Genomic DNA, 83858 nt, shown 5'->3' with positions numbered 1-83858 from the left:
CATATAAAGATAGGAAATTGAAGCTACTGAGGTTGCATTGGCGAACAGCCATTAAAACACTACAAGGCTTAATTCTGGAGCCACAAGCATGCTATTAAATTCGAGGGGATCCCTCAGACTCCGAGTAGATCAACTTCTTATACTGATTGGTATAATATACTCAATACTCAAACCAAGTTTAGGTAGCATTGATGAACTCAAAGAGTGGCAAATACGGCATTGAAGAGAGTGAAGCTTGGCTACTGTGCATGCAAAAAGCAGTAGACCTGCAACCCTATGAAGCGGACTTTAAAGTTTACCTAATGGAGCAACTTCGGGTTCCAGCAGAAAGGATAAGACAAGTGTCTGCTCGAGCACACCAAGCAGACTAAAATTAAGGAGTGTTAACCCGATCGTTAAAATCTTCAAAACGGACTTTTTTTCATATTTCATAATGCTATAGTGATGACAGTTCTAAAATAACGAGTTTCTTTCACCATTCAGGGGTTACCTATGTTAAATGAGAATCATGCACTTATTTTCGACTTCCCAGAATATAAACAAGACATTGTTTATTTGAATCATAAAGACGAAGCATTTCAAACACTATCCAAACAATATCACCTATTAGATTATGACATTCGTGAGCTAGAAGTTGCCGGCAGCCCAACCGATGACGAGCATATGCATCAGCTAAAATTACAACGCGCTAATTTAAAAGACGTGCTCTTCCTACAGTTAAAAGAACATCACGATAGCACCGTTTCAGCAAGCTAAATCCAAAAGTAGAGCTGGTAATAAATCCTATTCCAGCTCAAATTCATGCTTACTTAACACCTCCTTACCTCACCAGCCTGTGTACTTCATTTACTAGCCTACATCTTTGTTCATATTCAACTTAAGCATGACAACTGCAAACCATCCTTCTTCCCTCCAATGATTAAACTTACCCCATACTTGTAATGCGATATTGTTAAACTTGTAAAAAAAGGTAAAGCGACTTGATCATTTTATATGATAAATGATACTTATTTGGTTAACTCAATTTGGGATATCCGATAATGAAATTAACGATTAAGAACACCTCCATGGGCATTAGGGCTTCGTTACGCTGGTCTGCAATGGGTCTTCTACTTATTAGCAGCTCAGCTATCGCAGCACAGCAAACACAACCTAATGTAGTAGTAGTATTGGCTGATGACATGGGGTTTGGCCATGTGGCAATGAACTTGGATTTGGCGACAGCAGAGAGCTATAACCCACAGAACCTTAAACGTGACAGCGCACGTCACGCACCAGCATTAGCGCGAGAGTATGCCCAGAAAGCAACGCCGATGCTGACCCAACTGGCCAGTGAAGGCGTGCGATTTACCAATGCTTATGTTCCCAGTCCTTTGTGTGGCCCCAGCCGAGCGGCTTTGATGACAGGTCGTTACCCTCAGCGCTTTGGGGTGTATAACAATGCCGATGTAAAAGCAGCAGGATTACCCGTTACTGAAAATGTATTAGCCAATGACTTTCGCAACGCAGGCTATCGTACAGCCGCCATTGGTAAGTGGCACCTGACTAAAGGCAAAAGTGAGCTACCTCAACACCCGCTAGACCGAGGTTTTGACTACTTCTTTGGCTTTGACCGTTCAGGAACACCTTATTATGGGTCGAAAATCCTCGAAGAGAATCGCAAGCCCGTTAAAGCCGAAGGGTACTTAACAGATCAGTTAACCGACCACGCACTTGAGTTTATCAATAGCGATAAAACAAAGCCTTTCCTTCTCTACATGGCTTACAACGCAGTTCATGGCCCCTTAAATAAACCCGCTCCTAAGGAGTACCAGCAACACTTCAATAGTGGCGATAGGTATCTCGATTACTTCTATGCCTATCTGTACGCACTGGATCAAGGTGTTGCCAAAATCGTCAAGCAGCTTGAGAAAAATGGCCAGCTAGATAACACCATTATTATGTTCCTCAGCGACAATGGGGCGCCGGGCGGAAAACCTTTTCCATTGCCATCGAATGCACCGTTTACCGGATATAAAGGCCAAGTGTGGCAAGGGGGAACCCGAGTACCAGTCATGGTGTGGGGACCTGAACACCTTGTGAAAGGCGGTCGTGTTGATGAGTCTGTTATCTCCTCCATGGATCTGTTGCCAACAGCATTAGCAGCAGCTGGCGTATCACTGCCGGCTAATCTCGACGGCCAAAACCTGCTACCTAAGCTTAAGCAGGCAAAAGACGATAACAGACAGCTATTTTGGGCCAGCCAGCTATCACATCACTGGGGATTTATTCGCAATGCTAAGGGACGAAAAATAGAGGATAAATCGACAGCTGAACCCGCTTGGGCAGTTCGCAGCGACAACTGGATGTTACGTTACTGGGCTGACAGTCAATCAACTGAACTATTTGATATGAACTCAGACCATGGCGAAAAACAAGATATCGCCAGCAAGCATCCAGCGGTGGTGAAGCAACTGACTGCTGACTATAAAGTCTGGTTCGACACCTTGGCTAAACCTGCCGGTTGGCAGGAGAGTTATTGGGAAAAACTGCAAGTTAAATAACCCTGCAATAGCCGGACTCTATGGAGTTCGGCGTTAATCACTAACGAATAACTTTGATGGTTTTACTTGATACACATAGGCGGAAAGACAGTGATGAGAACATCGATCCCTTTATTACTTACCACTCTGTTCAGCATGGGGGTCAGCGCCCATCAACAGGATCCCTTAACCTCCTTACCAACATCAGCGACGAATTCTGGAGCGCCGCAAAATGTGCTGGTGCTTTTGATAGACGATCTAGGCTGGACAGATTTAGGCGCGTACGGTAGCCAATATAATGAATCTCCCAATATCGATGCCTTAGCGACAAAAAGCCGCTTGTACACCCAAGCTTATGCCTCATCACCCGTGTGCTCACCCACCCGAGCGGCCTTGATGACTGGAAAGCACCCTAGTAGATTGAAAATCACCACTCATTTCCCTGGGTTTACGGCAAAAAATCCCAAGCTGAAGGAACCCTTTAAAACAGACCATCTCCCCTTGTCAGAATTTACCCTCGCAGAGGTTTTTCAATCTCGCGGTTACGGCACCTTTTTCGCTGGGAAATGGCATTTGGGCGGTGATGGCAAGTTACCAACAGATCAGGGTTTTGATACTAATATTGGTGGGTTTAACAAGGGGTCTCCTCGAGGCGGTTATTACGATCCCTACAAAAATCCCAACTTAGCTAACCGCACACCCGGTGAACATCTCACTAAGCGACTCACAGATGAAACCATCGACTTTATTAAACAAGATCATGACAAGCCATTCTTTGCGCTTTTATCCTATTACGCGGTGCATACGCCGTTAGAAGCGGGGCCAGATAAGTATGAATATTTCAAAGATAAAACCGATACCGTCGCTGGCACTAAGGCATTTTTGATTGATGACGCACACAATAGCCGCACGCAGCTTAACCAAGTTGATGCAAAATATGCGTCTATGATTTGGGCAGTTGATAAGTCAGTGGGACGTATTCTCGCAGCACTGGAACAACAGGGATTAGATAAGAACACCCTTGTGGTATTAACGTCTGATAACGGCGGCTTCTCAACGCGTAAACAGGGAGATACGAGAGTCACGGGGACTGCCAACCTGCCGCTGCGATCTGGTAAAGGCTGGGTATACGAAGGCGGCATCCGTATTCCATTATTGATCCATCAGCCCGGTCAGCAAGTGCAAAGCCAACACGACACCTTAACAACATCGGTAGATCTTTACCCAACATTGGCATCAGTCGCTGGCGCTAACACCTCCGAAGATATTGATGGCACTGACTTACTGATGCTGGATAACAACCCTAGCATTGCGAACCAGCGCCCTATTGTTTGGCATCATCCTCATTATCACGGCAGTGGCAATACGCCCAGTGAAGCTATCCGTGTGGGCGATTGGAAACTGTTGAAGTTTTATGAGCAAGATACTGTCGAGCTGTACAACCTGAAACAGGATATCGCTGAGCAAGTGAACTTAGCAAACAGTGAACCAGACAAAAAGAAGCAATTACTGGCGCTGCTGGATAAGTGGTATACGGATAATGGAATAGAAAGAATTAGCCTAATTGAATAGGTAATATCTATCGCAAAAAACAAAAACGCCACTGAATACAGTGGCGTTTTTAAGACTACGAGTCTGTTTATTTCAAACGACTCATTTAGCTGAGTTGTATATCGGGCACTGGTGTTGTGCGCTCAATAAACTGAGATTCAATCAGCTCAATCGCTTCATCCAAAATCTCTTTTGATGCTTTATAAGCAGCGTCGCTGTCTCGAGATTTAATGGTATCCAGAATATGTTGATGCTTGATCACATCAGCTCCAGGCACACCTTTAATTTTATTGGTGTAACGGATACTCACTCTTAACGCAGTCGCGATAAAGTTAGTCAACTGGTAAAAAAAGCGGTTACAGCTCGCTTCTAGAATGGCGGTATGGAATGCAATATCAGCTTCTAAAGGGTCATCCAAACCATTATCGGCGTCGCGCATTCTCTCCAATGCATTTTCAATATTACGCAGCTGATCGGCGTTAGCTTGCAAAGCGGCTAATGCACAGGCCTGAGGCTCAATAGCCACACGCATCTGAGTAAATTCATGTAAAAGCTGAATGGAAGGTTTACTGCTTAAAATCCAACTTAATACGTCAGTATCAAATAGATTCCAATTGTGTTCTGGCATCACGCGAATACCTTGTTTCGGGCGTGACGTAATAAGTCCCTTGGCTGAAAGCATTTTTACTGCTTCACGGGTTGCACTTCGGCTGACACTGTATATAGAGCAGAGCTCAGCTTCCGATGGTAGGCCACTTCCTACAGAATAACGGCCCTTAACAATCTCCATCCCGAGATCATGGGTGAGTTGATGAGTTAAATTGTGTTTCTCACGTAGAATCATAATACTCTTACTTTTCATGTAAATAGCTGATGCATTTCCCTTTTATGACAATGCTATTAACGTCAAGGGTTTGCTCATACTACCTCAGATGTAAGTGACTAGAAAACAAGTAAATCAAAAAACCTCATGAATATAAGACTTACGTATAGCGCTTATTGTTAAAAGCGGAAAATAAGTTGACTCAATGTTAAATATAGTATTAATATGACAATATAGATAAGAACAGCAATACCAATACTGCTAATATAATTGCACTAAAAATATTTAACATAGTGATTAATAGTATTTATCTACTTAATAGTACTAAAAACTTACTAATAAGCAATGAGTTAAGGTATTCCTATTGATTCATTATCAGTGCGGTGGACGAAAGGTGGCCATTTTCAACTAAGTTTAATTAGTTGAAAAAGTTGCAAAAATGAACAAGCTGATACAGCTTTTCATTAAGGCCATTGATTAGGAGAAAAACTTATGACCATCTCACAGCTTGATTATCGGCTTGGCGGACGCGGAGTATTTGTAACCGGAGGCGCTACCGGCATCGGGGCTGCACTTGTAAAGGCATTTATCGAGCAGGGATCGAATGTTGTCTTTGTGGATATTAACAACCAAGCGGGTGAGACGCTACTGCATGAGCTGACACCTAAAGCCGATCAACAGCTGCGCTTTTTACCACTGGATGTCACCAATACCCAGTTACTGCAGCAAACCATCGCTGAACAAGCCGCTTTATTGGGCCGTTTAGACGTAATGATTAATAACGTGGGCAATGATAGCCGGCATGACGCCACAGAGTTAGAAGAGCAAGATTGGATGCAGTGCATGGCAGTGAATCTGCACCCAGCATTTTTTGCATCTCAAGCCGCCTTTAATGCGATGAAAGATACACAGTCTGGCGTGATACTCAATTTCAGCTCCAATACGGCCTATGTCGGCGAACGAAATATGGCTGGTTACATTACAGCGAAAGCAGGGCTTGCGGGGATGACAAAAGCTTTGGCAAAAGACTACGGGAGCGACCATATCAGGGTCAATGCCATTGTGCCGGGGTGGGTAGCCACAGAGCGTCAACTCGAACAGTGGTTATCACCGGAACAAGAACAGCAATTGATGGCGATGGTAGCCATACAAAAACGCATTACACCGGAGGAGATTGCACGTTTGGCTCTCTTTTTAGCCTCTGATGACAGCACATTTATCACTGGTCAATGCATGGTGGTTGACGGAGGCAGAATATAAGTGACAGGGCAAGCTGATGTAATCGTGATTGACTGGGGAGCCAGTTGCTTAAGGGCATATTTATGTGCTGAAAGTGACGATGGCCTCAAGGTACTGGCGCAGGTAACCGGCCCCGGTGTCACTAAGGTTGGTCGTAGCTTCGAGGCAGTACTGAGTAACGCGATAGCCCCTTGGAGTAAGCAATACGGTGCTTTGCCCATTTTTATGTCGGGCCATATTGGCTCCAGCTTAGGCTGGCATGAAGCGCCATATGTTTTTTGTCCTGCATCACCAGAAGACGTAGCCAAAAAAGTGATTCAGTTTGAATCCAATGGTCACAATATCTATGTGGTGCCTGGCATTAGTTGCGCCGAACCAGACGCTCACAGAGATGTAATGCGGGGTGAAGAAACCCATGTGTTGGGCTGGCTAAATCTCGATGACGCCCATCGCCAAGGTAAGCATCTATTGTGCCTTCCCGGTACTCATACCAAATGGGTGTTGGTTGAAAGCGGTTTGATAACCGTATTCAAAACGGCGATCACCGGTGAATTATTCGATCTGCTAAGTCACCAAAGTGTGCTTATCCAGAATCAAAGCAATGAGATAGATATGACCGCCTTTGAGCGCGGTGTAAGGCTCACCCTTGATAGTGATTCTGGCCAGTTTGTACATGGCTTATTCAGTGTGCGCACCTTACAGGTATTAGGCGATTTGAAACCTGAGCAGGCTAAGTCTTATCTTTCAGGCGTGTTGATTGGCAGTGATGTCAGAGCGGCATTAATGGCGCCTGAATGGACCATATCGGAATTAAGCTCGATTACCTTAATTGGTAGTCAGTCGTTATGTCGCTTGTTTAGTAAAAGCTTGGAAATAAAAAATATTAGCACTGGAAATATAGATGATAAACAGACGTGTTTAAGCGGATTTTCCGCCATCTACCGTGCCGTTTTGTAGGAGTAAGTCGTGGCCATCATATCGCCAGATACATCTGGCAGATGACCAAATTTAAATAATAATATGCTCAAGTGGGGAAGTATATGGAATTAACCATGTTAGATCTGTCTGTTGTTGCCTTTTATGTGGTGGCTCTGATCACAATTGCGTTCTTCGTATCGCGAGAAAAAGCCGGCCATGAAAAAGACGCCAACGATTACTTTCTTGCGGGCAATAGCCTTCCTTGGTGGGCCATTGGCGCGTCATTAATTGCAGCCAATATTTCAGCTGAACAAATTATTGGCATGTCAGGCTCAGGTTACAAAATCGGACTGGCTATCGCCTCTTACGAGTGGATGGCGGCCATTACCTTGATTATCGTCGGAAAATATTTCCTGCCAATCTTTTTGCAAAAAAAGATATACACCATGCCGCAGTTTTTAGAGCAGCGCTTTGATTTCAGAGTTCGACTAACCATGGCTGTTTTCTGGCTTGGGGTGTACATCTTCGTCAACCTGACCTCAGTGTTATGGCTCGGTGCACTTGCCATCAATACTATCGCCGGTGTCGACATGCTCTACGGTATGGGCTTTTTGTGCTTGTTCTCGATTGCCTATTCACTCTATGGCGGATTAAAGGCCGTCGCCTATACCGACATTATTCAGGTGGTACTGCTGATATTTGGCGGTTTATTCCTGACTTACACCACGCTTGAGTTATTAGGTGCTGGTGACGGCATTATGGCTGGGATCAGTAATATTCTCACTCAAGCACCAGAAAAGTTCGACATGATTTTGGCGCCAGATCACCCCCACTATGTTGACTTGCCCGGCTTGTCAGTCTTGGTCGGCGGTATGTGGGTGATGAACTTATCTTACTGGGGATTCAATCAATACATTATTCAACGCACCTTGGCAGCTAAAAACTTACGGGAAGGCCAAAAAGGCATCGCATTTGCCGCCTTCCTTAAGCTGTTAATGCCAATTATCGTAGTTGTACCAGGCATTGCTGCTTACTTGCTGCTGCCGGGGCTGGACAGACCCGATAGGGCGTATCCAGAACTCATGACCATGATGCCAGAAGGGCTTCGCGGGCTTATTTTTGCCGCAGTGATTGCCGCTATTGTGTCATCAGTTGCATCCATGACCAACAGTATTGCCACGATCTTCACCATGGATATCTACAATCAACTGAGCAAAAAGGAGCATGACGCAAAGCATCTGGTTAAAATTGGCCGTGTCGTCAGTTTGCTGTCGTTAGTCATCGCACTATTTACTGCTAAACCGTTATTGGGCAGCTTCGATCAAGCTTTCCAGTATATTCAAGAGTTCACAGGCTTCTTTACACCGGGCATTGTTATCCTGTTCCTGTTTGGTATGTTCTGGAAAAAGACCACTGCAAATGCTGGGTTAGCAGCAGCGCTCGGCTCGGCAATATTGTCTTTTGTGTTTAAGATATTTTGGCCTGAACTTCCCTTTATGGACAGGGTTGGACTCGTCTTCCTCCTTTGTGCTTTGTTAGCGATAGTGGTTTCTTTAATGGAACATAAAAAAGAGCAGTCTAAGGTGATTGAGCTGTCAGATGTCGATTTCAACACCTCTCGCGGTTATAACATTGCCGGCATTGCAGTGGCGTTGATTCTGATTGGCCAGTATGCAACCTGGTGGTAACGAGCAAAATATGAAGGCGACCTTGCTGTATTCAGTTCCGGTCGCCAACACTTTGGGAGAGGGGGTCATATGGGATCACCTCAGCCAAAAGGTCTGGTGGACAGACATCGAAGAGTGTGTGCTGTACGCCTTTGACCCCCAGCACCGAACACTCGAAAAATGGCATATGCCAGAGCGATTGTGTAGCTTTGCACTGACGGAAACAGAGGGGCTTATCTTGGCGGCATTCGCCTCTGGATTCGCCTTTTTTTGTTTACACAGTAACCAGCTAGAGTGGATTGCCAGACCAGAGCAAGCCTTATCTGGCAAGCGCCTTAACGATGGCAGAGTTGATGCCGCTGGACGTTTTTGGTGTGGCAGCATGGTTGAAACTGACACTGCGCCTATCAATAGCGGCAGTTTGTACTGTGTCAGCAAGGGAGAGTGTGATTGGCAAAGAAATGGCTACCAGATTTTTAATGGCCTGAGTTGGAGCCCTGATAATCGATGGCTGTATTGTGCAGACTCTGCCCATAACGTGATTTATCGCCACCATTTTAATCATCATACTGGCCAAATAGGCATTGCAGAGGTGTTTGCGACTACCCCAGACAATATTTATCCCGATGGTTCGATTATAGATAGCGAAGGAGGTTTATGGAATGCCCAGTGGGGAGGCAGCAGAGTGGTTCGTTATGATACCACTGGAGAGATTCAATTTGTGCTTAATCTACCTGTGACTCAACCTAGCTGTGCGGTATTTGGAGGCGAAGCAATGGATCTTCTTTTTGTCACCAGCGCCAGAGTCGGCCTCACTTCAAAACAACTCGCTCAACAGCCAATGGCGGGAGATCTGCTGGTATATCAAATCGATAGAAAACTGGGATTGCCGAGCCCGAGGTATAAACGCTGATACTGACTGTAATCACCTATCTCCACCTCTTTATTGTCCCATTGTCAGCCAATTTCCCATCAATTATACGCCCTTCCCCTGCGTTTAACTTCATCACTTATGTAAAGAATGTTTCGCCACTGTTTCCATACTGGTCAATTCATAATAATTATAGTATAAATACGATAATGTTTATTAGCATAAGAACAAAAGATGACTGAGCTTATCAATATTTCCAATGACACTTTACGTCTGTGCGTATCGCCAGGCTTAGGCGGCAGCATCATCAGCTTTGAAGCCTTAATAAACGGTCATTGGCAAGCCTTTTTACGCCCAGGTAATAACGCCGAGCATGTGTTGAGTACGGCAGGATTCCCGATGGTGCCTTTTTGCAATCGAGTCCGTAATGGCCATTTTCATTGGCAAGACCAAGCAATAAAATTAACCGCCAATCATCCACCGGAACCACATGCTATTCATGGCTTTGGTTGGCAGCAGCCATGGGCGATAGAACATATTTCACTTAATCAGATTTTACTTAGCCAGAATGAAGACGGGCAAAAATGGCCTTTCAAATATTTCACCAGTCAACTTTTTACGCTCTGTGGCAACAGTCTGCGTGTCGAAATGACAGTGACCAATCACAGCGATCAATCGATGCCTGCTGGCCTTGGGTTTCACCCCTATTTTCCTTTGACACCCGACGTGCGCTTGATGACTGATTGCAGCGAACAATGGCTGGTTGATGACGAATCGATACCGACATCACGGATCCCCGCCCCCTATGCCATGACGAGCTTATCTGGGTTTCCACTAGCGCACTCTAGTTTGGACAATTTGTTTGAAGACTTTGATGGTCATGCAAAGCTCATCTGGCCAGATAGCGGTACCCAGATGGATATTCGGGCATCCAGTGATTGTCGGTTTCTGCAAATTTTCACCCCAGATAATGAGGATTACTTTTGCGTAGAACCACAGAGTATGTGTGTGGACGGCTTTAATCGGTACCAAAATGGCGACAGCAATACTGGCGTTGTTGTATTGGCACCAGGAGAGACCTTGAGCATCTGGATGGAACTGTCTCCTGCAAAATTGTAGCAGCCTAAATCATGGGGCTTATAGCGCTTCTGAAGTGTCAGTTTTGTTAAATAAATAAGTTAAGCTTTATTTTGTATTATTTATAGTATAAATTAATTGTTAAGATAATTAACATGAATGGGGTAAGTGAAGGTGAAAGTTTTGGTCACCGGAGGAATGGGGTATATCGGCAGCCACACATGTTTGGCGCTGCTGAATGCTGGATTCGAACCGATTATTTATGACAACTTAACGAATTCGACCACAGGTGTGTTGCAGCAGCTGTGCCGCATTAGTAATCGTAAGCTGACGTTTGTAGAAGGCGACATACGCGATACTGACTTGTTGCGTCAAGTGATGGCACAACACGGATGTGAAGCCGTGATTCATTTTGCCGCGTTAAAAGCGGTCGGTGAATCAACTGAACATCCACGACGTTATTACGACAATAATGTCGCGGGGAGTTTGTCATTACTAAGCGCCATGGAAGACTGCGGAATCCGCAGTATTGTGTTCAGTTCATCGGCGACAGTGTACGGCGATCCTGATTACATCCCAATTGATGAGTCTCACCCAATTCGAGCAACCAACCCTTACGGCTGGACCAAGGTGATGATAGAGCAAGTGCTAAAAGATACCTGCGCAGCTCAACATGAATGGCAGGCAATCTCCTTGCGTTACTTCAATCCCGTTGGTGCCCATGAATCTGGCTTACTTGGTGAAAACCCATTGGGAACACCCAATAACTTGATGCCCTTTATTGCTCAAGTCGCCGTTAGGCAACGCGATAAGTTACAGGTGTTTGGTGGCGATTACCCCACCCCTGATGGAACTGGCATTAGAGATTATATTCATGTAATGGACTTAGCTGTGGGCCACGTTCGGGCACTTCAAACAAAGATGGGACACACAGGTTTTTTTGCTTACAACCTAGGCACTGGCCAGGGCTACTCCGTGTTGGAGATGATCCACAGTTTTGCTAAAGAGAGCGGTCAAACTATCCCTTATGTCGTGTCTCCTCGCCGTAACGGTGATATTCCCTGCTCTTATGCGGATCCTACATTGGCACAACAGGCGCTTAAATGGCGAGCTGAACGTAACTTGCCGCAGATGACAGCTGATGTGTGGCGCTGGCAATCCAACTACCCAAGTGGAATTTAGGGAGCAGATGATGAATGCCTACGAATTACCCCATAGACGCTATAACCCATTGATGGACGAATGGGTTCTTGTCTCACCCCACAGAAACAACCGCCCTTGGAAGGGCGAGGTGGAAGCGATCTCCGAGGAACACATCCCCTCTTTTGATGACGCTTGCCCTCTTTGTCCCAGTAACAAACGCGCCAACGGTGAAGTGAACACGAATTATCCAAACACCTTTGTTTTTTCCAATGATTTCGGTGCCATCATGCCGATCTCTGCCAATATGACGGAACTTAGTTCGCAGTCCCTGTTAACTAGGTCAGAAACGGTCACGGGAGAATGCCGAGTCATATGCTTTTCACCCGACCACAGTAAAACCTTGGCGCAGATGAATATCTCAGAGATCCGCCATGTGGTGGACACCTGGAAGCAAAATTACCTTGAACTGTCGGCGCATTATAACTGTGTGCATATTTTCGAAAATAAAGGTGCGGTCATGGGCTGCTCCCAACCTCACCCACACGGGCAAATTTGGGCTCATCAACATAGGTCATCTGAAATTGAGAAAGCCAATACAAGCCAAGAAGCGTATTTTCACCAGAAAAAGAGCCCGTTGTTGGATGATTATGTGCAGATGGAGATCAAAGACAAAAGCCGCATTGTCGCCGAAAACGCCGACTGGTTAGTGGTAGTACCTTATTGGGCAAAATGGCCTTTCGAAACCCTGCTATTGACCAAGCATTCATTGGTTGATATCGGGCAATTAAATAACGACCAAAGCCAGACTCTGGCACAAATATTGTCAGAATTGACCATACGTTATGACAATCTATTCCGTTGCCGTTTTCCCTACTCTATGGGATGGCATTGCGCCCCCAAGGATCTGCAGAGTAACGATCACTGGCGCTTGCATGCCCATTTTTATCCGCCCTTGTTGCGCTCCGCTACCGTGAAAAAATTCATGGTGGGCTATGAAATGTTGGCTGAAAGTCAGCGTGATTTGACCGCAGAAAAGGCGGCGCAGTTACTGAGAGATGTCGTTACTGTACATTATTCTTTGGAGACACAGCCGTGAATATTGAAAAACTATTGGTACAATTTGAATCACTATTTTCCAATTCCGCTGAAGGGATAAGTAGCGCCCCTGGTCGGGTTAACTTAATTGGTGAATTTACTGATTACAACGATGGCTATGTATTACCCTGCGCGTTGCAGTTCAGAACTTACGTTGCTTATCGACGTCGCAATGACAATTTGGTGATGGCCTATTCCACCAATTATCCCGGAGAGTGTGAAGCCTTTGAATTGGATTCCCCTATTACTCATGGCACCAGTCATTGGGGCAATTATGTTCGCGCCATCGCTTACGTATACCAGCACAGCAAACATCAATTCGGCGGTTTGGATATTCTCATTAGCTCCAATGTCCCTCAAGGAGCAGGGTTGTCCTCATCTGCAGCGCTAGAGGTGTCTTTAGGTGGCGCTTTAAATCAGGCATTTGACTTGCAGTTGAACTCCGAGCAAATAGCCCTTTTGGGGCAGCAGGCTGAAAATGATTTTATGAATTGCCAGTGCGGCATTATGGATCAACTCGTCTCCGCCAAGGCCAGCCATAATAATGCCCTATTGATAGATTGCATGAGTTTGTCGATTCAGCATTACCCGATCCCTGCCAATCTCGCATTGGTGGTGATTAATTCGAATTTTCCCCGTAAGTTAGTTGAAAGTGAATATAACCAACGCCGTATTGATTGCATGAATGCCGCTGCCAAAATGGGGGTTAAAACCCTGCGTCAAGCGAGCCTTGATGACTTATATTCCGCACGGGATAACATGAGCATGAACGAGTTTAAGCGTGCAAGACATGTCATCAGTGAAAACCAGCGAGTATTGCAAGCTGCCAAGGCGTTACAACATGATGAACTGAGCAAACTCAGTGAGTTAATGAGAGAGTCTCATCGCTCATTGCGAGAGGATTTTGAGGTTACTGTACCAGCGACCGATGGTTTAGTTGAAATTTGCCATCATACTCTAGGTAAAGATTGTGCCACGCGGATGACTGGCGGTGGTTTTGGTGGCGCCGTAATATGCATATGCCACCATGAAAATGTCCCAAAAATTGTTGATGCTATTTCCAGCCAATACCTTGAGAAATTTGGCTTGGAAGAGACCATTTATGTGGCCAATGCCGCTGAAGGCTTAGTATCAACATTATTTGAAAATCATAAAACACTGGCAGAACAGTTAAGGTAGCAGTGATGAAACGAAGTCAGATTAATCTGAATGTGGCTGTATTGCTTGGACTGATGACTGCCGGCTGCGTACAGACAAAGCAGCAAGATCAACTGACCCAGGCAAAAGAGTCTGAGCGACCGCCAAATGTCATTTACTTTTTGGCAGACGATTTGGGTGTGGGTGATTTAGCCAGCTACGGCCAACAGAAAATACGCACTCCCAATATTGACCGCCTTGCCAGTGAAGGGATGCGTTTTACTCGGCACTACTCAGGTAGCTCAGTTTGCGCGCCATCCCGTGCCAGCTTGATGACCGGGAAAGATATGGGTCACACCGGCGTGCGGGGCAATTACCAGCAAAAGAATGTCCCTGCAACGGCTGAATATCAAGGTCAATATCCTCTGCCACAAGGTGCGACGACATTAGCGCATCTGTTCCAGCAAGCGGGATATCGCACTGGCGCATTCGGAAAGTGGGGACTGGGGGCATCCCAGAGCAGTGGTGCTCCGGCCGCCATGGGGTTTGATGAATTTTATGGCTATCTGGATCAACGTCAGGCGCATAATTACTTCCCTCGTTTTCTCTGGCAAAACCACCAGCAAGTTTGGCTCAATAATCCAGTGATTAACGTCCACCCCAAAGCGCGAAAAGGTTCCAATGACCATAAAGAATATATGGGGGAGGATTATGCTCCCTACAAAATCGTCGCTAAAGCCAAGGCGTTTATCCGCAAAAATCAGAGCGAACCCTTTTTCCTCTATGTTCCTTTTGTTGTCCCCCACGCCGCGATGCAAATACCTGATGCAGAGCTTGAAGCTTATGCATTTACTGAAACGCCTCATGTAATAGGTGGTGCGCGGGCTTATACACCACACCCCAAACCTCGAGCGGCAAGAGCGGCGATGATCTCCCGTATGGATCGCGATGTCGGTGACATGATGACTTTGTTGGAGGAGCTAGGGCTAGATGACAACACCTTAGTATTTTTCTCCAGTGATAATGGTGCCACCACAGCTGGCGGTTCAGACATCAAGTTCTTCAATAGCACTGCAGGTTTACGTGGTGAAAAAGGAACGCTTTATGAAGGCGGGATTAGAGCGCCATTAATCGCTCGCTGGCCCAGTAAAATTAAGCCGGGCAGTGAGAATAATCAGTTGTCCGCTTTTTGGGATATGCTACCGACATTTGCCGAGTTATTGCAGCAGCCATCACCTGAGGATATCCAAGGGATCTCTATTTTACCGGGATTATTAGGCGAACATAGCGATGAACGACACGAAAGCCTCTATTGGGAGTTTCACAGTCGTAACCCTTCACAGGCAGTTGTTATGGATGACTGGAAAGCGATCCGCCATTTCAGCAAGGTCAAAGGCCTTAAGGAGTTAGTCGCCGGTAAAACGGCTCTTTACCACCTTGTGGATGATCCAGAAGAAATCGTGGATCTTGCAGATAGTCACCCTCAATTAACGGCACAAGCAGAAGCCATTATGGCTCAGAGACAAAGTGCCCCCCATGCTCCCTGGAATTTTTAGGGAGTAGTAGTCGATTCTAGTTTTAGTTTTTAGGTGTTCCAACCTTGTTTGCCGACCTTATGGTCGGCTTTTTTTCGCCACGACTTTAGTTCTAACACCACCACAAAACCGACCATCCACCTTCAATGCGTTCACCAGTACAAGGCAAAGCCGCCTTCTTTCCATCTTGATGCATATCGCCACTCTCATCTGAAATACCTTTTCACAGGCCAACAAAAAGGGACCCGATGGTCCCTAATTGCAATCAATACATATTATCCACCAACACAACTCATGTTAGCGATAGCCACTTTCCATGATTTGATGGAGCTTGTGCTTCATCGCAACGACTTTATCAATGTTGCTGGTCGCGAGGTTTTCCTGCTCCGCGATATCCATGCTGAGGTTGTACAACTGCTCTGATTTTTGCAGTCCAACTTCAATCTCTTTGTTCTTTAACCAAGCGGGTAAATCTTCACCTAAAAATGGACGAATATACTTCCAGTTTCCCTGACGTAAAGACACAGTACCAACAGACTCTTTCACCAAGAACTCTCTGCCAGTATCAGTATTACCCAACCAGGCATCCAACTGTGGCAAACTGTCCATCGCCTCCCCTTCTGCCAACGCTAATCCCAACAACTTGGCCATTGAAGCGTAGATATCGATTTGAGATGTTAATGCCGCACTCTCTTTGGGCTGCACATGACCAGGCCAGTACACAATCGCTGGTACGCGAGTTCCTGCCTCATACGCACTGTACTTACCGCCTCTAAATGGACCAGAAGGCTTGTGTTCGCCTAACATTTCAACCGCCTTGTCATAATAACCATCATCCAGCACTGGGCCGTTATCACTGGTGAAAATGAGAATGGTATTATCGGCAATCCCCTGCGCTTCTAACTCCTTCACTATCTGCCCCGTCATCCAATCTAGCTGGACAATCGCATCACCTCTTGGCCCCATACCGCTTTTCCCTTGAAATCGTTTATGAGGTAGGCGAGGCACATGAATATCGTGCATTGAATGGAACAGGAAGAAAGGCTGATCTTTATGCTGACGAATAAAGTCCACTGCCTTGGCAGTGAACACATCTGGGAAATCTTCGTCTACCCAATACGCCGACTCACCGCCATCCATACTGCCAATACGGCTGACACCGTTCACAATGGTATTGCTATGTTGGGGATCCGCATTTACCCGTAGCATTTCAGGGTGTGACAAACCTGTCGGTAAATTGCCGATGTTTTCTTTGTAGCTCACCGATAATGGATCGGCACTATCGAGGTTCAGAACATGGTGGTTTTCCAGAAATACCGTCGGTACCCTGTCACCTGTGGCTGGCAGCAAAAAGCTGTAATCAAAACCAATCTCCAATGGTCCAGGTTTCACAGCCTGATTCCAGTCGACCTCGCCATATCCCAAGCCCAGATGCCACTTACCTATCACCGCTGTCGCATAGCCAGCCTTTTTCAGTAACTTGGGTAGCGTAGCTTGCTCTGGATTGATCAGTAACGGTGCATCTCCCGGTAAAATTGCCGCGTTAGAGCGAAAACCATGCTCACCGGTCAGCAAAGAATAACGTGAGGGAGTGCAAGTGGCGGCTGATGCGTGAGAATCGGTCAACTTAAGCCCTTTAGCTGCGAGCGCATCAATATTAGGAGTGCTAACTCCTGTAGCGCCGTAACTGCTAATATCGCCATAACCTAGATCGTCGGCGTAAATAATCACCAGATTAGGTTTCAGCGATTTAGGTTCAATGACAGCCTGGGCATCCGTATCGGTTGCTGGAGCACTGATTTTGGCAGCCTTAGGGGCATCATTACATCCACCAAGGAGCAATCCAGTTGCCAGAGTTAACCACAAATGTCGTGCGAGGTTCATGATGTTTTGTCCAATTTAATTTCTATTTATATTATTAATACTACATTTGTAACACTTATTGCAAATTAGTTGCACTCTAGTGTGTGGTTTTAGCAGCACAATGAGCAGCCTTACTCATAGATAGACTTGAGCTTAATGGCATCTTTAGCTTGGTATTCGGGATTAGCTTCAGTCGCCCTCGGCGCATTCACTGAATCTTGCCACGTCAGTAACGCCTCAAGCATTTTGGCTGCCAGTTCAGGTTGATGCTTCGTGAGATTATTCTGTTCACTGCTGTCATTGACGACATTAAACAGAAGTTGCTTACCGGTTTCATCACTGTGGATCAGCTTATAATCCCCCATGCGGATGGCGGCTCCGGGAGTATGTTTCCAATAAGGATAGTCAGGGTTACCACGGTATGGAGCGAATTGGTCGATATACACAGGGGCATGCCAAAACAGACTGCGATCTCGTATCTCTTTGCCCTCCCTTGCTAAGCTGATGATGTCGTCGGCAACAGAGGGCTCTACTACGTCGCGCTTGGTTAACATTGAAGTACTCGACAAAAGTTGAGTAAAACCTGCGAAGAGATCAGACATCTGCACTGGGGTGGCATTCTGACTGTCGGTAGGCAACACCGTGGGCCAAGAGAGCACCAAAGGTACTCGGATCCCGCCTTCAAATAATGAGCTTTTATATCCTCTAAAAGGCAATGAGGAGGTAGCTGGATCATAGCCGCCATTGTCAGAGGCAAAGATAACCAAAGTATTATCTCTAAGCCCTTGCTCTTCGAGCTGATGAATAATTTTCCCAACGTTATTGTCCAAATTACTCACCATCGCGGCATAAGCCGCACTTTTTATCTCTCCGCTTTGCTCACGCTTTTTGTGACTCTTTTGCCAAGCCTCTGGCGCTTCTATTGGAGTGTGCACCGCATAAAAGGGTAAGTAGAGTAGAAACGGTTTTTGCTGCTGCGCTATGTATTGAGTGGCTTCGCGGGTAATGCGGTCACTGAGAAATTCATTGCTGCGCCCCTCACCCTTAAGACCAATTAACTTGCGTCTACGCTTGCTATAGGGATAGAAATAGCTAGGTGGGTGCCCAAGATGGGAGGCGGCATTGGCGTAATCAAACCCATATTCAACCGGTGACACTTTGCCAAGATGCCACTTCCCTATCACAGCAGTACTATATCCTTGCTGTTTGAACAGATCCGCCACCGTAGTCAAACTCGAATCCAATTCGGTAATGTTAGGTACAGGGATCAGTTTACGGTATTTACTCTCACCTCTGGCGGAGCTGCCAACCGTTAATATACCGTGCTCAGCAGGTGTGAGTCCTGTCATCAAGCTAGCGCGGCTTGGGGCGCAATTCGCAGCATTGGCATAAGCCTGAGTGAAGCTGACACCTGAACTGGCTAACCCATTAATGTTTGGCGTCTCATATTGGCGGGCACCATAAATCCCTGTGTCCATGATACCGAGATCATCAGCATAGATAATAATGACGTTCGGTTGTACATGTTCGCTGTTCTTCTGCTGACTGACCTTATCATCGCTATGTGCCCAGGCTGTCATCACGCCTAAATTTGTTATAACTAATGCCAAAATAAATAATTTCAAACTGACTTCTCCCAATTACTGCTTGTAACACCCTTGAGCTAACACTCCATCAAACACCTAATTTATATACTTAAACTAGCATTTTTCTGCGCTAATTAAAGCTTAACTCAGACAAATACACCTCATCACTTATGTTTAAAAAATGTATACAAAGCGTTAACTCCTGTTGATCTTTCATTCAATTTAACATATTAATAATACAAATCACAAAAACGAGAAACATTATCAACAGTTCAGGGTGTCACTACCTGCCTAGATAGCGTTTTACTGCTATAACAAATAAACAACATAAGGGGAGGAGATTATGGCTTGGTTTCGTAAAAGTGCAGTATCTCTAGCATGTCTTAGCGTATTGACCAGCGCTTCCGGTCTGGTAAACGCTGCAGATGAACAGCAAACAAAACAAACTAAAAAAGAAGAGATGGAAATTATTGAGGTTAAGGGCATTAAGTCCAGCTTGAAAAAAGCACTCAATGACAAACGCTTTGCCAATCAGGTGGCGGATATGATCTCTGCCGAGGATATCGGCAAACTTCCCGATGAAAACATTGCCGATGCTTTGCAGCGTGTTACAGGCGTGACCATTGGCCGTAACTCAGGTGAAGGCACCACGATTAGTGTTCGTGGTGTTGCTCCAGGTTTAAGCAATGTAACGATTAATGGCCAAAGTCAGGCCAGTGCATCAGGTGAAGGCCGAGAGTTCTCTTTTGACTCCATTGCCTCTGAGCATGTATCTGCCTTGCAGGTGATTAAAAGTCCCACTGCGGATATGGAAGAAGGCGGTATTGGTGCCACAGTGAACGTGGTGACCCGCCGTGCACTGGACTTTAAAGATGATCGAACCAAACTGACCGCATTTGCTGATTACTCTGAATTAACTCAAAAAACAGAACCACGTCTTTCTGCTTTACTTAGCCGCCAAAATGAAGATAAAACCTTTGGGTTTTTACTCTCAGCTAACCACTCGGTCCGCACCCTGCAAGAAGATGCTTTACGTGGATGGGGCTGGCGACAAAATATCGTTAATGAAGACGATGGTGCGGTTGAAGGCGCTGAAGTCGGCGATGAGTATTCTTACCTGAATCGACTTCGTTACCAAACAGGTACAAAAGAGCGCACTCGCACAGGTGGAACACTGTCGCTTCAGTGGCAACCAACAGATACCTTTGAGCTATATCTGGACACCCTCTATAGCCAACTGACACAAGTACGCGATGAATCCTATTTGGAAACTCGTTTCCCTATCGCTGGAAACAAAAAGAAGAAAAAGCCTGTTATTTTAAAAGGTTCAGATTCAGCGGTAGTGAATGAAAATGGAACTTTAATTGTCTCACAAATAGACGGTGCGCAGGTATTCAATAGCGCTTGGTATAACGAAGAAACCACTAAAACACTGACTACCACTTTTGGTGGCAGCTATGTACTGAACGATAACTGGGAGCTTGCCAGTGAAGTCGGTTATTCTCATATCGAGCGTCACACTGACGACAATATCCGTTCTTTTGCAGAAGCGGATCATAAGTTTGATCTGGATTATCGTCTAGATGGTCGCTTCCCGGTTATCGACTATTACAAAGATGCCAAGAATGTACCAATTAGCGATACCAGTGAACTTGTAAACCCTGGTAACTCGGATATCTACACCAGCAAACCCGCTAACCTAAGGGTACAACTGTTTAATATTGAAAATACCAAGGCGACCGTAAAATTTGATGTCACAGGAACCTTAGACGGTGATTTCTTTACCGATGTGAAATTCGGCACCATGTTCAAGCATCAAAACAAGTCTCGCACCAAAGACGAAGCCTTTATCAAAAAGTTTGAAAACCATGGGCTGAATGAATTTAAAGGCAAAACGATCACAGGGCTGTATGAAGGCTCGGATTCAGAAGTCTCAAGTGTTAGTTATAACCAAACAGATTTATTCAAGCTGCGTGATACTGCTCAAGCTGAAGGTATACCATTAACGCTTGAGCCTGTTCCAGAGTTTAACTATGACGTCACCGAGAAAACCCAGGCTGCCTATGTACGAGTTGACTACAACACTGAAGTCTTCGGCGATATGTCTCTAAGAGGTAACATTGGTGCCCGATATGTCCACACCGATGTTGAATCTATTGGTCTTAGCGAAGAGCTTGATGGCACTGATGTAGAACGTACAATAGAAAATGACTATAGCGATGTACTACCAAGCTTTAACGTTTCCCTAGGCCTCACGGATGACCTGCTACTGCGTGGCGCTGTTGCTAAGGTCATGTCACGTCCCGCCTTGTCGGATCTCTCTGCCCATAAGTCAATTAGCGAAAATGGTGATGGCGAAATAACCATACGCCAAGGTAACCCGGATCTCGATCCATACCGTGCAACATCATATGATTTATCATTGGAATGGTATTTCGATGAAGCCTCAGTACTCTCCCTTGCAGGGTTTTACAAAGACGTGGATTCGTTCATCTTTGACCTTCGTCATGACTCAACTCTGGAAGATAACATCGACGTTGCCACGATTGAACCAACCAACGGTGCAGGCGCCAAGGTTAAAGGTTATGAAATTGCCTTCCAGCATATTTTTGAGTACCTACCAGGTTTCTTAAATGGTTTTGGCCTTAACCTGAACTATACCTATCAGGACAGTGATGCAGATTTTAATCGTGAAGGTGTCAGCAATAGTTTTGGCATGCCGGGATTATCCAAAGACAGCTACAACGCCGTGGTGTTCTACGAGAAGTATGATTTCAGCACACGTCTAGCCTACAACTATCGCAGTCAATATTTGATTGAGCCATCTGGCAGACAAGAAAATGTGATATTTGGTGATGATTATGGCCAGTTAGATTTTTCAGCCAGCTATGACATCACTAAACAACTGACAGTTAGTTTTAACGCTATCAACCTCACTGAATCTGAACAGCGTCAGTTTGCTGGGTTTGAAGAACGTCTGTACGAGAACTATATCTATGGCCGCCGTTACCATCTTGGCTTCAGCTATAGTTTCTAATATTCAGTTAGTTACCACCTAAGAAAGCCTCTCTTTTGAGGCTTTTTTTATAGGTGTCATTTATTGCAACAAAAGGTAAGTATTAAGATGCGTTTTTTCTTCTGTCTGTGGTTATTACTATTTCTGGTTGGATGTCAATCTCAACCCAATCCACGTCCCAATGTGTTGTGGATTTACGTTGAAGATATGAATGATTGGATGGGCGCTTACGGCGACCACACAGTGCCGACCCCCAACATTGATAAACTGGCTGACCAAGGAGTGCGATTTGATAAAGCGATGATGCCAGCCCCAGTTTGCTCGGCTGTTCGCTCAGCTATCATTGCAGGGGATATGCAAACCAGCATAGGCGCGCATCATCACCGCAGCGGAAGAGCTGGATATGAACCCGTACATTTAGCCCATTCAAGTGTACCTGAGCAGTTCCGACAACACGGGTATGAGACCTTTAATATTGGCAAAGATGATTACAATTTTATCTACGATAGAAGGGATTTCTATTCTCTAATGCCTGGGCCAGATCCAGGGCATCATGCGGGCTTTGACGGTGCTGAATTTGATTGGGCAACAAGGTTAGGACAGTCAGGAAAACCCTTCTTTGGCCAAATTCAACTGCGTGGCGGTAAGTTAAAAATCAAGAAACCTCCGGTAGTGGTTGATCGCAGTTCAGTCACTTTACCACCCTACTACAACGACCAACCCCTAACCCGAGATGCATGGGCTAAGCATTATGAGAATATTCATGTCACCGACCTTCAAGTGGGCGACATCCTTAAGCAGCTACAGGACAACGGCTTACTCGAGAATACCGCCGTGTTCTTCTTCTCTGATCACGGCATGGGGTTTCTCAGGCATAAACAGTTTTTGTATGACGGCGGACTGCAGGTACCGCTAATCGTGAATTGGCCAGCAGGAAACGACAAAATTAGAACCTTAGGCCAAGTACGTGAAGAGATTGTCAGTGGATTGGATATTGCTGGCGCAAGCATGGGGCTGGCAGGGATCCCAGTACCTGAACATATGACAACACGGGATCTGTTTGCTGATGATTATCGCCCTAGAGAATGGGTTATTTCAGCACGGGATAGATGTGACTGGACCTTTGACCGCATCCGTTCTGTTCGAACCAACAGGTATAAATATATCCGCAATTACTTCCCTGAACGCCCCTATATGCAATCTCAATTTCGCGATCGCTGGAAGATGACCAAAGAATATCGTCAGGCGTTTAATCAAGGTAAGTTCAACACCATTCAATCTTTGTTTATGGCACAAGCAAAGCCTGCAGAGGAGTTGTACGATCTGCAGAATGACCCCCATGAAATTAATAATTTGGCTGCATTTCCTGCCCATCAAGTACAACTGGCACAGCTGCAACAAGTATTGAATCAATGGGAGCAAGAAAGCGATGATAAAGGCCAATATGCGGAAACCGATAAGAGCCTTGCCGAAGTGCTCCGTTATTTTGGGGATAATTGCCAAAGCCCAGAGTGCCAACGCTACAGAGATAAGCATCAATTATCAGGAAACTTAGCCTCGCCTCAGTAATTATCAAGGCATCGCCATCAATAAAGCTTCATATCTAAGATTGCGTTCATTTAACCCACTATCAGCGGGTTAAATGATTTAGTTCCAAATAAGCTTGAGCCAATTTTACAAAAACTCCATTGAAAAGAACACCCTCTTATCCCGATTGATATAACGACCTCTGTGATAATTCCTGTCAAATAACGTAAAGTTAATTAAATGTTCTATTTTTGTATTGATAGTTATTTATATTATTAATAGTATGATTGTATCTATAACCTACAAATAGAGAACTGCCTCACTATCGTTGAAGGACAGATCCTGGAGAGAAGCATGCGTATAGGAGCCTTATTGGCATTGCTGTTAGTCATGGCAGGTTGCCAGACAACCACCGCAGTCGCAGAAAAGCACACAAGCAAACGTCCCAATATATTGTGGATATATGTTGAAGACATGAATGATTGGATGGGCGCTTTCGGCGATAACACAGTGCCAACACCTAATATTGATAAGCTGGCGGGGGAAGGAGTCAGATTCGATCAGGTCATCATGCCTGCCCCAGTTTGTTCAGCTGTCAGATCCGCTATCATCACCGGTGATATGCAAACCACGCTAGGCACCCATAATCACCGCAGCTCTCGCTTCGACTATAACCAAATCACATTACCCGAAGGTCACAAAACCCTGCCTGAATTGTTTCAGGACAACGGCTATGAAACCTTCAATATCGGCAAAGATGATTACAACTTTTCCTACGATCGTAAGCAGCTTTACTCCTTACATCCTGGACCCAAAGTCGGTCATCAAGGAACCCAAGACGGTCCTGATTTCGACTGGGGGAAAACGCTAGCCACATCTGGTAAGCCATTTTTTGGTCAAATCCAACTCCGTGGTGGCAAGTACAAGATGAAGAAACCTCCGATTAAGGTTGATCGCGCTTTAGTGACATTGCCGCCCTACTACAATGACCAGCCTTTAACCCGTGATGCTTGGGCTCGCCACTATGAGAATATCCATATCACGGATCTCGATGTTGGCAAGATCATGACTGAGTTGAAAGACAATGGCCTATTGGAAAATACCGTGGTGTTTTTCTTCACTGACCACGGCATGGGCTTACTGCGCCACAAACAGTTTTTGTATGACGGTGGTTTGCAAGTGCCTTTAGTTGTTAGCTGGCAGGCAGGCAATGACAAGCTACGCGCACTGGGCGCTGAACGTAAAGAACAGATCCGTGGTTTGGATATTGGCGGCAGCAGTTTAGGCCTTGCGGGTATCGACATTCCCTCATACATGACCACTGAAAACTTCTTTGCCGCTGATTACCAAACTCAACCATGGATTATCTCAGCCAGAGACCGTTGTGATTATACCTTTGAGACAATCCGCTCTGTGCGCACTGAAGCGTTTAAATATATCCGTAATTATCACCCTGAACGCCCTTATATGCAGCCTCAATATCGCGATAAGTGGCCGTTAGTAAAAGAGTATAAAAAGGCTTATGCCAGCGGTCAGTTTAACGAGGTTGAATCTCTGCTCATGGCCAATGTAAAACCCGCTGAAGAGCTGTATGACCTAAAAAATGATCCCCATGAAGTCAACAACCTTGCCACAACCCCCGCTTACACAAATCAGTTAATCAGTATGCGCGACATTCTCAATAACTGGGTTAAAGAGACGGGCGACAAAGGGCAAACACCTGAGAGCGATGCGGGCATTCGTGAGGTACTAGAGTTTTATAAAAACAAATGTCAAAGCCCCGAGTGTCGCGGTTACCGTGCTCGTCATCCACATACCAGCAGCAAGCACTAGAGGAGCATAGCAATGGAAAGACGAACTTTTATTAAGTCAATGTCAGGCGTGCTAGCAGTGGCTACAAGCGTAGGCACGGTTTCAACCGCTCTTGCAAAGGATAAGCTCGTTTCAGTTGCTGAGTTTGGTTTGAAGCCTAATTCACGGGATGACTCTATTCCAGCGCTGCGCAAAGCACTGGCTTATTGTAAACAAAACCCTGGCACTACCTTGATATTTCCCCGTGGCCGTTATGATTTCTGGTACACACTGGCCGATCAGGATTTTTATTATCTATCTAACAATGATGACGGCATTAAACCGGTCGCTTTTCCGTTGACGGGCTTTAAAAATGTCACTATTGACGGACAAGGTTCTCGCTTTGTTTTTCATGGCGGTATGGTGCCGGCAATCGTGCGTGGTTCCAAAGGTATCACTCTCAAAAACTTCTCTATCGATTGGGATGTCCCTTTCAACTGCGAAGGCATTATCGAAGCGGTAAACAAGAAACAAAGCTATGTCGATGTACGTATTAAAAAGGGCTACCGCTATAAAGTTGAAAACAACCGATTCATCTTTGTTGGCGAAGGGTTTGAAAATCCTGTTATCAAAAACTTATTGGAGTTTGATACTAAAAAAGAGGAGCAAGCCTTCATGGCGCGTGACAATTTCCAACGTGAAATTCAGCCCGTCACCTCTGAAGTCAAACCCGGTGTTATTCGTATGAAAACCAAGTTCAACACTTGGCCAACGGTTGGTAATACTTTGCTAATCATGCAGGAGAAGCGTGAGTGGCCTGCATTTGCTATCCAAGACACCGACAATACTTGGATTGAAGATGTCACCATTCATCACTCTGGTGCAATGGGCGTTATCGCCCAGCGAGCCAACGGGGTTAAATTAGAAAGATTACAGGTACGCCCACGAGAGAACAATGGCCGTATCGTATCCACCACAGTGGACGCCACTCACTTCGTTAACTGTCGTGGTCATATTATCCTTAAAGATTGCCTGTTTCAGGGGCAGATTGATGATGGTACCAATATCCACGGTATGTATGGCCGTGTGGCAAAGATCCATAACCGCCACACAGCAACCTTCGAACTGGTGCATTACCAGCAGTTAGGCATTGATATTTTTGAAGCTGACAGCAAAGTGAATTTCAGCGATCTGGCCCTCAATGTGTTTCATGACAATGAGATTGCTTCTACAGTTCGCAAAGACGCGAAGTACTGGACAGTGACCTTCAAGCAGCCACTGGATAAGGCACTGAAGGTCGATGATGTGTTGGACAATCTCACTTGGCAACCAGATTATGTCATGATCTCCGGCAGTCGATTTATACGTAACCGCGCCCGTGGTGCCTTGGTGTCTGTACCAAGTAAAGTGATCATTGAAGATAACTATTTCCATACACCAGGCATGGGGATCAAGATAGGCTCTGGTGGCCTTAAGTGGTACGAATCTGGCCCAGTGACCTCAGTCGAGATCCGCAATAATGTATTCGATAACTGCAACTATGCCAAAGATGCAGCCCCCATTGATATCGTGCCTGGTCGCAGTAAAACTGAAACCTTGCCGTTCCATCAAAACATCAATATCTATCAAAATGAGTTCAGGGTATTCAACGGCAGAGTATTAACAGCCAGTCGCACCCACGGCGTTAATTTCGTTAATAATACCATTATCAAATCCGATGCATATCCAACAAAACCAAGTCGATTTGCGCCACTGCAGGTGGATCGCTCAACTCAATTTGTTCATACGGGTAACGATTTCATTGGTTTCCCTAAAGACAAAAAGCTGGTGTCCATCAATGAAGATAACAATAAACGTAAAACAGGTAAAAACGGTGTTGAGGTAGAAACTTCATGAAACATTTACTCGCCACATCTATCATCGCTTGCCTGCTGCCTCTTGGCAGTGCGCTGGCGGCTGACGCTGAGCCCCGTGACAATCTGTTATTTATCATGACTGACGAAATGAAGTCAGATGTGATGGGCGTGGCTGGCCATCCTATGGTGAAAACCCCTAATCTGGATAAGCTGGCAGCCCAAGGCACTTACTACAAAACCGCTTACACGGTTGCGCCTATCTGCTCTCCCTCTAGACGATCATTTTTTACCTCACGCTATCCTCATGTACACGGAGTCATCGACAACAATAAACAAGCCTTGGCTAATGATGGCGAAGTAGATTTACCGACCCTGCTCAAGCATGAAGGTTACAGCACAGCAATATCTGGCAAACTGCATTTTTATCCTGAGTGGCAGGACTGGAACTTTGATCATTTTTGGGCTCGCAGTAGCGAAGGCCCCAATCATGAAGAAACCTATCGCCAGTACATGTTTGCGAAATACGGTAATGATGCATTTAAGCCAGTGAAAGGCAGCGTGCTGTATCCCAAGGATCCACTGGGGCACGATTTAGGCAAGTACCAGTTCGCTAAAGAGGATTTCGAAACCTACTGGCTGACAGATAAAGCCCTTACGTATCTAACCCAACAGCAAAAAGCGCAAACCACAAAGCCATTTTTCTTGTTCCTTAGCTACAACGAACCCCACAGTCCATATCGTGCCACTGAGCCCTATGCATCAATGTACGATCCAAAGGCGATATCTGTTCCTGTTATTCCTGAGCATGCCAAAACCGAGCGTAAACAAGCTTTAGCAGACAAGATAAAAGGCAAGTCTCGTCACCTAATTGATGATGAACAGATGATGCGGGACTTAACCGCCCAGTATCTAGGCCACATCACTAATGTGGATGACAATGTCGGTCGGATACTCGACTACCTTGATAACTCAGGGTTAGCCGATAGCACCATCGTCGTGTTCAGTGCAGACCATGGCAATATGCTTGGCCAGCATGGCAAATGGTTCAAGGGCGTGATGCACGAAGGTTCAAGCCGAATTCCTCTGATTATTCGAGCGGGTAAAAATACCCAATACGCCAAAGTGATGAACCGTGGCAAGGTGGTTGAACAAATTGTTGAAAGTATCGATGTGATGCCGACCTTACTCGACATGCTCAACATCGATAAGCCTATCGGGATGCAGGGGCAATCTCTATTACCTCTCACGGCGGATAAAGCGGTTAATTGGAAGAATCACGCTTTTTCTCAGCGCTCTGATTACATGTTTAGACTGGACAATTTTAAGCTGATCCTGCCAGCCAAAAAAGGCAAACGCGGCGAGATAGAGTTATATGATCTCGTCAGTGACCCTCACGAACATAACAATCTGGCCAACGAGCCTGCCCACCAGCAGCGACTCGCCCAGATGAAAAATAGCATCAGTGAATGGCAAGCAAATAAGCCTGCGCCAATATCCGTTGCTGGGCTAACGCCACCAGCACATCTGTTTAACTCATCCGAGTTACGCCGAGACCATAAAAAGTCCAGCAAGGCCATGTTAGCTCATCATTCCAAGACTTTTCAGGCTGTAAAAGTTGATCCACAATCAAAAACCGGAGATAAAAATGACAATAAGAATCCGTAAATACCCAACCAAAATTTCTGGGTTATGTGCTCTGGCTTTGACCACAGCAGGGCTGACTGCTTGTGCGCCCGCACCTGAAATTGAGACTGCTAAAATACATGCTTCTAAAATGCAGACTTCTGAAGTCATTGATGTCAATCAACCCAATATTTTGATGTTGTTTGCCGATGATCTTGGCTGGACAGATCTGGGTTACCGTACAGGTCGCTGGGATACACCCAATATTGATAGTTTGAAGCAGCAAAGCCTCGAATTTACCAGAGCGTATGTGGCATCGCCAACCTGCAGCCCAAGCCGAGCATCGGTGATAACAGGTCAGCATCCTGCGAGATTGAAAATGCCTCGTCATATTCCTGATGGCAAAAAAGATCTGGGTTTTGATAAGTTTCATCGCCCCACCCAAGAGTTTCACCTCTTGCCAACGGATCCCGCTCAAGAACCGTCTCGAAACTACTTACCACTAGAGGTCACCTCCATCGCCGAGGCGGTTAAGCCGTTGGGGTATCACACTGCATTTTCGGGGAAATGGCATTTAGGTTCTGAAGATTATTACCCCATAAAGCAAGGCTTCGATGAGCAGTTCGGTGTATCAACGGCTGGTCATCCAAAGAGTTATCGAGCGCCGTTTTGGGAGGAGTATCGCAACCCTTACCCCGATGCTCCTAAAGGAAAATACCTGACAGAGCGTTTAACCGACGACGTGGTGAGTTTTATCGAAAATTACGACAAAGCTAAGCCGTTCATGTTGACCAATTTCTATTACACAGTGCACACGCCACATCAAGGCCCTAAAGCGGGAACCCAGAAATACTTGGATAAAGGACTGGATAAGAAATACGCCAACTTTGGTGCCATGGTCGAAGCATTGGATACCTCCGTCGGTCGTATTTTACAAGCCTTGGATGACTCTGGAATGGCAGACAATACCGTGGTTGTTTTCTATTCCGATCAGGGAGGTTACTTCACTAATGAGCCGCTAAGAGGCGGCAAAATGAGTGGCAAAGCACTTTATGAAGGAGGCGCCAGAGTGCCTTTACTCGTGCGTTGGCCGGGCGTCACACCTAAGGCTCAAAATTCTGAGCAATTGGTGCTGTCCACCGACATTCTACCGACCTTTGTGGACATTGCAGGCGGTAACCCCGACGATCTAAAAGATCTCGACGGCCAAAGTATCGTGCCGATGCTCAAAGGTGAGCTGTCTGAGCGTAAGCATGTGATTCTTTATCGTAACTACGAAGATGCCTACGCCGCAGTTATTGGTCAACGTTGGAAACTGGTGGCTTTTGTCTCGGGCAAGACCGAGCTTTATGATCTCTTGGTTGACCCCAGTGAGTCGACAGACTTGTCTGCTCAGCAACCTCAACGAGTGGCCCAACTGAAACAAACGTTATTGGAATGGCAACTGACAGTAGGCGTTAACCCAACGCTGAAACGCCCAGATCTGCTCTAGCAAGACTTGATGTATTTATTTACATGAAGAACGTTTCTGGACAGGCAACCGACATGTAAATTTTTGGTGCAATAGGCTTATCTTACGTACGGTGTATGTCAATCAGTATAAAGGTTTAGCATTTGAGTGCTTTTGCCTAAGTCATGACTTGCTCAGTTGTGACTTAGGCTTCTTTTTTCCTTTCGTTTATGCGCACTTTCATCTCATATCTATACCTTACTTTCTAACGTCCTTATCTCTCCTCTCACTGATGCTTTCTTTTGATTCATCCCCAACGTCAATCATCAACTCTTTATATTTACAATGATTGAAAGTAATTCAGCATCAGCTGGTTACCGGTCTTGCGAGAGTAGCCAATTCCGATATCCACTAACTGTGGAGAGGCTGGGTAAATGGTCAGGTACTGCTTAAGATAGTTAAGCGCATCCGTGGTTCTACCGTTGTGATCAAGCGCCACTAAGTAAACGTATTGATACTGGGTATTAGGCGGTGCCAGTTGAGCTGCCTGAGCAAGGTATCGCTCTGCAGATAGATAATCTTTGCCACGAATAAGGTGTAGCCCAAAACCATAGTTCAGATCCGCTGATTGTGGGTTGTGTTGCAGCCCATTTTCGAAAACACCTTTGGCCTTAGCTGTTTGTCCTGTTGCCCGATAGATATCGGCCAGATTCACATAGCTGGGCTCAAAGTAAGGATCGGTCATGATACTCGCACTCAGTTGCTGCTCAGCTTCCTGCCAGCGCCCCGTGGCCAATAACTGTAACCCTAGATTCAATCGCCCTTCACCTCGCCAAGCACTAACTTCATTCGCCCGTGTCAGCTCTTGATTCGCTTTTATCTTCGAATCGGTTCTCAAGGTTCTCGCTGCAGCAACCCGTACCGATCGCAGCGGATCATTTAATAAGGGCGTAAGTCCCTTCTTTCTATCGTCTTGAGACAATAGATAGCCCTGCTCCGCCGCAGCCAAACGGATCAATGGCTCAGGCGATCCCGCCAGAGTGCTAAACCAATCGGGGGGAATTTGTGTGTGGGTGACGGGTAAGAGCTGCAGTGCACTGGCACGGCTAATGGCTTCGATCGTGACATCATCGATGATATTTCGGTGCTGCGCAGCAGTAACAGGCTTTCCAGCTCTGAGGTTCATCAAGGCTTTTCGGTTCGGCTCAAGCTGCATATCACCACCAAACCATTGCTTAACCTTGCTACTCGCCCAGCTGGCGGTTTCATCTTCGTGGCAACGGTTACAGGCATTCGGTGTGCCTAAATTTTGACTAAGTGCTGGTCGGGGAATACTAAAACTATGATCTCTGCGGTCATCCACTCCCATGTAACGGGTTTGCGGCATGTGGCAATCAACACACTTACTGCCCGGCGTCCCGGCTTGATGATTTAAGTGACTCGATGTATTGAAGTGCTCTGGACTGTGACATTGCAAACACAAGCCGTTGCCCTCCGCTTTAAGCTTCATGGTGTGGCTATCATGACAATCTAAGCAATTAACGCCAGCGCTGTGCATTTTACTCTGCATAAAGGAGCCATATACATACACCTCCTCTTTGATCTGACCATCAACATGATACATAGGGGCGTTGATCAGTTGCGGTGAAAATTGATCCATAAACTTTTCATTTGGGCTAATTCCGTCAGTTAGCGGGCTGCGAAGTGAATGACAGGCGTAGCACGTTTCCATAAATTGGTTATTTCTAGGCTGCCCCTGCCAGGACGCTATCTTGGCTCCGGGAAGTCGCTGCCACATTCCTTTATCGTTGCGACTCATGGGATCGGTCAGTTTTGTACTTGTGCCTGTTTGTTCGTTAGCTGAAGGCTGAATATTAGACTGAGCATTAGAATGGGCTGACATGTCGCCATGGCAGGAGAGACAACCGACGTTGATGTTGTCCCATTTACTGTTGAAACTTTGTTTGCTCAAGGAGTAGTTGCGCTCAAGTCCATCGGAGTGGCAATCGGCGCACATGCCGTTCCAATTCTGTAAAGGTTGGCGCCAATGTAATCTATCATTAGGCGAGATCTCTTCGCTCTGGTAGTTATGATACCAACGCTGCCCGCCCTCCACTTTGCTCCGACTATCCCAAGCAAAGGGCAACACCTGCAGTTTTCCTTTATCGGTATCCACTAGATATTGTTGCAGTGGATAGTGACCGAAGCTGTATTTCACTTCAAAAGTCTGACTCTTGTTACCGGGGTATTGATCATTTTTGTCATAGCTAACATCAGCAAAAAAGGTGTCTGCTTTACGGTAAAAGTAAACTTTTTGGCCGTGGTGTCTGGCATCGGCTCCTGAAAAATCTCCGAGTACGGTCTCTGGTGTCGCAACGGCCATCGCCTTGGCATGATCTGATGTTTGCCAGTGTTTGGCCTCTTGTTGGTGACAGGCAATGCAGTTGGCATTGCTTTTCGGCTCAGCTTTTTCCATCGCCAATAGCGTAGGGGAAAACCAAAAAATCATCAAAATACACAGACGCAGCACAGACACTCCAAACCTTCGACATGCCTTGCCGTGACAGGCAAATGCAGTGAAGATGTTATTTTTTGTTAATTATCATATAAAATTTAGCACTCAAGTACTATCTATCTATCTATAAATAAATCAGTTTTTGACAAAAATGATGAAACAAACTCAAAAAGGGCAAGCCCACTACACTTTAGTAGGCGCTGCCCTTTGGAAGATTTATTATCCTAACAGTAGTTGTTAGTTGTTAGTTTTAAGATTCAACCTAGCGTCCTGCATAGGGTCATCTTGCAGATACGTAGAACTGACCTTGGCCATAGCACTGAGCTTAGGTAACTCCGCCATTGCACCGTGAAGACGATCTGCGCCATGGTTAATAGCTCTGTGAATATTGTCAGCTTTAGTTTCAGTTTGGATATAGATCGGGTTACCAGCATTACCTTTGCGTCTCAAGTAATAAGTAACGTCGCTACTGTTATTTTCATCACCAATATCAGTAACACCCAGAGAATTATTACCTAATATACAGCGGCCAGGTGCCTGTTGTAGGCAGTAGTCCATTAGCGTATTTACAAAAGCAGGTTTTTTAGCCCACCCATTTTCATAATCCTTCCACATGTTGTACGCCATACCAATATGAGTTCTTGGCCATTTACTGGCGGCAACTCGAATTTGCCATTTCAAGCAGTTCTCATCTTTTGCCAGCGTCAGACCATTGTCACGCATGATATCGATATTCTTACGGCCATCATCACGGTTGTTATCTCTTGGGTTACGCCACATGGTCTCGGCATTGTGGGTCATACAACCGGAAACTGCGACTTCTCTAAGCAGAGGGTGGCTGTCATACTTTGCACCTAACTTAGTCTGAAAATTGCTCCACAAGGGACGAAACTTTTTGTTTTTCCAGTAAAACGGCATATTGCCTTGCTTACTGTTTTTATATTGGGCAAAAAATTGCCCCGTCTCCGATCCCACCCATGCTGGGGAATAAATACCAGCAAAAACTCTTAACTTAATGCCAAGCTTGTTGGATGGATGAGCATTGTTCCAAGTTGTTACCGCAGAAATGGCTTGATCGAGAATGTTGTTTGATTTTATGGCGCCATTTTTTGTAGGTTGTAAATGTGCCCATTCGGCTTGAACTACTATACCATCGACGTGATTTGCCCAACTTGAGCCATTAGGATTATCAAAATTATTACGTTGGCCGGGCGTGCCACTGTGATCACCACGTAGAACAAAACCTTCTAGTCTATCTTTTGCACTAACCTGAGCACTGCTAGCTGTTAGGCAAACTAACAGAGTTGCAAGTAAATGTTTCATAATATTACCTTTTATAATAATAGTTATTAACCACCAGCAGTACATCTAGTACCTCTGGCACTGACAGGTTTCAATGACTGCTGACTATCGAAACAGAGTGTCTCGGTTTGACCGATCAAAAAACACACAACAAACCAACACTATTATGTATCATATGTATTATTATATGACAATAGTATACTACCTAAATTTACATTCACTCACAGTTAAGTTTCGATTAGTGATTTTTCTTGGTAGCGTAGAGATCATGATTGGATTACTGATTTTAGGCCGCTTTATACACCCAATTTTATCGGCTATTGGTGGTTTACTTTCAATCGCACTATTTACCGTCACTTTGGGCATGATGATATTTTTACCGGGCATAACAACAGAAGCAAGCTTTCCAACACTGAGTTTTGTTGGTGAGTTTTTACTAAAAGATATCGGCTTATTTGCCGCGTCTGTATTTATTGCTGGCAATAGCTTAGCAGCGTTATCATCTCGCTTTGGCAGTTCTCAAGAATCCTAATAGTAAATAATCCGTTCTGTGTAAGCTTAAGAGTTATTAACCTTAAGTTTACTAAGCACAACCAAATGAGAGGTCATCTTAGTATGGGGAATAAGACTGTATTTTAAGATAAAAAGGGCTTACTCGAACGGTACGAGTAAGCCACTCACAAGCAATAGTGATAAGGGGTGGAGACGGGGTGAATAGTAAATGGTTACCCTTTTACCTGTAATCGATACAGGGTTTAAAAGCCGTAATCAAAGTCATAGCGCATGCCAACCATCAACTGGTCGTTATCTTCGCGGTAATCAAATGCCACTTTTTGGTATTCAACAAATAGACGAAAATCAGCTGTCCCTTGCCACTCTAATGTAGCGTTATAGGCGGTGTAATCACCAGAAACAAGATCGTTTAAACCATCATCGAATGCCGAGATCCCAGCTTTTACTTTATAGATCTCGGTGATTGCATATGCAGCCACAACATCCAAAGTTGAACCGCTGACGTCATCCACTTCTATATCCTGATACGCAGCAGCGACATAAAGCGGACCGAAGTTTTTCGCCAGTGATGCACCGTAGGTGTGCTCCTCCTTGCCGTCATTTAGCTCCTTGCTGTAATAAGCAAAGGCTGCACGGATGAAATCTGTGTTGTACTCTAGTCCCGTGTTGAAAAAGTCGCTGGCGTTATCGGGTCTGCTGCCATCAAATTGAGAATCCACCGAGAAGCTCAGATCGCCAACACTCTTACGGTAAGTCACTAAATTATTGACACGAAATGGGCTCACGCTGTCATAAGCCAATGGCGTTGCTGCGCGGTTAAAAATATCAACCGGATCGCCAATGATGCGATATTGAGTCGATGACTGTTTACCAATAGCCACACGTCCAAAATCTCCCTTGATACCGACATAAGCCTTACGCGCTTCACCGAAATCTCCATTAGCTTGAATGTTGACTTTGAACTCTCCACGGGCAAATGCGACCAATGAATCATTCACTTTATGCTCTGTGTAAAGCCCCAAGCGAGACAGCGCATCACCGACATCCCACACATCATCAGAGTCTGTACGGGTCACGCCAAATGTGGGGCGCAATGAACCGTAAAAATTAATACTGGTATTGGATGCTTCACCACTCACTTTTTCATCGACTTCCAATGCAGCCAATCTTTGCTGAATCGCATTCAGCTCTTTTTGTAACTCCTCTTTACTCACGCCATCATCATTAGCATGAGCCACTGACATTGGGAGTGCTAAAGCCAAAGTAAGCAGTGATAGTTTTACTGTTTTATTTTGCATTTTTACATCCTTGAACATTATAAAACAATGACATACAACAATAATTGACATTGCAATGGGTAAGTCTTCCCTAAGAGCTGCGCAAACGCAGCCCGTAAAAAGGGAAAAACACGTAAACTTGGGGGTTAGTGATTAATCACGGTAGCTATCGATGTCAGGGCAACTGCAGATAAGATTTCTGTCGCCATACACATTGTCGATACGATTGGTGCTGGGCCAAAATTTGGCGTGAGTTTGGTTAAGCCCAGGGAAACAAGCGACCTTGCGTGAATAGGGATGATGCCACTGATCTTGGCTCAGATCGTTCATGGTATGGGGAGCATTTACCAAAGGATTATCTGTTAACGTCCACTCTCCATTTTCCACTTTGGCGATTTCGGCACGTATCGTCACCATGGCATGAACAAATTTGTCCAGTTCAATCAGTGATTCACTCTCAGTCGGCTCTATCATCAAGGTCCCTGCAACAGGGAATGACATGGTCGGCGCGTGGAAACCAAAATCCATCAGGCGTTTAGCCACATCCTCTTCGCTGATCCCCGAGCTCTCTTTAAGGGGGCGCAGATCGATGATGCACTCATGAGCAACGCGGCCGTCTTCACCGAGATAAAGCACAGGGTAATGAGGGCGCAGCTTTTCCATCAGGTAGTTGGCATTCAATATCGCAAGCTCAGTCGCCTGAGTCAGACCTTCAGCTCCCATCAGCGCGATATACGCCCACGAGATAGGCAGAATAGAAGCACTGCCTAAGGCCGTCGCCGCAATGGCGCCGGGGGTTTGATGAATACTGTGTCCTGGCAAAAATGGCGCAAGGTGAGATTTAACACCGATTGGCCCCATACCGGGTCCGCCGCCACCGTGTGGAATGCAGAAGGTTTTGTGTAGATTAAGATGGGAAACATCTGAGCCAATAAAACCCGGTGATGTTAATCCCACTTGAGCATTCATATTGGCGCCATCGAGATACACTTGGCCACCAGCGGCATGTACCCGCTCACATATCTCACGAATACCGCCTTCATAAACACCGTGTGTCGATGGATAAGTGATCATGATGCAAGACAGACGCTCTGCATGCTCCTCAATCTTGGCGGCCAAGTCATCAATATCCACATTGCCTTTAGCATCGCAACCCACAATCACCACCCGCATCGACACCATAGACGCACTGGCAGGATTGGTACCGTGGGCTGAACTTGGGATCAAGCAAACATTACGGTGTAGATCCCCACGGCTAGCATGGTATTTCTGAATAGCGATTAAACCAGCATATTCCCCCTGCGCACCTGAATTAGGTTGTAAGGAGAATGCATCGTAACCGGTAATGCGCTTGAGCATCTCACTCAAGGAATCGCTGATCTCTTGATAACCCACGGTCTGCTGCGCTGGCGCAAACGGGTGTAACTGGCCCAACTCAGGCCAGGTCACGGGGATCATCTGCGCCGTTGCATTTAACTTCATGGTGCAGGAGCCAAGTGGGATCATCCCATGCGTGAGTGAGAAATCTTTGTTTTCTAGTGACTTCAAATAACGTAGCATTAATGTTTCGCTGTGATATTGATTAAACACCTTATGAGTCAGGTAGCGTGACTCGCGGTGACAATCCACTGGAATCGCCGCAAACTCATCACTTGATGCCTGAGCTTCAAAGTCGCTAACCCGCAAGACTTGACCCGTGATAGCCAACCAAAGCGCTTCGATATCATCAGCGCTGGTGGTTTCATCAATACTGATCCCTAAGCGGCTCGGCAGTAGACGTAAGTTAAGGCCAGCATCCAAAGCACGCTGGTAGATTGCTTGAGTCTGTTCATTGGTTTCTATGGTTAGCGTGTCGAAAAAGGCCTCATGAGTTAATTTAAAACCTGTCTCTTTCAAACCTAAAGCCAAGATGGCTGTTAGATGGTGTACTCGTCGGCCAATCTTCTTCAACCCTTCAGGTCCATGATAAACAGCATAGAAAGCCGCCATATTGGCCAGTAAAGCCTGAGCAGTACAGATGTTTGAGGTCGCTTTTTCACGGCGAATATGTTGCTCACGGGTCTGCATCGCCATGCGTAAAGCTTGCTTGCCTTTGCTATCGATTGATACACCTATCACTCGACCTGGGATCGTCCGTTTGTATTTTTCTCGGGTGGACATAAATGCCGCGTGAGGGCCGCCGAATCCCATGGGAACACCGAAACGTTGTGAGCTACCAATAACCACATCTGCGCCCATCTCGCCCGGTGCCTTGAGCAGGGTGAGCGCCAGTAAATCTGTCGCCACAGCCACTAAGGCTTTCTTTTCTTGAGCTTGTTGAATCAACTGTTCAAGGTTTTGCACTTGCCCTGTGGTGCCTGGATATTGTAGCAAGGCACCAAATACTTCCATCTTAGGCAGCTCACTGGCCGGCGCCACCACGATATCAAAACCAAAACAGTGGGCTCGGGTTTTCATCACATCTAAGGTTTGAGGGTGAACATCACTGGCCACAAAAAACAGGTTACTCTTACTCTTTCCTGCGCGTTTACACAGTGCCATCGCTTCGGCAGCTGCTGTCGCTTCATCCAACATAGAAGCATTGGCTAGCTCCATGCCTGTCAGATCAATGATCATCTGCTGATAGTTCAGCAACGCTTCGAGTCGACCTTGAGCTATCTCTGGTTGGTAAGGCGTATAGGCCGTGTACCAACCTGGGTTTTCCATCACGTTGCGTAAAATAACCTTAGGGACATGGGTATCGTAATAGCCTTGGCCAATGTAACTTTTATTGATCACATTCTTAGCAGCGATGGCCTTAAGCGTCGCTAACATCCCCGCTTCGCTCTGGGCAGGTTCGAGCGCTAAGCCTTGATGCAATCTGATATTACTTGGTACCGTTTGATCGATAAGCGCCGCAACAGAGTCACAGCCTATCGTTGCTAACATCAGTTGCTTTTCCGCTTCATCGGGCCCGTTATGGCGCGCGATAAACTCGTTCTCTGTGCCCAGTTGGGCCAATAAATTGCTATTACTCATCTCATCCCCAAGGATATTGCTGGCCATCAAAATCAGCTAGTCCAGCTGTTTAATCGAGTTGTTCTGCTTAGCTATCTAAGCTTGCAACATACGAGTCAAAATTCATCAGCGACTCAAGCTCTTGCGGGTTCTCGAGTTTAATCTTGGCAATCCAACCGTCTTCAAACGGTGAGTCATTGACGATTTCAGGGCTATCATCCAACGCTTCATTAACCGCAATAATCACGCCCGATACTGGCGCATAGACATCCGATGCCGCCTTAACCGACTCCACCAGCGAGAAATTTTCGGTGGCAACGGTCACGTCACCCTCTTCTGGCAACTCAACAAACACCACGTCACCAAGTAACCCTTGGGCATGTTCAGATATTCCCACTGTCACAGTGCCATCGCCATTGTCCTTCACCCATTCGTGAGTAGTGGCAAACTTATAATTAGACTCGACTGAACTCATTGCTTAATTCCTATTTTTTATTGTTTAATTGATTAGCGGTACAGAGGAAATCTTGCACACAGTGCTTGTACTTGCTTGAGCACAGTCGACTCAACTTGACTGTTGTCATCGGGATTTGCAGCTAATCCATCGAGCACCTCGCCAATCCAGTGACCAATTTGAGTGAACTCACTCTGCCCGAATCCTCGACTGGTGCCCGCAGGCGTGCCTAAACGTATGCCCGACGTAACCATAGGTTTTTCAGTATCAAAGGGAATGCCATTCTTATTACAGGTGATCCCGGCGCGCTCTAAACTCTCTTCCGCTTTATTCCCTTTTAAGCCTTTAGGCCTAAGGTCTACCAACATCAGGTGAGTATCTGTGCCATTGGTGACAATATCGCAGCCGTGCTCTTGCAAGGTCTTAGCGAGAGTCTTGGCATTGCTGATCACTTGCTCAATATATTGGGTAAACTCAGGTTCCAACGCTTCGCCTAGTGCGACGGCCTTAGCGGCTATCACATGCATCAGCGGCCCACCTTGTAGACCAGGGAATACCGCCGAGTTTATTTTCTTGGCAATATCTTCATGATTCGTCAACACCATTCCGCCACGGGGTCCACGCAATGTTTTGTGGGTTGTTGTCGTGACAACGTGGGCGTGAGGGAGGGGGTTTTGATGATAGTTAGTGGCAATCAAACCTGCGATATGGGCCATGTCGACCATGAGATAAGCCCCCACTTCATCGGCAATGGCTCTGAAACGGGCAAAATCTATCTCACGCGGAATCGCTGAACCTCCAGCAATGATCATCTTAGGCTTATGCTCGCGAGCCAACATCTCTACCTGATCAAAATCGATTGAACAGCTATCTTGGAGCACACCATATTGAATGGCATTAAACCACTTACCTGACTGCGCTGGACGTGCACCGTGAGTCAAGTGACCACCAGCATCCAGTGACATGCCGAGAATCGTATCACCGGGCTGAAGCAGCGCCTGAAAAACAGCACCATTAGCTTGCGCGCCAGAGTGAGGCTGCACATTCACAAACCCTGCACCAAACAGTGCCTTAGCTCTATCTATAGCCAACTGCTCGACGATATCGACAAATTCACAACCACCGTAATAGCGGCGGCCTGGATAACCCTCGGCATATTTGTTGGTTAATAAAGTTCCCTGCGCTTCCATCACCGCCTTCGACACAATGTTTTCAGACGCTATGAGCTCTATCTGCTCCTCTTGTCGTTTGGTTTCAAGATTGATAGCGGCCTGAATCTTGTCATCAGTACCAGCTAATCCTGCGGCAAAAAAATGTTCGAGTTCTTTGGAGGTGTAGATGCTTTTCATTCTGTTTCCTTAAATTGGCAAGTGATCGCGTTAAATAACCACGCCACCTTGCAAAGTTTTTATCTATATCGACATCATTACCCAAGCAGCTTAATGCACGGTGTTGATGACGCCATCTAGCTCGAATGCTTCCAATACTGCGCCACCACCGACAGAGAAATATGTACGCTGCAACACGATCTCGCCATGGTCATCAATAGCCGTCACCGTCAACCCATTAGGATGCAGAGGAAGTGTCTCTTGGTTATGGAAGTTAAGGTGTTGCTCTGAAGAGAAGTAAACCCAGTGCTTGCCTGCCAATGGCAGCTCTCCGGTGTCTTTTACTATGGCCAGTAATTGAGGGATATCATCGGATGGGAGCTTATCGGGCGTCTCTGCCATCAAGCCTAATACACAGGCATTGTCTGTGGCATGCTCCTTACCGGTGAGCGCTAAGGTGCCATACAGATCAACGCTAACTTCAGATACCTTATTCAATAAATCATCTGACATGAGTAATTTGGCGAATCGATTACAGGCCACCATAGGGCCCACAGTATGAGATTTCGACGGGTTGATGCCGATATTAAACGGGTCAAAAATACTGTGTGGCATTGACGTTTCTCCAAAGCTAGAAGCAGTTCACATTTTATAAACATATCAGTCTTAATTTTCACAAACAACATAAAAGTTTCCTATAGGAAACTTAATTTACTATTTGGTATATTAGTGATTGATTTATAAGATTGTTTATTTTGTGTTAGATCTGTTCATCTGCTGACCCGAATATGCAACAATAGTTAAAACCTCAGGAGAGATAGTCATTAAGCATATGAAAAACAAAAATGAGACTGACTCAGCTCCCTCGATGAACATAGTCAGGAACGAAGGCGGCAATGAGCCAAAAGTAAAAACCGTTCATATCGGCCAGCAAGTTAAGGCGATAAGAACGCAAAATAAGTTCACGTTAGAAGAAGCTAGCCGTCGAACAGGTCTGGCTAAATCCACCTTATCAAAAATTGAAAATGAGCAGATATCGCCGACATTTATGGTGTTGCAGAAACTAGCTGCTGGACTGGAAATAGATCTACCTCAGCTGTTCACTCAGCCAAGTAAAGTCCAAGCCAGCGGGCGAAGAGATATAACCAAAGCCAATACAGGCAAGGCTCATCTGACACCAACCTATGAGCACGAACTGCTCGCGACAGAACTCAGTAATAAGAAAATGTTGCCCTACAAGACCTGCATTCGTTCGAGAAGCTTCGATGAATACGGCGATTGGATCCGCCATGAAGGTGAGGATTTTTTGTTTGTACTCGAAGGTGATATTCAATTATTCACAGAGTTCTATGAACCCGTACTCTTAAGTAAAGGTGATAGCGCCTATTACGATGCCACCATGGGTCACGCAGTTATATCCATCAGTGAACAAGATGCTCATATCCTCTGGGTCACCTCCACCTAATACGCTGCCACCATATAGTTAACCCCCTACAACAGAAGAGTTGTCTCTTCTGTTGTTTGCTTCACCACATTCAATAAAAACCCCATACGCATCGCTTACCTTGCCGGATTAAATAGTCATAAAAACTGTAAAACAATTCACCATCAGATAATTAATCTCAAAGACCAGTCCCGACTCAGCACAAATTTAAAATTAAATATCTAGAACATTCTATAATTTAGTCAACAACTTAGATTACTAATATAAGTTATTGATGCCGCTGATTAAAAATTAACCCTTGAATAATATTCGCAAAAGCTCTAGTTTTTTCACTATTGGAAACTTTGTACCTACAAAAAACAAACATTTGACCATTAAAGAGTCAGAACAAATTGAAGTAACAAAAAATTATAATAAAACTAGAGGTTAACAATGGAATTTATTACAAGCGCTATCACATACATTAACGGCATCGTCTGGGGACTTCCGATGCTTATCGCCATTTTAGGTGTCGGCATGTTCCTGACCATAGGCCTGAATTTAATGCCTATCTTAAAATTGGGTTCAGGATTTAAGCTCCTTTGGCAAGGCCGTATTCCAGAAAAAGATAAAAAGATAAAAGGTGAGATCAGTCCTTTTAATGCCTTAATGACCTCCCTTTCGGCAACGATAGGAACCGGTAACATTGCCGGCGTCGCCACCGCCATCTTCCTCGGTGGCCCCGGCGCACTCTTCTGGATGTGGTGTACAGCACTAGTCGGCATGGCAACCAAGTTTGCCGAAGCCGTGCTCGCGGTAAAGTACCGAGAAATTGATGAGAATGGTAATTACATCGGTGGCCCTATGTATTACATCAAAAATGGTCTCTCCAAGAAGTGGGCTTGGCTTGGTACCGCTTTCGCTCTATTTGGATCCATTGCCGGTTTCGGTATTGGTAATACAGTACAAGCAAACTCAGTCGCCAACGCCATCGAATCAAACTTTGGTGTTGCCTCTTGGATTACCGGCCTCGTGATGATGGTCTTAGTTGGCCTGGTATTGATGGGCGGAATCAAACGTATCGCAGATGTCGCCGGTAAACTCGTCCCATTAATGGCCACTTTCTATATTGCAGGTGGTATCGCCGTGTTGATTGTTAACGCCGCTGAATTACCTGCAGCACTCATGCTTATCTACAAGAGTGCCTTTACTGGCACCGCCGCAGAAGGTGGATTTGCAGGTGCTGCAGTGTGGGCCGCTGTTCGTTTTGGTGTCGCACGTGGTGTGTTCTCTAACGAAGCTGGCCTAGGTAGTGCGCCAATTGCTCACGCCGCTGCACAGACAAACAACCCCGTCGCCCAAGGTTTAGTGGCCATGTTAGGCACGTTTATCGACACCTTAGTTGTTTGTACCATTACCGGTCTTGCGATTATCGTCACTGGCGAGTGGACCAGTGGTACAACCGGTGCTGAGCTTACTTCAGCAGCATTTGGATCATCTATCCCATACGGTAACTATATTGTTGCTATTGCTCTGTCCATCTTCGCCTTCACCACGATTTTAGGTTGGAGCGTTTACAGCGAGAAGTGTGTTCAATACCTACTTGGCGTCAAAGCTGTTGTTCCTTTTAGAGTGCTTTGGATCTTGGTTGTCCCAATTGGCGCAGTAAGCTCATTAGAATTTATCTGGTTACTGGCTGATACATTAAACGCCATGATGGCCATTCCAAACCTTATTGCTTTAGCCTTACTAAGCCCTATTGTATTTAAGCTGAGTAAAGAGTATTTCCGCAAAGAAGCTGACGGCGCAGAAGTAAAAGCTGAAGAGTCTTAATGCCCCATTTTAATTTGTCATAAATATAACCGCCCTGATTGATCTGGGCGGTTTACGGAGTTGAGCATGACACAAGCACTAAAAAAGACCCCTTGTTATCATTTACACCTAGAAGCTGACGCTAAAATGGTGCCTTTTGCTGGCTATGATATGCCAGTTCAGTACGCCTTAGGCGTTAAAAAAGAACACTTACATACTCGCGCTGCCGCTGGGCTATTTGATGTCTCTCATATGGGTCAACTTAGGCTGCACGGCACTGGTGCTGCCAAATTTCTAGAGAGCTTGGTTCCGGTGGATATCATTGATTTACCTCAAGGTAAGCAACGTTACGCACTCTTCACCAATGAACAAGGCGGGTTACAGGACGACCTTATGGTCAGTAATCTAGGCGATCATCTTTTTGTGGTCGTGAATGCCGCCTGTAAAACCCAAGATATTGCCCACCTACGTGCTCATCTACCTGAAGATGTCACTCTTGAAGTACTTGAAGACAGAGCGCTACTGGCACTGCAAGGCCCTTTAGCCGCGAGTGTCATGGCAAGGCACGTTCCTGAATCTTCTGCCATGGTATTTATGGACTCACAAGTACTCAATTTCGCTGGGGTTAAGTGTATCTTTGGCCGAGCCGGTTACACAGGAGAGGATGGTTTCGAGATATCGATTCCCGCTGAACACGCAGAACGATTAACCCGCCTTTTGCTCGCAGAAGCTGAAGTTGAATGGGTAGGATTAGGTGCTAGAGATTCCCTTAGGCTTGAGTCTGGGCTCTGCTTATATGGCCATGATATCGATACAACCACCACTCCTGTTGAAGCCAGTTTGCTCTGGGCCATCAGTAAAAACCGTCGTACTGACGGACTGCGTGCTGGCGGTTTCCCCGGCGCAGAACTCATACTCGACCAAATTGCTACCAAAGATGTCAGCCGCAAACGTGTTGGCATGAAAGGACTAAGCAGGGCACCAGTCCGTGAAGGAGCCGAATTGTTTAATGCCGAAGGCGAAAAGATAGGTATTGTCACCAGCGGCACTGCGGGTCCCAGTTGTGGATTCCCCGTTGCCATGGGATATGTCGCGACTCACTATGCACGCTTAGATACAGAGATTTTTGCCGAGGTCAGAGGAAAGATGCTGCCGATGCAAATAGCCAAAATGCCTTTCGTCGAACAACGATATTTTCGAGGCTAGTTCCGCTAATTAACTCGATTAAACTTAGCCAAAACCCCCTTTCTCCACTCAATGACTCAATTGAGTGCAAAAGGGGAATACCTTGAATCTCAGGTGAGTCTCTCTATCCGTAAGGAATTATATGCAGGTTTTTGTACTTGGTGGTGGGGTTATTGGTTTAACCTCGGCTTGGTATCTGGCACAAGCAGGCCATGAAGTTACCGTGATAGAGCGTCAGCTACATAGCGCTGAAGAGACCAGTTTTGCGAATGCCGGTCAGATATCTTACGGTTACTCCTCTCCATGGGCTGCGCCTGGCATCCCCACCAAAGCGTTAAAATGGTTGATTCAAAAACACGCGCCATTAAAAATCAAACCCAGCATTTCACCAGAACTCATCTCTTGGGCAAGTAAAATGTTGGCTAACTGTAATCAAGCCAGTTATCAAATAAATAAGTCTCGCATGTTGCGCGTAGCCAATTACAGCCGCGACTGTTTAATTCAGCTGAGACAAGATCATGCCATCGATTACGAGGGGCGTCAGCAAGGCACCTTACAAGTGTTTAGGCAACATGCCCAGATAGAAGCGGTGGCCAAAGATATCAAACTGCTCCAAGAAAGTGGCACTCGATATCAAGAGCTGGATGTCGAGGCATGTATTCGAGCAGAACCTGCGTTAGCCAATGTGCGAGACAAGATTGTTGGTGGGCTGCGTCTACCCGATGATGAAACCGGTGATTGCTATCTGTTTTGCCAGCAGTTAACCACCTTAGCTAAACAAGCGGGCGTTACCTTTAAATTCGGCACCGAAATCAACAGTCTTTACCAGATTGACGGCACAATAAGTTCGGTATCGACCAGCGAAGGTGAGCTCAGTGCTGACGTTTATGTGGTCGCAATGGGCAGTTACTCAGCCTCATTATTACGGCCATTAGGCTTATCTATTCCGGTCTATCCCGTGAAAGGCTATTCATTAACTTTGCCAGTGCTTAATAGCGAGTACGCTCCAGTGTCGACGGTGATGGATGAAACTTATAAGGTCGCCATCACCCGCTTTAATCAACGTATTCGTGTCGCTGGCACCGCGGAACTCTCGGGATATAATCTCGATTTAAGTCAGCAGCGAAGAGAGACTATCGCCATGGTCGTCAATGATCTGTTCCCACAAGGTGGTGATATGGAGCAAGCCGAGTTTTGGACAGGACTCAGGCCTATGACTCCAGATGGCACGCCGATTATCGGTAAAACACCTATATCAAACTTATTTACCAATACAGGTCACGGCACCCTTGGCTGGACCATGGCCTGTGGCTCAGGAAAATTACTCGCGGATCTCGTCAGTAATGTAAAGCCGGATATCGATCCTAAAGGGCTAGATATTTATCGCTATTAATCTCTTATTCATCCATTAATAGGGTAGAAGTAGACTAAGAGTGATAGGTTTGATTAAAGCTCATAAAAGTAACACACGATGTAGTAGGAGTGTTTAACACATAAACTCAGACCAAATGACCTCTCCGATTAGCTCACTACCTGTTTTTTCTCCGTAGGAACACATGTTTTGCCCTCTAGGAGGTTATCTCGTGCTTAATGATATTTCACTGTTCGTCAAAATCTGCCGCTTCAAGTCATTCAACGATGCTGCTAACCAACTCGGACTCTCGCTAGCCACCATAAGCCGTAAAATCAACCAATTGGAAAAGAGCTTAGGCACAAGTTTATTTTTCCGCGATAAGAATGGATTAACACTCACTTTGGCGGGAAACGAGATTTTAAGTTCTTGTCAGCCATCGATTGAACATTTAGAGGAGATCCTCAGCTCCTTAGAGGTAAAGAACTACTGTGATAAAGGCAGCGTCATGTTTGTAGCCCCAACCAACTTCATCTCCCGCTTATTTACTGAGAAGTTTTTCGATGAGTTCTTTACTGAACATCCGGATATTATGGTGAATTTTGACCTAAGTAATGAACGCTGCAACCTCAACCAGAAACAGTTTGATCTCGCCATGCGTTTTGGCGATTTAGAAGATTCTGGCTTTATTTGTAAAACCATAGGTAAAGCGGAATATATCTTAGTAGCATCGCCTAAGTTAATTGAGGAGTATGGCCAACCGAATACCTTAAGTGAGCTAGATATGTTGCCTAAAATCATCTTCTCCCCCATTCGTAATTGGCAATTTACATCAACTGAAACTGGATTAGTCGACTATTACCCTCAGGGTGATTTTATCTCTAATGATGTTGCCCTGTGTATTAGTCGAGCTTTAGCTGGACATGGCGTCGGCTATTTAGCCAAACTCTATATCAAAGAGGAGTTATTGAAAGGGGAGTTAGTCGCACTATTGCCTCAGTATCAGCCGCAACATCGCTTAATCAATCTACTCTGGCCGAGCAAACCCGTTCCCTATCGCACCCGACTCTTGATAGATTATCTGGCCAAGAAGTTAGCTAAACCATACTAGGTAACCTGAACTGGGGATAAGCAGTGCCGCCTAATACCAATCAGTATAAAGATTTGATCGCTCAGCGAGAGTTTCGCGGTTCTGAGGCAAGGCAGCGAGTGAAGAGCATAGTTATTCTACGGTTAAGCTCGTTAACACAGCATCAGAACCGCTAAAACTCGCCTGTAAGGAGTGTTTTTGACTGCCTACTTCTGCGTTGAATGAACTCACAAGGGAACAACCATTATGTCATCCATTCGCCTTGAATTAGTTTGCCAAAAAACACTCTGAGTAGATCAACTTCTTATACTGATTGGTATAATACCGCTATTATCGCCCCTATCTGTGTTGAGGTTTCTAGCAATAGCCAGCTATTACGTACGAAACCTCGCCTTGATATAGACAATAATCTCGGCATCGAGCAAAACGGTTAGGTATATGAGAATTAAGATGGATGGTAAGATTCTGATTTAAAATGATATATTAGATTGTACTGACACTCACTATCCCGAGTTCAGGTTAAGTGGGAAATTGGAAAACGTGGCCAGTGAGTCTGGCCACAGATATGACTAAGGGGTGATTGAGGCTGTTTGCTCATTATTACTCGGTTCTATTAACCTCGCTTTCTCCGCTTTGAAGAGGGAAACCGCCAGTTTCACGTCCTCCAAAAATACTTGTTTATCCCCTTTATCGCTAATGGGCAGCACTAGATAATGTATTCCGCCATCGGGATTTTTTACTCCGCTCGCAATAAGGGCATCCCCTTCACTCGCTGTGCCAAAGTAGTCTGAGACAATATCCATATGACTCACGCCTATACTGGCTAAGTACTCAGGCTCAGTATTGTCAAAAAGTAATATATCGCCTGACTTTGAAATTCTTGCTAACTCGCTTTCAGTTTCACTATCAAATGGATAATTAACCGTATTCACGTACTTAATGCCTTCAGCTTCAATAAACTCATAAAGCTCAGTACTAAACTCATTAATCGGCTCAGATACCCAACTGCTCTCTTCGACCGGTTCAATATCAACACCTAGAGACTCGACATTTGAGATCACCTGACGAACCACACTGGGAATCGGCGGCCTATCGACGTCGAACATCTCCTTGGTGCTTATTAACCTCTGTTCATCCTTAACTTGGTACTCACTCGAACTGGGTAGATACAGATAACCCACGACTAAAAAGACACCCAGAAATGCGGTTCCTAGCAACAATTTAACTGGTTGCATCACTATTTCCCCTCTTACGATGAAGATATGTTCTCTACCGACAAAGGCCTAGCCTATGCCGATAGAGAGTCTCATAACTATTAGGTGACTAGATGTATAGATTATCCGCCCAACTCACGTTAACCTGACGCTCAATCTGGGTCCAACTGCTACTATCATTGTGGTTTTTCCAAGTAAAATCTGTGTACCAAGTACACCAATCTCGGCCAAAGTAATAATCCGTTTTTTTCCAACCTGCATATAAGTTAAATCGAGTACTCGTTTGACCATCTTCTAAGACATTCTTTCTATAAACCACTGCTGCTTCAGGTTTAAAGTCAGATCTCATCACCACCGGAAGCTGATTCTTATCGATTAAATTACCTGAATTACAGCTCGTCCAACTCGACAATAACCAATTTTTAGGCGGCGTATTGTTTCGAATCGTTTTGTTCTCAATATTCCAGCTTATGGTATCGTTGTTTTGACTAAAATCAGCAACAGTCTCAAACTCCGCCTGGTCATAGGTCACACGGTGACTCCAATCGATCCCACCACCTATACTTGGCGATTGCCCAGCGGTAAAACCTAAGTTAAAACCAATCGCTTCACTCACACTGGCTGTGCCAATGGTGTTTGCTGGCGCATGATTAATATGTCTTAAGGGAGAGCCACTTACGTAACCCACCTTTAGTTTGAAAGCCGTTGGCACAGAGTAGCGATAATCTCCTCCGTAAGTATATTCGTACATGGTTGCCTTAGAGGGAACATCAGTCATGTCGAAACCTGAGCCGCCTTTAAGTATCAACTTAACTTCTTTAACCCCAGTAGGTACATGGGATTGATTCCAAACATTTTGCACTGTGTAGATTAATCGAATCTTTTTGGCTCTTGCATCAGCATCATCAAGCTCAAGTAAAGTTGAAGTGTAAGCTTTCAGAGTATCTTCAGCGTGTACAGCACTAGCAGTTCCACAGAGGCCAAGTAGAATTGCAGTATATAGTTGTCTCTTCTTCATTCTCATATTTCCCATATAGTGAGTCGGCAACCCCAAATAGAGCTGCTTGTGATTTTAGACTTTGAGTTGGGGGATATTGGGAATCATAAAACTTCATGGCTTACACAAACCAATTGACTCGCCCCTCTATTCTCTGCTGAATATATATTCAACTTTTAAGATCTTTTACTCAGAGCAAAGACCTCAAAATCAGCATACATGACTATATTGACTTCAAGAATGATCAAATTTAAGAACATAAATCTCAAAAATAAGACGATAAAAGTTATTTACTTCAATAAATGATAAATAAGCAGCAAGTTTCGCTAATCAAACTCAGATGCCGTTATCTAAGCTTGGATGGGGGAAGTTGAGAAAGAGAAGGGGAGATTTGAGTATAAATTCACCATTCAGTAGGTGTAAAAAATCAATGAACCTATAATTCGATGTTAATCTGAAGTTCTATTGAGGTAAGCGCGCCCCAACACCAGCAACATGATCCCGCCTAACACCATAAATGAGGCGATAACCAAACGCTGCGACACCACTTCACTGGCGAAGAGTACGCCACCAATCGCAGCAATAATTGGCACTAAAAGCTGCACCGCTGCTGCTTGTGTTACCGACAAGCCTCTAATGGCAAAATACCAGACGGCATAACCAATACCAGAGGCTATTGCACCAGACATCACCGCCAATATCGCACCTGCTTGAGACAGATTGGCATTTTGAATGGTGACAACAAGCAAAATAACGATGAAAGGTAATGTTCGCATAAAATTATAAGCCGTATCTGAGATTGGATCTGTACAGCCTCTGCCCTTGACGGTATATAAACCCCACGCAACACCTGAAATCGTCATTAAGATAAAGCCTGTCATTGATGGCGTGCTCAGACTCGGCAGTACGAGATAAACAAACCCACTAAAAGCGATAACAACACCAGTCCACTCAAGATAATGCAACCGATTACCTGAAAGTATGCTTATCAAGATCATGGTGATCTGCACCGCACCAAACAGGATTAACGCACCGATCCCAGTATCAAGAGAGATATAGGCATATGAAAACGTCACCGCATACAGAAAGAGCAGGAAACCAGCCAACCAAGATCCCTTGGCCTCACTGTCACTAAGCTCAGCTGATGATTGTTTTTTCTGGATAAACTTAGCCAGTAACAAGATAATCACGAGCACCAAGATGCCAGACAATAACCGAATGGCAGTGAAACTTGCAGCATCAATGGCTTCATCACCTAATGCCAAACGGCAAAAAACAGAGTTGCCGGCAAATGCCAATAATGCAAAACAAGTAGCCAACAGGGTTTTTAACTTAGCTGGATCCATAACAGGATTCATTCAATTTTTAAGTTCTGTGGTCACGACTAACTTACTGTGCAACGTCTTATGCACTGGGCACTTTTCAGAGATAACCAACAAGGCCTGTTTTTGCTCGTCACTGAGATCACCAATCAACTCTATTTTCCTGCTCAAGGTATCTAACTGCCCTTTACCGGATTCACAAGTTTCACAGTCCTTTATGTAGGTTCTATTGTGAGTAAGGTCTATCTTGATATCTTGCAGCGGCCACTTTTTTCGCTCCGCATACATGCGCATGGTCATAGAAGTACAGGCACCAAGCGCCGCCAGTAGATGTTCATAGGGATCCGGTCCCAAATCTTTGCCCCCAACCTTGATTGGCTCATCAGCCAACCAGATATGACTGTCGCTGATGATGGTTTGGGTGAATTTATGATCTCTCTCTTCCACTCGAAGATGTCCCGAAGCGACTTGTTGTAACGACTGAGGGGAGATTGAAGAGTCCAGATAACGACTGCTCCAACTGGCAATCACGTTGGCGACATAAGTCGCATCCGCTTTGTTGGTTAACAGATGATCTGCTGAATCTAAGCTGACAAAGCTTTTAGGGTGTTTTGCTTGGGTATATATTCTCTCTGCTTGATCGATAGAGACCGTATCATCGACGGGTGAGTGCATCACTAACAGGGCTTTTTTATCCAGATTGAAAGCCTGCTTAGCGTGTTGCGCCAGATCATCCAGAAATTGCTTTTTAATGGTAAATTGTCGTGGCCCTAAATTGACATGGGCTAACCCCTGGGACTGAATTTCATCCATTGACGCAGCAAAATTATGCGCCACATGCTCAGGACTTGCAGGTGCCCCAATGGTCACAACCGCCTTACTTTCTGGGATCTGATTGGCGATGGCTAACACCGCCGCACCACCTAAGCTGTGACCAATAAGCAACTGCGGCGCTTCATATTCGCACCTTAAAAAATCGGCTGCTGCTTTAAGATCGTCAAGATTGGAGGAAAAGTTAGTATTGGCAAAATCACCATCACTATTACCGAGGCCAGTAAAATCGAATCTGAGAACAGCAATGCCCTGTTGAACCAATGCACGAGAGATACGTGAGGCGGCAGCAATATCCTTACCACAGGTAAAGCAGTGGGCGAACAATGCATAGGCACTAACCTGTCCATCAGGCCGCTCCAACAAGCCTGCTAAAATGGCATCTTTACTGGGAAACTCAATTTTTTCTCTCATCTTAACAACCTCGTAGTTTTACCAATCAGTATAAGAAAGTCCTCAACTCAGAGTGTAGCCCCTCAGAGGCACTAAACACTCAACTCAATATAAGACCTGACTAAACAAAGAAAGCTTTCCGACTAGCACGTGATCTCAAACAATTAAGATAATCAGATGTGCATCACACTTCATGCTCAATCTAGAGATAAGTCTGTCGACAAAAACCACAATTAACATTAAATTAAATTAAATTAATATTGCTCCACTACTAACTCAGGTAAACAAGCCACACCAGCATTTCAAAATACGCAACTCTAATAAACTTCAGCACTTAAACCAGACTAAACCCTGTCTTTCCTCAAGATAAGGGAAGCCCTTGTTGTGCATTTCTATCAATAACGTTTTCAGTTTTTACGGAAAATAAATAAAAATGAAAAAACACTTCGAACTCATCGATAAGCAAACATTTTTCGGTGCGTTAATCCTTCTTTTCTCTGTAGTCATACCCTTGATTATTTTCCCTGATGAGGGAGCAGCATGGATTGCTGTAGCAAAAACTTTCATGACCGATAAATTAGGATTTGCCTATTTAGGTCTAGGCTTATCTGCATTTTTCTTTATGATCTATATCGTTTTTTCCGATATTGGTCAGATCAAACTAGGTGACCCAGATGAGAAGCCTGAATTTGCGCTAGCCTCTTGGGCAGCCATGCTTTTCTGCGGTGGTATCGGAGCCAGTATTTTGTACTGGGGAACCATTGAGTGGGCCTATTACTACCAAAACCCTCCTTTCCAGCTAGAAGCTGGTAGTGAAGAAGCGATTCGCTGGGCAGCAACCTATGGTCTGTTCCATTGGGGACCGATTGCTTGGTGTATCTATATGATCCCAGCAATTCCCATCGCCTACTTCTTCTATGTTCGTAAGCAACCTGTACTGAAAGTATCTGCGGCATTGATGCCTGTAATTGGCGAAGCGAACAGTTCTGGTAAGTTAGGTAAGTTTATCGACATCCTGTTTATTTTTGGTTTGTTAGGCGGCGCTGCAACCACTTTAGGTTTAGCTGCACCACTAATTAACGAAGGAATAAGTTACCTGTTTGGCATTCCAGCAACGACCGGCAGTCAAATTGGCGTGCTGATGCTATGTACCGCATTATTTGCCTACTCCTCATATCAAGGAATGGACAAAGGGATTAAGGTACTGAGTAACATTAACTTCTGGGGCGCGTTAGCCCTATTAGCTTTTGTACTTGTTTGTGGGCCAACCATCTTTATGTTGGAAACCGGTCTGGACTCAATCGGCCGCATGCTCTCTAACTTCTTTGTGATGGCGACTTGGGCTGAACCTTTCGGCGGCATGGGCCCGTTTGAAGATACTCACTTCCCACAGGATTGGACTATTTTCTACTGGGCTTGGTGGTTAGTTTTTGCGCCAAGTATGGGACTGTTTGTTGCCCGAATCTCACGCGGAAGAACCATCAAAGGCATGGTCGCAGGTGCGGTATTCTTTGGTTCACTCGGCTGTTCAATGTACTTTATGATCTTAGGGAACTACGGACTGTCGTTACAGCTATCCGGACAACTCGATGTGATCAGCATCTTGAATATCGACGGCCCGACTCGCGCTATCTTTGCTATTTTGGAACAACTTCCTTTTAGCACTGTTGTCATCGCTGTATTTACTCTGTTATGTATCATCTTCACCGCAACGACCTTCGACTCTATCTCTTATATTCTGGCGTCAGTTGTACAGAATAATGTCACTGAAGATCCGATGCGTTGGAACCGATTATTCTGGGCCTTTACCCTCTCCTTAATGCCATCGGCATTGATGTTTATGGGTGGGTTAGCCACATTGCAAACAGCGGCGATTGTAGGGGGACTCCCCTTGTTAGTCATTGCTGTCATGTTGATGATATCTGGTGTTAAAGCCGCAAGTTTTGACCTGAGTAATCAAGATGATTATGTGGATCCGGTGATCCACATTTCTGAGCTACCTGATGTGGACCCTTGGAGCAAAGAGGGTCAAGCCCTTGCACGCTTCGAGCAACTACGTGATAGCGCAATTGAGGCTGCAGACCTTGAACGTGAAGCGCTAGACACCATCTGGCTGCTCAAGAAACAGCTACGCAGAGAAGCACTTTCTCGCGGCGAGTCAAGCTTAGAGCTTGGTGATGCACCCGATGAAATGATCAATGAGTTACGCAGGTTAGGCGAAGAAGCAATGAAAGCTAAAGAGCGCAAGTTAGAGGCTTCTGAGCAATCACAAGCGGCTCGTGTTGCCTTTGATGAGCTTATGCGTGACAAAGAGGAAGATGAGCTGTTACTTGCTAATGAAGAAGTTAAAGCAGCGATTCAGGCCAGACTGAATAATCCAAGTTAATCATGATTAATAATCATTGAATAAAAAAAGCGGGTTTGCCAATGGCAACCCGCTTTTTTATTGTCTAATACTAAATGATAAAAACTAGAAGATAGTTATTAGAAATAGTGACTAGAAATAGTGACTAGAAATAATAAGACAGGGCAATCGTAAAGCGACTGTTCCAGCTGTCATCGGCATCATCAGCTAATCCAAGAGCAGTGTCGCCTAACCACACAGCATTCTTACCTAAGTAATGATCCACATAGATATTAAATTTACCGTAACTGATATACATACCCGTTGTGTTCACATAAGACTTATCAAATTCAGCCAAGTCAGGTGAAACCACTGAGTAGTCATTGTAGAAGGTAATTGAGCCCCAAGTAGTAGGAACCTTTTTTGAAAGGTTAGCAGCAATCGTATTGGCTTTGGCAGCTGCACCGTAAGTGCCGTTACCTAAACCCATGATAACAATATCGGTATCAATTAAACCATCATCGTATTGATCAAAGTCTACTGCAGCATATTGCAGTTGCAGTTGGTAGCCTTCATAGGTTGCATCAAAGAAAGCGGTATAGTTGAAGCTATCGCCATTTTCACCAGCGACGTCGTCATAGAGCTGACCATACTCAACCGAAGCACCGACTAATAATGCAAAGTTGTCTTGATCATAACGGTAGGATTGGCGAGCTGCGATAGTATTAGAGCGTGTTGAATTGTAATCCATATCCTCATAAGTCGCTTTCGACACAGTACCCGCAAAATCCCGACCATCGCCATAAGCTGAGCTGCTTAAATAAGCAATTTCAGTTTGGAATCCATCTGCATAGCGATAGTCCATGGAGACACCTAAACCGTAATCATCTTCAATACCGTAGTAGTAGTTTAATGAATACCACCAGTTATGAGATGTTAAGTTATTACTGCCTGCAGGCTTACGGATTAAACCCGCATTAAAAGTAAGATCGTCATTAGCCTTATACCAAAAGTAACCATGCTTTAAATAATCGTAGCCACTTTTCAAACGGTAATTAACAGACACACCGTACTCCGAGTTTTCTCCAAAAGAGTCATCATATGTCAGTACGACTTGTGAGAAAGAGATATCACCTTTACGATCTTGAAGTTCTGGAGAGAAGTCGCTGTAATCGTAGGTAAACTCTATCCCACCACCCACACCAGCAACCGCTAATGTCGATGTTGAGGCTAAAAGAAGAGCAAGAGACGCCGTTATTTTATTGATTTTCATTTTATATTCTTAAAGTTAATACTTAAACCAGCACTTGAGCTTGTGCCAATTCACTTCTAGCTTCATTCTCTAGCTTAGGTATTTTTATTGTTTTTCATGCCGTATTATTTCTATTGCTAATACTGGCTGCGCTGTTCAACACCACATTTTAGATATTACTTATTTAGTGTTTTTTGTATTTATAGGATTAAAGATAAAAATTAACTTCATCACCTGAATCAATACTTATATTAATCAGTCCAAAAAAATAAAATCTTATCGAAATACAACCACAAAAAACCACAATTAAACCGACACTTAGTCGCAACTTAGTGACAATTAACAAACAGTTTAATTACAACTATTATTTAATAAGCTAATATTCATTTCTAATTAATCAGGAAACACACCTATTATAAATGTGTAAAGTGAATACAAACTTATTTCAGCCATGTTTTTATTAATGCATTTATGACGTTACCACTTATCGTTATTTATACTCAATCACTGTTATTTCAACTTTTGACTTTGCTCACTATTAATAACTACATATATTTTTCAACATAAATAACTTTACTATAAACAGAATTTACACCTCTTTTAGCGCACAGATTTTCAACAGTTAAGCACGGCTCAACAGTGAAGGTCTTTGGAGTGATTTATGACTAAGCAGTGAGTTATTCATGAAGGTTTTTTTGAAGAGATACAACATAGATTGAAGCGTTTTTTTCTAGATCATGACTCTTTTCACCCTAGCTTTTTCTGGAGCACCTATAATAAATAAGTACAGCAGGGTAAGGCTGTGACCTACTACAAATGGCTCTCTAGGATACAATGAAAAACAACCTGTTTTTATTATCATCTGCACCAATCAATAAATTTGAAACTCGTGTCTATATGGCAAGGGTTGATCGTTATTTTAGCCAGAGTATCAAGAATTCACCTCTACTGCTTATTGCCTCATTTATCTTAGCTACTTACCATTACAACTTAGGTTAATCATTGATTTTAATCGCTATTTGGCAATTTTCATTTGTATTATCCATTGCAATAATCTACATGATTGATAAGAAATGCAATGAGCAAGTGGCACTCAAAGCTGATCATGCAACACTCAAAAAAAGGCTAAGCCAACGCTTTTTTTTTGGATTGTTTATCGCCTTTTTATTTAGTGTCAGTCCTTTCATTTTGTTGGCCGATGTTCCATTGGATCACGTACAGCTTTATTACATTTTTCTCGTGTGTTTGTTTGCCGTTATTCTTGTCAGTAATATTAGCTTTCCAGAATATTACATTGCTTATGGCATGCTCATTCTTTCCATGATTTTCCTCCATACGGTCACACGATTCGATGACCACAGCAAAGGTGTTATCGCTTGTTCATCCTTGTTTTTACTGTTGGGATTCACTCTGATGATCCGCAAAGCCATAGAGATGTCTGAAAGTGCGCTCAATGAAGTGACCTATAGCATTACCTTAAAAGAGCAGATGCTTGAGATGATGGAGATGCAGGCATTAATAGAACATCAAGCACGCCATGATGAACTAACCGGTTTGGCCAACCGCCGTAAATTTGAAGAAGAAGCGGTGGAAATAGAAAACAGAGCAAAGGATTTTGGCGCCGTTTTTGGATTGATCTATGTTGATCTGGACAAGTTCAAACCAATAAATGATACCTATGGCCATCAATATGGGGACTGGGTACTGCAAGAGATTGCAAAGCGAATCACCAGCTGCACCCGAGAAACGGATCTAGTCTGCCGTATGGGAGGCGATGAGTTTTGTGTGTTGATAAAAAATGTCACCAATAATGAAGAACTTGAAAACCTCTCCACTCTATTAAAAGATCGGATAAAGATGCCATTCGCCATCAACGGTATAGATTTCAATTTAGGTGCCAGTATGGGCTCAGCCATTTACCCTACCGATGGGAAAAATGTAGATGCCTTAGTCTCTACCGCTGATCACAAAATGTATGAAGAGAAAAAAGCAGCACCAGGTTAGTCAGTGTCGAATGTTCATCTCATTGACCTCACGATGAAAGACAACGCCTCCGTGTATCACACCATAAGCGGTGCTGGTGATGAAGCCATGCACACTTTACTGCTTTTTCTGATCACACTTCTAATGAATACTAGCGTCCCCCTCATTCGCAACGAAAAGCAACACTGCAGTACATAACACCAGAATCAACTTAAAAACTTGATAAACTAACCTGCAAAAAACATACAAATAAGACTTAATGCTCTGCCACCAAGAAGATTTTAGACATTTCACGTTACAATCTGGCAACCTAATGCTTGTAAAAGATGATCTCAATGACCAAAAATACCTACATTACAATTTTCATTTTGTTTAGCTTAATCATCAGTAAAGTAAGTTACGCGACCTTTTCAATCGTGGCTGTAGATCCAAAAACACGAGAAGTAGGCACTGCAATCGCCACCTGCATTCATAATTTTGATCTTTCCCGAGTGGCTAAACTAGTGCCAAATAAAGGCGCTGTAAATACCCAAAGTTATATTAATTACGCCAATAACAGCAATGCTACTTCTCACATACAAGACAACCTGCAAGCAACAGAACTTATCGAATGGCTTAAACAAAATGACGCTCAAAACCGCCCCGATATACGTCAAAATCTAGCCACAACTATCGACAGTCAAGGAGATGTAGATAGCTCAGCTTTCACCGGACAAAGCTCCGGAGACTACAAAAATCATATCATTGGTAGCAACTACGCTATCGCTGGAAATATATTATCTGGTCCCTCAATTTTAAGCTCAATAGAGCACGCTTTTATCAGTGAGGAAGGAGACTTAAGCCATAAGCTTATGGCTGCATTGCAAGCCGCCAAGCAAAATGAGGCCGATAGCCGTTGCAAGCAAACCTCTTCTGCTTCAGCTTATCTAGGTATAGCTAAGCCAAATGATAATATTGCCATGCCATTTATGCATCTGGTTGCTCGCCCCCTTGACCGCAATGTTGATCCTATAGATGAGCTGCAATCACTCTTTAACTCTTTTCAAGAACAACAGCTTCTACTAAATCAGCATCAAGATTCTGATAATGATGGGATCCCTGATCACCTTGAATACCCTCGACTTGCTAAGCACTCTATCAATACTGGCGTATTTAGTTACGCCACTGGCAGCAACCTATTCACATCAAATGGTAGACTTCATCGAACTGATGTCAGTACACGGGATGTGTCAGATTTAGTGCTGACCTTAGTCGCCGGCCAAGATATGTATAAACTCATCTCAGGCAAACATATTGGCTTTTCGTTTTTGGATGAAACAGACACTCGAATCATCGTTAAGGACTCCGTAATAGGTCAAACGGCCTTCGCACAACCCGGGGCCAATGACACCGGTGTCTTGACCGCCGTAGGCAATGATCAAAACGGCCGCCAAGTTGCCCTGCTGTTATATCTGGATGGTAACCTCAGTACCGGGGCTTTTTATGCCTTAGACTCCTATGTACCTACCACTGCAAATAACCGAGATGTAGAGCTTCCAGGTACACCATACGACCCAGATGAATACGCTGATAGTGACGGTGATGGACAAGCTGACTACCTCGATTTAGACAGTGATAATGACGGTATCACTGATGAAGTAGAATACCCCGGACTTGTTAATTACCCTGTTAATGTTGGCGTATTTAGCTATGCCACAGGCAGTAATCTATTCGCCTCAAAAGGCAAGCTTCATCGAACTGATGTCAGTACACGGGATGTGTCAGATTTAGTGCTCACTTTAGCAGCTGGACTGGATATGTATAAACTCACTTCAGGAAAACATATTGGCTTTTCATTCATCGACGAAACAGGCGCTCACATCATCGTGGAAGATTCAGTCATTGGCCAAACTGCGTTTGCACAAGCTGGCCCCAATGAAACAGGAGTGCTAACTGCTGTCGGCCATGACCAAAATGGTCGCCAAACCGCACTGTTGTTATACCTAGATGGAAACCTCAGTACCGGGGCTTTTTATGCCTTAGACTCCTATGTTCCCTCCGCTGCAAATAACCGAGATATAGAGTTACCAGGGTCTCCATACAACCCTGATAAATATGCTGACAGTGATGCTGACGGACAAGCTAATTATCTCGACTTGGACAGTGACAATGATGGCATTACTGATGATTTAGAATACCCTGAGCAAGTTAACTACCCTGTTCATTCTGGTGTGTTTAGTTATGCCACAGGCAACAATGTATTCACATCCAATGGCAGGCTTCATCGAACCGATGTCAGTACAGGAGATGTGTCAGATTTAGTGCTGACTTTGGCCGCCGGGCTTGATATGTATAAACTGACTCCAGGTAAACATATTGGCTTTTCATTCACGGATGAAACTGGCACCCAAATCATCGTAAAAGATTCGGTCATTGGTCAAACGGCGTTTGCACAGCCTGGCCCCAATGAAACCGGAGTGCTAACAGCTGTTGGTCATGATCAAAATGGCCGCCAAGTTGCCCTATTGTTATACCTAGATGGAAACCTCAGTACTGGAGCTTTTTATGCCTTAGACTCCTATGTTCCCGCCACTGCGAATAACCGAGATGTAGAGCTTCCCGGTACACCCTATGCTGTTCAATTATATTAATAGCACAGGGTCCAGGCTTGTTAGCTATCACTCAAAACGAAAAGGTAATCACTTTGGTGTGAACGCGGCAAAACAGGTAAGTTTTGATAGAGTGCCCAAGGATGGGGCCATAGCGTGTCATTGAAGTCGTTACATGTTTGGCTAGAATTAAACATGAGGCCATCGTTGTGATAAACCACCAAACATACATTTAACCCAGTAATGTCTACTTAAAAGAGGACTTGAAACGTGTTATCTAACAAGTAACAAATCCCTTCCATCGCTATCCCTGCGATCAGGGATCATCACTTCCATGTGTAAAAAAGGGAATGAACATGAGTTCACTCCCTTCTATTATCTATGTAGCAAGACGTTGCTATTTAAGCCAGAAAACTTAGTCCCAACGCTTAGTCTAGTAAACTAACGCATTTCCCACGCTCTGTAAGTGCGACCTTTAAGCTTGCCATTAGTGATCTTATGCAGAGCGCGCTTAGCCACTTTACGATCAACCGCAACATATGAGCGGAATTCAGTGATCTTAATCTTACCCACTTCAGAACCTTGAATGCCATCTTCACCAGTTAATGCACCTAAGATATCACCAGGACGAACCTTATTCTTCTTACCGCCATCTATCTGCAAAGTCACCATTTTAGGCTGAGTCGGTAAGGTGTCTAACAAGTTCTCTGGTGGCAGTGCTTCACTGACGATGTCACGATTCATATACTCTTCTAACAGCTTAACCTTGTAGTCATCTTCGCTATTAAAGAAAGTGTATGCAGCGCCATGGCTGCCTGCACGGCCTGTACGACCGATACGGTGAATATGCACTTCGGTGTCATAGGCAAACTCGTAGTTAACGACCATGTCTAGCGCTTCGATATCTAAACCACGGGCCGCAACATCAGTCGCCACCATGACTGAGGCACTCTTGTTAGCAAACTGCATCAAGGTGATATCTCTGTCTCTCTGCTCAAGATCGCCATGTAATGCCACAACACTGAAACCGTCATTGGCTAAGGTAGCTGCGACATCTTTAGTTTCACGCTTGGTATTACAGAAAACCACGGCACTTTCTGGTCTATGCTGAAGCAGCAGTAAACGCAGCGCCTTTTGACGATCTTTATTGCTTTCTAACTGATAGAAGTGCTGATCAATGGTGTTGTCATCATGGGTCGAAGCCACTTTAACGATAACTGGTTCAAACATGATCTCTTCAGCAACCTTCTGGATCTGCTTAGGGAAAGTCGCACTAAACAGCAATGTCTGACGCTCACGTGGCATCTCAGCCATGATGTAGTCGAGATCTGGTAAGAAGCCCATCTCGAGCATACGATCCGCTTCATCAAGTACTAAGGTATTGACATCTTCAAGGTTTAAACGCTCACGTTGAAGGTGGTCGATAATACGACCAGGAGTACCAACAATAATGTGAGCACCGTGTTCAAGAGAACCGATTTGCGGTCCCATTGGCACGCCGCCACACAGGGTTAATACTTTAATATTGTGAATACCACGAGCAAGAGTACGGATCTCTTTCGCCACTTGATCGGCAAGTTCACGCGTTGGGCAAAGTACCAAAGACTGAATACGAAAACGCTTTACGTCTAGCTTGTGCAATAGACCCAAACCAAAGGCCGCTGTTTTACCTGAGCCAGTTTTACCTTGGCCGATAACATCTTCACCATTGAGTATTGCTGGTAGACTCTGCGCTTGGATCGGCGTCATCGAGTCGTAACCCATGGTTTTTAGGTTATCTACTAGTTCAGGTTTTAGCGTTAATGTCGAGAATGACATATTACTGTCTGCATTTGGGGTAACTTGGCTCAAGGTCTATTCCTATTTTTATCACGACGAAATACTCATCATGAAAGCGACAATTAAATCTATGATTTAGATATACCGCTGATATCAATCGAATTTATCGAGCCAGGTCTCATCGTGTGAAATAGACAATATTGGGGCTAGATAATAATGGGCGTGATTATAGCAAGTATTGAAATGAGTTGCTCGCATCCTTAATGGTTACTGAGATAAACAACCAAGAAAGAAACAAAAGTGGGAGAAGTTTTACGTACATCTAACAGTAACATCTAGCTGCAACGATTAGCAGCTAGGTACGTGCTTAATTCAGAGAAGTGAACTAGCCAGCCACTTGGCCTTTTAAGGTTAAGGCGATCCTTTCTACCCACCAATCAATCGCATCACGTGCATCATCGGTAGAATCGATCATCGTACTGAGATCTTTACTGCCCGCTTTTCTGTCGATAACAGCTACAATTGGCGCCCCTGTCGTGGCATCACTGATCATCATTTCGATAGTGGCACTGCCCACATTGGTATGCTCGCCAGTGACCACTTTAGAGATCGTTGAGATCCCGAGCCCAAAAGGAAGAATACTGCTTGTAACCGCCAAGATAGGATTAGGGGTTTCAATGTTTGTCAGGGCAATACTTATTCTTAATGTCTTCTCTTGCGGCGTGTCCACTAGCTTAAAACGGGTTGAAGCTTTCTCTCTTATTTTCTTTATCAAATACTCAGAAACTTCGACAATTTCCTGCTCAGATAAGTTGTCATAACGTGTCTTATCGTCCAATACTAGCCACACTTGATCCACAATGACACTGTCATATTCTTTAAGTATGCCATTAAGATCGCTAATACTTTTTATCCCACGCTTAGACCAAATAAGATCGCTGCCACCATCTGGGCCCGGTCTAAAATCATCAAAAGTGCTAAACATCTGCGATTGACGGTAATCCTGAATCACACCACAACCAGATAGCATCAACAACATGACGCACACAGCAATTCGATAAAGCTTCATATAGAGTTCACACCTTTGAGTAGAACAAGTTAGACAACAGTGTAGCAAGTCGATTAATCGCGGGGAGTTTACTCAAAAAAAGCATCGAGGGATAGTGATATATTCAAAATATATAATGAAGATAAACAAAAAAGCCCCGAATCAACAGGGCTTTGATGATGTTATTATTAGCACATTTAGGCTGTTGCTGGCTCTGCCTCAACCAGCTTATCGGCATCCAATCTCTTGATCACATAACCATAAATGATCAATGAGATTGCTGACACGGTTGCGATCGCTGCAAACACATACCAGATATAGTGAGCATTAGCCGATGCACTGACCCAAGCTTCATGTGACTCGAAGGTACGTGGATCCGGGCAGTAAGCTTGTAACAGGTAACCAGACAAACCAAAACCCAATAAGGAGCTGATAAACGAGTGAAGATGTGAAAAACCAAGGTAAAGTCCCTCCTCCCCTTTTGGCGCCTGTAAAGAGAAGTACTCAAGAAAACGCGGTGAGATAAAGGATTCAGCCAATCCTTGAAATACAATTCCGAGAATCATCATGGCTGCAATCGGGTGCATCTGCATAAAGCCCAGATCAATATTCCCCTCCAGCATATTGCCCGAGGCCATCAAGAGCGCTGAAAGTGGCATGATAAACATACCTATCGTCATAGAGAAAAGTGCACTTTTTCGGCTCATCAATGAGGTCACAAAACTCACCGTTAAGAAGACGACTAAAGGATTCACGTTGGCATACCAAGACGGTGATGCTCCCTCTCCTGCCATACGTAATACATATTTAGGCATTGTTGCGTACAGCTGATGTTGCACCATCCAAAAACCAGTAATAATGAGGATAAGCGCGATCAAGCGGCCATTCGTTAACACTTTACCTAACGCGCTTACCACTTCAGCGAGGGATTTCCCTTCAGTGTTCGATTCAGCATTTTTAAAGAAAAAGAAGATACTGATAAACGCCACTAACGTCATACTAGCAGCAAAATAGTTAAGATTAATTAACCCCAAATCCCCCATAGACTCACGCAAGGGTTTAACCACGGTTTTACCTGAAAAAGCACCGATGTTAACCATCATATAGAAGATGGAGAACCCTCTTGCTCGATTAGCCGTGGTCGTGGATTTGGCAACTGTAGCCGTGATAACGGCCTTAATAAATGAGCCACCAATCATGATAATAACTAGAATAGGGATAATCGCCCAGCGAATATCAGCCTCTTCTAAACCGTGATAAGCCACCTCTCTGCCATACTCGACCAAACCTTGTCCTTCGAGTAACGCAGGGAAAATCGCCAGCCCCGCATAACCGACAGTCAGAAGACCAAACGCGAGCAACAACGCTCCTCGAAAGCCCATTTTATCAGCCAGTGCACCGGTAAATGTCGGGAGGAAATATAAGCCCGCGGAGAAAGATCCCGCTAACCAAGCGGCTTCAACATCAGTAAAACCTAAGATGCGAGACAGGTAGAGGGTGATCACAATGAACACCCCGTAATAGGCTGCACGCTCTAATAGCTCTACCCCGTTTGCAATCCAAAATGTTCTAGGAAAACCCTGCTTGTTCCCCGAAGCCGTATTATTCATTTTATTATCTTCCGGTTCTAATTAATGAAGCTCAAGCTAATAGCTAACGGTTAGCGATGCAATCTTCCTCATATCGATTTAATCTCTTTTCTATGTCGCTGCAACTTAACCTATTAATTTACTGCCATTAAAGTATTCATCCTTCAACTATCCGTGACGATATTCTTAGCCACGTGTATCCCTAACCGTTTAGCTAATCGATTCAAATTGGCTCTATCGGTTTCCAGACGTTTTGCCGCTGCAGACCAGTTTCCTTCGACTTCACAGAGGACTTGAGTGATCACCTGCCGCTGAAATGCTTCAGTCGCCAATTTCAGGTTAGTGTCAATTTCTACCATTGAAGTTTGATCTGAATTCTGCTCGCTTGGCAACGACAAACTAGGTTTTTGACTCGGACTTAATAGCTCTGATTGTGTCGCGACTAGGTGCTCCATATGCGCTAAACCGATACGAACAATCACAGACCTTGCGCTGCCTTTTGCTCGCAAAGCGGCGCGAGCAATCACATGCTCCAACTCCCTGACATTGCCAGGCCAAGCATATTGGTTAAGCACCTCTAAAGCAGAAGGAGACAAAGTGAGTTGCTGCATGCCTAACTTTCTTCGGGTTAGCTCGATAAAATATCCACTGAGCAGGGTAACGTCACCTTCACGGGAGCGCAGTGGAGGAACAGAAATAGGATATACACTCAGGCGATGATATAGATCGGCTCTAAAACGTCCCTCAGCCACCTCCAGTTTCAGTGTGCGGTTCGTCGCCGCCAAGATACGAACATTGACCCGTTCGACATCATCTTTACCGACAACTTGAATCTCTTGGTTTTGCAGCACTCTTAGCAATTTACTCTGCACCGATAGTGGCAACTCACCTATCTCATCGAGAAATATGGTTCCGCCATCAGCCAAACTAAACTTACCAATTCGGCTTCGGTCTGCGCTGGTAAATGCGCCTTTTACATGACCAAATAACTCACTCTCGATAAGGCTTTCCGGTAACGCGGCGCAGTTAACGTACACCAGCGGCCCTTCCACTCGTTTGGATTGGCGATGCAGCGTTCTGGCCACCAACTCCTTACCGACACCGGTTTCCCCTTCGATAAGAATGGAGAAATCAGACGTCGCCACCATGTCGATTTCGCGCTTAAGTTTAAGCATGACAAGGCTGTTACCAATAAGCTCGCCACCATCTTTAACCAAAGCCTCATGGGTCAGCTCAGCCACCACCTGCTGATTATGCAGGGAGTGATGCTCCAGTTCTTGCAATAAGATGGCGGTTTTCAATGTCGCTGCCGACATGGCGGAGATCACGTCTAAACTGCCCTTGGGAATACTATCAAAGGCATTGGGGGTCATGCTGTCCAGTGTGAGCACTCCAATTAACCTCCCATCAGACATCAAGGGCAATCCCATACAGGCATGAACAGGTAAGTCACCTTCATGGGCGAGTAACATGCCGTCATAAGGGTCTGGCAATGGACTACTGGCGGCAAAACGAATGGGAGTCGATGACTCACAAATAGCGGCAAATCTTGGATGAGCGGTAATTTCAAAGCGACGGCCTAAGGTATCTTGTGTCAGACCCTGTTGCGCCAAAGGCTTGAGAAAGCCTGACTGTACATCAAGTAACACCACAGCATCACACTCCACCGCATGCCTAATGGTACTCAGTAACCGTTCGAATCTATCTTTGGTGGTTAAACTATTGGCCAGATCCAGTGCTAACTCTATCAGGGCTTGCGAAGAGACCTCTCCCATCATTTACCTCTCTGTTTCATTGATTTACTGCTGTGAGCAACACGTTAGCATGAGTTGATACAAAAGGCATCACAAGAGTCATTATGACTACACTATAGTGGTAGTCATAATGACTCACACTATCATTCTCACATAATAAACACCAATTAAATCAGAAATTTAAATAACTGGCACAGTATTCGCTTTATAAAAAGAGTGAAAGAGTGAAGAGGAAGCGATTAAGCGATGAAGCTGTAAAACAGCATTAGGTGAATCCTCACTCAATAGGCAGCAATCAACCGGGTCAACTTTAAGGAGTCTACGTATGAATACAGCACACACAGCAACTCAACCACACTTTTCAACGACATGGTCTAGCCTTAACAGTGACACCTTAACAAGACAATATAAGCGGAATTTTTCGCGGGTTCTGCTCAGTGGTAACGGCGCTATGTCCATCGCCATGATAGGCATCATAATTTGCATCGTTATTGGCTATACCCATGATGAATACTTCTCTTTATGGACACAAGTAGCGAGCCATGTTGCGCTCATTCTTTTTGCTACAGCAGTCAAAATAGGTTACGTGATGCGTTGTATCGGCTTACATGGATTAGGCAATATTCAACTTTAAAGATCTCCAACATAGACCACTATTTCTAATTAGCATTTGATGAATAAGAGCAGTAGATGAGCAAATCCCTCCATATGATAAATGAACCAAATAAGCAGCAGAGCAGCAAAACAAGGCTCAATCAACAACTCAACTCAACAGGAGAACTTGAAGAGAGTGCTAAGTTGTCGCCTAAGATACTTAGATTGACCCAGCAACCCCTCTGGGATCTTGCTTTTCGTCCATGGTTTCTCGTCAGTACCTTAAGCTCGGTGTTGAGTATTGCGTTGTGGGTTCTCTTTCTCCATGGATACCTTCCCGCGCTGGCTACCGCAGGGTTAACGCCTGTTGCTTGGCATATTCATGAGATGTTATTTGGATTTGGTGCAACCATCGCGGTGGCTTTTCTGCTGACAGCCGCACAAACTTGGACCAATAAGCGCAGTATCAATGGAGCCACCTTACTCAACTTGACGTTAATCTGGTTGGCAGTTCGCCTTTTACTCTGGAGTGACGATCCTAGAGTTCAGGTACTCGCTATCGTCCTACAAGGTGTTTGGTGGTTAACCTGTATCGGCTTTCTGGCCTCTATGGTTATCAGCGCTAAGAGTCGACGAAACTATCAATTTATTCCACTACTTTCAGTAATAATGCTGCTTAATATGAGTTTTTTAATTGCCGATTATAGCGGCAATAATGAGCTTGCTTTACACCTAGCCCGCACGGCGATCTTAACTTTCGGACTGCTAGTTGGCATCGTTGGAGGCCGAGTTATCCCGTTCTTTACTGGACGCGGTGCAAGCAATGCTAAAGTGGTAGCAACGCCTATCCTCGACAAGGCACTGCCAGTGGTCACCATTATCGGCGCCTGTATCTTCTTCAGCGGCTATTTTGTTGAGCTACCTTTCACTCCAGCCATTGTCTTAATCAGTGCCGGTACTATCCACTTGTTGAGGTTATGGTACTGGGATCCAATCTCTACACGAAAAGTCCCACTACTTTGGTCACTGCATGCGGCTTACCTCGCACTTGGACTTGGACTTATCGCATTGGGACTAAGCTACTTTACCGACTTAATACGCTTTGCCGATGCACTCCACTTAATCACTATTGGCACCATAGGTGGCATGATTCTCGCGATGATCGCTCGAGTATCCCTAGGCCATACAGGCAGACCACTTAAACCACATCCATCCATCAACATCGCTTTTGCCTTGATATTTATCGGCACATTAGTGAGGTTTATTCTGCCGCTATTACAGATGCCAGTATTAAGCTGGGATATCAGTGCCCTTTGCTGGATAACCGCTTTCTCGATTTTCATTTGGCACTACGCTCGCATTCTGATGAGCGAACGAGCCAGTTAACCTTTTCATTAAAAAAACACTACCTACACAAGAAGGATATTTAGATGTTATCTGAAAAACATATCAGCATAGTTAAGAGCACCATTCCTTTACTAGAATCTGCTGGTACAGCGATTACTGAACATTTTTATCAAAGAATGTTCAGCCACAATCCAGAGCTTAAAAACATATTTAATATGAGCCACCAAAAAACTGGTGGTCAACCTGCAGCACTATTTAATGCGGTTGCGGCTTACGCTAAAAACATCGACAATTTAGGGGCTCTTTCTGGCGCCGTTGAGCGCATTGCTCATAAACACACAAGTTTTAATATTCAGCCAGATCACTACCCAATTGTTGGCCACCATCTGCTTGAAACCCTGCGAGAACTGGCACCCGACGCCTTTACTCCTGACGTTGAAGAAGCGTGGGGCGCAGCTTATGGCTTACTTGCTGGTATCTTTATCCAACGCGAAGATGAGCTGTATCAAAAGAGCGCCAATCAACCCGGTGGCTGGCTTGGCGCAAGGCAGTTTAGAGTGGTCGAGAAACGTGAAGAATCAAACCTAGTCACTAGCTTTATCTTTGTCCCTATCGATGAATTACCCGTTATCGGCTATGAATCTGGACAATATTTAGGGATAAAAGTCGCGCCAACTAATCACGAATATCTGGAGATGCGCCAGTATTCTCTGTCAGATAAAGCCAACGGCAGCAGCTACAGAATTTCAGTAAAACGCGAAGCCGTTGGGATCCCTGGTGTGGTCTCTAACCACCTGCATGATTACCTCAATGTCGGTGATATTGTCGATGTCTATCCACCAGCCGGTGATTTCCACTATATCGAACGCGAAGCTCCTGTCGTACTGATCTCTGCAGGGGTGGGCGTCACTCCGATGCAATCTATGCTAGAGATGTTGGCCGATAAGCAGTTTGATAAGCCGGTTTTCTATCTGCATGCTTGTGAAAATGTAGAGCAACACTCATTTAATCAGCGTGTTAATCTATTAAGTGAACAAATTAACCTTCAGCACCATACTTGGTATCGCGACACTAGTGGCCTGAATGATGCGGATAACAATGCCAATATTCAGCAAGGGTTTATGAATTTGGCCCTGTTGAAATCACAATTACCTGTTACTGATGGCGACTTCTATCTATGTGGTCCAGTTGTCTTTATGCAGTTTGCCAAGCAACAACTCGTCGCACTCGGCGTGAATGATGATCGCATTCACTACGAAGTATTTGGTCCACACTCAGATCTATAAACTTTAAGCTAGCAATCTAGCAGTTCACGAGGGCAAGCTCATTGCCCTCGACTTTATAATTTCCCCTACTCACGAATGTTCCACCTAATTTGTAGGCGTACGCCTGTAACTCTTTATCACTAACCCCATGACAAACAAGCCCAGCAACACGCCACCAATAATAAACAATACATCCCCCAGCATTCTCGCCCACACAAAATTGCGCACCAATTCACTCTGCAATATTTCAGGGCTTCTGGCATACCAATATCCCTTTTCAAGTACAGCACGGAACTGGATCAATCCCACAGGCAACAGCGACATACTCAACATGGCTGCGAGACCAATATTAAGCGACCAGAACGACCCCTTAAGTAAGTTGTTAGTGCGTCTATCGAGATCGAAATGATGCCTTAGGCAGATCAGCATCAAGCCGATGCCCAGCATGCCGTAAACCCCCATAAATGCACCATGAGCATGAGTAGCGGTAGTATTTAACCCCTGAATGAAATACAAAGAGACGGGAGGATTAATCAAAAAGCCCAGTAAACCAGCTCCCACCAGATTCCAGAAGGCGGAAGCGACAAAAAACATAATCGCCCATTTATATCTCGCCATCCAAGGCGCTTTATTTCGCATGGTATAGGTTTGATAAGCTTCAAAGCCTATCAAGCTCAACGGCACCACTTCCAAGGCGGAGAACATGGATCCCCAGGCAATCACAGAGGTCGGTGTTCCGGTAAAGTACAGATGATGTAAGGTCCCAAGAATACCGCCGGTTAAAAATATCGCGGTCGAGAACAAAACGGCAAAGGTGGCACTGCGACCACGAATAAGTTTAAGCCGCACAAATATCAGAGCCAAAATCGCAGTCGCAAAGGTTTCGAAGAATCCTTCGACCCATAAGTGCACTACCCACCAGCGCCAGTATTCATTAATGGCCAGGTTGGTGTGCTCTCCCATCATAAAGGCCGCGCCATAGAAGAAACCGATACACAGGGTTGACACATAAAGCAGGATAAACAGCGGTTTTTGCTCTGACTTATCTTTAAATACCGGATACACCGCCATCGTGACCAGCACCAGCCAAAACATCAGTCCCGCAAATAGCAGTATCTGCCAGAAACGCCCTAGGTCGACATATTCCAGTCCTTGATGGCCAAACCAATAGCCGGTTTCCAAACTCATCCAGTCCTGCTGTATCGCCAGCCATTCACCGATCATGGAACCGACCACCACAACCAATAGTGCCCCCCAAAGCAGGTTAATTCCTAGTTTCTGGTATTTACCCTCTTGACCTGACAAAGCGGTGGCGACAAACAACCCCGTGCCTAACCAGATAGTAGCGATCCAAAATACGGCAATTTGAGTATGCCAAGTTCGAGTCAGCGAATAGGGAATGTAATCAGCAATTGGAATACCATAAAACTCTTGGCCTTCAACGCCATAATGGGCAGTTACCCCACCAAGAAATATCTGCACTACAAACAGAGCAATTGCTGTATAAAAATATTTATAGGTCGCCCTTTGAGCGGGTAACGCATTGCGTTCCATCAAGGGATCTACATCAACATGGGGCAGTTCATCATGCTTGATAGCTGAGTGATACCAAGCCAACGCGCCGATGCCCCCTAACAGAAAAACAACACTTAAAATGGACCAAAAAATGGAGTCAGAGGTGATCACATTGCCCATGGTGGGATCATAGGGCCAATTATTGGTGTAGGTATAAGTCTGCCCCGGCCGTTCACTAATGGCGGCCCAAGCGGTCCAGAACACAAAAGCCGTAAAAGCCTCGCGCCGCTCCAGCGTGTCTAACGTGTTATCCATCATGGCATAATCATTACGCAACTGTTCTGTTTCAGGCTCATTGCCAAACAGAGAAACATAGTGATTTGTCACCACTGCGATGGCCGCAACCCGAACCGTCGACAGAGTTATGCTGCCATCATCAGGGTTGTAGGTGTTTTTCCGAGCTTCACGCCGATAAGCATCCGTTAAGATCAACTGTTGCTCATAACTGAGGGAATCAAAATCTTTCTGGTAGATGAGACTCGCGGAGATCGCCAGCCAAGCCTGCTGTTCGCGGTGAAGCCAGTCTGCAGTCCAATCAGGAGCAATGTAAGCACCATGCCCCCAAATGCTACCCAGCTGATGACCGCCCATCGATCGCCACGCCATCTGGCCGGTATCGATATCATCATAGCTATAGACTTGATTTCCCTCTGTATCGACGACGATTTGGGGAATTGGTGGAGCTTGCCGGTAAATTTCACTACCAATGAACAAGAGAATTGAAAAAGAAAACACACAGACGGCAAGTAAAACGATTAAAGCGTTACGGCTACGGGGTTCCATAAGTAGCTTCCACTTGAGTGTTGTACGCCCAATCTAAACCTACATTTTATATGCATCAAGTTAAAACGTCCTAAAGAGGATAACAATATAGCCCGCCCCTTAGCAGTGCCAAAGCATTATAAGTCATGAAATTAATGGCTTATTCCGATGACTGATTGACTAGCACTCACGCCTTTAAACATCGACTCTGCCGCTATCTTGCCGACTTCTAAACTAAAAATGCTATCCAAGCACTTGTGTTCAAACCGCTAACCACACCTAGTCCGATACCCTCGCACTTATCTATCAATTCAGTTACCCTTTGCCAAGATTCCAATCTATGCCAAATACGAACCCAAAAGAGCCAATTTCTATGACTGACCAGACAACGAAACCTAATATCAGCAAACAAGCACTCATCGATATCCTAAAATCTTGGGGTGATTCAACCATCACAGCTCAGCAACTTCAGGATTGGATGGTGACTCACTTTGATCCCGATGAAACCGATATCGGTCTAGGTGAACCAGAGTGGACAGTAGAAGCGATGAGTATCGTCATGAATGAGTATGAAATCGCTAAGTTGCCTAAATTTCGCATCGAGAACGTGCAACTGGCCATCAACTTTATTCAAGCTGATGAGTCTCTATTTAATCAAACCCGTCACCTATTTTTGCGTGAAGGATTTTCTGATTAACCTGAGACCCCGTAGCTAAGAACGAGCTTATTCTACGATTAAGCTCGTTATCCATCAGACACACGCTAAATCCTATGTACTGATATCAACTTACACACCTGAAGACTTACACTCAGCTGCTTTTAGCGGTCATGTCACTTCCTGTATTCCAATAACCAATGCTTCCCAGTTACGTTGATTATCCATATCATTTTGTGCACCATTATCATCCGCGTATTGAAAACGTTTCTGAGCAGGTGTCTTACTCATGCATTGGTAGAGCCAATACGCTTCCTCTTTTAAAGCAGATTCTATTGGCAGGTCAATCGATGCATAAACAACACGCTTACATGCCTCTATAGACTCCGCGGGAAACTGTGCAATACGATGTGCTAACGCGTCAACATAGGAGTCGATTTCATCAGCATCCAACGCTAAATTTATGGTGCCGTATGCTTGTGCTTCATCGGCGTCAAAATCACGCGCACTTAGGATAATTTCCAGCGCCTTGCCTAAACCAACTTGCCTGGCCATTCTTGAAGCTCCACCACCGCAAGGGAGTATCCCCATGCCCACTTCCATTTGCATGAATTTAGCCTTTCCTCTTGCAGCAAACCGCATGTCACAAGCCAACATAAACTCATGACCACCACCACGAGCAAATCCTTCAACTTTGGCAATCGTTGCTTGTGGTAATGCACTAATGCGCTGTAAAACTTTTTGTAAAAAAAGTATTTCAACGTCTTCTTTTGCTACCGCCTTAGTGGAAATATCTTTAAGGAAACCAGTATCTGCATGAGCCACGAATATTTCGGGATGGGCAGACTGGAAAACCACCACTTTAGCACTCGAATCACTCTCCAAAGCTTCAGATAATCGATTCAAATCTTCCAGCATCTGTATGCCTTGAATATTGACAGGCGGGAAATCAAACGTAACAGTAACAATGGCTTCTGTTTTTGATACCTTAAAAGTGACGTAATGATCATGTGTCATATTTTTCTCCGATAAGCGAGCAATCTAATTTGCGCCAAACGGTAACATTGCAAGCACATATTGATAACAACGGATATCGCAGAATATCTTTATCTTTTTGATTGATAATAAACAGACATAAATATGTTAAGGAGGGCAAAATTAAGCATTGTCGAAGGCCATCCACTTCAGTGCATTTCGAATCGTGTTAAGCAGTCCTGAACAGTTTTATATGATGTAGAACAGAATATTCATCGGTATGCGTCAATATTCCACTTCTTATTTATTCAGGAATACCTAAGAATATAGTTGCAGCCGGCAGCTAACTATTTATTCGATGACTATCAATACAAGGATTTTAGTATGACCATAGGAAAGCAGATAAAGCACTTCAGAACTGAAAGAGGCTTTAGTCAGCCTGAGCTAGCCGAGCTTGCGGGTATTGAGCAATCTTACTTATCTAAACTAGAGAATGATAAATCCATCCCCTCTAATGAGATATTTCGATAAGTACTCAAGAGTTTATTGAGGCTATTGATACCAAAGCGAACCAACAACAGCTCAATCTAATCCCTGATATTGAACTCATGTTGTCACAGACAAATAAAATGAAATACCGAGATATCCGACGTTATCTTTATGCCTCTAGCGCCTTAATTATCTTAGGTTTAACACTTATACCCAAGCTACTTGGAAATGCAGGATTCAGTGGGAATTTAATGCACTTTAGGTAAGGCATTGATTATAGGTAATGGCTATTCCCTTGGCAAAATCAATAACGCAGAATAAAGAGCATTAAAACCCATCGTAGAAGGCTTTACGCAAGCCCACTTCGTTGTTGCATTAGCTTAAAAGGGAGTCACCATTTCTACACTTATGCGTCTAGAATTGAACTCGCGCAACGCCTCTGAAACGAGCATTATCAGGTAGTTTGGGTATATACCGGTGCCAGTAAACAGCTTTTCAATGAAACTCGCTATCAATATGAATCCCAAGGCTTAGTATTAGTCGATGAACCCAATGATATCTTCTCATCTTGGTCTCGTCGTATTGATACAGATGGAGAAAATGGCAGTGCATTAAGGAAAGCTAAGCGACTGGAGATGGCAAATCGCAAAGGTACACATTACCTGTTAATTAGGGAGAATAGAGGCCAAAGTTTTGTCATGAATGTTGAAGGAGGCAAGCGGTATTACCGATTAGATAAAGAGGAGCAAATTCCCCTAAGTATCAATGCTTGGTTGCAGATATTTGGCGTGCTTTTACTCTGCAGTGGCATTATGGGATTTGTATTAGAGAAGCGCTTCAATAAAAACTAAATGTGACTCGCACAAAGATAACCAAATAATAAGCCTGCAATAAGCAGGCTTTATTCATTTTACAGCTACTGAGTACCCTTACCCATATTAATTATGTTTCTCTAATATCGGGATGGTTTTGCCATGCTGGCATCGTACGCATGTATTCCTTTGTGGTATTTTCAGCTCCGCCTCTGGAGAGATCTTTATTCTCCTTCATGACCCACTGAACCATGCGCTCAAATCTCTCGTTAAACGCCTGTAACTTGCCATCACCATCAGTGCAATACTGACAATAAGTACCGTCATTAATTGACATACCACAACTTTCACAATGATTTGAATGTTTCATCTTCTTGTCTCTTCTTGGTTAATATCGCTTGAGAAGCGGACGCAATAGATTCAAGGCTTTTTATTAAAGCAGTGCGCTCGCTAACGGTTAATAACTCCATGCTGTTTTCCAGCAACTCTCTATCCAGCACTTCCTGAGTTTTGTTAAATATTTCTCGTCCACTTTTCGTCAACCAAACAAAGGTTTTACGCTTATCTCGAGCATCTTTAACCCGATCAACGTATCCATTGGCTTGTAATCGGTCAATCAACTCACTCATTGCAGATTGGGCACGATTAAAGTGAGTAGCGGCTTCAGTTACCGTTAACGGGCCGCTAATTACCAGGTGATTCATTACTGCTATAGCCTCAGAGGACGGCCTTTGTACATCGTCCTCCCAAGCAGAATGAAGATTCTTATATACGCTCTGATATAAAGAGATAAATTGTTCAGATGAATCGTCTATTGTCATAATTTCAACTCTATCAAACAAAATTACATCGTCAATCCCGATGCATTTTGTCAATTGGGCTAAGCGCATAACGGCTCAGGATTAATCCTAGTGCGCGCTTAGGATTACTTGAGTAAACTTGATGAAAATTACATTGTAGATGGCGATAGTTAACACTCATTTCAGTTAAAAACTATATGCTTTCGAAGCCTCAGTTACAATTTGATTCAATTCTAGTTTGTATTAATTACTGGCATAAAAGTAATCTACAAAAATAACGCGTTAGATATTGGTTTTACAAAAGTGGAACGATATCGTCTAGGAATTAATAATGAAAACAAAACTTACCCTAGCTGCAGCCTGTATGTTGGCTGGCAGCGTTCAAGCACAAACGTTATTACTACAAGAGCCCAGTATTGCCCAAGATAAATTAGCCTTTGTTTATGCTGGTGATATTTACGTCTCGAACCAACAAGGTGAGCAGGTAAAACGTATTACCTCCCATGCAGCCAATGAAACTAATCCCCATTTATCTCCCGATGGTCAATGGATTGCATTTACTGCCGACTACGAAGGTAATAGTGATGTGTATCTGGTGTCTGTTGACGGTGGTCAACCACAGCGATTAACTTGGCACCCCGGTACTGATGAAGTGAAAGGCTGGTCTGCCGATGGCAAACAGGTATTATTTACCTCCCGCCGCAACATCGCTCACAACCGTACTGGGCAACTCTTTAGCGTTGCTATCCAAGGCGGGTTCCCCGTCAAAGTGATGGAGGCGGTTGTTTCAGATGGAAAGGTAAATGCTGATGGTTCTAAATTAGCGTATAACCCTGAGCGTTTAGCCCATGGCGGCAAAAATGGCTGGCGTAATCATCGTGGAGGAACCACACCTCCTGTATGGATTTACGATCTCAACAAGCACAGTTATGAAGAAGTTCCCCACGGCAACTTTTCTGATAGTTCACCAATGTGGGTTGGTGACCATGTGTATTTTATTTCAGATCGCAGCAAGCATAAAAACATCTACAGTTTCAAAAATGGTCAGGTAGAACAAGTGACTGATTTTAAGGATTGGGATATTGCTAATGCCAATGCCTTTGGCACTGACATTGTCTTCGAGAAGGGCGGCGCATTATTTGTACTTGATACCCTATCAGGTAACAACCGTCAGCTTAATATTGATATTCAAGCCGACCTGCCTCAACGCCGCCCACAATGGAAAGATGCCATGCCAGCACTCTCCAGCAGCCAGATTTCAGCAACAGGCAAACAAGTATTAGTCAGTGCCCGTGGTGAAGTGTTTAGCGTCCCAGTGAAAGATGGAAGTACCTACAACCTGACCAACACATCAGGTCAGAATGAGCGTGATGCACTCTGGTCGCCACAAGGTGAACAAGTCGCCTATATAACGGATAAAGATGGAGACTATCAACTGGTATTGGCCGATCAGTTTGGTCAAATCCAAAAAAGTGTCGACTTAGGCAAACATACCGCCGACTTTACCCTGTTTAATTGGATGCCAGACGGCAAACATATCGTTTTTGGCGACTCCAATATGGCCTTATGGTTAATTGAGCTGAAGACAGGTAAAAAAACCAAAGTCATGAAGAATATTGCGATGACAGATTATGATGTCGTGAGCTCGCCCAATAGCAAATGGTTAGCCTATACCCAAAATAACACTAACTATTTTCGTGACTTGTATTTATACGACATTGAAGATAACTCGCACCATAAAGTCACCGATGGCATGAGTGATAATGCTGCCCCCGCATTTAGTCCAGATGGTCAGTATCTGTATTTTGCCTCTTCAACTAACAAAGGGTTAACCGCATTTGGACTGGATCTATCAAGCCAAGAGCAACCACTTCGTTATGGCTTATATGCTGCTGTACTACAAAAAGAGGGCAAATCACCATTAATGCCTAAACTTGCTGACGAATCCTATCGTCATCTTGAAGGCAACAAAGATGAAGATGAAAAAGACAGCGATGCGTCCACGCCTAACATCGACATTAAAGGCCTGTCATCGCGAATTGTATCTCTACCAGTGCCACAGCGTAATTACTGGGGGTTAACGGCTGCAGAAGACAACAACCTGTATTTCATTGAGGGCGTACAAATAGGCTCAAGTATTGAAATTGATGGTAATCCATTAAACACTTCACAGTTAAAACGTTTCAATTTTGAAGAGCGTAAAGTAGACAATGTTGCTGACAATATTGAGTCTGTCACCGCCTCTGCTGATGGCAAACAATTGTTGTTAGTAGGAAGTGGAAATGCAATCTCTACTGCCACCGTCGCAGAGACGATTGAGCTTAAATCGTTAAACACAGCAGATGTTAAAGCCCTCATTAATCCAGCCGAAGAGTGGGCCCAAATCTTCGATGAAGCATGGCGCAACGAGCGTGACTATTTCTACGATCCCAAAATGCATGGCTTGGATTGGCAAGCGGTATACGATAAATATCAGCCACTACTAAAACATGTCGGTCGCCGTGAAGATTTAAATGCCTTAATGCGTGAAATGATTTCTGAAATGGAAGTGGGTCATAACTACATTGTCGGTGGTGATGTTCATACTGAAACAACAATATCAGTGGGATTATTAGGCGCTGATGTCCAAATCAAAAATGGCCTTTATCGCATTACCAATATCTACACTGGAGAAGCTTGGAACCCGCATCTAAAAGCACCACTGGCGGTACCGGGCAATAACATTGATGTTGGGGATTACATTCTAGAAGTTGATGGTCAATCGGTAGATGCCTCCGTTAATATCTATTCACTGTTTGTGGGCAAGGTTGATAAACAAGTTCGTTTAACCGTCAGCTACGATGGCAAAGCTAAACATGCCCATACTGTTGTGGTAGAGCCGATTAAATCAGATTTTAATTTACGTCACTGGAACTGGGTTGAAAACAACCGTAAATATGTCGAAAAAGCGACGGATGGCAAAGTGGGCTACGTCTACTTACCCAATACAACAACGGCGGGTTACACCTCATTTAACCGCATGTTTTTTGCTCAAGTTGATCGCCAAGGCGTTATTTTAGATGAGCGCAGTAACGGTGGTGGTCAAGCTGCAAACTATATTATTGATGTATTGAGCCGTGAGCATTTGTCAGGCTGGAAATACCGTTCAGGTGATATGGTCTATGACACGCCAGCAGGTGCTATTTATGGCCCGAAAGTGATGCTAATTGACCAAGATGCAGGCTCTGGTGGTGATTTCTTACCTTACGCCTTTAAGCGTCTAGAACTAGGGACGTTAGTGGGCAAAACAACATGGGGTGGCTTAATTGGTATTTCTGCCAACCGTAACTTTATTGATGGCGGCCGAGTGACCGTACCAAACTTTAGATTCTTTACCCCAGATCATGAATGGCGTGTTGAAAATGAAGGTGTGACGCCAGACATTGAAGTGGAGTTAGATCCGGTTGCAGTGAATAAAGGTGAAGATCCTCAATTAGATCGCGCCATTGTAGAAGTTCAGCAACAGTTAAAAGACTTCACACCTGTGCGCCATAACGCTCCGCCTGCATTCCCAACTGAATTAGGTCAGTAATCTGCTTTAATTAGCTCTAAAAAAAGCCTCTAATGGGAGTTTGTCCCATTAGAGGCTCAATTTAAATCTTACTGAACAGTTAAAACACAACCTGTAGAAGTAACAAGGTAGTTTAAATTTCTATCCCTTGAACTTAGCGAAGCGCCCTCGCAGGGCGCAGCCCTTACTGCATTGCTTAAAATCAAAAGAGTGGATCTCGGAACAAGCCCGGGATGACGGCAATGGCAAAATCCTCAGCTTAGTTTTTACCGTAAGCAAAGCGTTCCTGTAGCCGTAGGCTATTCTGTAAGCAACGCGTTCCGTACTCGAGTGGGTCGCACGCGACGTTCGTCTCAGCTTTTTCTAGCAGCGCAGCGTTCTAGCAGTGAGCTTGCGAACGTCCTCGTAGGGCACAGCCCGCCCTACCTCAAGCACCAAAACCTAAGGTTTAAACACACCAATCACATCGCCTGTCGCCTGCTTGGCCACTTGTTCATCAGCTTGCTGTTCGCTGTAATCACACTCGATGCACTCAACGGTTTCAACACCATTAAGCTTAAATAATACGATACTGTCTAAGGCCTTACATTTGGGGCATTTAGCACCTGCAACAAAACGCTTTTTTACTTTTACTTCAGCCACGTCTTTCCAACCTTATATTCTAATTATTTTATGTTAGTGCACTATTTTGCCATAAACAAAGGCAGATCACCCGACTCTATGCGCCTTTATTGCCCTGTTTATCGACACTAGTGATTGGTATGAGAGCCACTTGTAAGATATCATCTGCGGCAATTGCATTCGGTCACCAAGTCTTATTTCATGATATCCATCACTCAAGCACAACTGATCCGCGGTTCTAAGACACTCTTAGATGAAACCTCATTAACAATATATCCTGGCCATAAGGTTGGATTAGTGGGTGCTAACGGAACAGGAAAATCATCATTGCTGGCCCTCATTTTAGGCCACATCAGCTTGGACAAAGGCGAGTTCAGCCTACCAAGCGGCTGGCAAGTGGCGACAGTGGCTCAGGAAACCCCTGCACTGGACGTTTCTGCACTGGAATATGTCATTGATGGTGATACTGAATATCGTGGACTTGAGGCGCAGCTGGCCAAAGCTCAGAGTGATGATAACGGTAACCTCATCGCCCTGCTTCACGGCAAAATAGATGCGATTGGTGGTTACGCTATCCATTCTCGTGCAGCCAGTTTGCTGGCAGGCCTTGGCTTTGGTGAAGCTGAGCAGAGTAACCCAGTAAAAAGCTTTTCTGGGGGCTGGCGTATGCGCCTCAACTTGGCTCAAGCACTATTGTGTCGCTCAGATCTTTTGCTTCTCGATGAGCCAACCAACCACTTAGATTTAGACACCATGTATTGGTTAGAGGGATGGATTAAAGCCTATCAGGGAACCCTGATTCTAATCAGTCACGACCGCGACTTTATCGACGGTATCGTCTCAGAAATTATTCATGTTGAGAACACCAAACTCAACTACTACAAAGGCAATTACACTGCTTTTGAGCGCATCCGTGCAGAACGTATGTCTCAACAACAAGCCGCCTTTGAACGCCAGCAAAAAGAACGCGATCATATGCAGACGTTCGTCGACCGTTTCCGTTATAAAGCCAGTAAAGCCAAACAAGCTCAAAGCCGCTTGAAAGCCTTAGAGCGTATGGCAGAACTGCTGCCAGCTCAAGCTGACAGTGCGTTTCATATGTCCTTTAAAGAGCCTGATACTCTGCCAAATCCTTTAGTCACCATGGAACATGTTTCTGTGGGTTACGGCGATAAAGAGATCCTTAAAAGCGTACAGCTTAACTTGGTTCCTGGCGCACGTATCGGCCTGTTAGGGCGAAACGGTGCAGGTAAATCGACCCTGATTAAATTGCTCTCAGGAGAGCTGTCTCCTTTGAAGGGCAAGTATGAAACAAACCCAGGGCTGAATATCGGCTACTTTGCTCAGCATCAATTAGAAAGCTTACGCTTAGATGATTCGCCGCTGCAGCATCTGTCTAGACTGGCACCAACCCACAAAGAGCAAGAGCTGCGTAACTTCCTCGGTTGTTACGGTTTTAATGGCGACATGGTGCTCTCGGCCGTGCGCCCATTCTCCGGTGGTGAGAAAGCCCGATTAGTGCTGGCGCTCTTGGTATGGCAACGCCCTAACCTCTTGCTTCTCGATGAGCCAACCAACCACTTGGATCTGGAGATGCGTCACGCGCTAACCATGGCATTGCAGTCATTTGAAGGCGCCATGATCATCGTCTCGCACGACAGGCATTTATTAAGACTGAGCTGTAGCGATTATTACCTCGTTGATGACGGTCATGTTCGTGACTTTGATGGCGACCTTGATGATTACCATCAATGGCTACTTGATGCCGCTAAGGCCGCTAACAAGGTCGAAGCCAGCTTAGAGATCAAACCTGCACAAGATAAAAAACTGCAAAAGCGCCTTGAAGCAGAACTTAGGCAGAAGCTATCGCCAATGCGTAAAATTCAGGTGCAACTCGAAAAAGCCCAAGAGAAAGCCAACACTCGATTAGCAGATATTGAAGAGATGCTTGCGGATATGAGCTTGTATGAAGCTGAAAATAAGGATAAATTGACTCAAGTATTAATTGAACGAACTAAGTTAGCTCAAGCTGTAGAAGAGAGTGAGTTAGAATGGCTAGACGTTCAAGAGTCGATTGAAGAGATAGAAATAGAAGTTCGAGCAGCTATTTAATTTCGTTTTTATGGTCACATCCTCTTTTTGGCAAGGGAAACGCTAGATGACATACTTTAATCAGTTTGATATTTCGTTGTGGCAAGCTTGTGACACTTATTATTTTGAGCATCAGGCTCTATATTTACGGCTTCAGGATGACCATGAGGTCAATATCAACCTGTTACTGCTCTCTATTTGGTTAGATAAACAAGCGTACCAGTTGCTTCCCCAAGCTTGGTCGACGTTAACCCAAGAAGTACGGCAATGGGAGGAGCGAGTACTGCTCCCCTACCGCAAATTACGCAAGCTGAGTAAAAACAGCCTTGCTGAAGTAGAGTATCAAGAGATGCTGGATTTAGAGCTGATATTGGAGCGTAAATCTCAAGCACTGATTTTACATAAACTCAGGCTTTTACCCCATGAAGGTACAGGTTCAAACTTTGAGATCCTCCTTGATATTTATCAGCTGAACTCATTAGATTATCTGGAACTTGCTGCATAAATCACAAATGGCATGAGTAGAAACTTAACCCCAGCCTTCGAATGAAGGCTGATTACATTTTCTGATTTAGCTTTTGGCTGAGTTGGTATTGGGGTTAATCTTTTTTGCCGTCATCCTGAACTAGTTTCAGGATCCAGCTTGTTAGCCTTCAAATGAAGGTGGCTACATTTTTTGATTTAGCTTTACTTGGTAGCATTTTGTAAATCGTTTCTGCCCCTTTATCAGTTTCACCACAAGAAGTATTGAGTAGCAGAAGTCAACCTTTGCTAATAGAAAATCTAATGTTAAAAGCTTATGCATAGCCTTATCTTTTGATGACACAGCCCATCTTTGCACTAGCTGTACATATAAACAGTTATAATAAGCATTGTGAATTTTCAGCATTATTTTGGTGTAAGAAGGAAAGCGATTTAGAGTTAACAACTGCTAAGTGGCTGTTTAAAAACATTTCTCCCCAATAGTTAAATCAAATCACGTCACAAATAAGTAAATTCTGGTTTTCACCATCAGAAAAGTCAGTGGATTTGCAGTAAAGCGCATTTTAAGTTGTTGATTTTAAATATGTTTTAAGTTAACTTGTTCGCATGAGATTCACTAGGCTGACTGTTCTTATTCGGAATTCAGCCTAATATACTGTTATGTTTCAAAAGGACTTTATGCGTAATTTTCTAGTATTTGTGTTCATTTCTTTTTTAAGTGGGTGCGCTAAACATACCTCTATAAATCATTTGTATCCTGAGTTTGCAGGAAAGCAGATGGTAACGACAGAAGTTGTTTTTTTACTAGAAGTTATAGCTGATAATCAAGTTAACCATCCTGATTACAGGTTGCTCTTTTCTCGGCCTAAGCATGCTCCAACAGGTGAATTTTTACTAATTCCAAAAGGCAGTGTTCTCAACATTGAAAATTTCTATGCGCACAATCGATTTACTGAATCTGGCACAGAGGTGCAAGGCTGGATTAAGTTCGCTAATCGCAAAATACGTTTCTTCAAGAATTTGAATCATTCATATAGTGGCATTAAAAAACAATCTGGTTTGCCATGGGTAGTGTCAAATTGAAACATAATCGGGTAGCCGGAGGTATCTAACCTCCAGCCCCCACACCACCCTGCATGCGGCTCCGCACAGGGCGGTTCATTTAGAACACCTAATTCATTTTCTGATTAGGATATTGAACTGCGATC

The 83858-nt window shown here is 44.7% G+C and carries 62 protein-coding genes; 38 read left to right on the top strand and 24 right to left on the bottom strand.

From position 1 onward, the window contains the following. The first annotated feature begins 191 nt into the window (after positions 1-191). The 4 genes from FN961_RS19130 (at position 192) to FN961_RS19115 (ending at position 4094) form a co-directional block, all read left to right on the top strand. Complete coding sequence (locus FN961_RS19130; RefSeq protein WP_221936136.1) at positions 192-371, top strand: globin family protein; 180 nt, start codon at positions 192-194, stop codon at positions 369-371. Positions 372-492: 121 nt separating this feature from the next. Next, positions 493-756 (top strand): HP1242/YdcH family protein, encoded by a 264-nt coding sequence (locus tag FN961_RS19125; protein ID WP_144041777.1) that lies wholly within the window; start codon positions 493-495, stop codon positions 754-756. A 284-nt stretch (positions 757-1040) separates the two neighbouring features. After that, complete coding sequence (locus FN961_RS19120; RefSeq protein WP_144041776.1) at positions 1041-2543, top strand: sulfatase-like hydrolase/transferase; 1503 nt, start codon at positions 1041-1043, stop codon at positions 2541-2543. Between the two features lie 93 nt (positions 2544-2636). Then, on the top strand, positions 2637-4094 hold the full coding sequence (locus FN961_RS19115; protein WP_144041775.1) for a sulfatase: 1458 nt from the start codon (positions 2637-2639) through the stop codon (positions 4092-4094). A gap of 85 nt (positions 4095-4179) precedes the next feature. On the opposite strand, the gene FN961_RS19110 is transcribed toward FN961_RS19115, so the two are convergent. Next, positions 4180-4917, bottom strand: a complete 738-nt coding sequence (locus tag FN961_RS19110) for a FadR/GntR family transcriptional regulator (RefSeq protein WP_144041774.1) — start codon at positions 4915-4917, stop codon at positions 4180-4182. A 471-nt stretch (positions 4918-5388) separates the two neighbouring features. Between FN961_RS19110 and FN961_RS19105 the strand changes: the two genes are divergently transcribed. From FN961_RS19105 to FN961_RS19065, 9 genes are all read left to right on the top strand, one after another. Continuing rightward, positions 5389-6156, top strand: coding sequence for an SDR family NAD(P)-dependent oxidoreductase (locus FN961_RS19105; protein ID WP_144041773.1), 768 nt, complete (start codon positions 5389-5391; stop codon positions 6154-6156). Further along, complete coding sequence (locus FN961_RS19100) at positions 6157-7092, top strand: 2-dehydro-3-deoxygalactonokinase (RefSeq protein ID WP_144041772.1); 936 nt, start codon at positions 6157-6159, stop codon at positions 7090-7092. An 83-nt stretch (positions 7093-7175) separates the two neighbouring features. Next, positions 7176-8741: a sodium/sugar symporter gene (locus tag FN961_RS19095; protein ID WP_144041771.1), complete on the top strand. Its 1566-nt coding sequence runs from the start codon at positions 7176-7178 to the stop codon at positions 8739-8741. Then, entirely contained in the window at positions 8725-9633 is a 909-nt protein-coding gene (locus FN961_RS19090; RefSeq protein WP_244950672.1) for an SMP-30/gluconolactonase/LRE family protein, read from the top strand. The genes FN961_RS19095 and FN961_RS19090 overlap by 17 nt, the downstream gene beginning before the upstream one ends. A gap of 192 nt (positions 9634-9825) precedes the next feature. Further along, positions 9826-10710, top strand: coding sequence for an aldose 1-epimerase (locus FN961_RS19085; protein ID WP_144041769.1), 885 nt, complete (start codon positions 9826-9828; stop codon positions 10708-10710). 132 nt (positions 10711-10842) lie between these two features. Then, complete coding sequence (gene galE, locus FN961_RS19080; RefSeq protein WP_144041768.1) at positions 10843-11850, top strand: UDP-glucose 4-epimerase GalE; 1008 nt, start codon at positions 10843-10845, stop codon at positions 11848-11850. Between the two features lie 10 nt (positions 11851-11860). Next, complete coding sequence (locus FN961_RS19075; protein ID WP_373293444.1) at positions 11861-12907, top strand: UDP-glucose--hexose-1-phosphate uridylyltransferase; 1047 nt, start codon at positions 11861-11863, stop codon at positions 12905-12907. Then, entirely contained in the window at positions 12904-14085 is a 1182-nt protein-coding gene (gene galK / locus FN961_RS19070) for a galactokinase (RefSeq protein WP_144041766.1), read from the top strand. Before FN961_RS19075 ends, galK begins: the two co-directional genes overlap by 4 nt. A 5-nt stretch (positions 14086-14090) precedes the next feature. Continuing rightward, positions 14091-15599 (top strand): arylsulfatase, encoded by a 1509-nt coding sequence (locus FN961_RS19065; protein WP_144041765.1) that lies wholly within the window; start codon positions 14091-14093, stop codon positions 15597-15599. Between the two features lie 276 nt (positions 15600-15875). Here FN961_RS19065 and FN961_RS19060 read toward each other — a convergent pair whose 3' ends face one another. After that, complete coding sequence (locus tag FN961_RS19060; protein ID WP_144041764.1) at positions 15876-17462, bottom strand: sulfatase family protein; 1587 nt, start codon at positions 17460-17462, stop codon at positions 15876-15878. Between the two features lie 110 nt (positions 17463-17572). Beyond that, entirely contained in the window at positions 17573-19066 is a 1494-nt protein-coding gene (locus FN961_RS19055) for a sulfatase (protein ID WP_144041763.1), read from the bottom strand. A 304-nt stretch (positions 19067-19370) separates the two neighbouring features. Between FN961_RS19055 and FN961_RS19050 the strand changes: the two genes are divergently transcribed. The 6 genes from FN961_RS19050 to FN961_RS19025 all read left to right on the top strand — a co-directional run bounded on the left by FN961_RS19050 (position 19371) and on the right by FN961_RS19025 (position 30332). Beyond that, on the top strand, positions 19371-22064 hold the full coding sequence (locus FN961_RS19050) for a TonB-dependent receptor (protein WP_144041762.1): 2694 nt from the start codon (positions 19371-19373) through the stop codon (positions 22062-22064). A 63-nt stretch (positions 22065-22127) separates the two neighbouring features. Next, positions 22128-23612: a sulfatase-like hydrolase/transferase gene (locus FN961_RS19045; protein WP_229814741.1), complete on the top strand. Its 1485-nt coding sequence runs from the start codon at positions 22128-22130 to the stop codon at positions 23610-23612. Positions 23613-23924: 312 nt separating this feature from the next. Then, positions 23925-25403, top strand: coding sequence for a sulfatase family protein (locus tag FN961_RS19040; RefSeq protein ID WP_144041761.1), 1479 nt, complete (start codon positions 23925-23927; stop codon positions 25401-25403). A gap of 12 nt (positions 25404-25415) precedes the next feature. After that, positions 25416-27257 carry an alpha-1,3-galactosidase-related protein gene (locus FN961_RS19035; RefSeq protein WP_144041760.1) on the top strand — a complete coding sequence of 614 codons (1842 nt, stop codon included), beginning with the start codon at positions 25416-25418 and terminating at the stop codon, positions 27255-27257. Continuing rightward, positions 27254-28882: a sulfatase family protein gene (locus tag FN961_RS19030; RefSeq protein WP_144041759.1), complete on the top strand. Its 1629-nt coding sequence runs from the start codon at positions 27254-27256 to the stop codon at positions 28880-28882. Before FN961_RS19035 ends, FN961_RS19030 begins: the two co-directional genes overlap by 4 nt. Continuing rightward, positions 28863-30332, top strand: a complete 1470-nt coding sequence (locus tag FN961_RS19025; RefSeq protein WP_144041758.1) for a sulfatase — start codon at positions 28863-28865, stop codon at positions 30330-30332. Before FN961_RS19030 ends, FN961_RS19025 begins: the two co-directional genes overlap by 20 nt. A 298-nt stretch (positions 30333-30630) precedes the next feature. Here FN961_RS19025 and FN961_RS19020 read toward each other — a convergent pair whose 3' ends face one another. Together FN961_RS19020 and FN961_RS19015 are read right to left on the bottom strand one after the other, a co-directional pair. Next, a complete protein-coding gene (locus FN961_RS19020) occupies positions 30631-32820 on the bottom strand; it encodes a tetratricopeptide repeat protein (RefSeq protein ID WP_144041780.1) in 2190 nt (729 codons plus the stop codon). A 222-nt stretch (positions 32821-33042) separates the two neighbouring features. Next, positions 33043-34128: a hypothetical protein gene (locus tag FN961_RS19015; RefSeq protein ID WP_144041757.1), complete on the bottom strand. Its 1086-nt coding sequence runs from the start codon at positions 34126-34128 to the stop codon at positions 33043-33045. Between the two features lie 166 nt (positions 34129-34294). On the opposite strand from FN961_RS19015, the gene FN961_RS19010 reads away from it, so the two are divergent. Beyond that, complete coding sequence (locus tag FN961_RS19010; protein WP_185972840.1) at positions 34295-34639, top strand: DUF417 family protein; 345 nt, start codon at positions 34295-34297, stop codon at positions 34637-34639. 223 nt (positions 34640-34862) lie between these two features. Here the strand turns inward: FN961_RS19010 and FN961_RS19005 are convergent, their stop codons facing one another. The 5 genes from FN961_RS19005 to FN961_RS18985 form a co-directional block, all read right to left on the bottom strand. Further along, complete coding sequence (locus FN961_RS19005; protein ID WP_144041755.1) at positions 34863-35918, bottom strand: porin; 1056 nt, start codon at positions 35916-35918, stop codon at positions 34863-34865. A gap of 132 nt (positions 35919-36050) precedes the next feature. Next, the gene (gene gcvP / locus FN961_RS19000; protein WP_144041754.1) at positions 36051-38915 is read right to left on the bottom strand and encodes an aminomethyl-transferring glycine dehydrogenase; all 2865 of its coding nucleotides are present in this window, start codon (positions 38913-38915) and stop codon (positions 36051-36053) included. A gap of 67 nt (positions 38916-38982) precedes the next feature. Further along, positions 38983-39369 (bottom strand): glycine cleavage system protein GcvH, encoded by a 387-nt coding sequence (gcvH, locus tag FN961_RS18995; RefSeq protein WP_144041753.1) that lies wholly within the window; start codon positions 39367-39369, stop codon positions 38983-38985. A gap of 32 nt (positions 39370-39401) precedes the next feature. Continuing rightward, a complete protein-coding gene (gene glyA, locus FN961_RS18990) occupies positions 39402-40697 on the bottom strand; it encodes a serine hydroxymethyltransferase (protein ID WP_144041752.1) in 1296 nt (431 codons plus the stop codon). A gap of 90 nt (positions 40698-40787) precedes the next feature. Continuing rightward, a complete protein-coding gene (locus tag FN961_RS18985; RefSeq protein ID WP_144041751.1) occupies positions 40788-41291 on the bottom strand; it encodes a serine dehydratase beta chain in 504 nt (167 codons plus the stop codon). 217 nt (positions 41292-41508) lie between these two features. Between FN961_RS18985 and FN961_RS18980 the strand changes: the two genes are divergently transcribed. From FN961_RS18980 to FN961_RS18960, 5 genes are all read left to right on the top strand, one after another. Then, positions 41509-42141: a helix-turn-helix domain-containing protein gene (locus tag FN961_RS18980; protein WP_144041750.1), complete on the top strand. Its 633-nt coding sequence runs from the start codon at positions 41509-41511 to the stop codon at positions 42139-42141. 411 nt (positions 42142-42552) lie between these two features. Further along, positions 42553-43932 (top strand): alanine/glycine:cation symporter family protein, encoded by a 1380-nt coding sequence (locus FN961_RS18975; RefSeq protein ID WP_144041749.1) that lies wholly within the window; start codon positions 42553-42555, stop codon positions 43930-43932. A 66-nt stretch (positions 43933-43998) separates the two neighbouring features. Next, positions 43999-45117, top strand: coding sequence for a glycine cleavage system aminomethyltransferase GcvT (gene gcvT, locus FN961_RS18970; RefSeq protein ID WP_144041748.1), 1119 nt, complete (start codon positions 43999-44001; stop codon positions 45115-45117). 121 nt (positions 45118-45238) lie between these two features. Next, positions 45239-46489 (top strand): D-amino acid dehydrogenase, encoded by a 1251-nt coding sequence (locus FN961_RS18965; protein WP_144041747.1) that lies wholly within the window; start codon positions 45239-45241, stop codon positions 46487-46489. A 190-nt stretch (positions 46490-46679) separates the two neighbouring features. Beyond that, the gene (locus tag FN961_RS18960) at positions 46680-47558 is read left to right on the top strand and encodes a LysR family transcriptional regulator (RefSeq protein WP_185972839.1); all 879 of its coding nucleotides are present in this window, start codon (positions 46680-46682) and stop codon (positions 47556-47558) included. A 548-nt stretch (positions 47559-48106) separates the two neighbouring features. Here the strand turns inward: FN961_RS18960 and FN961_RS18950 are convergent. The 4 genes from FN961_RS18950 to FN961_RS18935 all read right to left on the bottom strand — a co-directional run bounded on the left by FN961_RS18950 (position 48107) and on the right by FN961_RS18935 (position 52315). Next, positions 48107-48772, bottom strand: coding sequence for a topoisomerase I (locus FN961_RS18950; RefSeq protein WP_144041745.1), 666 nt, complete (start codon positions 48770-48772; stop codon positions 48107-48109). An 88-nt stretch (positions 48773-48860) separates the two neighbouring features. Further along, complete coding sequence (locus FN961_RS18945; RefSeq protein WP_144041744.1) at positions 48861-49769, bottom strand: leukocidin family pore-forming toxin; 909 nt, start codon at positions 49767-49769, stop codon at positions 48861-48863. A 428-nt stretch (positions 49770-50197) separates the two neighbouring features. Next, positions 50198-51094, bottom strand: a complete 897-nt coding sequence (locus FN961_RS18940) for a DMT family transporter (protein ID WP_229814740.1) — start codon at positions 51092-51094, stop codon at positions 50198-50200. A 12-nt stretch (positions 51095-51106) separates the two neighbouring features. Continuing rightward, the gene (locus FN961_RS18935) at positions 51107-52315 is read right to left on the bottom strand and encodes a bifunctional alpha/beta hydrolase/OsmC family protein (protein ID WP_144041742.1); all 1209 of its coding nucleotides are present in this window, start codon (positions 52313-52315) and stop codon (positions 51107-51109) included. Positions 52316-52727: 412 nt separating this feature from the next. Here FN961_RS18935 and FN961_RS18930 point away from each other — a divergent pair, with 412 nt between their 5' ends. After that, positions 52728-54680, top strand: a complete 1953-nt coding sequence (locus FN961_RS18930) for a BCCT family transporter (RefSeq protein WP_144041741.1) — start codon at positions 52728-52730, stop codon at positions 54678-54680. Positions 54681-54804: 124 nt separating this feature from the next. On the opposite strand, the gene FN961_RS18925 is transcribed toward FN961_RS18930, so the two are convergent. Continuing rightward, positions 54805-55911, bottom strand: coding sequence for a hypothetical protein (locus tag FN961_RS18925; protein ID WP_144041740.1), 1107 nt, complete (start codon positions 55909-55911; stop codon positions 54805-54807). Positions 55912-56949: 1038 nt separating this feature from the next. Between FN961_RS18925 and FN961_RS18920 the strand changes: the two genes are divergently transcribed. Together FN961_RS18920 and FN961_RS18915 are read left to right on the top strand one after the other, a co-directional pair. Continuing rightward, the gene (locus tag FN961_RS18920; protein WP_144041739.1) at positions 56950-57894 is read left to right on the top strand and encodes a GGDEF domain-containing protein; all 945 of its coding nucleotides are present in this window, start codon (positions 56950-56952) and stop codon (positions 57892-57894) included. Between the two features lie 314 nt (positions 57895-58208). After that, complete coding sequence (locus FN961_RS18915) at positions 58209-60503, top strand: DUF1028 domain-containing protein (RefSeq protein ID WP_185972838.1); 2295 nt, start codon at positions 58209-58211, stop codon at positions 60501-60503. 399 nt (positions 60504-60902) lie between these two features. Here the strand turns inward: FN961_RS18915 and dbpA are convergent, their stop codons facing one another. The 4 genes from dbpA to norR form a co-directional block, all read right to left on the bottom strand. Continuing rightward, positions 60903-62279, bottom strand: a complete 1377-nt coding sequence (dbpA, locus tag FN961_RS18910) for an ATP-dependent RNA helicase DbpA (RefSeq protein WP_144041779.1) — start codon at positions 62277-62279, stop codon at positions 60903-60905. Positions 62280-62625: 346 nt separating this feature from the next. Further along, positions 62626-63309 carry a DUF3313 domain-containing protein gene (locus tag FN961_RS18905; protein WP_144041737.1) on the bottom strand — a complete coding sequence of 228 codons (684 nt, stop codon included), beginning with the start codon at positions 63307-63309 and terminating at the stop codon, positions 62626-62628. A gap of 176 nt (positions 63310-63485) precedes the next feature. Further along, entirely contained in the window at positions 63486-64898 is a 1413-nt protein-coding gene (locus FN961_RS18900) for an MFS transporter (RefSeq protein ID WP_144041736.1), read from the bottom strand. A gap of 143 nt (positions 64899-65041) precedes the next feature. After that, the gene (gene norR, locus FN961_RS18895) at positions 65042-66652 is read right to left on the bottom strand and encodes a nitric oxide reductase transcriptional regulator NorR (RefSeq protein WP_144041778.1); all 1611 of its coding nucleotides are present in this window, start codon (positions 66650-66652) and stop codon (positions 65042-65044) included. 304 nt (positions 66653-66956) lie between these two features. On the opposite strand from norR, the gene FN961_RS18890 reads away from it, so the two are divergent. Genes FN961_RS18890 through hmpA form a run of 3 tightly spaced genes read left to right on the top strand, consistent with a single transcriptional unit; the run spans position 66957 to position 69858 of the window. After that, positions 66957-67265, top strand: coding sequence for a hypothetical protein (locus FN961_RS18890; protein ID WP_144041735.1), 309 nt, complete (start codon positions 66957-66959; stop codon positions 67263-67265). Positions 67266-67321: 56 nt separating this feature from the next. Then, complete coding sequence (locus tag FN961_RS18885) at positions 67322-68611, top strand: NnrS family protein (protein ID WP_144041734.1); 1290 nt, start codon at positions 67322-67324, stop codon at positions 68609-68611. Between the two features lie 44 nt (positions 68612-68655). After that, positions 68656-69858: an NO-inducible flavohemoprotein gene (gene hmpA / locus FN961_RS18880; protein WP_144041733.1), complete on the top strand. Its 1203-nt coding sequence runs from the start codon at positions 68656-68658 to the stop codon at positions 69856-69858. A gap of 84 nt (positions 69859-69942) precedes the next feature. Here the strand turns inward: hmpA and FN961_RS18875 are convergent, their stop codons facing one another. Next, positions 69943-72195, bottom strand: a complete 2253-nt coding sequence (locus FN961_RS18875; RefSeq protein ID WP_144041732.1) for a nitric-oxide reductase large subunit — start codon at positions 72193-72195, stop codon at positions 69943-69945. Positions 72196-72547: 352 nt separating this feature from the next. Between FN961_RS18875 and FN961_RS18870 the strand changes: the two genes are divergently transcribed. Next, positions 72548-72871 carry a hypothetical protein gene (locus FN961_RS18870; protein WP_144041731.1) on the top strand — a complete coding sequence of 108 codons (324 nt, stop codon included), beginning with the start codon at positions 72548-72550 and terminating at the stop codon, positions 72869-72871. Positions 72872-73000: 129 nt separating this feature from the next. Here the strand turns inward: FN961_RS18870 and FN961_RS18865 are convergent, their stop codons facing one another. Next, positions 73001-73846, bottom strand: a complete 846-nt coding sequence (locus tag FN961_RS18865; RefSeq protein WP_144041730.1) for an enoyl-CoA hydratase/isomerase family protein — start codon at positions 73844-73846, stop codon at positions 73001-73003. Between the two features lie 342 nt (positions 73847-74188). On the opposite strand from FN961_RS18865, the gene FN961_RS26080 reads away from it, so the two are divergent. Together FN961_RS26080 and FN961_RS25865 are read left to right on the top strand one after the other, a co-directional pair. Further along, entirely contained in the window at positions 74189-74335 is a 147-nt protein-coding gene (locus FN961_RS26080; RefSeq protein WP_229814739.1) for a helix-turn-helix domain-containing protein, read from the top strand. A 593-nt stretch (positions 74336-74928) separates the two neighbouring features. Then, on the top strand, positions 74929-75144 hold the full coding sequence (locus FN961_RS25865) for a hypothetical protein (protein ID WP_185972837.1): 216 nt from the start codon (positions 74929-74931) through the stop codon (positions 75142-75144). 91 nt (positions 75145-75235) lie between these two features. Here FN961_RS25865 and FN961_RS18850 read toward each other — a convergent pair whose 3' ends face one another. Both FN961_RS18850 and FN961_RS18845 read right to left on the bottom strand, forming a co-directional pair. Continuing rightward, positions 75236-75475 carry a zinc ribbon domain-containing protein gene (locus tag FN961_RS18850; RefSeq protein ID WP_144041729.1) on the bottom strand — a complete coding sequence of 80 codons (240 nt, stop codon included), beginning with the start codon at positions 75473-75475 and terminating at the stop codon, positions 75236-75238. Further along, the gene (locus FN961_RS18845) at positions 75453-75809 is read right to left on the bottom strand and encodes a MarR family winged helix-turn-helix transcriptional regulator (RefSeq protein ID WP_185972836.1); all 357 of its coding nucleotides are present in this window, start codon (positions 75807-75809) and stop codon (positions 75453-75455) included. Before FN961_RS18845 ends, FN961_RS18850 begins: the two co-directional genes overlap by 23 nt. 427 nt (positions 75810-76236) lie before the next feature. Between FN961_RS18845 and FN961_RS18840 the strand changes: the two genes are divergently transcribed. Beyond that, a complete protein-coding gene (locus FN961_RS18840) occupies positions 76237-79476 on the top strand; it encodes a S41 family peptidase (protein WP_144041727.1) in 3240 nt (1079 codons plus the stop codon). A gap of 420 nt (positions 79477-79896) precedes the next feature. On the opposite strand, the gene FN961_RS18835 is transcribed toward FN961_RS18840, so the two are convergent. Next, positions 79897-80097 (bottom strand): YheV family putative zinc ribbon protein, encoded by a 201-nt coding sequence (locus FN961_RS18835; protein ID WP_144041726.1) that lies wholly within the window; start codon positions 80095-80097, stop codon positions 79897-79899. A gap of 180 nt (positions 80098-80277) precedes the next feature. On the opposite strand from FN961_RS18835, the gene FN961_RS18830 reads away from it, so the two are divergent. The 3 genes from FN961_RS18830 to FN961_RS18820 all read left to right on the top strand — a co-directional run bounded on the left by FN961_RS18830 (position 80278) and on the right by FN961_RS18820 (position 83733). Continuing rightward, complete coding sequence (locus FN961_RS18830) at positions 80278-82188, top strand: ABC transporter ATP-binding protein (protein ID WP_144041725.1); 1911 nt, start codon at positions 80278-80280, stop codon at positions 82186-82188. A 46-nt stretch (positions 82189-82234) separates the two neighbouring features. Continuing rightward, positions 82235-82672, top strand: a complete 438-nt coding sequence (locus FN961_RS18825) for a TIGR02444 family protein (protein ID WP_144041724.1) — start codon at positions 82235-82237, stop codon at positions 82670-82672. Positions 82673-83427: 755 nt separating this feature from the next. Then, complete coding sequence (locus tag FN961_RS18820) at positions 83428-83733, top strand: hypothetical protein (protein WP_144041723.1); 306 nt, start codon at positions 83428-83430, stop codon at positions 83731-83733. The last annotated feature ends 125 nt before the right edge of the window (positions 83734-83858 follow it).

It is taken from the genome of Shewanella hanedai, from assembly GCF_007197645.1.
Classification (GTDB): Bacteria; Pseudomonadota; Gammaproteobacteria; order Enterobacterales; family Shewanellaceae; genus Shewanella; species Shewanella hanedai.
This window is presented reverse-complemented; position numbering and strand designations above follow the sequence as displayed.

Coding starts and splice junctions, on each gene's coding strand:
- FN961_RS19130 (WP_221936136.1), top strand. CDS start 192: ATGAACTCAAAGAGTGGCAAATACGGCATTGAAGAGAGTGAAGCTTGG.
- FN961_RS19125 (WP_144041777.1), top strand. CDS start 493: ATGTTAAATGAGAATCATGCACTTATTTTCGACTTCCCAGAATATAAA.
- FN961_RS19120 (WP_144041776.1), top strand. CDS start 1,041: ATGAAATTAACGATTAAGAACACCTCCATGGGCATTAGGGCTTCGTTA.
- FN961_RS19115 (WP_144041775.1), top strand. CDS start 2,637: ATGAGAACATCGATCCCTTTATTACTTACCACTCTGTTCAGCATGGGG.
- FN961_RS19110 (WP_144041774.1), bottom strand. CDS start 4,917: ATGATTCTACGTGAGAAACACAATTTAACTCATCAACTCACCCATGAT.
- FN961_RS19105 (WP_144041773.1), top strand. CDS start 5,389: ATGACCATCTCACAGCTTGATTATCGGCTTGGCGGACGCGGAGTATTT.
- FN961_RS19095 (WP_144041771.1), top strand. CDS start 7,176: ATGGAATTAACCATGTTAGATCTGTCTGTTGTTGCCTTTTATGTGGTG.
- FN961_RS19090 (WP_244950672.1), top strand. CDS start 8,725: ATGCAACCTGGTGGTAACGAGCAAAATATGAAGGCGACCTTGCTGTAT.
- FN961_RS19085 (WP_144041769.1), top strand. CDS start 9,826: ATGACTGAGCTTATCAATATTTCCAATGACACTTTACGTCTGTGCGTA.
- FN961_RS19075 (WP_373293444.1), top strand. CDS start 11,861: ATGAATGCCTACGAATTACCCCATAGACGCTATAACCCATTGATGGAC.
- FN961_RS19065 (WP_144041765.1), top strand. CDS start 14,091: ATGAAACGAAGTCAGATTAATCTGAATGTGGCTGTATTGCTTGGACTG.
- FN961_RS19060 (WP_144041764.1), bottom strand. CDS start 17,462: ATGAACCTCGCACGACATTTGTGGTTAACTCTGGCAACTGGATTGCTC.
- FN961_RS19050 (WP_144041762.1), top strand. CDS start 19,371: ATGGCTTGGTTTCGTAAAAGTGCAGTATCTCTAGCATGTCTTAGCGTA.
- FN961_RS19040 (WP_144041761.1), top strand. CDS start 23,925: ATGCGTATAGGAGCCTTATTGGCATTGCTGTTAGTCATGGCAGGTTGC.
- FN961_RS19035 (WP_144041760.1), top strand. CDS start 25,416: ATGGAAAGACGAACTTTTATTAAGTCAATGTCAGGCGTGCTAGCAGTG.
- FN961_RS19030 (WP_144041759.1), top strand. CDS start 27,254: ATGAAACATTTACTCGCCACATCTATCATCGCTTGCCTGCTGCCTCTT.
- FN961_RS19025 (WP_144041758.1), top strand. CDS start 28,863: ATGACAATAAGAATCCGTAAATACCCAACCAAAATTTCTGGGTTATGT.
- FN961_RS19015 (WP_144041757.1), bottom strand. CDS start 34,128: ATGAAACATTTACTTGCAACTCTGTTAGTTTGCCTAACAGCTAGCAGT.
- FN961_RS19010 (WP_185972840.1), top strand. CDS start 34,295: ATGACAATAGTATACTACCTAAATTTACATTCACTCACAGTTAAGTTT.
- FN961_RS19005 (WP_144041755.1), bottom strand. CDS start 35,918: ATGCAAAATAAAACAGTAAAACTATCACTGCTTACTTTGGCTTTAGCA.
- gcvP (WP_144041754.1), bottom strand. CDS start 38,915: ATGAGTAATAGCAATTTATTGGCCCAACTGGGCACAGAGAACGAGTTT.
- gcvH (WP_144041753.1), bottom strand. CDS start 39,369: ATGAGTTCAGTCGAGTCTAATTATAAGTTTGCCACTACTCACGAATGG.
- glyA (WP_144041752.1), bottom strand. CDS start 40,697: ATGAAAAGCATCTACACCTCCAAAGAACTCGAACATTTTTTTGCCGCA.
- FN961_RS18985 (WP_144041751.1), bottom strand. CDS start 41,291: ATGCCACACAGTATTTTTGACCCGTTTAATATCGGCATCAACCCGTCG.
- FN961_RS18980 (WP_144041750.1), top strand. CDS start 41,509: ATGAAAAACAAAAATGAGACTGACTCAGCTCCCTCGATGAACATAGTC.
- FN961_RS18975 (WP_144041749.1), top strand. CDS start 42,553: ATGGAATTTATTACAAGCGCTATCACATACATTAACGGCATCGTCTGG.
- gcvT (WP_144041748.1), top strand. CDS start 43,999: ATGACACAAGCACTAAAAAAGACCCCTTGTTATCATTTACACCTAGAA.
- FN961_RS18965 (WP_144041747.1), top strand. CDS start 45,239: ATGCAGGTTTTTGTACTTGGTGGTGGGGTTATTGGTTTAACCTCGGCT.
- FN961_RS18950 (WP_144041745.1), bottom strand. CDS start 48,772: ATGCAACCAGTTAAATTGTTGCTAGGAACCGCATTTCTGGGTGTCTTT.
- FN961_RS18945 (WP_144041744.1), bottom strand. CDS start 49,769: ATGAAGAAGAGACAACTATATACTGCAATTCTACTTGGCCTCTGTGGA.
- FN961_RS18940 (WP_229814740.1), bottom strand. CDS start 51,094: ATGGATCCAGCTAAGTTAAAAACCCTGTTGGCTACTTGTTTTGCATTA.
- FN961_RS18935 (WP_144041742.1), bottom strand. CDS start 52,315: ATGAGAGAAAAAATTGAGTTTCCCAGTAAAGATGCCATTTTAGCAGGC.
- FN961_RS18930 (WP_144041741.1), top strand. CDS start 52,728: ATGAAAAAACACTTCGAACTCATCGATAAGCAAACATTTTTCGGTGCG.
- FN961_RS18925 (WP_144041740.1), bottom strand. CDS start 55,911: ATGAAAATCAATAAAATAACGGCGTCTCTTGCTCTTCTTTTAGCCTCA.
- FN961_RS18920 (WP_144041739.1), top strand. CDS start 56,950: ATGATTGATAAGAAATGCAATGAGCAAGTGGCACTCAAAGCTGATCAT.
- FN961_RS18915 (WP_185972838.1), top strand. CDS start 58,209: ATGACCAAAAATACCTACATTACAATTTTCATTTTGTTTAGCTTAATC.
- dbpA (WP_144041779.1), bottom strand. CDS start 62,279: ATGTCATTCTCGACATTAACGCTAAAACCTGAACTAGTAGATAACCTA.
- FN961_RS18905 (WP_144041737.1), bottom strand. CDS start 63,309: ATGAAGCTTTATCGAATTGCTGTGTGCGTCATGTTGTTGATGCTATCT.
- FN961_RS18900 (WP_144041736.1), bottom strand. CDS start 64,898: ATGAATAATACGGCTTCGGGGAACAAGCAGGGTTTTCCTAGAACATTT.
- norR (WP_144041778.1), bottom strand. CDS start 66,652: ATGGGAGAGGTCTCTTCGCAAGCCCTGATAGAGTTAGCACTGGATCTG.
- FN961_RS18890 (WP_144041735.1), top strand. CDS start 66,957: ATGAATACAGCACACACAGCAACTCAACCACACTTTTCAACGACATGG.
- FN961_RS18885 (WP_144041734.1), top strand. CDS start 67,322: ATGAGCAAATCCCTCCATATGATAAATGAACCAAATAAGCAGCAGAGC.
- hmpA (WP_144041733.1), top strand. CDS start 68,656: ATGTTATCTGAAAAACATATCAGCATAGTTAAGAGCACCATTCCTTTA.
- FN961_RS18875 (WP_144041732.1), bottom strand. CDS start 72,195: ATGGAACCCCGTAGCCGTAACGCTTTAATCGTTTTACTTGCCGTCTGT.
- FN961_RS18870 (WP_144041731.1), top strand. CDS start 72,548: ATGACTGACCAGACAACGAAACCTAATATCAGCAAACAAGCACTCATC.
- FN961_RS18865 (WP_144041730.1), bottom strand. CDS start 73,846: ATGACACATGATCATTACGTCACTTTTAAGGTATCAAAAACAGAAGCC.
- FN961_RS26080 (WP_229814739.1), top strand. CDS start 74,189: ATGACCATAGGAAAGCAGATAAAGCACTTCAGAACTGAAAGAGGCTTT.
- FN961_RS25865 (WP_185972837.1), top strand. CDS start 74,929: ATGGCAAATCGCAAAGGTACACATTACCTGTTAATTAGGGAGAATAGA.
- FN961_RS18850 (WP_144041729.1), bottom strand. CDS start 75,475: ATGAAACATTCAAATCATTGTGAAAGTTGTGGTATGTCAATTAATGAC.
- FN961_RS18845 (WP_185972836.1), bottom strand. CDS start 75,809: ATGAATCACCTGGTAATTAGCGGCCCGTTAACGGTAACTGAAGCCGCT.
- FN961_RS18840 (WP_144041727.1), top strand. CDS start 76,237: ATGAAAACAAAACTTACCCTAGCTGCAGCCTGTATGTTGGCTGGCAGC.
- FN961_RS18830 (WP_144041725.1), top strand. CDS start 80,278: ATGATATCCATCACTCAAGCACAACTGATCCGCGGTTCTAAGACACTC.
- FN961_RS18825 (WP_144041724.1), top strand. CDS start 82,235: ATGACATACTTTAATCAGTTTGATATTTCGTTGTGGCAAGCTTGTGAC.
- FN961_RS18820 (WP_144041723.1), top strand. CDS start 83,428: ATGGTAACGACAGAAGTTGTTTTTTTACTAGAAGTTATAGCTGATAAT.